This window comes from Acinetobacter sp. 1542444 (genome assembly GCF_000581835.1).
GTDB classification, from domain to species: domain Bacteria; phylum Pseudomonadota; class Gammaproteobacteria; order Pseudomonadales; family Moraxellaceae; genus Acinetobacter; species Acinetobacter pittii.
The window spans coordinates 519,044-634,386 of sequence record NZ_JEYA01000001.1 but is presented as its reverse complement, the minus strand read 5'-3'; the positions used below and the strand labels follow the sequence as shown (position 1 = coordinate 634,386).

Annotated in this window: 112 protein-coding genes and 1 pseudogene (2 of these 113 running past the window's edge); 41 read left to right on the top strand and 72 right to left on the bottom strand. The window is 37.4% G+C overall.

Annotated features, from left to right (window positions below):
* Positions 1–319 carry the start of a molybdate ABC transporter substrate-binding protein gene (gene modA / locus J580_RS07405; protein ID WP_032003626.1) on the bottom strand. The gene continues 467 nt to the left of window position 1, outside the view, so 319 of the gene's 786 nt are visible here — the first part of the coding sequence; its start codon is at positions 317–319; its stop codon lies beyond the left edge, outside the window.
* A 188-nt stretch (positions 320–507) separates the two neighbouring features.
* On the bottom strand, positions 508–858 hold the full coding sequence (locus J580_RS07400; protein ID WP_000664122.1) for a winged helix-turn-helix domain-containing protein: 351 nt from the start codon (positions 856–858) through the stop codon (positions 508–510).
* 221 nt (positions 859–1,079) lie between these two features.
* On the opposite strand from J580_RS07400, the gene antA reads away from it, so the two are divergent.
* The 4 genes from antA to J580_RS07380 all read left to right on the top strand — a co-directional run bounded on the left by antA (position 1,080) and on the right by J580_RS07380 (position 5,535).
* Positions 1,080–2,495 (top strand): anthranilate 1,2-dioxygenase large subunit, encoded by a 1,416-nt coding sequence (gene antA, locus J580_RS07395; protein WP_017403214.1) that lies wholly within the window; start codon positions 1,080–1,082, stop codon positions 2,493–2,495.
* A gap of 2 nt (positions 2,496–2,497) precedes the next feature.
* Positions 2,498–2,989 carry an anthranilate 1,2-dioxygenase small subunit gene (gene antB / locus J580_RS07390; protein ID WP_002113729.1) on the top strand — a complete coding sequence of 164 codons (492 nt, stop codon included), beginning with the start codon at positions 2,498–2,500 and terminating at the stop codon, positions 2,987–2,989.
* 5 nt (positions 2,990–2,994) lie between these two features.
* Positions 2,995–4,029, top strand: coding sequence for an anthranilate 1,2-dioxygenase electron transfer component AntC (gene antC / locus J580_RS07385; protein WP_081403556.1), 1,035 nt, complete (start codon positions 2,995–2,997; stop codon positions 4,027–4,029).
* A 447-nt stretch (positions 4,030–4,476) separates the two neighbouring features.
* Positions 4,477–5,535 (top strand): AraC family transcriptional regulator, encoded by a 1,059-nt coding sequence (locus J580_RS07380; protein WP_032003624.1) that lies wholly within the window; start codon positions 4,477–4,479, stop codon positions 5,533–5,535.
* Between the two features lie 57 nt (positions 5,536–5,592).
* Here J580_RS07380 and J580_RS07375 read toward each other — a convergent pair whose 3' ends face one another.
* The 5 genes from J580_RS07375 to J580_RS07355 are packed head-to-tail and all read right to left on the bottom strand — an operon-like array spanning position 5,593 to position 10,482.
* Positions 5,593–6,540: a SphA family protein gene (locus J580_RS07375; protein WP_032003623.1), complete on the bottom strand. Its 948-nt coding sequence runs from the start codon at positions 6,538–6,540 to the stop codon at positions 5,593–5,595.
* A gap of 52 nt (positions 6,541–6,592) precedes the next feature.
* Positions 6,593–7,123, bottom strand: coding sequence for a flavin reductase family protein (locus tag J580_RS07370; RefSeq protein ID WP_032003622.1), 531 nt, complete (start codon positions 7,121–7,123; stop codon positions 6,593–6,595).
* Between the two features lie 28 nt (positions 7,124–7,151).
* Positions 7,152–8,390 carry a styrene monooxygenase/indole monooxygenase family protein gene (locus J580_RS07365; protein WP_032003621.1) on the bottom strand — a complete coding sequence of 413 codons (1,239 nt, stop codon included), beginning with the start codon at positions 8,388–8,390 and terminating at the stop codon, positions 7,152–7,154.
* Positions 8,391–8,433: 43 nt separating this feature from the next.
* Entirely contained in the window at positions 8,434–9,219 is a 786-nt protein-coding gene (locus J580_RS07360; RefSeq protein WP_032003620.1) for an SDR family oxidoreductase, read from the bottom strand.
* Positions 9,220–9,231: 12 nt separating this feature from the next.
* Positions 9,232–10,482: a dienelactone hydrolase family protein gene (locus J580_RS07355; protein WP_032003619.1), complete on the bottom strand. Its 1,251-nt coding sequence runs from the start codon at positions 10,480–10,482 to the stop codon at positions 9,232–9,234.
* A 368-nt stretch (positions 10,483–10,850) separates the two neighbouring features.
* Between J580_RS07355 and J580_RS07350 the strand changes: the two genes are divergently transcribed.
* Positions 10,851–12,062, top strand: coding sequence for an OprD family outer membrane porin (locus J580_RS07350; RefSeq protein WP_228131059.1), 1,212 nt, complete (start codon positions 10,851–10,853; stop codon positions 12,060–12,062).
* A gap of 16 nt (positions 12,063–12,078) precedes the next feature.
* Complete coding sequence (locus tag J580_RS07345; protein ID WP_032003617.1) at positions 12,079–13,422, top strand: MFS transporter; 1,344 nt, start codon at positions 12,079–12,081, stop codon at positions 13,420–13,422.
* A gap of 68 nt (positions 13,423–13,490) precedes the next feature.
* Here J580_RS07345 and J580_RS07340 read toward each other — a convergent pair whose 3' ends face one another.
* The 4 genes from J580_RS07340 to J580_RS22940 all read right to left on the bottom strand — a co-directional run bounded on the left by J580_RS07340 (position 13,491) and on the right by J580_RS22940 (position 17,577).
* Entirely contained in the window at positions 13,491–14,477 is a 987-nt protein-coding gene (locus tag J580_RS07340; protein WP_017481170.1) for an AraC family transcriptional regulator, read from the bottom strand.
* A gap of 327 nt (positions 14,478–14,804) precedes the next feature.
* Positions 14,805–15,590, bottom strand: a complete 786-nt coding sequence (locus J580_RS07335; protein WP_032003616.1) for a 3-hydroxybutyrate dehydrogenase — start codon at positions 15,588–15,590, stop codon at positions 14,805–14,807.
* 33 nt (positions 15,591–15,623) lie between these two features.
* Complete coding sequence (locus J580_RS07330; protein ID WP_032003615.1) at positions 15,624–17,048, bottom strand: GntP family permease; 1,425 nt, start codon at positions 17,046–17,048, stop codon at positions 15,624–15,626.
* 397 nt (positions 17,049–17,445) lie between these two features.
* Positions 17,446–17,577, bottom strand: coding sequence for a hypothetical protein (locus J580_RS22940; RefSeq protein WP_014206704.1), 132 nt, complete (start codon positions 17,575–17,577; stop codon positions 17,446–17,448).
* 80 nt (positions 17,578–17,657) lie between these two features.
* Here J580_RS22940 and J580_RS0103980 point away from each other — a divergent pair.
* A pseudogene (locus J580_RS0103980) lies at positions 17,658–18,085 on the top strand (hypothetical protein).
* Between the two features lie 268 nt (positions 18,086–18,353).
* On the opposite strand, the gene J580_RS23970 reads toward J580_RS0103980, so the two are convergent.
* The 3 genes from J580_RS23970 to J580_RS0103965 form a co-directional block, all read right to left on the bottom strand.
* Positions 18,354–18,755 (bottom strand): J517_1871 family lipoprotein, encoded by a 402-nt coding sequence (locus J580_RS23970; protein WP_017403212.1) that lies wholly within the window; start codon positions 18,753–18,755, stop codon positions 18,354–18,356.
* Positions 18,756–18,811: 56 nt separating this feature from the next.
* Positions 18,812–18,925: a hypothetical protein gene (locus J580_RS23510; protein WP_014206701.1), complete on the bottom strand. Its 114-nt coding sequence runs from the start codon at positions 18,923–18,925 to the stop codon at positions 18,812–18,814.
* Positions 18,926–19,022: 97 nt separating this feature from the next.
* Positions 19,023–19,376 (bottom strand): hypothetical protein, encoded by a 354-nt coding sequence (locus tag J580_RS0103965; RefSeq protein WP_081403583.1) that lies wholly within the window; start codon positions 19,374–19,376, stop codon positions 19,023–19,025.
* 488 nt (positions 19,377–19,864) lie between these two features.
* Between J580_RS0103965 and J580_RS23680 the strand changes: the two genes are divergently transcribed.
* The 6 genes from J580_RS23680 (at position 19,865) to J580_RS07300 (ending at position 25,606) form a co-directional block, all read left to right on the top strand.
* Complete coding sequence (locus tag J580_RS23680; protein WP_032003613.1) at positions 19,865–20,254, top strand: hypothetical protein; 390 nt, start codon at positions 19,865–19,867, stop codon at positions 20,252–20,254.
* Positions 20,255–20,367: 113 nt separating this feature from the next.
* Complete coding sequence (locus tag J580_RS07320) at positions 20,368–21,249, top strand: LysR family transcriptional regulator (protein WP_014206698.1); 882 nt, start codon at positions 20,368–20,370, stop codon at positions 21,247–21,249.
* 245 nt (positions 21,250–21,494) lie between these two features.
* Positions 21,495–22,199: a CoA transferase subunit A gene (locus tag J580_RS07315; protein ID WP_014206697.1), complete on the top strand. Its 705-nt coding sequence runs from the start codon at positions 21,495–21,497 to the stop codon at positions 22,197–22,199.
* Between the two features lies 1 nt (position 22,200).
* Complete coding sequence (locus J580_RS07310; protein ID WP_032003612.1) at positions 22,201–22,842, top strand: 3-oxoacid CoA-transferase subunit B; 642 nt, start codon at positions 22,201–22,203, stop codon at positions 22,840–22,842.
* A gap of 116 nt (positions 22,843–22,958) precedes the next feature.
* On the top strand, positions 22,959–24,368 hold the full coding sequence (locus J580_RS07305; protein ID WP_032003611.1) for a short-chain fatty acid transporter: 1,410 nt from the start codon (positions 22,959–22,961) through the stop codon (positions 24,366–24,368).
* A 65-nt stretch (positions 24,369–24,433) separates the two neighbouring features.
* Positions 24,434–25,606 (top strand): thiolase family protein, encoded by a 1,173-nt coding sequence (locus J580_RS07300; RefSeq protein ID WP_032003610.1) that lies wholly within the window; start codon positions 24,434–24,436, stop codon positions 25,604–25,606.
* A gap of 49 nt (positions 25,607–25,655) precedes the next feature.
* Here the strand turns inward: J580_RS07300 and J580_RS07295 are convergent, their stop codons facing one another.
* From J580_RS07295 to J580_RS07285, 4 genes are all read right to left on the bottom strand, one after another.
* On the bottom strand, positions 25,656–26,549 hold the full coding sequence (locus J580_RS07295; RefSeq protein WP_003651675.1) for a LysR family transcriptional regulator: 894 nt from the start codon (positions 26,547–26,549) through the stop codon (positions 25,656–25,658).
* A gap of 233 nt (positions 26,550–26,782) precedes the next feature.
* Positions 26,783–27,676: a LysR substrate-binding domain-containing protein gene (locus J580_RS07290; RefSeq protein WP_002113716.1), complete on the bottom strand. Its 894-nt coding sequence runs from the start codon at positions 27,674–27,676 to the stop codon at positions 26,783–26,785.
* A 547-nt stretch (positions 27,677–28,223) separates the two neighbouring features.
* Positions 28,224–28,445, bottom strand: coding sequence for a hypothetical protein (locus J580_RS0103955; protein ID WP_014206692.1), 222 nt, complete (start codon positions 28,443–28,445; stop codon positions 28,224–28,226).
* A 110-nt stretch (positions 28,446–28,555) separates the two neighbouring features.
* Positions 28,556–28,738: a hypothetical protein gene (locus J580_RS07285; protein WP_002113649.1), complete on the bottom strand. Its 183-nt coding sequence runs from the start codon at positions 28,736–28,738 to the stop codon at positions 28,556–28,558.
* 404 nt (positions 28,739–29,142) lie between these two features.
* On the opposite strand from J580_RS07285, the gene J580_RS07280 reads away from it, so the two are divergent.
* Positions 29,143–30,561, top strand: a complete 1,419-nt coding sequence (locus J580_RS07280; protein ID WP_032003609.1) for an aspartate ammonia-lyase — start codon at positions 29,143–29,145, stop codon at positions 30,559–30,561.
* Between the two features lie 58 nt (positions 30,562–30,619).
* Here the strand turns inward: J580_RS07280 and J580_RS07275 are convergent, their stop codons facing one another.
* Positions 30,620–32,824: a TonB-dependent siderophore receptor gene (locus J580_RS07275; RefSeq protein WP_032003608.1), complete on the bottom strand. Its 2,205-nt coding sequence runs from the start codon at positions 32,822–32,824 to the stop codon at positions 30,620–30,622.
* 516 nt (positions 32,825–33,340) lie between these two features.
* Here J580_RS07275 and J580_RS07270 point away from each other — a divergent pair.
* The gene (locus tag J580_RS07270; protein WP_032003607.1) at positions 33,341–34,627 is read left to right on the top strand and encodes an MFS transporter; all 1,287 of its coding nucleotides are present in this window, start codon (positions 33,341–33,343) and stop codon (positions 34,625–34,627) included.
* A gap of 39 nt (positions 34,628–34,666) precedes the next feature.
* Here J580_RS07270 and J580_RS07265 read toward each other — a convergent pair whose 3' ends face one another.
* The 8 genes from J580_RS07265 to J580_RS07230 are packed head-to-tail and all read right to left on the bottom strand — an operon-like array spanning position 34,667 to position 41,878.
* Entirely contained in the window at positions 34,667–34,948 is a 282-nt protein-coding gene (locus J580_RS07265) for a DUF971 domain-containing protein (protein ID WP_005305048.1), read from the bottom strand.
* Positions 34,932–35,930, bottom strand: coding sequence for a HEAT repeat domain-containing protein (locus tag J580_RS07260; protein ID WP_032003606.1), 999 nt, complete (start codon positions 35,928–35,930; stop codon positions 34,932–34,934). Before J580_RS07260 ends, J580_RS07265 begins: the two co-directional genes overlap by 17 nt.
* The gene (locus J580_RS07255; protein ID WP_032003605.1) at positions 35,927–36,766 is read right to left on the bottom strand and encodes an ABC transporter ATP-binding protein; all 840 of its coding nucleotides are present in this window, start codon (positions 36,764–36,766) and stop codon (positions 35,927–35,929) included. The genes J580_RS07260 and J580_RS07255 overlap by 4 nt, the downstream gene beginning before the upstream one ends.
* A 1-nt stretch (position 36,767) precedes the next feature.
* Positions 36,768–37,622 carry an ABC transporter permease gene (locus J580_RS07250; protein ID WP_032003604.1) on the bottom strand — a complete coding sequence of 285 codons (855 nt, stop codon included), beginning with the start codon at positions 37,620–37,622 and terminating at the stop codon, positions 36,768–36,770.
* Between the two features lie 34 nt (positions 37,623–37,656).
* Positions 37,657–39,087: an ABC transporter substrate-binding protein gene (locus J580_RS07245; protein ID WP_032003603.1), complete on the bottom strand. Its 1,431-nt coding sequence runs from the start codon at positions 39,085–39,087 to the stop codon at positions 37,657–37,659.
* A 19-nt stretch (positions 39,088–39,106) separates the two neighbouring features.
* Positions 39,107–39,352 (bottom strand): 4Fe-4S dicluster domain-containing protein, encoded by a 246-nt coding sequence (locus J580_RS07240; RefSeq protein ID WP_002049790.1) that lies wholly within the window; start codon positions 39,350–39,352, stop codon positions 39,107–39,109.
* Between the two features lie 20 nt (positions 39,353–39,372).
* Positions 39,373–41,106, bottom strand: coding sequence for a fumarate reductase/succinate dehydrogenase flavoprotein subunit (locus J580_RS07235; RefSeq protein ID WP_032003602.1), 1,734 nt, complete (start codon positions 41,104–41,106; stop codon positions 39,373–39,375).
* 28 nt (positions 41,107–41,134) lie between these two features.
* On the bottom strand, positions 41,135–41,878 hold the full coding sequence (locus J580_RS07230; RefSeq protein ID WP_000080816.1) for a GntR family transcriptional regulator: 744 nt from the start codon (positions 41,876–41,878) through the stop codon (positions 41,135–41,137).
* Positions 41,879–42,119: 241 nt separating this feature from the next.
* On the opposite strand from J580_RS07230, the gene chrA reads away from it, so the two are divergent.
* Positions 42,120–43,469, top strand: coding sequence for a chromate efflux transporter (chrA, locus tag J580_RS07225; protein WP_032003601.1), 1,350 nt, complete (start codon positions 42,120–42,122; stop codon positions 43,467–43,469).
* Positions 43,470–43,552: 83 nt separating this feature from the next.
* Here chrA and J580_RS07220 read toward each other — a convergent pair whose 3' ends face one another.
* Positions 43,553–44,161, bottom strand: a complete 609-nt coding sequence (locus tag J580_RS07220; RefSeq protein ID WP_032003600.1) for an FMN-dependent NADH-azoreductase — start codon at positions 44,159–44,161, stop codon at positions 43,553–43,555.
* 95 nt (positions 44,162–44,256) lie between these two features.
* Here J580_RS07220 and J580_RS22925 point away from each other — a divergent pair, with 95 nt between their 5' ends.
* A complete protein-coding gene (locus J580_RS22925; protein ID WP_080759654.1) occupies positions 44,257–44,652 on the top strand; it encodes a winged helix-turn-helix transcriptional regulator in 396 nt (131 codons plus the stop codon).
* On the opposite strand, the gene J580_RS07210 is transcribed toward J580_RS22925, so the two are convergent.
* Positions 44,649–45,503 carry a helix-turn-helix domain-containing protein gene (locus tag J580_RS07210; protein WP_032003599.1) on the bottom strand — a complete coding sequence of 285 codons (855 nt, stop codon included), beginning with the start codon at positions 45,501–45,503 and terminating at the stop codon, positions 44,649–44,651. The two genes, J580_RS22925 and J580_RS07210, sit on opposite strands and share 4 nt — an antisense overlap.
* 166 nt (positions 45,504–45,669) lie before the next feature.
* Between J580_RS07210 and J580_RS07205 the strand changes: the two genes are divergently transcribed.
* Complete coding sequence (locus J580_RS07205; RefSeq protein WP_032003598.1) at positions 45,670–46,587, top strand: DMT family transporter; 918 nt, start codon at positions 45,670–45,672, stop codon at positions 46,585–46,587.
* Between the two features lie 31 nt (positions 46,588–46,618).
* Here J580_RS07205 and J580_RS07200 read toward each other — a convergent pair whose 3' ends face one another.
* The 4 genes from J580_RS07200 to J580_RS07185 form a co-directional block, all read right to left on the bottom strand.
* Positions 46,619–47,623, bottom strand: a complete 1,005-nt coding sequence (locus J580_RS07200) for a homoserine dehydrogenase (protein WP_032003597.1) — start codon at positions 47,621–47,623, stop codon at positions 46,619–46,621.
* 109 nt (positions 47,624–47,732) lie between these two features.
* Positions 47,733–48,524 (bottom strand): sulfite exporter TauE/SafE family protein, encoded by a 792-nt coding sequence (locus J580_RS07195; RefSeq protein ID WP_032003596.1) that lies wholly within the window; start codon positions 48,522–48,524, stop codon positions 47,733–47,735.
* 254 nt (positions 48,525–48,778) lie between these two features.
* A complete protein-coding gene (locus tag J580_RS07190) occupies positions 48,779–50,434 on the bottom strand; it encodes a bifunctional protein tyrosine phosphatase family protein/NAD(P)/FAD-dependent oxidoreductase (RefSeq protein ID WP_032003594.1) in 1,656 nt (551 codons plus the stop codon).
* A gap of 9 nt (positions 50,435–50,443) precedes the next feature.
* Positions 50,444–51,139 (bottom strand): MBL fold metallo-hydrolase, encoded by a 696-nt coding sequence (locus J580_RS07185; protein ID WP_032003593.1) that lies wholly within the window; start codon positions 51,137–51,139, stop codon positions 50,444–50,446.
* 191 nt (positions 51,140–51,330) lie between these two features.
* On the opposite strand from J580_RS07185, the gene J580_RS07180 reads away from it, so the two are divergent.
* Both J580_RS07180 and J580_RS07175 read left to right on the top strand, forming a co-directional pair.
* Positions 51,331–52,599, top strand: a complete 1,269-nt coding sequence (locus J580_RS07180; protein ID WP_032003592.1) for a sigma-54 interaction domain-containing protein — start codon at positions 51,331–51,333, stop codon at positions 52,597–52,599.
* Positions 52,600–52,668: 69 nt separating this feature from the next.
* On the top strand, positions 52,669–53,580 hold the full coding sequence (locus tag J580_RS07175) for a bestrophin family protein (RefSeq protein ID WP_032003591.1): 912 nt from the start codon (positions 52,669–52,671) through the stop codon (positions 53,578–53,580).
* A gap of 47 nt (positions 53,581–53,627) precedes the next feature.
* On the opposite strand, the gene J580_RS07170 is transcribed toward J580_RS07175, so the two are convergent.
* From J580_RS07170 to J580_RS07145, 6 genes are read right to left on the bottom strand one after another with little or no spacing between them, the layout of a single operon-like run.
* Positions 53,628–54,686 (bottom strand): 2,3-butanediol dehydrogenase, encoded by a 1,059-nt coding sequence (locus J580_RS07170; protein ID WP_000642313.1) that lies wholly within the window; start codon positions 54,684–54,686, stop codon positions 53,628–53,630.
* A gap of 29 nt (positions 54,687–54,715) precedes the next feature.
* Positions 54,716–55,501 carry an acetoin reductase gene (locus J580_RS07165; RefSeq protein WP_032003590.1) on the bottom strand — a complete coding sequence of 262 codons (786 nt, stop codon included), beginning with the start codon at positions 55,499–55,501 and terminating at the stop codon, positions 54,716–54,718.
* A gap of 26 nt (positions 55,502–55,527) precedes the next feature.
* Positions 55,528–56,931 (bottom strand): dihydrolipoyl dehydrogenase, encoded by a 1,404-nt coding sequence (lpdA, locus tag J580_RS07160; protein ID WP_001287527.1) that lies wholly within the window; start codon positions 56,929–56,931, stop codon positions 55,528–55,530.
* Between the two features lie 10 nt (positions 56,932–56,941).
* Positions 56,942–58,480, bottom strand: coding sequence for a 2-oxo acid dehydrogenase subunit E2 (locus J580_RS07155; RefSeq protein WP_032003589.1), 1,539 nt, complete (start codon positions 58,478–58,480; stop codon positions 56,942–56,944).
* Position 58,481: 1 nt separating this feature from the next.
* Complete coding sequence (locus J580_RS07150; RefSeq protein ID WP_032003588.1) at positions 58,482–59,501, bottom strand: alpha-ketoacid dehydrogenase subunit beta; 1,020 nt, start codon at positions 59,499–59,501, stop codon at positions 58,482–58,484.
* Positions 59,502–59,514: 13 nt separating this feature from the next.
* Positions 59,515–60,477 carry a thiamine pyrophosphate-dependent dehydrogenase E1 component subunit alpha gene (locus J580_RS07145; RefSeq protein WP_001177517.1) on the bottom strand — a complete coding sequence of 321 codons (963 nt, stop codon included), beginning with the start codon at positions 60,475–60,477 and terminating at the stop codon, positions 59,515–59,517.
* Between the two features lie 362 nt (positions 60,478–60,839).
* On the opposite strand from J580_RS07145, the gene lipA reads away from it, so the two are divergent.
* Both lipA and J580_RS07135 read left to right on the top strand, forming a co-directional pair.
* Positions 60,840–61,826, top strand: coding sequence for a lipoyl synthase (gene lipA, locus J580_RS07140; protein WP_032003587.1), 987 nt, complete (start codon positions 60,840–60,842; stop codon positions 61,824–61,826).
* A 156-nt stretch (positions 61,827–61,982) separates the two neighbouring features.
* A complete protein-coding gene (locus J580_RS07135) occupies positions 61,983–63,122 on the top strand; it encodes a hypothetical protein (protein ID WP_032003586.1) in 1,140 nt (379 codons plus the stop codon).
* A gap of 48 nt (positions 63,123–63,170) precedes the next feature.
* Here the strand turns inward: J580_RS07135 and J580_RS07130 are convergent, their stop codons facing one another.
* Positions 63,171–63,923, bottom strand: coding sequence for a TenA family transcriptional regulator (locus tag J580_RS07130; RefSeq protein WP_032003585.1), 753 nt, complete (start codon positions 63,921–63,923; stop codon positions 63,171–63,173).
* Between the two features lie 320 nt (positions 63,924–64,243).
* Between J580_RS07130 and J580_RS07125 the strand changes: the two genes are divergently transcribed.
* Entirely contained in the window at positions 64,244–65,473 is a 1,230-nt protein-coding gene (locus J580_RS07125; protein ID WP_005069350.1) for a GGDEF domain-containing protein, read from the top strand.
* Between the two features lie 243 nt (positions 65,474–65,716).
* On the opposite strand, the gene J580_RS07120 is transcribed toward J580_RS07125, so the two are convergent.
* The 8 genes from J580_RS07120 to J580_RS07085 all read right to left on the bottom strand — a co-directional run bounded on the left by J580_RS07120 (position 65,717) and on the right by J580_RS07085 (position 73,122).
* Positions 65,717–66,433, bottom strand: coding sequence for a hypothetical protein (locus tag J580_RS07120; RefSeq protein ID WP_032003584.1), 717 nt, complete (start codon positions 66,431–66,433; stop codon positions 65,717–65,719).
* 330 nt (positions 66,434–66,763) lie between these two features.
* Positions 66,764–67,855 (bottom strand): chorismate synthase, encoded by a 1,092-nt coding sequence (aroC, locus tag J580_RS07115; RefSeq protein WP_032003583.1) that lies wholly within the window; start codon positions 67,853–67,855, stop codon positions 66,764–66,766.
* 12 nt (positions 67,856–67,867) lie between these two features.
* Entirely contained in the window at positions 67,868–68,875 is a 1,008-nt protein-coding gene (prmB, locus tag J580_RS07110; protein WP_002113580.1) for a 50S ribosomal protein L3 N(5)-glutamine methyltransferase, read from the bottom strand.
* A gap of 236 nt (positions 68,876–69,111) precedes the next feature.
* Positions 69,112–70,317: a tryptophan synthase subunit beta gene (gene trpB / locus J580_RS07105; protein ID WP_032003582.1), complete on the bottom strand. Its 1,206-nt coding sequence runs from the start codon at positions 70,315–70,317 to the stop codon at positions 69,112–69,114.
* Between the two features lie 36 nt (positions 70,318–70,353).
* Positions 70,354–71,541: a vWA domain-containing protein gene (locus J580_RS07100; protein WP_032003581.1), complete on the bottom strand. Its 1,188-nt coding sequence runs from the start codon at positions 71,539–71,541 to the stop codon at positions 70,354–70,356.
* Positions 71,542–71,556: 15 nt separating this feature from the next.
* Positions 71,557–72,408, bottom strand: coding sequence for an AAA family ATPase (locus tag J580_RS07095; RefSeq protein ID WP_002113662.1), 852 nt, complete (start codon positions 72,406–72,408; stop codon positions 71,557–71,559).
* Between the two features lie 29 nt (positions 72,409–72,437).
* Positions 72,438–72,824, bottom strand: coding sequence for a hypothetical protein (locus J580_RS07090; RefSeq protein ID WP_002113949.1), 387 nt, complete (start codon positions 72,822–72,824; stop codon positions 72,438–72,440).
* The gene (locus J580_RS07085; protein WP_005069366.1) at positions 72,817–73,122 is read right to left on the bottom strand and encodes a YcgL domain-containing protein; all 306 of its coding nucleotides are present in this window, start codon (positions 73,120–73,122) and stop codon (positions 72,817–72,819) included. The genes J580_RS07090 and J580_RS07085 overlap by 8 nt, the downstream gene beginning before the upstream one ends.
* Before the next feature lie 463 nt (positions 73,123–73,585).
* On the opposite strand from J580_RS07085, the gene J580_RS22920 reads away from it, so the two are divergent.
* Entirely contained in the window at positions 73,586–73,750 is a 165-nt protein-coding gene (locus J580_RS22920; RefSeq protein ID WP_032003580.1) for a hypothetical protein, read from the top strand.
* A gap of 72 nt (positions 73,751–73,822) precedes the next feature.
* On the opposite strand, the gene J580_RS07075 is transcribed toward J580_RS22920, so the two are convergent.
* The 3 genes from J580_RS07075 to J580_RS07065 form a co-directional block, all read right to left on the bottom strand.
* On the bottom strand, positions 73,823–74,158 hold the full coding sequence (locus J580_RS07075; protein ID WP_032003579.1) for a hypothetical protein: 336 nt from the start codon (positions 74,156–74,158) through the stop codon (positions 73,823–73,825).
* A 178-nt stretch (positions 74,159–74,336) separates the two neighbouring features.
* A complete protein-coding gene (locus J580_RS07070; RefSeq protein WP_014206661.1) occupies positions 74,337–74,603 on the bottom strand; it encodes a hypothetical protein in 267 nt (88 codons plus the stop codon).
* A gap of 97 nt (positions 74,604–74,700) precedes the next feature.
* On the bottom strand, positions 74,701–75,552 hold the full coding sequence (locus J580_RS07065; RefSeq protein WP_032003578.1) for a LysR family transcriptional regulator: 852 nt from the start codon (positions 75,550–75,552) through the stop codon (positions 74,701–74,703).
* A gap of 118 nt (positions 75,553–75,670) precedes the next feature.
* On the opposite strand from J580_RS07065, the gene J580_RS07060 reads away from it, so the two are divergent.
* Positions 75,671–76,345, top strand: a complete 675-nt coding sequence (locus tag J580_RS07060; protein WP_081403554.1) for an FMN-dependent NADH-azoreductase — start codon at positions 75,671–75,673, stop codon at positions 76,343–76,345.
* A gap of 463 nt (positions 76,346–76,808) precedes the next feature.
* Here J580_RS07060 and J580_RS07055 read toward each other — a convergent pair whose 3' ends face one another.
* The 5 genes from J580_RS07055 to J580_RS07035 all read right to left on the bottom strand — a co-directional run bounded on the left by J580_RS07055 (position 76,809) and on the right by J580_RS07035 (position 81,059).
* On the bottom strand, positions 76,809–77,933 hold the full coding sequence (locus tag J580_RS07055) for a ribonuclease D (RefSeq protein WP_017386890.1): 1,125 nt from the start codon (positions 77,931–77,933) through the stop codon (positions 76,809–76,811).
* Between the two features lie 332 nt (positions 77,934–78,265).
* Positions 78,266–78,862 carry a recombination mediator RecR gene (gene recR, locus J580_RS07050; protein WP_002113756.1) on the bottom strand — a complete coding sequence of 199 codons (597 nt, stop codon included), beginning with the start codon at positions 78,860–78,862 and terminating at the stop codon, positions 78,266–78,268.
* 9 nt (positions 78,863–78,871) lie between these two features.
* Positions 78,872–79,201: a YbaB/EbfC family nucleoid-associated protein gene (locus J580_RS07045; RefSeq protein ID WP_002113538.1), complete on the bottom strand. Its 330-nt coding sequence runs from the start codon at positions 79,199–79,201 to the stop codon at positions 78,872–78,874.
* Positions 79,202–79,466: 265 nt separating this feature from the next.
* The gene (locus J580_RS07040) at positions 79,467–79,703 is read right to left on the bottom strand and encodes a hypothetical protein (RefSeq protein ID WP_032003576.1); all 237 of its coding nucleotides are present in this window, start codon (positions 79,701–79,703) and stop codon (positions 79,467–79,469) included.
* 168 nt (positions 79,704–79,871) lie between these two features.
* Entirely contained in the window at positions 79,872–81,059 is a 1,188-nt protein-coding gene (locus J580_RS07035; protein WP_005069382.1) for an O-succinylhomoserine sulfhydrylase, read from the bottom strand.
* Between the two features lie 136 nt (positions 81,060–81,195).
* Here J580_RS07035 and J580_RS07030 point away from each other — a divergent pair, with 136 nt between their 5' ends.
* Positions 81,196–82,281, top strand: coding sequence for an alpha/beta fold hydrolase (locus J580_RS07030; protein WP_032003575.1), 1,086 nt, complete (start codon positions 81,196–81,198; stop codon positions 82,279–82,281).
* Positions 82,282–82,394: 113 nt separating this feature from the next.
* Here J580_RS07030 and J580_RS07025 read toward each other — a convergent pair whose 3' ends face one another.
* Positions 82,395–82,859 (bottom strand): hypothetical protein, encoded by a 465-nt coding sequence (locus J580_RS07025; RefSeq protein WP_032003574.1) that lies wholly within the window; start codon positions 82,857–82,859, stop codon positions 82,395–82,397.
* 854 nt (positions 82,860–83,713) lie between these two features.
* On the opposite strand from J580_RS07025, the gene J580_RS07020 reads away from it, so the two are divergent.
* The 3 genes from J580_RS07020 to J580_RS07010 all read left to right on the top strand — a co-directional run bounded on the left by J580_RS07020 (position 83,714) and on the right by J580_RS07010 (position 85,777).
* Positions 83,714–83,983: a YARHG domain-containing protein gene (locus tag J580_RS07020; RefSeq protein WP_002122146.1), complete on the top strand. Its 270-nt coding sequence runs from the start codon at positions 83,714–83,716 to the stop codon at positions 83,981–83,983.
* A gap of 17 nt (positions 83,984–84,000) precedes the next feature.
* Positions 84,001–84,414, top strand: a complete 414-nt coding sequence (locus J580_RS07015; protein WP_032003573.1) for an HIT family protein — start codon at positions 84,001–84,003, stop codon at positions 84,412–84,414.
* A 256-nt stretch (positions 84,415–84,670) separates the two neighbouring features.
* On the top strand, positions 84,671–85,777 hold the full coding sequence (locus J580_RS07010; RefSeq protein WP_014206653.1) for a porin: 1,107 nt from the start codon (positions 84,671–84,673) through the stop codon (positions 85,775–85,777).
* Between the two features lie 109 nt (positions 85,778–85,886).
* Here J580_RS07010 and J580_RS07005 read toward each other — a convergent pair whose 3' ends face one another.
* Positions 85,887–86,477, bottom strand: coding sequence for a YidB family protein (locus J580_RS07005; RefSeq protein WP_032003572.1), 591 nt, complete (start codon positions 86,475–86,477; stop codon positions 85,887–85,889).
* Between the two features lie 99 nt (positions 86,478–86,576).
* On the bottom strand, positions 86,577–87,038 hold the full coding sequence (locus tag J580_RS07000; RefSeq protein ID WP_032003571.1) for a DUF6231 family protein: 462 nt from the start codon (positions 87,036–87,038) through the stop codon (positions 86,577–86,579).
* Between the two features lie 39 nt (positions 87,039–87,077).
* Between J580_RS07000 and J580_RS06995 the strand changes: the two genes are divergently transcribed.
* Positions 87,078–87,947, top strand: coding sequence for a DUF2797 domain-containing protein (locus J580_RS06995; RefSeq protein WP_004708933.1), 870 nt, complete (start codon positions 87,078–87,080; stop codon positions 87,945–87,947).
* A 35-nt stretch (positions 87,948–87,982) separates the two neighbouring features.
* Here J580_RS06995 and lpxB read toward each other — a convergent pair whose 3' ends face one another.
* Positions 87,983–89,158 (bottom strand): lipid-A-disaccharide synthase, encoded by a 1,176-nt coding sequence (gene lpxB, locus J580_RS06990; RefSeq protein ID WP_032003570.1) that lies wholly within the window; start codon positions 89,156–89,158, stop codon positions 87,983–87,985.
* Positions 89,159–89,378: 220 nt separating this feature from the next.
* On the opposite strand from lpxB, the gene J580_RS06985 reads away from it, so the two are divergent.
* The 4 genes from J580_RS06985 to J580_RS0103940 all read left to right on the top strand — a co-directional run bounded on the left by J580_RS06985 (position 89,379) and on the right by J580_RS0103940 (position 93,671).
* Positions 89,379–91,478, top strand: a complete 2,100-nt coding sequence (locus J580_RS06985; RefSeq protein WP_032003569.1) for a TonB-dependent siderophore receptor — start codon at positions 89,379–89,381, stop codon at positions 91,476–91,478.
* 66 nt (positions 91,479–91,544) lie between these two features.
* Complete coding sequence (locus J580_RS0103945; protein WP_032003568.1) at positions 91,545–91,844, top strand: hypothetical protein; 300 nt, start codon at positions 91,545–91,547, stop codon at positions 91,842–91,844.
* Positions 91,837–93,393, top strand: coding sequence for a PepSY-associated TM helix domain-containing protein (locus J580_RS06980; protein WP_032003567.1), 1,557 nt, complete (start codon positions 91,837–91,839; stop codon positions 93,391–93,393). Before J580_RS0103945 ends, J580_RS06980 begins: the two co-directional genes overlap by 8 nt.
* Complete coding sequence (locus J580_RS0103940; RefSeq protein ID WP_032003566.1) at positions 93,390–93,671, top strand: hypothetical protein; 282 nt, start codon at positions 93,390–93,392, stop codon at positions 93,669–93,671. Before J580_RS06980 ends, J580_RS0103940 begins: the two co-directional genes overlap by 4 nt.
* Here the strand turns inward: J580_RS0103940 and J580_RS22915 are convergent.
* On the bottom strand, positions 93,646–93,762 hold the full coding sequence (locus J580_RS22915) for a hypothetical protein (RefSeq protein ID WP_081312007.1): 117 nt from the start codon (positions 93,760–93,762) through the stop codon (positions 93,646–93,648). The genes J580_RS0103940 and J580_RS22915 overlap by 26 nt on opposite strands.
* A 61-nt stretch (positions 93,763–93,823) precedes the next feature.
* Between J580_RS22915 and J580_RS06975 the strand changes: the two genes are divergently transcribed.
* Together J580_RS06975 and J580_RS06970 are read left to right on the top strand one after the other, a co-directional pair.
* Positions 93,824–94,711 (top strand): sulfite exporter TauE/SafE family protein, encoded by an 888-nt coding sequence (locus J580_RS06975; RefSeq protein ID WP_032003565.1) that lies wholly within the window; start codon positions 93,824–93,826, stop codon positions 94,709–94,711.
* A 96-nt stretch (positions 94,712–94,807) separates the two neighbouring features.
* On the top strand, positions 94,808–95,917 hold the full coding sequence (locus tag J580_RS06970) for a 3-deoxy-7-phosphoheptulonate synthase (RefSeq protein ID WP_014206644.1): 1,110 nt from the start codon (positions 94,808–94,810) through the stop codon (positions 95,915–95,917).
* Positions 95,918–95,988: 71 nt separating this feature from the next.
* Here J580_RS06970 and J580_RS06965 read toward each other — a convergent pair whose 3' ends face one another.
* From J580_RS06965 to ybaK, 9 genes are all read right to left on the bottom strand, one after another.
* Positions 95,989–96,732, bottom strand: a complete 744-nt coding sequence (locus tag J580_RS06965) for an adenosylcobinamide-GDP ribazoletransferase (protein ID WP_032003563.1) — start codon at positions 96,730–96,732, stop codon at positions 95,989–95,991.
* A gap of 106 nt (positions 96,733–96,838) precedes the next feature.
* Complete coding sequence (locus tag J580_RS06960; protein WP_032003562.1) at positions 96,839–98,407, bottom strand: histidine-type phosphatase; 1,569 nt, start codon at positions 98,405–98,407, stop codon at positions 96,839–96,841.
* Positions 98,408–98,532: 125 nt separating this feature from the next.
* Entirely contained in the window at positions 98,533–99,132 is a 600-nt protein-coding gene (locus J580_RS06955; RefSeq protein WP_032003561.1) for a histidine phosphatase family protein, read from the bottom strand.
* Entirely contained in the window at positions 99,125–100,180 is a 1,056-nt protein-coding gene (cobT, locus tag J580_RS06950; protein WP_032003560.1) for a nicotinate-nucleotide--dimethylbenzimidazole phosphoribosyltransferase, read from the bottom strand. The genes J580_RS06955 and cobT overlap by 8 nt, the downstream gene beginning before the upstream one ends.
* 1 nt (position 100,181) lies before the next feature.
* Entirely contained in the window at positions 100,182–100,700 is a 519-nt protein-coding gene (gene cobU / locus J580_RS06945) for a bifunctional adenosylcobinamide kinase/adenosylcobinamide-phosphate guanylyltransferase (protein ID WP_032003559.1), read from the bottom strand.
* Positions 100,688–101,314 carry a 2'-5' RNA ligase family protein gene (locus J580_RS06940; protein WP_032003558.1) on the bottom strand — a complete coding sequence of 209 codons (627 nt, stop codon included), beginning with the start codon at positions 101,312–101,314 and terminating at the stop codon, positions 100,688–100,690. The genes cobU and J580_RS06940 overlap by 13 nt, the downstream gene beginning before the upstream one ends.
* A gap of 104 nt (positions 101,315–101,418) precedes the next feature.
* Entirely contained in the window at positions 101,419–103,566 is a 2,148-nt protein-coding gene (mtlD, locus tag J580_RS0103935; protein ID WP_032003557.1) for a bifunctional mannitol-1-phosphate dehydrogenase/phosphatase, read from the bottom strand.
* A 564-nt stretch (positions 103,567–104,130) separates the two neighbouring features.
* On the bottom strand, positions 104,131–106,362 hold the full coding sequence (locus J580_RS06935) for a TonB-dependent receptor (RefSeq protein WP_032003556.1): 2,232 nt from the start codon (positions 106,360–106,362) through the stop codon (positions 104,131–104,133).
* 158 nt (positions 106,363–106,520) lie between these two features.
* Positions 106,521–106,988 (bottom strand): Cys-tRNA(Pro) deacylase, encoded by a 468-nt coding sequence (gene ybaK, locus J580_RS06930; protein ID WP_017386867.1) that lies wholly within the window; start codon positions 106,986–106,988, stop codon positions 106,521–106,523.
* A gap of 189 nt (positions 106,989–107,177) precedes the next feature.
* On the opposite strand from ybaK, the gene J580_RS06925 reads away from it, so the two are divergent.
* From J580_RS06925 to J580_RS06910, 4 genes are all read left to right on the top strand, one after another.
* A complete protein-coding gene (locus J580_RS06925; RefSeq protein WP_005076193.1) occupies positions 107,178–107,480 on the top strand; it encodes a hypothetical protein in 303 nt (100 codons plus the stop codon).
* Positions 107,481–107,714: 234 nt separating this feature from the next.
* The gene (locus tag J580_RS06920; protein WP_032003555.1) at positions 107,715–109,088 is read left to right on the top strand and encodes an ABC1 kinase family protein; all 1,374 of its coding nucleotides are present in this window, start codon (positions 107,715–107,717) and stop codon (positions 109,086–109,088) included.
* A 228-nt stretch (positions 109,089–109,316) separates the two neighbouring features.
* The gene (locus J580_RS06915) at positions 109,317–110,600 is read left to right on the top strand and encodes an acyl-CoA dehydrogenase family protein (protein WP_155762370.1); all 1,284 of its coding nucleotides are present in this window, start codon (positions 109,317–109,319) and stop codon (positions 110,598–110,600) included.
* Between the two features lie 23 nt (positions 110,601–110,623).
* The gene (locus tag J580_RS06910) at positions 110,624–111,829 is read left to right on the top strand and encodes an acyl-CoA dehydrogenase family protein (RefSeq protein ID WP_032003553.1); all 1,206 of its coding nucleotides are present in this window, start codon (positions 110,624–110,626) and stop codon (positions 111,827–111,829) included.
* Positions 111,830–111,954: 125 nt separating this feature from the next.
* Here the strand turns inward: J580_RS06910 and J580_RS06905 are convergent, their stop codons facing one another.
* Positions 111,955–113,166 (bottom strand): alkane 1-monooxygenase, encoded by a 1,212-nt coding sequence (locus J580_RS06905; protein ID WP_032003552.1) that lies wholly within the window; start codon positions 113,164–113,166, stop codon positions 111,955–111,957.
* Positions 113,167–113,355: 189 nt separating this feature from the next.
* Between J580_RS06905 and J580_RS06900 the strand changes: the two genes are divergently transcribed.
* Positions 113,356–114,300 (top strand): AraC family transcriptional regulator, encoded by a 945-nt coding sequence (locus J580_RS06900; RefSeq protein ID WP_025469672.1) that lies wholly within the window; start codon positions 113,356–113,358, stop codon positions 114,298–114,300.
* Positions 114,301–114,348: 48 nt separating this feature from the next.
* On the opposite strand, the gene J580_RS06895 is transcribed toward J580_RS06900, so the two are convergent.
* On the bottom strand, positions 114,349–115,343 hold the 3' portion of the coding sequence (locus tag J580_RS06895) for a SurA N-terminal domain-containing protein (protein ID WP_005076208.1). Its footprint extends 871 nt past the window's final position; only the last 995 of its 1,866 coding nucleotides appear in the window; its start codon lies off the right edge, out of view; it ends in the stop codon at positions 114,349–114,351.

The window sequence follows — 115,343 nt, the reverse complement described above, 5'->3', positions numbered from 1 at the left end:
AATTTATACGGTTATTTGCTGCAACTCGTTTTTTATTTTGCAGATAATCCATCCACTGAGTATCTGCTGAAATAAAAATATCTGCGGGTGCCCCAGCTTCAATTTGTTTAGCTAAGGTCGATGATCCTGCATAAGAAGTTTTAACTTCTACTTTATTCTGTTTTTCGTAAATTTTTTCTAAATCGTTAATTGCATTCGTTAAGCTTGCTGCTGCATAAACGGTAACCGATTCAGCCTTGGCTGAGATATTAAAGACCAATCCGATGCTGAGGACTGAACAGGCTAAAGCCAATTTTTTTATCTTCGTATCACTTACCATTATTTTTACCTTTTTGTCGTTTTTGCAGCGATATATACCCAAGAATATAGCGCTACACGAAGATTATGAAAAGCATAATTCGTTAAATATAGATGACTGTAATGCAGCAGTGCTTTTTCAGCATGTACTTTGGATTAAGCAAAAGCTATACCAAATTAAAAGATTTCATGCCTAAGCAATCTTTTATCTTAACCTTTTAAATAGCTACTCATAATTTGATAATCATGTTCTAAGGCTTGTCGAGCATTGATTTCCATTTGGCGGTAATGTTGTAAGACTTTCTGGCCCAAAGCTGTGACAGCTGCCCCACCACCATGTGTTCCGCCTGTTTGCGTTTCCACTAAAGCTGTTTCAAAGCATTGATTCATGGTGTCGACTAACTGCCATGCACGGCGGTAGCTCATATTCATAGATTTTGCGGCTTGTGAGATCGAACCAGTTCTCTCAATTGCTTCAAGTAAGTCTGCTTTACCCGGACCAAATGCAATATTTTGCTCTAAAAGAATTCTAATTTGTAATTTTAAGTTTTGTTCTTTCATAGACTTAGTTCACAAAATTTCATTTTATGCTCCTTAACATTATAAGGAACTTTGATAGGTTAAAACACATAGAATTTTTAAATCTATACTCTTTCCTAAAAAGAGTTCGATCAAAAAATCAAAACTGCACAAAGTGGATAAAGATCTGGAAAAAACGGATAGAGGCTAAGGCCTAATCGCGGTTCAATCAGTTAAAAGCTGATTGATTGGAGGATTGAGCAATGACCTCATCTAATTTAAAACAATGGAATGATTTTATAGATGGATGTATCGACTTCCGTCCTAACGATGGCGTGTTTCGTATTGCACGTAATATGTTTACCGAGCCTGAACTATTTGACTTGGAAATGGAACTTATTTTTGAAAAGGTTTGGATTTATGCATGTCACGAAAGTGAGATTCCAAACAATCATGATTTCCTAACAGTTCAAATTGGTCGCCAACCGATTATTGTGAGCCGTGATGGTAAGGGCGAATTACACGCGATGGTCAATGCTTGTGAGCATCGTGGAGCGACTTTAACACGCGTTGCTAAAGGCAACCAGTCAACCTTTACATGTCCGTTCCATGCTTGGTGTTATAAGTCAGATGGCCGCTTGGTGAAAGTCAAAGCACCTAGCGAGTACTGTGAAGATTTTGATAAATCAAGCCGAGGCTTAAAACAAGGCCGTATTGCCAGCTACCGTGGATTTGTATTTGTAAGCCTCGATACTCAAGCAACAGATTCTCTAGAAGACTTTTTGGGCGATGCAAAACTGTTCCTTGATTTAATGGTTAATCAGTCGCCAACAGGTGAACTCGAAGTACTTCAAGGCAAGTCATCTTATACATTTGCAGGTAACTGGAAGCTACAAAATGAAAATGGCCTAGATGGTTACCATGTCAGTACCGTTCACTATAACTATGTCTCTACAGTCCAACACCGTCAGCAAGTCAATGCATCAAAAGGTGAAGAACTCGATACGCTTGACTATAGCAAGTTAGGTGCCGGTGACTCAGAAACTGACGATGGCTGGTTTAGTTTCAAAAATGGTCATAGCGTGCTGTTTAGTGACATGCCGAACCCAACTGTTCGTCCGGGCTACAGCACAGTTATGCCGTATATGGTCGAAAAATATGGTGACAAATATGCCGAATGGGCAATGCATCGTTTAAGAAACTTGAACTTGTACCCTAGCCTATTTTTTATGGACCAAATTAGTTCACAGCTTCGTATTGTTCGTCCTGTCGCTTGGAATAAAACCGAAGTCATCAGTCAATGTATTGGTGTTAAAGGTGAATCTGCTGAAGCGCGCCGTAACCGTATTCGCCAGTTTGAAGATTTCTTTAATGTGTCGGGCCTTGGTACACCAGACGATTTAGTTGAATTCCGTGAACAGCAAAAGGGTTTCCAAGCACGACTTGAACGTTGGAGCGATATTTCGCGTGGTTGTCAGTCTTGGGAATATGGCGCAACTAAAAACTCACAAGATTTAGGCATTCAACCCGTCATTACTGGCCGAGAGTTTACCCACGAAGGACTCTATGTAAATCAACATGGACACTGGCAACGCCTAATGCTCGACGGCTTAAATAAAAAAGCGCTAAAAATGCAAGATATTACTTTTGAAAACAATGCCCTAATGGATGAGGTGTAACCATGTCACAAGAACTACATTTTGCTGTATCTCAGTTTTTGTACAAAAAAGCAGAACTTTGTGACGCTTATGACTGGGATGCCTACCTAGAGCTTTACGATGAAGATAGTGAATATCATATTCCACAGTGGATTGATGACCATAACTATGTTCAAGATCCAAATCAGGGTTTGTCTTATATCTATTATGCAGACCGTACTGGACTTGAAGACCGTGTATTCCGTATTCGTACAGGAAAAGCTGCTTCTGCAACACCGTTACCACGTACGTTACACAGCATGAATAACATTCGAGTTAAAACATTGGATGATGGATTAATTGAAGCAAAAGTTGCATGGCAAACGCTTTATAACCGTCAAGGCTTAGAAGGCTGTTTTTACGGACACGCTACTTATCTTTTACGCCAAACAGCAGATGGTTTCCGCATTCGTCGTCAGCACAGCATTTTGCTGAATGACAAAATTGATTCCGTTTTAGACTTCTATCACGTTTAAGGGGAATGAAAATGGGACATTCAGTTGCACTTAACTTTGCCGATGGCAAAACCTTTTTCATTTCGGTAAATAACGACGAATTGTTGCTTGATGCAGCAGTTCGCCAAGGAATTAACCTACCGCTAGACTGTCGTGAAGGTGTTTGTGGTACCTGTCAGGGTCAGTGTGAAACTGGTATTTATGAACAAGAATATGTTGATGAAGATGCATTAAGTGAGCGTGATTTGGCTGAGCGTAAAATGTTAGCCTGCCAGACACGTGTGAAATCAGATGCAGCTTTTTATTTCGATCACGATTCAGCAATTTGCAATGCTGGTGATACCTTAAAAATTGAAACCAAAGTGACTGCGGTTGAGCTGGTTTCTGAAACAACAGCAATCTTACATCTTGATGCGAGCAGTCATGCTGAACAGCTTCAGTTTTTACCGGGTCAATATGCTCGTTTGCAAATACCGAATACTGAAGATTGGCGTTCTTATTCTTTTGCAAATAGACCAAATGCAACCAATCAACTACAGTTTTTAATTCGTCTCTTGCCAGACGGTGTGATGAGTAATTACCTGCGTGACCGTTGTCAGGTTGGACAAAGCCTACTTATTGAAGCGCCGCTTGGTAGTTTCTACTTACGTGAAGTAGAACGACCACTGGTTTTTGTGGCGGGTGGAACAGGTTTATCAGCTTTCTTGGGAATGCTAGATAACTTGGTGGATCAACCGAACTCACCTGCCGTTCAGTTGTATTACGGCGTAAATAATGAAACCGATTTATGTGAACAACAACGTTTACATGCCTATGCTGAACAGCTACCCAACTTTAGTTATCCCCCGATTGTGACTAAGGCAACGGAAGCTTGGCAAGGTAAAGCAGGCTATATTCACGAGCACTTAAATAAAGATCAACTGGCTGAGCAGGCTTTTGATATGTATTTATGTGGCCCACCACCAATGATTGAAGCCGTTAAAAATTGGTTGGATGAGCAAGCTTTGCAAAACTATCGTATCTATAGCGAGAAGTTTTTACAAAGCAATACCTCACGTTAAAAGTATAAATAGCTTAAAAACTACTAGACGTGAAATGATTCAATATACTCTGCAAGGGGTATATTGAATTTTTGCATTTAAATTAAAAGTTTTTATATATCAATAATATAAAATAATTAATTCCGACAAAATAAATTGACCAGCTCACTCGGATTTGCTATAAATTTTGATAGATCTTAAGGAATAAGATCATGATGAGATTAACTTATAGCACCTTTTATATCCCCTTATTCTATTTCTCGAATGTATTAAATTGAAGGATAAAATCCGACTTAAAAATTTGAGAAAATCACATTAATTAACGGATAAATTGGTCTGTATTTTGCTTATATCTCATTGTAATTTGCGAGTAACTTAATTTTTTTAAGTGCCGTATTTACGTGTTGCAAAGCTAAGGTTTCACATATTTTGCACAGTAAATACAGGAGTGAGCCAAAAGGGATAAATATGAACCAAGCCAACTCCCCAGAACTCAGTGGGCGTCATTTTCAAAATGAGTCTATCTTTACCAATCATAATCTGGTGTTTGATCACCACGATTTAAGCGAAACTTGCCGAAATGTCGGGCAAATTTTTAAACCGCATGATCTTAAAATCTCTCAGCAGAAGCGAGATTTCAGTGCAACCATGCACCATGTTAAAACAGGCGCACTGTCTATTAGTCGCTTGGAATATGGTGCGGATGTCATTATTGAACCAGATCACCTTGATAACTTTTACTTAATTCAAATTCCAACTCAAGGCTACGCAGAAATTGAGTTTGGTTCGCAAAAGTTTATTTCTTATTCTCAAGTTGCTTCTCTTATTTCACCTCAGCAATCTTTACGTATGCGCTGGCACGCGAACTCACCACAGCTCATTTTAAAAGTTTCAAAGGATGATTTTACTTACCATTGCCGTCAACATATTGCTGATTCAGAAAATAACTTACTTGTTTTTGACCCAAAATTAGACTTTGCTACACAAAGTGGAGCCTACTTTTTACAGCTCGTTAGAACATTGATGGATGCTTTGGGCTGTGAACAACATCCACTCCATCATCCTTTAGCCTTTAAACAGTTTGAGTCAAATCTATTTAATGCGCTCATTTATGGCCAACCCAATAATGCATTACATAAAATAGATCAGTATAAAGAAAAAACAGTCTCTCCTTATTTTGTGAAGCGTACAGAAGCCTACATAAAAGAACATTTACACGAGCCGCTTAACGTCGAAATTCTGGCCGAGCATGCAGGCGTGAGCGTAAGAACCCTATTTACTGGTTTTAAAAACTATTTGGGGACAACCCCAATGTCTTATTTAAAAGAATTACGCTTTGAACAAGCTCATTTAGAGCTGATGCATAATGAAAATCTATCGGTTACTGACGTTGCATTTAAATGGGGATTTACTCACTTAGGCCGTTTTTCTCAAGAATATAAACGCCGCTATGGGGAGTTACCTTCGTCTACTCGTCGATCTGGTCACAGTGAAGGTTCAGGCTTAATTACTTCAATTTTTTCTTAAGTTTAAAATAGACGAAAGCCTTTTATATTGATTGATATAAAAGGCTTTTTTTATAATTTAAAAATGATGGACATAACGAACTTGTAGTCGTGTTCCCTCTGGGCGGTTTTCAGCATCTTGCTCAAAATAAGCATTTGCAACTAAATGGTCATTTTTAGAAAAACTATACATCGCACCGGGGCCAATAGCCCACACTTGTTCACGTCGGCCTTTGACTTTTTCACCATCCACTTCAGTATCTGTCACTTGTTTTAGCCAATAGCCATTTAGTCCTAAGCGGAACTGTTCGGTAATGGCATAGTCTGTTGCAAAGTTTGCATGAATTGCTTGCCCAGCTTGCATATCATTTGCTCCAGCAAAAGCAGAGCTTGGGTCATGATTTTTAAAGTTATAGAGATAATGGATGCGTGTTGAAGCGGTCCATTTGGGATTAAACCAATATGTGGCAGCCCAATAAGGATCAAATGAAACAGCGTTATTACCTGGATTAATATCTTTTTGTTGATCGTATTCGCCAGTAGGTAAATTCACCTGAAACTCAAAACGATGTACAAATTTCGGCCCATGTGCACCCATGACTGGATCGAACTGAATAAAAGGTCCAATCATAATGTCCCCAAAGCCACTTTGGGCTTTAATGGCAGCATTATTCAAGCCATCATCCATGTCCATTTTACTGACAAAAGGAATTAGAAAATTTATACCTAAACTGGCTTTATCTTTTACTCGGATATTCGATAAATAACTAATCTGCTCAACCAATACTTGATAATTTAAATCTGTTTTAGGTAAACCTAATTTTTGTCCATTGGCATCGACCAGTTTATTGCTATCGTAATTTTGAAAATAGGTTTGAGCATACCAGCCAGGCCCTGCGGGTAATCCGCCATCGAGAAAGCTGGTCATGCCTAAATTTGCGGTCGGTAAATCATAGGCATGTGTAACCAATGGCAAACCCAACAATGTCCCTGCTAAAAATCCATGTTTAATTAAAGTGCTTTTCATCTTCTTATTTCCTATAAAAAATCACGACCGGATTGATCGTGATTATGGTGAATTAACCTGCTAATTCTGGATGCTCAGCGGCAATCCGATACTTTCCTGCGTGGAATACCAATGGTTCACCTTGGCGCTGTTGGTATTGTTCAATTTGACCAATAAAAATCAGGTGATCTCCGCCTTCATATTGATTTACATTGCGGCAAACCAAAGTTGCGAGTGCATCGGATAAAATTGGAACGCCAGCATTGCATTGTTGATGGGCAATGCCTGCAAATTTGTCTTCGGCACCTCGAGCAAAATGCCCCGAAAGCTGATGATGCTCTTGCGCCAACATGTGGATGGCAAAATATTCAGCTTCTACAAAATCAGACAAACTTGGCGCTGTTTTTGATAGACTCCACAAAATTAATGGCGGATCTAAAGACAGAGATGAAAACGAATTGGCGGTCATGCCTATTTTCCGACCATCTTTACCACGAGTTGTAATCACGGTAACGCCAGTTGCGAATTGCCCAAGTAAATTACGGATTTCTCTTGGGTTCTCCGCATTAATCGCTTGTAAAGCTAAAGTTTCAATTGTGTCCATTTTTAATTCTCCCTTTGCTGTTTTGCCCTTAAGCTACTTTTGCTCTGGTTTTTGAGTCCAAGAATGCTTGAGCTTGATCTGCATCAAACCACCAAGGGGCAAAAGAGCGCGGGTCATCAAAGTTATTGGCCATAATTGAAGCAATGCTCTGGTTTTGGCTTGCTGCTGCTAGTAGTTCAACGACATGAGGCTCTGGTGGTAATAACAAGCTATTGGTCCAAGCCACGACTTTTTCTGCATAAGCCCAATAACGTTCAAAGGTTTGAACCATCCATTGTTCGCTAAAGCTTTGATTATCATTAGCCAAGATGGCATCGAAATAGATTTTGCTACACTTAGCAGCGTTGTTTGAGCCTTGACCAGTAATCGGGTCATTCACCACCAAGGCATCTGCCATACCAAAAATTTTCTTGCCAGAGGGTAAGGTTAAAACGGGTTTACGTACTGTCGGCGGGAAACGTCCTGCTAAATATCCACCAGCATCAGTTAACTCAACATTCGCGCAGCGTTCATATTCCCAAGGCACAAATTTCTTGAGTAAATCCAAACTGCATTGCAGATGCTGTTCAGGTGTTTTGACATCTTGCCAGCAATCCATTGGCCCATTTGGAATACCTTCAAACACCATAATGTCGCAAGGACCATTTACTGTAAGTGCTGGAAATGAAAAGTATTCACCCACTTCTGGAATAATATTAAAAGTCACACGAGAGTATGGCGAAATTGGCTTCATGTTTTTGACATAGGTCAACGCCAAAGCGCGCTGAGGTTTATCAAAAAGACTACGTGCATCATCACGCTCAAACTGTTTAACAACCTCACCTTTACCAGCAGCGAGTAATACAAGCTCATAGTCGTTTGCAAGTTGTTCTAACTCTTCTATTCCCACATCCTGAATTACCAATCGACCACCACGGCGTTCAAACTCTTCCATCCAATATGGCATTTTGACGCGTTGATCGACCGATTGAGCGTAGCGCTCAAGACGAGCGCTCCATTCAAATGCTTTACCACCATTTTCAGGATTAACTAAAGCTAGCCCAATGCCTTCTACGGCTGGACATTGTTCTTCCCAGAAATTTAGTCCCAAGTCACGTTCAGTTTGTAAAGCGGTATGAAACATACACTGGCTTGACATGACTTTACCTTGACGGATTTCATCAGCAGTTCGGTTGGTAATCATGGTTACGTCGTAACCTGTATCTAATAACCCCAAACCAAGCTGTAAACCAGACTGTCCTGCTCCAACAATTGCAATACGGCGCATAATATTCTCCATAATTTTCTAAATGTGCTTTTAAAACGCTGTGCTATTCGGCTAAACGCGGAATAGCGGGCTGTGATCCTTCAGGGCCCATCACTGAATAGCCACCGTCGACCGCATAATCTGCTCCGGTGACAAAGCTCGCAGCAGGTGACAATAAAAACAAAACAACATTGGCGACTTCTTCGGGATGACCCAATCGGCCTAGCAAGTGATAATCGGCTGCCACGCTATCGGCTTTTTCACGGTTATTGCCACTGACTTCTGCAATGACACGAGACCATGTCCAACCTGGAGAAACCGAATTGACGCGAATACCATCGGCAGCAAAATCCATTGCCATGCTTTGTGTGAGTTGACGTATCGCGGCCTTAGAAACCGGATATAACCAGCGTCCTATTTGTGCCACTTTGGCTGAAATGGAAGTAAAGTTAACAATTGAACCTTGCTGCTTTTTTAGGTCATGGTATAAGGCACGGCTCAGCTCAACTGTAGAGACCAAATTAATATCGAGTGCTTGTAACCAGTCCTGACGTGAAGATTTAAAACCGTCATCTAAGTAGGTACATGCCAAATTCACCAAGTAGCTCACTTCACCTAAATGTTGGTGAATATCTGCCACAGCTTGTTGAATAGCCACATCGCTGGTTAAATCGGTTTGAATAAACATCACATCATGGTTAAAGCTTTCTGCAATCGCTTTGCCTTTGGCATCAATATCTAAGATAGCGACATGAGCACCTGCACTTACCAAAGCTTGTACAACAGCTTTACCAATCATTGTTGCACCGCCACTCACCACAGCGACTTTTCCTTTTAAATCTATATTCATTGCAGATCCTCCTTAATTAACTGGTTTGCCTTCACTACTTGACCAAGATGGCATCAACGTATTTGAAGGAAGATCTTCATCAAGAAGTTTTCGTGCGGTCTCGACACCTGCAACTGGTAAGCCTGTTGGGTCTAATAAACCAATTTGAACGAGCACCGACGCTTGGTCCCAATAAATATGCTCATGGCATAACTTTGAACCTCTGAACTGAATTACACCTAACATTGGAATTTCTACATATTTACCAGTCGGTTTTACCCCCGGTAATAACCAGTCAATTTCTGCATCGTGGGTAAAGCTCATAATGAACTCATCTACCACTTGCGTTGAGCCAACAGTACGAGAGATTGAAGTAATCTTCATATCTTTCGGGTTTTGGTGAACAAAGTGATATTGATAAAAACGGGCAAGCTGGCTTTGGCCTACACCACCAGTCAAAGTTGGAATATGATTGACATAAGGTTCTGCGACCATTGTTGCCATGGTTGCTGGTACGTCACGCGTATCAAACTCATGACGAATATGCTCTTCCCATAGCGCGACTAAGTCATATTTCGGTCCAATCGTGTCATGTAGAGCTGTTACTGTACGCTCGTGGGCAAAGCGTGCTGAAGGTTTGTGATAATGATTGCTTTTAGGGCGTGCAAAAGCATGATCAACACCTTCATAAACATAAGTTTGTACATTTGAATATTGGTTGGCTGCATCGACAATCGCTTGTCTCGCATCTGGCGGTGTAAATTGGTCCAGTTCTGCAATATGCAAAACCAAATGACCCTTTACGTTAGCTAACTCATCTAACGCTTTTTCAATGCCTACACCGTAATAACCTACGGCACATGCCACTTCCGAAAGTCGACAACCTGCCAGATACGCAAGCTTTCCACCTAAACAATAGCCAACCACTCCGAGACCTGTAGAGGTATCACATTCTGGTCGTGTCTTTAAAAAAGCTAAGCTGTCTTGAATATCTTCAACACCGAGGTTTTCATCATATTGCTGATAAAGTTCAAAAGCTTTTTGAAAGTCATCTGGTGTATAACCGAGTTCAATATTAGGTGCTACACGCCAAAATAGATCAGGAACCAAAACGGTATAGCCTTCTTCTGCAAGAAATTCTGCTTTTTCTCGCATGGCTGCATTAACCCCAAAGATTTCCTGACAAAGCACCACTCCAGGTCCTTTTCCTGTTTCTGGTGTCGCTAGATACGCACTGAACTGCTTTCCAGATGCAGTTTTAATTTGAACGGTTTGACCAGCCATAGTGTCAACTCCTGACATTGTTATGGCTTTATCTTCTATCCGAATTTTTTTTTAGACTGTCCAAAAGCTGCAAGCACTATCCAATCTCTGCGTAATTATCAAAATCAATCAAACTGGATAAAAATTAAAAAAATAAGAAACACCTATATTTCAAAAGTTTAAATTAAAAAATTAAATTAATGCTTTTTATCTAATTTGGAAAAAATGGATGAAGATTAGGACTTATTGGATAGTGACGATTGGCTAAAAATAGTTCAATCAAGTCATGTAATCCGTTTGATTACATAAAAAAAGCCCAGTCATTTTCTAAATTAAGGCGTTTATTTATGCATCGACCATGGCCACTTTATGGACAACAAAAAACGTTAATGCTCATCAATATTTTATGTTGTAGTGCATTTTCTACTCAGGCTTATTCAGCGGATGAAGAATGGAAATTTACATCAAAAAATGCATATATAGACAGAAACTATGACAATCCAGATGTAAAAGACACAGGTAGCTGGTCACAATCAGTTTCTCTATTTTACAACTCAAATATGCATGATACGCCGTTAGAAATTGGAGGAACCCCGATTCAAATTGGCGCAAATGCTTCAGCACAATATGCAGTTCGTTTAAGCCAAGATAAACATGTTGCAGATACGGTATTACCTTTTGATAAAGCCACGCAATCACAAGCACCTGATTATCTAAAATATGGCGCAACCTTAAAGTTAGGCTATAACAAAACGCTACTAAGCATTGGTGAATTATGGCTGGATTTACCCGTAACCACTGTAGATGCAAGCCGACAACTCCTGACGTCTTATTGGGGAGCTAATCTTAAGAGCCAGCTAAACAATAAGCTTTTTGCAGAAATTGGCCGTATTGAAAAAGTATCACCGCGAAATGAAGAAGACTTTCATCGATTTTCTTTTACTTCAAAAGGTGTGACTGGTTACTCCGACGGCCTTAACTATATAGATCTTCGCTATCAATTTACGCCTACGCTGAAGGGTGAATATTACTTCGGAAATATGGAGGATTTATATAACAAGCATTATGTCGGCGTTGACCATATATGGAAAAATTCTAATTTTTCAGTTAATTCAAAATTCAAATATTTCAATGCCAAAGATAATGGAAATCTTTTTGACATCGACGCACAAAACGTAGGGTTACTAGAAACACTTAAAGTAAAAAATCACAGCTTTGGTGTGGGTTATCAGCAAATTATTGGTGAGTCTGCTTACCCGTTACCAGATGGTTTCTTGCCTGAAACTTATTTCATTAACTGGAACACGACTGGTTTCTTCAAACAAGATGAAAAGTCCTATCACTTCATCTATGGCTATGACTTTAAAGATCATGTGCCGGGTCTAAATACCACTTTCAAATATGTATATGGCGATCACTTCAAAACAGCAGATGGCTTAAAAAATAAAGAAAGTGAAGCAAACGTTATTGTCAATTATGCCCTTCAACAGCCATTCCTCAAAGGCTTAGCTCTTCAGTACATCTTCATCAATTACGACGTTAAACATGGAAACGATTTCTCTGAAAACCGTTTCTTCGTCAATTACAGCAAAAAATTTTAATGAATAAGGAATACATATGAAAACGATAGATGCAAACACGATTATCAACCGTGAGAAACTGTCTCCACTACAGTGGATGGTTTTTATCCTAGGCTTTTTTGTCTTTTTCTGTGATGGTCTAGATACAGGAATTATTGGTTTTGTTGCTCCAGCATTGCTCGATGATTGGGGAATTACCAAGCCTCAGCTTGCTCCAGTTTTAAGTGCTGCTTTAGTCGGTATGTCGATCGGTGCAATTATTTCTGGGCCTCTGTCCGATAAGTTTGGCCGCAAAGGCGTTATTGTTTTTACAAGCCTTTTATTTTCCATATTTACGATTTTGTGTGGCTTTGCCAATTCAACCCAAGACTTAATGATTTATCGCTTTATTACAGGTGTTGGTTTAGGTGCAGCCATGCCAAACATCAGTACCATTGTGTCTGAATATATGCCTGTAAAACGTAAAGCATTCCTAACAGGCCTTGCTGGCTGTGGTTTCATGCTCGGTATTTCTTGCGGCGGTGTGCTATCAGCTTATCTATTAGAAAGTTATGGCTGGGCTAAAGTGATTATTATTGGCGGAAGTATTCCCCTAATTTTAGTGATTGCTTTATTACTTAAATTACCTGAATCAACTCAATACTTAATTACACGTCATAAACAAGACAAAGCTCAGCGTATATTAGAAAATATTCAAGGACATTCCTTCCAAGAGCCAGTAAAACTTGTTTTAACTCAAGCAGAAAATGCTTCAGATGAAAATCCGATTAAAGTGGTTTTAGGAAAATACCTGTGGGGTTCAAGCATGCTTTGGCTCTGCTGCTTTACCAGTCTGTTGGTGTTTTATCTTTTAACAAGCTGGATGCCAACGATTTTAAAAACAGCAGGTTTTAGTACTCAACAGTTTAGTTTAATTGCTGCGATTTTCCCTTTTGGTGGTGTAATTGGTGCAACTATTATGGGATGGTACATGGATAAACTTAATCCAACTACAGTGATTAAATATTCATATCTCATCGCTTTTGGACTATTCATTATTGCTGGTCTAGTGAGCTCAAATATTTTCTTGTTAGGTCTTACTATCTTCTTAATTGGTGCATTACTCGCTGGTGCACAGTCTTCATTACTGCCACTTGCAGCTATGTTCTATCCAGCAGTTTGCCGCGCGGTTGGTGTTTCATGGATGCATGGTATTGGTCGTATCGGTGCAATTTTAGGTGCTTTCTTTGGCTCACTCATTTTTACTTTTAACCTAAGCTTAAGCGGTATTTTCTTTATTCTTGCATTACCAACCTTCATCTCATTTATTGCACTTAGCCTGAAAGTAATTTATGAGAAATCTAAAAACAAACAAGTGTTAAAGCTCGAAGAAAGTCTATAAATATTAGGCAATAAATAAAAAACTGATTTAGTTGCCTAAATCAGTTTTTTATTGCGAAAAATTAAATATTAGAAAATTTTCCCTTTAGTCTCACTTGGATTTTCTCCAAATTCTTCACGATACTCTTGAGAAAAACGACTTAAATGGTTAAAGCCCCAGTCATAGGCAAGCTTTGAAATAGAAACCTTTCTATCTGCTCCGGTAGTGCTCAAAATCTTATAAATTTGTTGGAGACGATATTTTTTTAAATACGACATTGGGCTGGTGCCATAGTATTGTTGAAATTCATCATACAATTTTGATTTTGAAACCCCTGCAAGACGCTGCAAGTCTTCTGCACAGATTTCTTCATGCGCATGTTCAATAATAAAATTACGAACCTTACGGATATAAGCTGGTTCATCTTGATGTGAGAGTGACTTTAAGGCTTCAGAGTAGTTATTTTCTTGAGACAATAGTAAGGCTTTAATTACAAAATTTTCATAGTCTTCAGATAACATCTGCAAACCATAAAAATTACTATATTGCGATTTTAGCTGTAAAAAATTCTGAATATTCTTCCACCATGCACCAATCAGTTGCTCCGAGTCCAGATGCATTTCAGGGTTAAAAATGATAGGCGTTTCTATAGGTTTATTCAGTAGATCTGCAAGGACAATCTGCATACTTCGCTCAGGAATAACCACCTGAAATTTTCTGCAATCTTTATCAATAATCAAATCTTGTTGATCGTTATTTGAAACGATAAGGCCTCTGTTTTCATCAGACTGATAATGAGCGCCACGAATGTTGAGAGCTTGTCGACCTTGTATAGGCAAACTAATGCTATACGCTTTTAAATTTGAGATGTTAATGGCAACGTTTGCACCATAACTGATTGTACCAATTGCCATTTTTTTATTAGGCAAACGCATTCCGTCATAGTGAAAATCGAGAGTGTCTTTGTAAATTGTATCTAAACGGTGTTCACCACAAATTGTGGACATCAGATTCTGCGCAAATTCAGCCTTGCGTGAATAATGATTGAGTTCCGTCTGTTGGCTGAGTGATATCATATCCTTTTCACCTAGCTAAATAACTTATTGCTTAAAAAGCAACTTGTATGCCAATTAATATCCTTTAATTGACGAATTTTCCTGAAAATACCGAATCAAGAAAGAGAGTAAAGATTACTTTCTCATACTCTATTAGATTTTAAAAATGGAAATAAGTTAAATACCTTTAAAGTATAATTTCATACTTTAATAAACTTATTTTATTAGATTTTTTATAAGCAAATAGAGTAGAGATAAATCATTATTTTGAACAGCAGACTATCATAAATTTTTAACGAATAAAAAAACCGCCTATTTTAAATAAGCGGCTTTTATAAAATACTTAAATTATTGAGCGGTGTAACCACCATCCATAACAACAGCTTGGCCTGTTACCCCACCTGCTTTGCTACTCGCAAGGAAAATCGCATAGTCAGCAATTTCTTCAACAGAGAGCAAACGCTTTTGAGGAACCATTGCCAAAATCACATCTTCAAGTGCGCTGTCTAAACTTACATTACGGGTTTTAGCCAAATCTGCAATTTGCCCACGAACCAACGGTGTATCTACATAACCCGGGCATAGAGCATTTACCGTAACACCATCGCGTGCACATTCTAATGCCGCAACTTTTGTTAGGCCAATTACGCCGTGTTTAGCACTGTTATAACCTGCCTTTCCAGCGAAACCAATCAAGCCATTAATTGAGGCCATATTAATAATACGACCATATTTTTGAGCTTTCATAATTGGAAAAACATGTTTAATACCAATAAACGCCCCAGTTAACATGACTTGAACTAACTTTTGAAAAACAGCCGTTGGAAATTCTTCAATAGGTGCAACATGTTGGAAACCAGCATTATTAATTAAGATATCAACCGTACCAAAGGTCTTTTGAGTAAGCTCAATGGCTTGTTTATAAGCGTCTTCATCGGTCACATCACATGGTGCAGATAATGCGTCAAAACCTTGCTCTTTAAGTGAGTGCGCCGTTTCTTGGCACTTTTCGGCATTCATATCAGAAATAACAACTTTGGCACCTTCTTGAGCAAATTTCTTAGCAATCTCTAGACCGATACCACTTGCAGAACCTGTAATAAAAGCGACCTTACCGTCTAAAAGTTTTGTCATTTATTTACTCCTTAATACTTATAACGCGCTGATTTAAACAATACCCGTTACGGTAAAGACTGTAATTACCACAAATACCGCTAACGTTTTGATTACCGTGACTGCAAAAATATCTTTATACGACTGTTTATGAGTTAACCCAGTAACAGCGAGTAAAGTAATAACAGCACCATTATGCGGAAGTGTATCCATACCACCCGATGCCATCGCAACCACACGGTGCATGACTTCTGGTGGAATACCCGCAGCTAAAATCGCGGCGTTATATTGTTCAGCCATCGCACTTAAAGCGATACTCATACCACCAGAAGCTGAACCGGTAATACCTGCTAAAACGGTTGTCGTCACAGCCCCATTGACTAATGGATTTGTGAAGGTACTACTCATTGCATGGCTAATCAGAGCAAAGCCCGGTAATGACGCAATAATTGCACCGAAACCATACTCAGAAGCCGTATTCATCACTGCTAAAAGTGAGCCGCCAATACTGGCATTAATGCCTTCTTTGAAGTTCGTCACTACACGCTGATAATCAAACAAAATTGCAGAAATAATCCCGACAATAAGCGCAAGGCCCACCGCCCAGATCGCACCAGTTTTCGCAACATCCACGGTGTAATCCGCTAGACCGACAGTGGCAAAATCAAAACCATTTGGATACCACTCTTTGATTGCTTTAGACAAATATTTGTTCATTACTGCAACAAGAATAAGGGGTACAAACGCTAAGAACTGACGAGCGGTACTTCCATTCTTTTGCAAGTTCATATCGACTTCAATTTCTTGTTGAGGCTGCGTATTGTCTACACCAAAACCAGAGTACCCCTCACCAGCTTTTGCAGCTGCACGGCGGCGCCATTCTAAGTAAGCCAAACCCATGCATAGAACAAAAATAGCACCAATAATTCCTAGAAATGGTGCGGCATAAATATTGGTGCCAAAGAAAGTAGTTGGAATTACGTTCTGGATTTGTGGCGTACCCGGTAATGCATCCATGGTAAATGTAAATGCACCAAGCGCGATGGTTCCCGGAATTAAACGTTTTGGAATATTAGCTTGTCTAAATAGCTGGTTTGCAAAAGGATAAATGGCAAATACAGCAACAAATAAACTTACACCACTGTAGGTCAAAATTGCACCTAAAAGTACAACGGTTAAAATTGACTTTTTCGCCCCAATCCATCTTACAATGGTTCGTGCAATAGATTCAGCAATTCCTGACATTTCAACGACTTTACCGAAAATTGCCCCGAGTAAAAATACAAGAAAGTAATCTTTAATAAAGTTCACCATTTTGGGCATAAATACACCCGAATAAAATGGTAAGACATTGGCTGGGTTAATGAGTAAAACAGCGAGTAAGGCACAAATTGGTGCCATGAGAATAACTGAAAAACCTTTGTAAGCTGTATACATCAACAGCCCAAGCGAAAGTAGAATTACAAATAATTCCCACATATATTCTTTCTCCCTAAAGAATAGATATTAGGTTCAATAAAATTACCAAAAGATATTTAGGTTATCCCAAACCTAAAATGATAAAAATCACAGTATCTATGAGTGGTAATAGGTAAATGAGCTTAAAAATAAAATATCACTAAAATATTTAAAAACAATGCAATTTATTTAAATTTTAAAATACCAATAAAATACAATAACTTATTTTCTTTAGGTGGTAAAATACCATCATTTTAAAGCCTTTATTTTTTAATAAAACTTATTAATTGTTGAGTAAATTAAATTAATATCTCTATATTATTTAATAAAGACAATTAAATAATATATTTTTTAAATTAATTTGATAAATATAATTCATCTTATTCTTTTGAAATATTGCGCAGATAATTTTCTATCTTTATTTGAATAAAGCAATTTGAAGCTTAATCATCAAAAGATTAGAACAGGAATATAGAGTCGTGTTTTTAATATTCTCATCGTTACTCGAAAACGGCGCTTGTTTATTAAAGATAACTTCTACTTCTGTCACTAGAGCTAGACATGTAATGAATACTATTACATGTCTACTGATAGAATTTATAATTTAGATTTTTCACTAGTATATAAGTTATGAATAAAAGAAATATTTTGTTCACTCTTAAAACTGGATTGATCATCCTACTTAATGGATGTACCGATACTTCTCTGGTTCAAAATAAGGTTATTGTTCCAAAAATTGGTTATCTGGTAATGCTGATAATGCAAGCTATAGTGAGGCACAAATCAAGATTGAAGGCTCTTGTGTTTATTTAATGAATACAAATGATCGAGTGATTCCTATTTTTGCAACTAAAGATGCTCATTGGGATAGCAATAAATATCTTTTAATTGTTGACTCAAAAGAATATAAAGATGGTGACACGATTGCTTATGGCAGCGGAGAAGCTTATCCCATTAATTTGAACAACTACAAATGGATAATTAAACCTGATACTACATGTGATTTAAGTAAAGGCATTATTATCAATCAATTTATAGAACCTCTTACTAAAAAGTAAAGAAAAAAGCCCCTATATGAAAATTCAACTCTTAGCCTCTTTAACTGCTTTTAGCCTAACATCTTGCATGGTAAAGCCTACTATAACTAACCATGAAGAGGTTTCTATTCAACCGATACTTATTACAAGCAATACGAAAAGTAATATTTCAATGATGGCTTCAGCACATAGAAAGCTTATAGCAGATAAAAATGGATGTATCAGACTGGGTGATGAAAAAGGTCCGTTGATTATTTGGCCTTATGGCAGCAAATTTATAAAGTGGTATCTATATTTCTTTAACACATTTTAGTGAAGCTGCCTTTAAGTCGTTATCAGCTTTATAAATCATATTCGAATTAGAGGCACTTAAAATTGTTCTAGCTTCGAGTATATCTTTGTTAAGAAACTTAACTTCTAAAACCATACCATTTTGAAGATAAATTATATTATTGAAATACTTAACTTTATTGAATACTACATGTCCACTAGTATCGTCGCAAAGTATTCCATTACCATCTGCGTCAAGTTTTATGGTTGATATGCTTGGGCCGATTGAAATCGTCCATACCCCTGACACTAAAGGTATAGAAGGCTGTATTTCGCTAAATTTATTATTAGTCATTTGGGTAGTTGGGCTTACACATCCACTTAATGAAAAAATTAAGCTTAATGAAATTATCTTTTTCATGAAAGTACTCCTTTTAATTATGACTAAAACTTAACAGTTCAGAAAATAAAAAACTATCAGTTCATATAGCGCCCTACCCCATACACACTAGACCTGATTGAACCAATATGAGATGTTTGATATGCATCAATACCTACAATAGAGACCACAAAAGATTGCACGACCTCCATAGTGATTTTCTTTACCTTATCTTCTACTTATTTTGCCACACCAAGACTAGAACTAATCGGTTTATCCTTTTCAAGCCCATATACATCTCTGCAAACTTTAATATTTAATTGATATCCATATTCCGGAAACAAAACTAAAAATTAGATAAATAAATGCAGCAATAATTATGGAAAAAAGGACTATGATGACTCCGTTAGTGATATGGTCTCCATTGGTACCATTCTCAGTGTTTTCCTTGGGATTAATTATCATTGGGGTATTTAAAGATTTTTTTGCCTCATAGAATCCCCAGCCTATACCCAGCAAAACAATTAGTACCACAAAACCAACTCCAATATCATAAATAACTTCCTCAGCAGCATATTTATTATTTGAAGCTGAAACACACTTTTCAAAGTATTTTTTTTCAATTTCAGACAGTGTGGAGATTGATTTTTGATCTTTAAACATATCTTTAAAATGGATATTGCATGTCTCAATAAATTCTTCTTTATCGTCAGTTCCATCTCCCTCGTAATTACTTGGACGTGAAATATATATTGAACTATGTGTAGTTGTAGCCATCTAATTACAGTAATTTACATACAAAATGATAGTTTAATTGATAGTAAAAAATATTCAATTTAGGCCTTACTCAAATGAATCAAAAACCAATGGCAATGACATTTCAAACCTTTCATATGATTTTTATAAAGCCTTATCTCAAAATAGTAAAAATTAATATATTCTTTTGGATACTTACTAACTAAATTATAAAAGTGCCGTTCACTTATTAAGGATGTGCATTTAATTTTTTGGCTTCTAATTTTTAGATTTATTCACCTTTTTATCTTTATGAGTTTCGATAAATTTATACTCTTTATTTTTAAAAATAGCATTTATTTAATTTAAATTATTCAATAGAATAACAATGTAAAATCTTGATAAGAAAACAAAATATGATGTGGATTAAATTTATAATATACCCTTTGGGGATGTTTGTACTGTGGCAAATTATTTTCATAATTACGCAACTCTCTTTAACATACCTAAATACGCCACAAGTTCTTGTAGCTATACTTTCATTGATCATAAATTGCGGTATGCAAATTTTGATTGGTTATAAAATCCCTCAATTAGCACCAAAATATAAATTTGTAGCGAGTGCTACATACATTATTCTCTTCACCTTTTTGTTAGCAATCTATTCAACAACTATTTTATTAGAAGGCTTAAAAGTTGCTCCTCAAGCAATTTGGCTAGGTTATTTGTTTTTCCATGTAGTTGGAATGGCTCTATACTTTGCTAATAACACAGATGAGTTCTGTTTGGAAAATTTACTGAAGTAGCTCAGCCTATTGTCCCCTGCTTTATTTTTATAATTTTTTCAAAAAACATCATATTAGACAAATTTTCGTATAAATTACCCTTCTAAATGAGCTGGGTAATCTAAAGGAATGAAATGACGCTTAAACAACTAAAAGCTTTTTTAGCCCTTGCGCGTACACTCAACTATGCTAATGCCTCTTTAGAGCTACATCTAAGCCAGTCTGCTTTAAGTCTTACCATCAAAAGCTTAGAGGAAGAATTGGGCGGTAAACTGTTTAACCGTAATACTCGCCGTGTTGAGCTTACACAAGAAGGTAAATCACTCATTCCTTATGCTAAAAAATTACTCGCCAATTGGGATGAAATGGAAAACGATGTTAAACAACGTTTTAAGCTCAATCGTGGAACTTTAAGTATTGCCTCAATGCCCTTTGTGACCCATGCAATTTTGCCGGAGGTGATTCATCAATTCTTAGAACTTCATCCCAATCTTAACTTTTCAATTCACGATATTCCCAATGAAACCATTATAGAAAAAGTACAAGATGGTATTTTCGAGCTTGGTATCTGCTTTGAACCTGATCTCACCGAAGGCCTAGAGTTCAAACCACTATTTGAAGAAGATTTCTTAGCTCTATTACCAAAGACTCACCCACTTGCTCAATCATCTTCTATTACATGGCAAGAGCTTTGTTCAAATCCATTCGTGACATTGCAAAAACCTTCAATTGTTCGATATTTAGTTGAGCAAAATTGTTTGCGAAATAATATAACGCTCGATTTGAAAGTTGAATGTCATCAAATTTCATCACTCTCAAGCTTTGTGGCTTATGGAATTGGGGTGAGTGCAATTCCAAGGCATTTTGCTAAACACATTGATAAAGAACATAACGTACTCATTGAGTTAAAGGATGAATCTATTCATAAGACTGTAGGAATTGTTTATAAAAAGAACTTTGAAATTTCAAATATTTCGACTCAATTTATTGAAGCTTTGATTCAATATAAATTTTAAAAAATTAAAGACTGCTTTTTAGGATGAGCTAAGCATACGCTTAAACTAAAATTATTAATTATTATAATTTTCAATGATATGAGGTGATTTTTTAAAGTATTTTGCTTTATGTTCGTCTGATCTTTTGTAGACGATTTGAAACCATTCATTGATTATACTTATTAATCATTTAAAAAAATTAACTTCTATAACGCAAAATGTGATGCTAAAACTAAGATTACTAAGGGATATAGGATAACAATAGAATGAATAAAGTTTATGCCAATGCAGAGGCAGCACTAAAAGACGTTATTGCAGATAATCAAACACTTGCCGTAGGTGGTTTTGGTTTATGTGGAATTCCAGAAAAACTGATTGTTGCAGTTAAGCAAAGTGGTGTGACGGGTCTCACATGTATTTCAAATAACGCAGGTGTAGATGATTTTGGTTTAGGTATTTTGCTTCAAACAAAACAGATCAAAAAAATGATCTCTTCTTATGTTGGTGAAAACAAAGAATTTGAGCGCCAATACTTAAATGGCGAACTTGATGTAGAACTTACTCCACAAGGTACATTAGCTGAAAAGTTACGTGCTGGCGGTGCTGGTATTCCTGCGTTCTATACTCAGACTGGCGTCGGTACACTCATTGCCGAAGGTAAAGAAGAACGTACCTTTAATGGCAAAAACTACATTTTAGAAGAATCTTTAACAGCAGATGTAGCTCTTGTTAAGGCCTATAAGGCAGACAAGGCTGGTAACTTAGTGTTCCGTAAAACTGCTCAGAATTTTAACCCTGAATGTGCGATGGCTGGCAAAATTACAATCGCCGAAGTTGAACAGGTTGTTGAAATTGGTGAATTAGATGCGGATGAGATCCATTTAGCGGGTATCTATGTAAACCGCATTGTACTTAATGCGTCACCTGAAAAACGCATTGAGCATAAAACTTTAAGCACGGAGGCAGTATAAAATGGCTTGGTCACGCAATGAAATGGCACAACGTGCTGCAAAAGAACTTGAAGACGGTTTTTATGTCAATTTAGGTATTGGCTTACCTACCCTCGTTGCTAATTATATTCCTGAAAATATTAATGTTTGGCTTCAATCTGAGAATGGCCTATTAGGTATTGGTGAATTCCCGACTGAAGAAACTGTTGATGCTGATTTAATTAACGCCGGTAAACAAACGGTTACTGCTCGTCCTGGCGCAGCATTTTTCTCAAGCTCAGAATCTTTTGCCATGATCCGCGGTGGCCATGTCAACATTGCAATTTTAGGCGCAATGGAAGTTTCCGAAAATGGTGACTTAGCGAACTGGATGATTCCTGGCAAGAAAGTCAAAGGTATGGGCGGTGCCATGGATTTGGTTGTTGGTGTCCAAAAAGTTGTAGTGCTTATGGAACACTGTGCAAAAGATGGTACGCCAAAGATCGTTAAAAACTGTAGCCTACCTTTAACAGGTAAAGGTGTGGTTCATCGCGTCATTACTGACTTAGGTGTAATGAACATTACACCACAAGGCGTAGAGCTGATTGAACTTGCTAAAGATGTCACGCTTGAACAGATTCAAGCTGCTACTGGCGTTGAGTTTTATAAAACCTTAGTCGCGTAAATTTTAATTTTTAGTAAGCCAGATAAGACTTAAGTTAGAAAGTGAGCTTAAGTCTTAGCCCTTTTAAGCACCGGATGTGCTGTCTATAAATAAGAACGAGAAGGATTTTTTCAGCTATGGAAAAACAGCAAGGAATTTTTGAAAGATTTGCTCTTCGGATTAGTGACTGGTCTGAAAAATGGTTTCCTGATTCATATATTTTTGCATTACTTGGCGTCATTATCGTGTCAGTTGCCGCTTTAGGTATTGGTGCACCTATTCACGATGTTGCGACTTCCTTCGGTAACGGTTTCTGGAGTCTTATTCCCTTTACCCTGCAAATGACGATGCTCATTATTGTAGGTTATGTCGTTTCTGTATCTAAGCCCGTAAAGTTCCTAATCCTAAAAATGGCACGTATTCCAAATTCTGGACGTGGTGCTATTGTTCTAGTTGCAACCGTCAGCTTGTTAATTTCACTGGTCAATTGGGCAGTAAGCACGATTCTTACTGCACTTTTAGTGATTGCATTAGCAAAACGTAAAGAGCTGAATATGGATTACCGTGCAGCGGCAGCGGCAGCAATTATTGGTATGGGGGCAACTTGGGCACTTGGAATCAGCTCTTCGGCAGCACAGCTTCAAGCGAATAAAACCAGTTTACCTGAGTCAATTTACAACCTAACTGGTGTTATTCCATTTACTGAAACGATTTTCCTTTGGCAATCAATTGCGATGACCATTATTTTGGTCATTGGTTCAATCGCAATCGCGTATTGGTCAGCTCCAAAAGGTAATAATGTTAAAACGATTGATAGTTTTGATGTGCAGTTTGAAGAAGACAAACCACACGAGGAAAAATCTAATCGTCCAGGTGACTGGTTAGAAAACTCGCCTATCTTAACGATTATTGTGGTCGCATTAGGCTTAATCTGGATGTTTTTTGAATTTTCAAAAAGTAATCCAATCATTGCTATTTCAAGTTTAAACACCTACAACTTTGTGTTTTTAATGCTTGGTTTAGCGTTACATGGCACACCACGAAACTTCTTAAATGCTGTTTCAAAGGCAGTTCCAGCTGTATCAGGAATCTTAATTCAGTTTCCACTTTACGGAAGCATCGCTTTTATTATGACGCAAGCTTTAAATAGCCAAGATTTATCGCTGTCGCATTATATAGCTGAGTTTTTCGTTTCAATCGCCTCAAAAGAAACCTTTGCAATTGTGATGGGAATTTACTCTGCGATTCTTGGGTTCTTCGTGCCATCTGGCGGTGGAAAATGGATTATTGAAGCCCCATATGTCATGCAGGCAGCAAATGATTTAAAAGTTCATTTAGGCTGGTCTGTACAAATTTATAATGCAGCCGAAGCTTTACCGAACTTAATCAATCCGTTCTTTATGCTTCCAATGTTAGGCATTCTAAAACTAAAAGCAAAAGATGTGATCGGTTTTACAGTCACTCAGCTCGTTGTGCATTTTCCGTTAGTTTTATTTTTATTATGGTTCTTTGGAAGAACACTTAGCTACACCCCACCTACTTTTTAATTTACTGGCGCCTTTAGTTTCGGCTAAAGGAAAATTTAGCAAATACATCAATAAGAGATATTAAGATGAGTTCAATTGTTATAGTTTCAGGTAGCCGTACTGCAATGGGCGGTTTTCAAGGCAGCCTATCGGCTTTAACTGCACCAGAACTTGGCGCTGCTGTTATCCGTGAATCGATCCAACGTGCTGGTGTTGCACCTGAACAAGTAGATGAAGTTATTTTTGGTTGTGTATTGAGTGCAGGTATAGGTCAAGGTCCTGCTCGTCAGGCGATGCGTAAAGCTGGTGTACCTGATCATGTCGGCGCAGTTACCATTAATAAACTATGTGGCTCTGCCATGAAAGCGGTGTTAATGGCATCTGATACTCTAAAAGCAGGCAGTGCCAATATTATTGTAGCTGGCGGTATGGAATCTATGACCAATGCACCTTATATTTTACCGAAAGCTCGCGGTGGTTACCGTATGGGTCATGGTGAAATTAAGGACCATATGTTTTTAGATGGTCTTGAAGATGCAGAAACAGGCCGCTTAATGGGTTCTTTTGCTCAAGACATGGCAAATACCAAAGGCTTTACCCGTGAGCAAATGGATGACTTTGCAATTTCTTCACTTAAAAAAGCGCAAACTGCGATTACGGAAGGTTACTTCAAAGAAGAGATTGTTCCTGTTGAAGTAAAAACACGTAAAGGTGTTGAAGTTATCGATCAAGATGAACAGCCATTAAAAGCGAATCTTGAGAAGATCCCAACATTACGTCCAGCTTTTAGTAAAGATGGGACAATTACAGCTGCTAACTCAAGCTCAATTTCTGATGGCGCTGCTGCTTTAGTACTCACCACTGAAGAATATGCTCAAAGTCATGGTTTAAATACTTTGGCAAAAATTGTTGCAACATCTACTCACTCACAACATCCAAGCGAATTTACCATTGCTCCGATTAGTGCAATTCAAAAAGTACTTAAGCGTGCTGGCTGGTCTGTTGATGAGGTAGATGCTTGGGAAATTAATGAAGCTTTTGCAATGGTAGCAATGGCGCCAATTCATGAACTCGGCATTGATGAAGCAAAAGTAAACGTCCATGGCGGTGCTTGTGCTTTAGGCCATCCAATTGGCGCAACTGGTTCAAGAATTATTCTTTCTCTTATCTATGCTTTAAAACGCCTTGGTAAAAAGAAAGGTGTTGCTGCATTATGTATCGGTGGTGGTGAAGCTACAGCTGTCGCGATTGAAATCTAAAAATCAAACTACCAAGAAGATGTAAGCATTTTTCTTACATCTTCTTTTTTTAGACTTTAAAAAGTTCATAGCAGGTTTGACGGAACCATTTATGACTACTTTTATGATGGCAAGACATATGCCAATGTTGTTTAACATCATAAGTTGGAAAGTCTAGAGGTGCAGGTAAAATCTGTAAATTTTCTCTCACCAATAAGACTTGGCTTAAATAATACGGTACCGTTGCGATCGCATCTGTTTCTTGTACGACTAATCCCACTCCAAGATAGCTCGGTAATCGAATTAAAATATTTCGATCCAATCCTTTATTCTGTAATTCATTTTTAATATGGTAATGCCCAATTCCCGCGTCAATATCGATATGATACTCGCGCATATAATCATCTAAAGTAAAATTATTTGGGTCTAAACGAGGATGGCTCTTAGAGCTAATCACAACATAATGTTGTTTAAAAAACTTTTGTTGATAAAAGCCTTCTTCTAATTGGGGTAAAAAGCCAATTGCAAGATCAATCTCACCATTTGCCATTTGATAGCTGGTTTCCGGCGTAATCGGCCTAATATTCAAGCGAATTAAAGGGGCTTTCTCTTTTAAATAGTTTGTTAATTGCGGTAATAAAACCAGATGAGATACATCTGTCATCGCAATTGTAAAAAGCTGATCTGAAGTTAGCGGATCAAAATTCACACTAAAATTATTAATGCTTTCCACTTTATCAATCACTTCACTAATGAGTGGAAAAATCTCCTTTGCTAATTCGGTTGGAATCATTTCATTCCCAACACGAATAAAAAGTGGATCATTAAAATGCTGACGGATTTTGTTCAGTCCATTACTAACGCTCGGTTGTGTAAGACCAATAGCATCAGCAGCCATTGAAACACTTTTAAACCGATAAATATGATAAAAAATATTTAGTAATCTACTATCTAGATCAAACAAAATTGTCTCCGTCTGGATCAAATAATCCATTCAAAAGGAATAAAATCAGGCACAGCATATCTAAAAATGCTCACTAGATTTCTGAATTATTGATATATGGTCTAAATTAACAAAGAATCTAGACCATGAGCAATGCTTTATAAAGCCTTTCATCATAAAGACAAAGGTATGAACTCTTTGATTGATTACTTTGTATGTAAATATCTTGAGGACATTACATATCATTATAAATTTTAATCATGCTGAGTTTGGAAGCCCTTCCAGATTTGCTGAACTGATTTGTTATCACTCAAGTTATTTTTAAAAATATAAATATCTTGTGGCAGACAATATTCGTTATGGTCCAACATGACCAATTTTCCGGTAGCGAGATCTTCCTCTACATTAATTTTTGGAATCCATGCTACACCTAAACCTTGTAATACAAGCTCTTTCAAGTTAGTGGCATTGTCAGTTTCATATAAGGTTTTATAGATCAGTTTACCTTCAATTAATTGATCGACCAATTTGCGCAAATAAGCATGTTTACTATAAGCAAGTAATGAAAAATTACTCTGAATTGTATGCTTAGGCGTATGATCTGCTTCGGTAGCTGACACTGGAACAATCTCTGTTTCAGCGATCTTGATGCCACTTAAAATATCATCACCAACTCGATTAATATTAGATCGATCTGCATAACAAATCATAAAATCGCAGGCACCTTCTTTTAAAAGAGATAAACCTTCACCACTATTTGTTGCGACAATTTCAATTTTTAAATCACGCATAAATGTTGGGAATTTTTTTAAAAAAGTGGTTAAAAAACCTGATGCTAATGAATGAACAACACAGAAACGAATCGTAGATTCGGTTTCATTTTTGATGTTTTTAATCAGCTTTGCTGTTTCTTCTACCTGCTTCTCAATATTTTTAGACATCACCAGCATAATCCGCCCAATGTCTGTAAATTCAATATTATTTTTATTATTTCGAATAATAACTTCAGCTCCGATCATCTCTTCTATTTGCTGAATTCTACGCGTAAACGCGGATTGACTAATAAATCGTTTTTCGGCTGCTTTTGAAATAGAACGCTCACGCTCAAGTGTCAAAAGGTCTTCTACCCAACGTACTTCTAAGTTCATTTTATGCATTCCCTTTTTATATTTATGTCCTTAATCTGTCTGGTTGGGAAGCTGAATAAATAGCTGAATAGATGAATAAAAACTATAAAACATGGGAGTACCTGCAAAAATGCGATGGAGGGTTGGCAAAGCCAAACAATAAAAGTAAGTATTTAAATAATTTTGACATAGAAAAGAGCGTAAGAGAATAAAAGACTTTGATTTAACTCAATAACTCATACAAATATAAAATTATTACTCTAAAAATTATTTTAAATCAAAAAGTAAGGAGCATATAACGCAAGTAAATAACAAGTTTTAAGTTAATAAAAAATAGAAATAATCCTATGCTTTACTCATGTTTTATTTTTTATAAAAAAAGTCCGCACCTTGGGGAAGAATACGGACTGTAAAACTGAAAATGACTATCTTGCTTATTTCTGGAATTAAGCTCTCTGACTCAATAAATTCATTTAAATCAGAAGATATGCTTGTAGTATAGCTCAGTCCATAAAACCTGACTATTCTACTAAAGTATTTAACTTAAGATTGAATAAAAACCGAATTTCTAATATTCACCAATGAGGTAATATAACTTTCTTGAAATTTCAACCATCATATTAGAAGTATATTGAGTAATTTCAAAAACTTGCTTTTTCTGAGGATTGAACACCATATTGTCATTTTCATCACTAAAAAAGATATAAGTGGTGTATTTATCCATATGGTGGATATGCTCTTTTAAGCTTAATTTTTCCCCAGAATTGGGATCATAGGCGATAAACTTCATTCTCATGAATTTTGTCTCTATACATACAGTCTTTTACCCAAATTTTAAGAAAATCTAGATAAAACAATATTTTGATGGATAATATGGAATGGTTAACCTAAGAACTAAGGCTACTTGTAAGATATGGGCACAATACTATTAGCCTTGTTTACCGAGGTTTCAGCAGAAGCGATTGATTGCTCTGCTTCTTTAAGCAGACGAGAAGTTTTAGACTCACTTTTCTCTTCACCGTGGAAAAGCACATAGTATGTAAAACTTCCCAAAATAATTAATGCGGCTGTGACTTTTAACATAAACTTAAAACTAAGATTTTTTCGTATTATAGTGTTTTTTATGTGAAATGCATCACATTTTTATATGAATTTGTTAGATAGGCTTCACTTTAAAAGCTAATAATAAAGATAATTAAGTTGATATTTCACTTAAATTAACTAATCTTAATTTTTGCAATGGGTTGCTTTTAAAAATTAGATGACCATTCATTGTATCAAGCAAATTTTGAAATTAACTTCATCTAATTATTAAGTTATTAATTTATATAGTTAAATTAATAGTTTAAAATGAACTCTCCTAGTTAGTTGACTATAAAATTAAAAAACTGATATGCAAAAAATGCATAATTAACTTGATAAATGCATTAGAAGTGAAGCATTTCGAAATCTAATATGAATTATCTTCTTTACTAATTCGAAGTTTAATGATGAACGCTGAAATTACCACCCGTATTGAGAAGGATCTTATTGGTTATAGAGAGATCAATAATAACGACTACTACGGAGTTCAAACATTACGTGCTCTAGAAAACTTTAATTTAACTCAAAGCAAGGTCGGAAATTTCCCTCACCTTATTAAAGCTTTAGCAATGGTAAAGCTTGCTTGTGCTGAAGCGAACTATAATCTTAAAAGCTTAGATCAGACTAAATTTGAAGCGATTGAATACAGCTGTAATCAACTTATTCGTGGTAATTTTCACGACCAGTTCCCAATTGATATGATGCAAGGCGGTGCTGGTACTTCAACCAATATGAATGCAAATGAAGTATTAGCAAACGTCGCTTTAGAATATATGGGACACGCAAAAGGCCAATATCAACATTTGCATCCTAATAATGACATTAACATGTCACAGTCAACAAATGACGTGTACCCTACTGCGATTCGCTTAGGTTTGTTATTAAGCTTAGATGAACTAAATCTTCCTTTTAACAACTTAATCTTAAGTTTCCGCAATAAATCTCAAGAATTTGCTCATATTCTAAAAATGGGCCGTACACAGTTACAAGACGCTGTGCCAATGACATTAGGTCAAGAGTTTGGTGCTTTTGCAGTAACTTTACAAAAGGACCTTGAGCAAATTAATACGCTTATTCCAAATATTTTAGCGTATATGAACCTTGGTGGCACGGCGATTGGTACGGGAATTACTACTGAATATAGTTACCGTGAACTTGCGATTCAAGCGCTTGCAAAAATTTCTGGTAAGAAAATTAAGTCTGCTCCTGATCTAATCGAAGCAACTTCAGATATGGGTGACTTTGTTCTTTTATCTGGTTTATTAAAGCGTACCGCAACTAAACTTTCAAAAATTGCCAATGACTTACGTTTACTTTCAAGTGGTCCACGTACTGGTATTAATGAAATTAATTTAGAAGCTCGCCAACCAGGTAGCTCGATCATGCCGGGTAAAGTAAACCCAGTTATTCCTGAAGCGATGAACCTTGCTTGTTTCCAGATCATTGCAAATGACTTGGCTGTAACTTTAGCTGCTGAAGCGGGTCAATTACAGTTAAATGCAATGGAACCACTTATTGCATTCAAACTGTTTGAATCTATGGATTTGCTTGGTAAGGCAATGGCAATGTTCCAAATTAAGTGTATTGATACAATTACGGCGAACCCTGAGCATTGTAAAGCTTTGGTTGAAAACTCAATTGGTATCGTGACTGCACTTAACCCATATCTAGGTTATGAAACTACAACTCGTATTGCTAAAACTGCAAACGAAACTGGACAAAGCGTATTGGCTTTAGTTCAAAATGAAGGTTTATTATCGGCACAAGTGCTTGATGATATCTTGTCGATTAATAATATGGTTAAACCAAAAATGTCGGCTTAATTCCTGAAATAAAAAAAGGAGCTTTTATAAGCTCCTTTTTTTATTTGTTCTATAACTTTTAAAAACTAAAAGTTGTAGAGAACTGAGCTGTACGTGGGTTACCTAAGAATAGATAGTCATCACCCATAAATGCACCTACATCACGCCAATATTTCTTATTAAATAAGTTATCAATATTAAATCTAAAAGTTGTGTCATGCCCAGCAAAATTTGTTTTATAGGCAGCACCAATATTAAAGACGCTATAACCACCTACTTTTGCCGTTCCCTCTTTGTTTGCATATTTACTGCTACTGTATTGCATACCACTGAGTAATCTTAACCCTTCAACGGAAGGTACTTTATAAGATAACTGCGCAGTTGCGCGGACTTTTGGTACATTTTGAGTTTGATGCCCTTTGTAGCTGTCATTATCAATATCAACTAGACGAGATTTGGTATAGGTAATACCTGAACTTACATCGAGTTTATCAGTTAAAGCACCTGTTAAACCTAATTCAATACCTTGATTGTGTTGTTCACCTTGTGAAACAAAATCGAAAGTTCCTTCTGCATTCACTTTGCTATATTGATTGTCTTGTTTTAAATCAAAAATAGCTGCTGTTACTAAGAAGTTCCGAATTTGTTGCTTAATACCAATTTCATATTGTTCAGAGTTTTTAGGAGATAGAACTTCTAGAGCATTATTAGCGAACCACGGAGCTTCACCACCATCCGATAAACCTTTGGCATATGAAGCATAAAGGTTAGTCCCAGCAGTTGGACTATACATGAGCGCTAATTGTGGCAAGAACTTGTTTAAGTCGGTATCACGACTTTGTTGCCCATCTGAATTATAAGCTTGCTCATCAAGATGAATAAGTTTTCCACCGAGTAAAGTTGACCATTGATCATTAAATTGAACTCGGTCAGATATAGTAAATGCAGTCTGATCACTTTCTAAGGCTTTATAACGATCACCTAAGCTTTCCGATGACGGACTATAGTCAATCGTATCTTCATAGATATTGCCTGTTCCTACCGCTACATTCAGTGGTGTATGGTGCTTTAAGGTTTTATATGTACGTTGTAATTCGAAAGCGATTTGATGCTGGATATTAGCAGTGTTGAATTGACCATTTAACCCAGCAGCGAACTGGTTAGTAATACGTGTATCATCTGGGCTGCGGAAGTCATAAATGTCATAATTTCCGTGTTTATCAAAAGTATTGCCCAAACCAGAATATTCACAAATATCGTTATAACATCCCCATGGGAAAGCACTATTATCATCAATCACAACACGGCTTTGTGATGCACTTAAGCTACCATTCCATTGATCGTTAAATGCATATTGATATTTCAAACTTGCATTTACACTGTTATTTACAACAGGTTTACTCCAAGACTGATAACCCAATAAACGGTCTTGATCTACATTTGTTGGTACTTCTTGCCCATCAAACAGTTGATAACCTGGTACTGAACGTTGACTTTGATGCTGTGCTTCAATATCAAACAATAATTTAGAACGCTCATTAATTTTCCAGTCTAAAGCAACTGAACCAAACTCACGCTTACCATTTGCGTGATCAACATTTGGATGGATGCTTTCATGGGCTAAATTGATTCGATAACCCAAACTATCATTAACAAAGCCGCCAACATCTGTTGCCAGTGTATAGCCGCCTTCTGAATTTGCATCTACAGTAATGTTTTTAACATCGGCTGGTCTTTTGGTTACATAGTTAACCACACCACCCGGCGTCGACATTCCAGATTGAATTGCAGAAATACCTTTTAAGATTTCAACTTGTTCTTTATTTTCTAAAGCCACATTTTGTTCGCCACGTATAGTATGGCCATTAATAAGATAACTTGAGCCTAAATCAAGCGCAAAACCACGTGCTACAAAATTTGGATAGTAGCCAATTGCAGCGTAGCCATCGCCTAACGAAGAATCGCTTTTAATAACATCAGTTAAAGTTTTTGCGTGTTGGTCTGCTATACGCTCAGAGGTAATGGTTGTAATAGATGCAGGAACTTTCTTTACATCACTAGTTTGAAAACCAGATAAATTAACTTTTTTAGACGGATATAGTGCATCATTATTTTGTGTAGCATTCACAGTAATGGTTGGGAGCTGCGAAACCTCCGCTTCATTTGCATAGACGGCAGATGTTATGAGTGCAATAGATGAAGCCAATGCTGTTTTAGAGCATGTCATGAAGTGAAGATTTATCGAACGTCTTTCCATTGAATAACTCCCTGCCATACCGTGCATAATTCTAAAGCGCTAGAAATGAGTGCGGAGTCTATTTTTAGCCACGCAAGAATACAGCTACATATATTGAGAAACAATACATTCTGTACTTTTTCGATTAAGTGTATTTGATACAAATTTTATGAACTTATCATTATATAAATTTCATTTATTTTATTAGGAATTGACGCTATAACTTTTTAAGTATTACCAAATATTCAAAATAAACTTAAGCTCGAAATGAAACTTAAAAGGAGAAATGAAATAGAAAAGTACCGTTGTAAATTAGCTCACTGATTTTAAATAGAATTAATTATTAAGTTAAATGAAAGGAAGTGTTCGATCATTGGTAAAATTATCTTTAAATCGAACAAAAGGACGTAATCTTACTAGAAACGAATTTTAAAATTAGAAAAAATGAATGGTTAGGAATTTAAGGAAGTGCTCAGGATTGAGTGATATTTAAAGTTTCATTCTATTTTCTATCCAGCATATCTAAAAATTCCTCATTTTTGTCTGCAAAATGATGGAAGAAATATGACATACACTCAGGAAGAAAAACGTAGCAGAATACGTGGGATTGTAGGCGCAGCCTCTGGTAATTTAGTTGAATGGTTCGACTTTTATATCTATGCAGTATTTGCTGCCTACTTTACTCAAGCATTAACAGCACCTGATATGGATAGTACGACTAAATCTATCTATGTTTGGGGCGTATTCGCTGCAAGCTTTTTTATGCGTCCTATTGGTAGTTGGGTATTTGGACGAATTGCAGACCGACATGGTCGAAAAAAGTCGATGGTCATCTCAATTTGTCTGATGGCTTTGAGTTCTTTTCTATTTGCAGACCTACCTACTTATGACCAAGTTGGCTTATTTGCCCCTTTTCTTTTACTGGTAGTGCGCTTACTTCAAGGCTTATCGGTTGGTGGTGAATATGGTGCAGTAGCAACATATATGAGTGAATTAGGCTTAAAAGGCCAACGTGGTTTTTACTCGTCTTTCCAATATGTCACCCTCTCTGGTGGTCAATTACTTGCCAGCTTACTTGGTGTAATTTTATTAACGTTCTTAAGTGAACAACAATTACATGATGGTGGATGGCGTATTCCGTTTGTTATTGGTGGTATTGCAGCAATTTTTTCTTTGCTTGCACGTAGTCGCTTAGAAGAAACACTTTCTCATCAAGATAGCGAACGAAAAGAATCTGGTAGCTTAAGAGAACTCTTTAAGAAACATTGGAAAACCTTTTTATTGGTGGTTGGATACACTTCTGCTGGTTCATTAACGTTTTATGTAGAGACCGTTTATTCAAAAACCTATTTAACCAATTTAGGGATGGATGGAAAAACCGTTGGTTATATCATGACCTTCGCCCTATTTGTCTATATGTGTGCTCAACCTGTATTTGGTGCAATTTCCGACCGTATTGGGCGACGCTCTTCAATGCTGGCCTTTAGCTTATTGTCCGCCATTTTTATTTACCCCGTCATGGTGATCGGGATGCGTGCCTATATTGATTCGCCGATCATTATTACCTTGCTACTTATTTTTATGATGATGTTACTCAGCTTCTATACTTCTATTAGTGGTTTGGTAAAAGCGGAGATGTTCCCACCTCATGTACGAGCTTTAGGCGTAGGTTTTTCGTATGCAGTAGGTAATGCGCTGTTTGGTGGTTCTGCACCTTCGGTTGCCTTACAGTTCAAAGCTGCCGGAATTGAAAATACCTTCTTTATATATGTCATTGTCATGCTGATTATCTGTTTCTTATGTAGCCTTGCGCTTCCGAAAAAACCAGATTATTTAGAACATGATCATTAAGTAAATGAGATGCCTTCTGTCCCAAGCAGAAGGCATTTTTTAGCACTTAGCAAATTCTTTTAAAAAAGCCCACGGAAAAATCCCTTTATCATGCCCATCACTAAAACAAATTTGGGCACCGTAACCTTGATCGAACATAGCTGTTACTTCGACATTTTGATCTTCAATTTTAATTTGCTTAATTCGCTTCGCTCGGCAAAAGCCACATGGGCAAATTTCCCTTAAATTTTGATGGCTCAAAGATACGCTTAAACCATCAGTCCATATAAAGTGAACCTGTTTATTTGTAGTATCGACACGAATATCAGGTCTGGCTTGCATATTTCACCTCACCAATTTGATTTAATCCAATACGAATCGCTTTTCGTACTTCTGGGTCAGGGTCATTTTGATGTTGTTCTAATAGATTCTGAGCTTCGGATGTACCAATTTCACCGAGTGCTAAAGCGACTTCTTTACGTAAATTACTAATTTCATGCTTAAAGTTATCAGTCAAATGAGCAACTGCCAGATGTGATTTAAGTAGTCCCAAGCTCCGTACTGCTGCAATACATACTTGCCAATACAAGTCAGATAAAGCATGAATTAAGGGCGTTTCAAGCTGAATGATATGTAATTTTCCAATCGTAAGTGCAGCTTCGACTCTTAGTTGCCAACTTTCCGAAATTAAAGAATGTTGAAGTGCTTGGATGACCTCTGTGGATATACTCTGACTATAAGCTAAACCTCCTGTTGCAATGCGGCGGACCTCATCATCTGTATCTGTTTCTACAATTTTTGCCAATATCCTAATCGCTTGGTCTTGTTGTAACCAACTTAATGCACTGACTGCCTCACGGCGTACAAGTGCATCTTCGTGGTGTACCAAAGCGGATATCTCTTCAAATAATTGATGTGGTCGTAAAGGTTTTAAAGCACGCAGAATTGCACTAAGAGCGAAAGTATCCGTATGCTTTAAATAAGGTGCAAGGATCTGGGCAGATACCGCATTTTTAACTTCACTTAAGCTTTGGCTAGCAGCTTGTTTCACATTCAGATCAGCATCAAATAAGGCTCGAGCTAATACCTGCAAACTGGTTGGATCTTCCCAACTTTCTAATTTTTTTGCCGCCTCTTCACGAACTAAAGCTGAAGAGTCGTGTTGTAGTGCTGCATGTAACCAAGGAAGTAAATCCGGACTTTCTTCATCACCAATATTCATTAAAGCAACAAAGCGAATCTTTTCATCTGCGTGATTAAGCTGTGCAAGAAATTCCTCATTATATTCATCGAGGTCATCTAAAGCTTGATAATAAAAACTCATTCGTATTCCTTAATTTGTGATTTCTTTCCAAGCCCTAATGGATTTAAGCGGCTTAACTCTTCTTGTTGAGTGGCATCTTTTAAGGTCTGGATGCAATGTTTTTTAATGGCGGTAAATTCACTACTTGTTACAAGCTCAACGTCTCTTGGGCGTTCAAACTTAAGCGGAATTTCTTCAATAATTCGTCCAGGTCGATGGCTCATAATCAACACTCGATCGGCTAAAAAAAGTGCCTCATCAATATCGTGGGTAATAAATAAAACCGACGTTTGAATTTCTTGCCAAATTTCGAGTAATAGCATTTGCATTTTTAAACGAGTTTGAGCATCTAACGCACCAAAAGGTTCATCCATTAATAAAATGCGAGGTTGATTAATCAGTACTCTCGCAATTTCAACCCGTTGCTGCATGCCACCAGAAAGTTCGGCTGGAAATTTATGTTCAAAACCTTTAAGCCCGACCAGATCAATCATTTTCTGAGCTTGTTCAATACGCTTTTGTTTGGCGATCCCTTTCATTTTTAAACCAAAGGCAATATTTTCAAGCACACTTTTCCATGGAAATAAGGTATGTTGCTGGAACACCAAACCTCTGTCTGGATGCGGTTCAAATATCGATTCATCATCGACCGTTAAAGTCCCAGAACTAATCGGTAAATGCCCTGCTAAAGCGCCTAATAATGTTGATTTACCACAACCCGACGGGCCAAGTAGACATATAAACTCGCCCGGTTGTATTTCGAAATTAACCCGATCTAATGCCTGAAAACGATTTTTAGCTTGACCTAAATGTAGAGATAGATTTTGAATACGCACATGGCCTTGTGTAATTGACATTTTATGATTTCCTCAGTTGATACCATGGGGTAAATCGGTTTCCAATCACACGCACCAAGGTACTGCTAAACATACCCAAGGCTCCGATCAACACCATGCCAACCACAATATTGCTATAGTTTTGCAAGGTGAACGATTCCCATGTGAAGTATCCAATTCCGTGTTGGCCTGAAATCATTTCGGCAGTCACTAAACAGAACCAACAAGTACCCATTCCAATAGATAAACCGGTAATGATGTTCGGTAATGCTCCCGGAATGATGACTTCATGAATAATGGCGAGATCAGAAGCACCTAGACTTTTCGCAGATGCAACGAGTCTTGGGTCAACTGCACCAACACCATGTACAGTGTTTAATAAAATTGGAAATAAAGCCCCAATAAAGGTAATAAAAATCATGGAAGCTTCTGATGATGGAAAAATCAGAATTGCTAAAGGAATCCATGCAACTGCTGGAATTGGACGTAATACTTCTAATGGCGGCATTAGAAATGCAGCAACTTTTTGATAACGTCCTGCTAACAAACCAATACCTACACCAATTAGAGCTGCCAATACAAAACCAACTACTACGCGAAAAACACTAGATTCAACATGTTCAAATGCAGTGCTGAGTTGAAAGAAAGTCCACAGTGCATGAATAACATCTAAAGGTGTGGGTACATTGCTAAAGTTCACAATACCTAAATTTATTTTAAACTGAGCTAGGCCTTGCCAAATGACTATCCAGAAAACTATCGATATAAAAGCAATCGCGTAGTTTTTTAAATGCGTCGGATATAACCTCAATTGTTGGAAAAATTTAATCAAAAATGTACTTTGGTTTTTAGGTTTTGTTTGGACTAAACTACTCATTCGTCACCTCCTGCTCATTAGGTAAGACAACACATCAGCTCTGTGTTACAAGCTGAATAGCTTTAAAGTCATATACTTTTCCGCCCTGTTGTTTAGCCCATTTTTCAGCATCATCTTTTAATAAAAAGGCCTGAATTTGTCCTGCTTTATCTGTGGCATACCATGCCAGATTGGCAAGTAACTTAATGTCGGACTGATGATCTTGGCTATAAACCACACGCACCGTTTTTCCATCGGCTTGAATTTTCTTTAAATCAGAAAAAGCATTCTCAGGTGTTTCATAGCTACGCACTTTTTCTTCACCCTTTACCCAAATTTGAGTCACCCTATCAAATGTTTTGATGGGTTGTCCCGTTAAAGCGTCATTGGCAACTAAAGGTGATTTTGCATAGTCAGCCAATTGCTGGCTGTAATTAAGTCCAGATGCCTGAAATGCATCCTTAATATATTGATCATCAATAAATTTACTTACATCAAGCGTACCGTCGTTTTTGCCTAAAACTTTTAATGTGTCTATCGCAATTTGAGTCGCTTTTCGATATTCAGGTTTCCAAGTTAAGTCACGAGTTTGGAGACCTAGTGGACCATGAAACAGATAGACCACTTCAGCAGGAATACCTGTTTTTTCAGCAATAAATTCACTATATTTTTCAGGTTGTTCGCGAACCAATCGATTCGCTTCAATAGTTGCCTGTAAATAAGCTTTTATGACTTCTGGGTGCTGCTGTGCATAATCCTTGCTCGCAAGTGAACCATGAAATGTGGGTGATTTTGCTTGTGAACCATCATAGATTTTTTTGGCAAAACCTTGATAAGCAAATAACTCTCCGAATGGTACGAAGTCAGCATGTGCAGCAATCTTGTGACTTTTTAATGCAGGCCCTGCCACTTCTGGCGCTTGAGCAATCACTTTAATATCTTTATCAAGTTGCCAGCCTTCAGCTTGAATCGCTCGCAGTAACAGTCCATGAGCAGTTGAGGCAAAAGGTACGGAAATGGTTTGTCCTTTTAGTTCTTTGAGTGATGTTACTTTTGATTCAATTGGAACAACAATCGCATTACCGCTACCATTAATACTGCCCGACAATGGCGCTAAAAATATGCTTTCTTTCCCAGCTTTTTTAAATGCCGCTAAATTATTAACAGCAGGAAAGTCAGCCATTGCTCCCAAATCTAGACGCCCAGCTACCATCTCACTGGTAAGTGGTGCACCAGAGGTAAAGTTTTTCCATTGAATGTCATATTTAACGTGTTTGTATTTACCATCTTTAGGCAAATATTTTGGTAATAAATTCAATTCACGAATGAGCAACCCACCTGTTGCGCAGTTAATAGTCGTGTCTTGTGTGCCAATCGCTACACGAACAGTTTCTGTTTTACTACTGCACCCCAAAGTGCCAAGTACAATGGCACCAATTAAGCTACTGAGTAATAGTTTTTTATTGATCAATTTATTTTGTCTCATGTTACGTATTCCAAATTAATTATTTGAGTAGGTACGGGATATTTACTTTGACTGCATCTGTTGGGCAGTCTTTTTCACAAGGCATGCAGTACCAACATTCATCAAACTGCATGAAAGCTTTTTGAGTTATTGGATCGATTGCTAATAAGTCCATTGGACAAACATCTACACAGACTGTGCATCCTTTATCAGCAATACATTTATCTTCATCGATAATGACGGGTGCGACAGTACGGTGTTGAACTTCTTTAAAAATAAAAGCCATGATTTAAATTCCTGATTTATTTAGTCTGCTAGAGCAACATCTTTTTGAATGCGTAAACGGTCATACGACACAGCTTCATCTTGATTAATCGGAACCACATAAGGCTCGATTGGCTTTTTGAAACTGACCATGTTGCCGTGTTCATCTTTTTTCAAATGAGCGTGACAGAACCAATCCGAGTTATTTTTTTGAGGGAAATCTGCTCTATAGTGGTACAGTCCCCAGCGGCTTTCTTCTCTAAACAGTGAGGCTCTAGCAGCCATTTCCGCGCAGTCTCGAATAAAAGAAACTTCAGCAGCACGCATCAATTCATGCGGGTTTCTTGCAGAGATTCGCTTAATATCCTGTTTGATTTCTTCAAAACGTTTGAGCCCAATTTCCATTTTTTGGCGAGTTTTAGGGGGCTGCAAATAGTCATTTACAAAACGGCGCAGCTTATATTCCACTTGTTCTGGAGGTAAACCTTCTGAGCAATCCAGTGGCGCAAATATTCGAGCTTTTTCTGCTTCTATTTCGCTTTGGTTTAATTCGCTATCTTCAATTGCATTTACGTATTGCGCAGCATTTACACCCGCAAACCATCCGTAGGTAAATGCACCAAGCATATAGTTATGAGGTACAGCCGCCATATCACCTGCACTGTATAAGCCTTTAACCGAAGTCTCAGCTTTTTCATTAACCCATACACCAGAAGCACTGTGTCCACTACAGAAACCAATTTCTGAAATATGCATTTCCACCATATCTTGACGGTAATTGGTTCCTCGGCCCTCATGGAAACGACCACGGCTTGGGCGCTCATTGGTATGTAGAATCTCTTCAATAGTTTGAATGGTTTCTTCGGCCAGATGATCTACTTTTAAATAAACAGGACCATTACCACTTTCCAATTCTTGATAAAATTCCCACATCATTTGACCACTCCAGTAGTCACATTCAATGAAACGTTCACCTTTACTATTGGCCGTATAACCTCCTAGGGGACCAGTTACATAGGCACAAGCCGGACCGTTATAGTCTTTAATCAGTGGATTGATTTGGAAGCATTCTAAGTTGGCAAGCTCAGCACCGGCATGGTATGCCATTGCATAGCCGTCACCCGCATTGGTTGGGTTCTCATAAGTTCCCATTAAGTAGCCAGAAGCTGGTAAACCTAAACGCCCTGCTGCACCACAACATAAAATGGCAGCTTTCGTTTTAATGACATAGAAATCGCCACTACGACAGTCAAAACCAACTACACCATTGATTGCACCTTGCTCATTTTTTAAAAGCTTTGTGGTGACGATCCGATTATTAATTTTGACTTGAGCACGCTTTAACTGACGATATAAAACTTTTTTAACGTCATGGCCTTCAGGCATTGGTAAAACATATGCCCCCATGTGATGTACTTTTTTTACTGCAAATTCGCCTGTCTCATCTTTTTCAAACTTAATGCCCCATTGATCGAGCTGTTGAATGGTTGTGAAACTATGCTTTGCATATGCATATACAGTGGTTTGGTTAACTACCCCATCATTAGCAATGGTAATTTCTTTGGTGTATTGCTCAGGTGTTGCGTAGCCCGGAATGACAGCATTATTCAACCCATCCATTCCCATTGAAATCGCCCCACTGCGTTTTACATTCGCCTTTTCAATGAGCAAGACTTTTAAATTGGGGTTTTCTTGTTTTGCTTTAATCGCAGCCATTGGCCCTGCAGTTCCACCACCAATCACCACAATATCGAACTCAAGATATTTAGTTTCCATTGAATATTCCTTATTTTTATTTGAGTTATTAACGATGAATACGTAAACGGTACTGGAAGGTATCGCCCGAGAAATAGAGATATTCATAGTCAATCGGTTGGCCATTTGCGTCATGAGTCAAACGTTCAACCCGTAATACAGGAGTTCCGATTTCGACTTGCAACAAAGCCGCTAATTCCTCATCCGCAACAGTGGCATCAATGCTTAAATCCGCATGTCCCAAAGGGATGTCACACTCTTGTTCTAATGCCTTGAAAATATCGGTTGTACGTAAATCAATCGCTTTTTCTTTAAGTTTCAAACCAATATGTTCTGGCAAATAAGTCAACTCATAAGACACTGGCTGACGGTTGAGTAAACGAACACGTTGAATTTCATACACATTGGCTTTAACAGGTAACTTTAATTTGGGTACAACGTGCATTGGGATCTGCTTAAGCTCGGCCGAGATGACACGGTTTAAAATTTCGTGACCAGCAGATGACATTGCTTCTGCAAAACCTTGCAAACTTGAAATGTTCTGGAATGTTTTTGGCTTACTTACAAAGGTCCCTTTACCTGGCACCTTAAAAATATAACCTTCCAACTGTAATTGGTTGAGTGCTTGGCGAACTGTGATTCGGCTTACACCAAACTGTTCAGCAAATTCGTTTTCAGATGGAATTTGGCTCAACACGGCATATTCACCATTTACAATTTTGTTAAGGATGAGTTCCCTTAACTGATCGTAAAGAGGCTTATGATTTTTGGGATCTTGGGGTAGCTGGCTCACGGCTCACAACCTGTTATAACAACTTGAGCAAATAATGTTTAAAATGTTTCAGCTTTGGAAATAATTTAAAGCGATAACTTTAGTTAAAAAAATAATTTCATTTAATATCAATAAATTAATAAATAGTTATCTATAAAAGTTGAATTTTTATCATAAAAAATACATTTGTGTTTGTTATGCTATAAAACATACTCCGTTATGCCATAAACGTAAAAATTAATATTATTTTTTAGGGGATAATATGCAACAAAAACAACAAAATACCCCTGATGATTCAGTGGTACAAGTCACCTTCTGGCAAGCCTTTTTATTTTGGCTCAAGCTCGGCTTTATTAGCTTTGGGGGACCAGCTGGACAAATTGCTGTGATGCATCAGGAACTCGTTGAGCAAAAACGCTGGATATCCGAAAAAAGATTTTTGCATGCCCTGAACTACTGCATGTTATTACCTGGTCCTGAAGCACAGCAATTAGCAACCTACATTGGTTGGCTCATGCATAGAACTGCTGGAGGATTAGTTGCAGGTATTCTATTTGTATTACCCTCCTTATTTATTTTAATTGGACTGTCTTGGGTTTACATAAAATTTGGAGATGTTCCCGTTATTGCAGGTATTTTCTACGGAATCAAGCCTGCCGTCACCGCAATTGTCTTTCATGCAACGTACCGTATAGGTAGCCGTTCGCTTAAAAATAAGTTTTTATGGATCGTCGCAATTGCGGCGTTCTTTGCCATCTTTGTCTTAAAGCTTCCTTTCCCGCTTATCGTTTTATCAGCTGGTATTGCTGGCTATTTAGCGAGTAAAAAGTACCCAGAACTATTTTCCTCCGCGGCTGGACATAAAGCCAGTCAAAAAGATTATGGTCCGGCATTTATTGATGATGAGACCCCAACACCAAAGCACGCTAAATTCCATTGGTTGCGGTTAGCTAAACTTATTTTTGTAGCAATCGCTTTATGGCTATTGCCAATTTTAGTTTTAGGCGCATATTTTGGATGGCATCATTCTTATACTCAAATGGCGTGGTTCTTTACCAAAGCTGCTTTACTTACGTTTGGGGGGGCCTATGCAGTTTTACCTTATGTCTATCAAGGAGCTGTAAATCATTTTGGATGGCTTTCACCTACACAAATGATTGATGGTTTAGCTTTAGGTGAAACTACACCGGGTCCACTGATTATGGTAGTGGCTTTTGTTGGCTTTTTAGGAGGCGTCAATCATTCATTACTTGGCTCTGAGCATCTATTTTTTGCTGGAGTACTTGGTGCAGTCATTGTCACTTGGTTTACCTTTCTCTTTTCATTTGTATTTATTTTTGCGGGTGCGCCCATTATTGAATCTACACATAATGAAATTAAATTTACTGCGCCACTCACTGCAATTACCGCGGCTGTGGTCGGTGTAATTTTAAATCTCGCACTATTTTTTAGTTATCACGTGTTATGGCCACAAGGCTTTTCAGGGCATTTTGACATTGTTGCAGCCTTCATTACTGTGGCTGCATTTATTGCTTTATTCCGCTTTAACGTGAACGTGTTATATGTGATTTTTGCATCAGCGTTGGTTGGACTAGCTGTCACTTTCTTCTAATTATTTACTGATCCTATTGATTTCTTAAAATCAAAATCTCAATAAGGCCGAACAGTTTCTTTACTGTTCGGCTGTTTATATTTTTAACCCGCTAATTGTGCGATTTGTGCTGCTGCATTATCTAAGGCAGCTTGACGTGCTTCTGGGCCGAAAGCGATCCCTTCCGCGCGCACAAAAGTAATATCAGTCACACCAATAAAATTGAAAAATGCTTTGATATAAGTTTCTTGATAGTCTAAAGCTTCGGCTGGTGAACCTTCTGAGTACACACCGCCACGCGAAGAAGCAATAATGACACGTTTACCTTCTACTAAACCTTGAGGACCGTTTTCCGTATAACGGAAAGTTTTTCCAGCAACAGATAGTCGGTCAAGCCACGCTTTTAACTGTGATGGGAAGCTAAAGTTGTACATTGGCGCGCCGATTACAACGATATCTGACGATAAGAACTCGTCCAAATATTGGGTGTTTCGTGCAACATGTTGCTGCGCTATTTCATTATTAGGTTCAACACCTTGCCATGCCAAAAACTCAGCATCAGATAAATGAGGAATTGGTTCTAAAGCAAAATCGTGATGAATAAATTCTGCATCTGGATAAGCTGCGCTGAGCTTTCCAATAACAGATGAGGTGAGCTGGCGGCTAACAGACTGCTCACCTAAAATACTTGTGTCAATTTGAAGTAGTTTCATCGTTTATACCCATAGTATAAAATTGTTACTTGAACTAATTATGTTACTACTATTATGCTTATGCACAAGAAGGCACATTTTGGGAACCAAGTAATATGACTGTAACCATACCTCACGATATCCAAAGTTCAGATTGCCAGAGAGTCAGTCAAGTATTGGCTAGAGTTGGCGAGAAATGGAGTATACTCATTGTAATGACGCTTGCATCACGTTCTCATCGCTTTTCTGAAATTAAAAGAAGTATCAATGGAATATCGCAGCGTATGCTTACCTTATGTTTGCGTGGTTTAGAGAGAGATGGATTAGTTAAACGTACGGTTTATCCTGTAGTTCCACCTCATGTTGAATATGAATTAACTCCACTCGGTCATTCACTTACAGAACCTGTAATTGCTTTAGGCCAATGGGCTCAGCAGCACATTGCGGATATTGATGCGGCAAGAGCTGCGTTTGATGCAGCTCAAGATAAACCAATTACATTAGACGTTTAACGTAACTGTGAAGGACTCATACCATAAAACTGTTTAAAGCGATGACTTAAATGGCTTGCTGAACTAAACCCACATACTAGGGCAATATCTTGCAAAGAAAGCTGAGATGACTGAATTAGCCCTTTGGCTCTGGTTAAGCGTCTTTGCATGACATATTGGTGAGGTGCCATATTCATGGACTGTTTAAACATATGAGCAAAATGGTATTCGCTTAAATTCACAACATTCGCCAAATCAGACAAAGTGAGTGCCTGATCTAGATGATCTTCAATCCAGTCTTGAATATATTTGAGTTTATGAGGAGCGAGCCCACCTTTAATGATAGGTTGCTGCCATTTAACATTGCTATATCTTCGAATTAAATGATTTAACAATAAACTAGCAGTGGTACTCATTTGTAAATGGTTTGCTGAATCTTTCCAATCACAATCTAGCAAGAAAAACTGATAAAGCGCTCGAATCTTTTCGTCATCATTAAAGACAACTTCATTTAGTTCAATTTGATTAGGTTCTTTGTCCCATATTTTTTCAGCAACATCACGCAAATGTTGGTCGGTATAATATAGGTGAACGAATTTAAGCCCACCACGTATATCCCAAGTCGACTCCTGATGTTCAGGCAACAAACAAAAACGACCCGGCCCACCGCCATTTTTCCAGCCCGCAGGGGTTTTTTGATAGCTTTCATAGCCATCTTGAATATAGAGACTTAATGTGTGGTGATCGCTACAGACACTTACACGATCTTGCTGATTAGACCAAAATGCAAGTTGCATATTCTCATCAAGCACCACAGTCTCGTGAAGCTTGGCTTTAGATTGCTGTAGCTGTTCTAAAGTTTGATAGGCCATGCAAAATTAAAACGAATATCATTGAGCTTAAGTTAACCATATTCCGCAAAATTCAGCTAGTTTAGATCTATAAAAAACGCAAGATCTTGCATGTACAACACAAGAATATATACGTGAAAAATAAAGCAATCCTAGATACTTAAGTTTGGTAATCGAGGATGAAGTTATGAATATTTTACTCTATGTTGCGGTGGTGTTGATTTGGGGAACAACATGGATTGGAATTGCGGTTCAAAGCCATTATGCAACACCAGTTGTCGCAATTTTATGGCGTTTTGCTATTTCAGCCTTATTACTGTGGGTTGTTTTATTATTTTCAGGAAAATTACAGCGAATTGCTTTAAAAGATCACTTGTTTTGTATGCTGCAAGGCCTTTGTGTTTTCGGCCTAAACTTTATTTGTTTTTATACCGCCGTTAAATATGTAAACAGCGGTTTAGAGTCCGTTATTTTTTCGATGGCTGTTTTCTTTAATGCCATTAATGCGCTTATCTTTTTTAAGCAAAAACCTTCCCCAAACTTTGCACCAGCTGCAATTCTGGGTCTAATTGGTATTGTTTTACTGTTCTGGCATGACCTGATTAATAGCCAATTTAATATACAGTTATTAATGGGTATCGGACTATGTGCAATAGGTACTTACGGTTTTTCTTTAGGGAACATGATTAGTGTTAGACACCAAAAACGTGGCCTAAATATTTTTTCAACAAATTGTTATGCCATGACTTATGGGGCATTGGTGATGTTAAGTCTAGCTTTATTTACTGGCCAAGATTTAATGCCTCCAATGAATTTCCCATTTTTAAGCTCGGTACTTTACTTGGCTGTATTTGGTACGGTTATTGGGTTCTCTGCTTACTTTTCTCTTGTTGGACGAATTGGCGCAGCCAAAGCAGCCTATAGCACGTTGCTCTTTCCTTTAGTTGCTCTAACAGTTTCTACTTTCTTTGAAGGATATGTATGGACTTTAAATGCGGTATTTGGAATTTTATTAATCTTACTTGGTAACTACTTAATGTTTAGTAAGTTAGAAATTGGAAAAAAGTTATTTAATAGTCAAAAAAATTGTGAGAAGCAGGCATAATAGCCTGCTTTTTTATAAATCATGATTAATTTTAGCAGCCCATTTTTATCATCAACTCAAAATCTTTTAAAGCCGCGGCTGCTGTAGCTAAAGGCGCAGATGCTCCTCCACTTACAACAAGCTCACCCATTTCTTGCGTTAACACCCGAACGCATTTATTAGAACCTTGCAGATGAGCAAAAGGGTGATTTATCGGAACTAAACGTAACTCAACACCTGTTTGAATTTGCTGATTTTTCAGATGAATAAAACCAACCAGACGAGGAATTAAATCTTCTTTTTTCCAATCACGGATAAGATCGGCTGTGACATGACTGATTCCTTGTCTTGGAATATCTTGAATTTTTATATCAGCTCCTAAAACAGTATTGGCTAGTATCGTAATTTTTGCAGCAGTATCCCATCCATCTACATCGAAAGAGCTGTCAGGTTCTGCAATACCTTTTGCTTGAGCTTTTTCAAGAGATTCTGCAAACGCACATTCATGTTGCAACATATCATTCAAAATAAAATTCGTGGTGCCTGTAAACACACCTTCTATTTCTAAAATTTGGCAGCCAGCTAAGTTATATTCAAACAAATCAACAGTTGGTAAGGCAGCAGCTGTCGCACCGCTAAAAAATAGTTTTTTATTGTGCTGATGTGCCAAGTTAACTAATTTTTTACCATCTACGACTAAAGCACCTTTAGATACCGCAATCGCATTCATGCTATGTGTTAAAGCATAATCTAAATAAAATAGGCCTTTTCCACCTGTCACATAGTCACTTGGCCCTGTCTCAATAATGACATCTGCTTGAACCTGTTCTAAAAACTTTTGCTCTGTTAGGCCTACTTGATATTTTGTTTTATCTAGCCACTTTGAAGCGTGTAAACCTTCTTGATCAATTAAACCTGATGATGATTTGCAGACGCCCACTAAACGGGCATCAATTTGATATTTTTGTTTATAGTATGTCGATCTATTTAAAAGAAGCTCTGCAATTTGTTGCCCAATCCGTCCAAAACCACAAATTGCTACGTTAACTCGCTTCATATCGCTTTCTCAAAAATTTATATCGTTTAAATCAAATTTCCCAAGAGAATTTTAACATCTCGTCTTTGGAAAATTGCTAACTACAGAGATAGTTAAAATACTATATTACTTAGATATTTGTTAGATTAACTATCTTAATGACCATATAAATTGCGACAGCAAAAACCATTAAAGCAAAGACTTTTTGCACAATTGCAGACGGAATAAAACGAATAGCTCTGCGCCCTAATAACATACCAACTGCACATGCGAGCGCAAACGCACTAGTAATGCCTACTGGATAGTGAAAACCCTCTGCAATATGCATCACAATACTCATTCCACTAATGAGAAAAATAATCATAAGTGACGTTGCAACAATGCTATGCATATCCAAATTTGTGACTTTTCTAAGTGCTGGCACAATTACAAAGCCGCCACCTACACCGAGCATCCCAGTTAAAAGCCCCGCAATAATTCCAATGCCGGCAAGTACACCACCAGTTTTAAAATTCCAGATAAAGCGTCCTGTACTTGGATTGACCTGACACGGCGGGTTATGAAAGTCTGATACTCGGTTACTAATAAGTCGATAACCCACTGTAAACATGACCAAGCTAAACATTAACATGAGCCAAATAGGTGAAATCGTGTTAGCTATTAAAATGCCGATATGTGCCATAGGAGCACCAATTAAGGCAATCCAGATCGCAGCACGATAACGAACAATCTTTTTAAATAAGCCTTCAATGGTTCCTATGAGAGTAGATAGCGCAACCGCCAATAACCCAATCGGCGCAGCTTGAGCCACACTCCAGCCTTGACTGGTCATAAGCGCGGGTACAGCAAGAATACCCCCACCTGCACCAGTAAGACCAAGTAAAAAGCCAATCACGATGCCTTCAACGACAAGTAATAACATATCAAAAGCCTAAAATTGCATATACATCATTTGCAGTAGACTGCTGGTTAATGAGGAAGTAGATTCTCGTCTTCTTGCGAAGCTTTAACCGCTTCTCAGGGCAAAGCGTTGCTTTGTTTATCCTCTTCCACTCGAGCACAGCTCTCGTCTTCTTGCGAAGCTTTAACCGCTTCTCAGGACAAAGCATTGCTTTGTTTATCCTCTTCCACTCGAACATAGTTCTCGTCTTGCGCTCGGGTAAAGCGTTGCTTTACTTATCCTCGCTCAGGTTTGACCATCCACTCGCGGCCTTTAAGCATGCCTTGCCAGTAAATCGGCGGTAAAATCTGCTCCTTAAGCAGCCAAGCCAAACGAGATGGCTTTTGCCCATCAATCACCCATTTCGGAAAGCTTGGGAGTAATTTGCCGCCGTAACCAAACTCAGCTAGAACGATTTTTCCTCGCTCGACAGTGAGTGGACATGAACCATAGCCGTTGTATTCACAAAAGTTTTGCTCACCGTTCAGTTGTGCGAGAACATTTACTGCAACGATCGGAGCTTGTGCTCGTGCCGCAGCAGCAGTTTTGGCATTAGGTGCATTCATCACATCGCCTAAAGCAAAAATATTGGCATGTTGTGTATGTTGTAGGGTTTGAGGATTCACGCTCACCCAGCCTGCTTCATCAGTGAGTGTACTGGCACGAATAAAGTCTGGGGCTTGTTGCGGTGGAACAACATGCAACATATCGAAATCAGTCTCGACCAATGCTGCATTTTCATTGTTCACTACCTTAAACCATGCTTTTTTTGCAGGCCCATCTACTTTGACAAGTTGATGGTTAAAATGAAGTTCAGAGCCATATTTTTCGACATATTGCATTAGTGCAGGTACATATTCCTTCACACCAAATAAAACAGCGCCAGTGTTATAAAAATGAATAGAGATATCTTTAAGTTTGCCTTCCTTTAACCAGTAATCGGCTGAAAGGTACATCGCTTTTTGAGGAGCACCTGCACATTTAATCGGCATAGGCGGTTGGGTAAAGATTGCCTTTCCACCGTTTAATTGTTGCACCAGTTCCCATGTATACGGCGCTAAATCATAACGATAGTTAGACGTCACCCCATTTTTACCTAAGGTTTCGACTAAACCTTCAATTCCATGCCAATTCAGTTTTAAACCAGGACAGACGACCAAAGCTTTATATTGAATGGGTTGGCATCCTTCCAAAATAACTTGATTATGCTCAGGATCGAATCCGGCAACTGCTGCTTTCATCCACTTCACTTTTGAAGGAATCACACTTGCCATTGAGCGTGCGGTTACTTGTGGTTTGAAAATACCGCCACCGACCATGGTCCAGCCCGGTTGATAATAATGGGTATCTGCCGGATCAATAATGACAATATCTAAATGAGGTTCGCGAGACAGTAAGCTCGATGCTACAGAAATTCCTGCTGCTCCAGCGCCCACAATCACAACGCTATAACAAGGAATTGTCGCTGGTTCATGATCACGTTTTAAAATACGTGGCACTAAGCCTTTTAAGTTAAAACCAAGTTTGTTACCCGATTCAACTAACAGTGCTACATCTTGTGGGGCAACTTCGGCTACAGCCCATAAACTTATTGCACGCATACCAGAACGGCAATACGCTAAAACAGGTTTTTGGGCATTCTGATAAAGCTGTTTAAACTCAGCAACTTGTTGGTCGGTAATTTTGCCACTGGTAACAGGTTGGTAAAATACGCTTAGACCATATTGCTGAGCTGCTTCTTCAATTTCAATTACATTGGGTTGGTCTGCACCTTCTCCATCTGGACGGTTACATATCAGAGTTTTTATTCCTTGGCCTGCAATTTTTGCGACATCATCGGCAGTAATCTGGCCCGCAACATAAAATTCTTGATTAACTCGTTTAAGTTCCATATTGCCACCTTATGATTGTGAGGTTGAACCACAAGCCTGATTGGCAGGTAGCGCTTTATCGATTTGTTTTGGATATGGCAGATTTAAGTTATTCATTAATTTAATAAAATCTTCACGCGAGCGATTTTGACCTAGACGTGAATTATTTAAACGTTCATAACCAATTGTTGAAGACAGACGACCTTTATAATCGTGCCCTGGATACACAATAGTCTCGTCTGGTAGGCTGAAAAGTTGTTTGTGAATACTGTCATAAAGTATAGCTGCATTACCTTGCTGGAAGTCAGTTCGACCGCAGCCGTCAATTAATAATGCATCACCAGTGAAAACCATATTTCCTGCTAAATAACTGGTACAAGCATTGGTATGACCTGGTGTATAACGTGCTTCAATACTGAGATTGCCAACCTTAAGCATGCAACCATCTGTAATTAAAATATCTCCGCAACTTACATCTGAGTTTCGGTGTAAAACCGATTTGCAATGGAAACGTTCACGAAGTAAATTTGCAGCGGTAATATGGTCTGCATGAACATGAGTATCTAAGGTATAGATGAGCGTAAATTGATGCTGCTCTAATTCTTTTGTATAAATCTCAATATCTGATGCGACTGGATCAATTAAAACAGCCTCTCGTGTTTCTTCACATCCAAGCATATATGTATAAGTCGAACTTTCTTTTTCAAAAAACTGCTTAAAGAACATGATTTATACCCCAATAATTTATTTCTTTCCTATATTTTGCAAATAAGATGCCAATTATTTAAAATTAAATAATAAATATAAAAATCAAATGCTTAAAATAATAAGTAAAATTAAAATTAGAAAAAAAACTCAGCTTGATGTTCCTTTGAAACTCAAGTATGTTTCAATGAAACGATTGTGAAACATATAAAATGGCAAAGCTAAATTTTGAGTCAGAACAAGATTTTTTTATTTTATTTGAGCAATTAAAAGCTTTATTCCCAAATGCGAGTCTGTTTTTAGCAGATACAACGACTCAAGCAATTCACTATAAATTTAATACAGATGACATTTCTGTTGAGAGCATGGCAGCGCTTACTCAAGATCATCACAATCAATATCTCGAAATCAATACTCCTAAAATGAGAAAGCGATTTATCTATCAGGAAAATGATATTTACATCGCAGAGCATCGCATTATCGGGAAATTACATATTCTACAGCCCGTTAGCATAGAGAATGACCTTGCTGAAACAGAGCTAACAGACCAATTGCAAGACTTGGCTAAAGTTTTCAATAGTTGCTCACCAGAAATGGCTCGTATGTTTTCAATCATTCAAAGAGTTGCTATTACTGAGTTTCCAGTGCTCGTTCGCGGCGAATCTGGTAGCGGTAAAGAACTTGTGGCAAAAGCAATTCATGATTATAGCCAACGTAAAAATAAGATTTTTGTAGCGATTAACTGTGCTGCTCTCAATGCCAATATTCTAGAAAGTGAACTCTTCGGGCATGTGAAAGGTGCTTTCACGGGAGCAATCCGTGACCATAAAGGCGTGTTTGAACGTGCCGCTGGTGGAACGCTGTTTCTGGATGAAATTGCTGAGATTCCCTTAGAACTACAAGCTAAATTATTACGGGTGTTAGAAACAGGTGAATTTACTCCTGTAGGTGGTGAAAAACCTATTCAAGCCAATGTCCGCATTATTACAGCCACACATAAAGCTTTACGCGAAGAGGCTAAGGCTGGGCGTTTCCGCCATGATTTACTCTACCGTTTGCGGGTGATTCCAATTTTTATACCACCACTCAGAGAGAGAAAAGTCGATATTCCTCTTATTGTCGATCAAATTTTAAAAGAAAGCTCAACTCAACTCGACACCATGCCTCGTCATGTCAATCAAAAAGCTATGCAAGTTTTATTAAACTATGACTGGCCGGGAAATGTTCGTGAGCTTAAAAACACTTTGCTTTATGCCTTAACTATGGCAAATGGTAAGGACGAAATTGAAGTTGAGGACTTACCAAATGAGCTATTAAATGCAGAGGATTACGTTAAATTACCTGAAACAAATACAGAGCTTACCCCTGAAAATGTACAAGCTGCTTTAGAAAAATATAACCATAACCTGAATATGGTCGCGAATATTTTTGGAATTAGCCGCACTACTCTTTGGCGATACAGACAAAAGCATAAGCTTTAGCTAGGTATTTAGCTCATCTAAGGCGTATCATATTGCACTTGGTTAGGTTCGTTAGTTCAAAGGCTTTATATGATTGTCCGTGATAAAAGCAACGTATTTAAATTATTATTTGCTTGGAAAGGAACAATTTTGCCGAAGGTTTTGCCTGCACTGAGTTTTGTGGTACTTATTTCAGCATGTGTGGTCTGGCTCTCTTATTATCATTGGATTCAAATTCCTACCGTACCCGCGATCGGATTTACCATCTTTGGCGTGATTCTTTCGATTTGTACGGGTTTTAGAAATAACGCGTGTTATGACCGATGGTGGGAAGGTCGCAAGCTCTGGGGTGCTTTAATTGCCAATGCCAGACATATTGTTAGAGATAGCCATGTTTTATCTAATGAACAACGTGAACATTTAATTCATCAGGTCTTAATTTTTAGTAATTTATTGCGTGATCGTTTACGTCAACAAACAGTCGAACCCACCAAATTTCTTGAGCATGCCTATTTAAATAACTCTTCACTTAATTATTTAAATGAGCATATTAATGCACCGCAATTTGTACTCGAAAACATTCAAAAAGATTTAGTCAAAGCTCTAAAAGACGGCGAAATTAGTGACATTATCTATAGCACGCTAAATCGACATATTGTTGAGCTAGGCAATATCCAAGCGGGTTGTGACCGAATTGCTGGCACGCCTTTACCCTACTCATATTCAGTGCTTTTACATCGTGCTGTTTACTGTTTTTGTTTCATATTACCTTTTAGCCTTGAAGCAGCTTTAGGTATTTGGACACCGCTTATTGTCGGCTTAATCGCTTATATGTTTTTAGGTTTAGATGCGTTAAGTGCTCAAATTGAAGAACCTTTTGGTTTGCAAGAAAATGATTTACCGCTTGATTCAATTGTACGTTTGATTGAGCGGGAGTCTCTAAGTTCTTTAGGACAGCCATTACCCCCTATTATTGAAGCTCAAAACAACAATTTACTTTAATAAAAAAGAGCGAATCATCGCTCTTTTTTATAGGTTTAAGTACTTATTTATGGATGTACAATAATCTTAACTGCCGACTCATTATTATGAATTAAAGTTTCAAAACCTTGTGAAATCAAATCATCAAGTTGAATACGCTGCGTAATAAAAGGTTCCAGATTTATTTTACCTTCTTCAACCAGTTTAATAGTTTCTTGATGGTCATTTACATAGGCAATTGTGCCTCGTACATCAAGCTCTTTCATTACTACACTATGCACATTAATTGATGCTGGATGGCTCCAAATCGAAACAATAACAATAACACCTGTTGGTTTTACTGCCGCAACCAAAGTATCCAATACCTTGTTAACGCTACTACATTCAAATGCAACATCAACACCATCGCCATTAGTAATTTTCATGACCTCAGAAACAACATCAACTTCTGACGGGTCTAAAATATAATCTGCAACACCCGACTCTTTGGCTTTTTCTTTACGTTTTGCACTTAACTCGGTAATTATGACCTTAAGACCTTTGGCTTTTAAAATTGCCGAAAGCAACAAACCAATGGGGCCTGCACCACCAACAAGTGCAATATCACCAGCCTTTGCACCACTACGTACGAAAGCATGATGACCTACCGATAACGGTTCAATTAAGGCTGCCTGATCTAGCGGAATTTTATTGGAAATTGGGTGTACCCAACGGCGTTTAACCGCAATTTTCTCCGACAAACCACCGCCACGGCCACCTAAACCAATAAAGTTCATATTTTTGGAAAGATGATAATTGTCACCCGGTCCAGTCGGCACATCATCGGCCACAATATAAGGCTCTACGACGACATGCTGACCAATTTCAATATCATCAACACCTTCACCTACGGCATAAACTACACCTGAAAACTCATGTCCCATAGTAATCGGCGCAGATTCGCCTGAAATAGGATGCGGATGCCCACACGGTGGAATAAAAATTGGCCCTTCCATAAATTCGTGCAAATCTGTACCACAGATTCCACACCAAGCCACCTTGATACCTACAGTGCCGGGAGTGACTTCTGGTTCAGGGATATCTTCAATACGAATATCGCCTCTGTCATAAAAACGTGCTGCTTTCATTATTATCTCCCTTAAATCAGGATGTTGTTTTAGCGATAGACAATTCCGCCGTCTGTTAAAATGGATTGACCCGTAATATAGTCCGAATCTTCACTTGCCAGAAAAGCAACTAATGCGGCTACATCGTCTGGTGTTTGGGCTCTACCTAAAGCAATGCCTTCCACATACTTTTTATAAGTTTCACCAATTGCGGCACTGGTAATTTCAGCAAAACGTTTATCGATTTCCACCCACATGTCAGTTCCGACAATTCCGGGGCAATATCCATTTACCGTAATACCGTGACTGGCATATTCTTTCGCCGCAGCTTGGGTAAGTGCTCGTACCGCAAATTTGGTTGCCGAGTAAATACCAAGTAAAGCAAACCCATCGTGGCCTGCAATTGAGCAAGCATTAATGATTTTACCTTTATGTTGGCGTTGTTTAAATTTTGCAGCAGCAGCCTGTATTCCCCACAGCACTCCACCAATATTAATATCAACAATTTTTTGGAATTCATCAGGTGTGATATCAGCAATCGCTTGAACTTGTGCAATTCCAGCGTTATTAATCATGACATCAAACCCACCAAGTGTCTGCTCAGCATGATTTATAGCAGCATACACTTGCTCGCGGTCACTTACATCGGCAATAAATGTGCTCGCATTTACACCTAAAGCTTGAATTTCCTGCTGCACATCGTTCAGTCGATCTTGTTTCATATCAACTAATGCAATATGTGCCCCTTCTTGCGCCAAGCGCAGGGCAATCCCACGGCCAATGCCTTGGGCTGCCCCAGTCACTAAAGCGACTTTATTTTTTAATCCCTTAACCATGTTCAACTCCTGTAAATGTAGAATTTCTACATATGAATCGCTCGTTGCATTGAAGCCAAAATGGATTCATGCATGGCTTCTGATAATGTTGGATGCGGGAAAATCACTTGAGCTAAACTTTCATCAGTTGCTTCTAGATATTTCGCAATGGCAAATCCTTGGATATGTTCGGTCACTTCATGACCCACCATATGTGCACCAAGCAGCTCGCCCGTTTCTGCATGTACCACCGTTTTAACGAAACCTGACGCATCTCCAATTGCTAAAGCTTTACCATTTGCAGTTAAAGAAAACTTACCAATACGTATAGGTAGATTCTTAGCTTTTGCTGCATTTTCCGTTAAACCAATACTCGCCACTTGTGGATGTGTAAAAATACAACCGGGTATCTGGCTACGGTCGAGTGAATGGACGTTTGCCACACCAGCGATTTTCTCGACACATATCATGGCTTCATGGCTTGCTTTATGAGCGAGACACGGCGCTCCAGCAACATCACCAATGGCATAAAGTCCTGCTACGTTGGTTTTACAATAGTCATCAATTGCCACGAAACCTTGTGGATTGAGTTCTACACCTAAACGTTCTAGTCCTAGCCCCGTGGTATTCGGCTGTACACCAATTGCCGAAAGCACGCGGTCAAAAACAAGCGTTTGAACATCATTTGCCGTTTCAACCACACAGTGGACTTGCTCATTTTCAATCTGAATACTTTGAACGACAGCATCGGTTAAGACTTTCATACCTTTTTGTTCAAATTGTTTTCTAACAAATTGAGCAACTTCTGCGTCTTCGGTTGGTAAAATCTGCTTGGCTAAATCAATAAGCGTGACCTGACAACCCAAGTCTTGATAAAGACTAGCAAACTCACTGCCAATTGCACCTGAGCCTACAACCAATAAGCTTTTTGGTAACTGCTCGGGAACCAGTGCTTCTTTATAGCTCCAGACATATGTTCCATCGACAGGAAGTTGAGGAACATGTCGGGCTTTAGCTCCAGTTGCCAAGATGATATGTGGCGCACTTAAAGCCTGACTATTACCTTGAGCATCGGTCACTTCAAGTTTTTCTTTCGCCGTAAGCTGAGCACGACCATTAAAAACAGTGACCTGATTCTTTTTAAGTAAGTAATCGATACCTTGTACAAGCTGTGCTGAAACTTGTCGGCTATGTTGCACAAGCTTTTGGATATCAAAATCGAGTTGCGATACCTGAAAACCAAACTGTCCGGCATGTTTAAACTGGGTTGCGAGCTCTGCCCCTGCAAGCAAAGCTTTGGTTGGAATACAGCCCCAATTTAGACAAATTCCGCCTAAATGCCGCTCTTCTACAATTGCGGTTTTTAACCCGAGCTGGGCTGCACGAATTGCAGCCACATACCCACCCGGTCCCGCGCCAATCACAATTAAATCAAATTGAGCTTCTGACATGCGGGTTCTCCTACACCAAAATTAAAGCAGGGTTTTCAACAAACTGCTTAAAGCTGGCCAAGAATTTCGCCCCAACTGCGCCATCAATGACACGGTGATCACATGACAACGTCGCTGTGACAATCTCACGAACCACTACATTGCCATTTTCAACAACAGCACGTGATTCAGAAGCACCTAATGCCATAATTGCACCTTGCGGAGGGTTGATAATGGCATCGAACTGTTTAATGCCTAACATTCCTAAATTTGAAATGCTAAAGCTCCCCCCCTGAAACTCGTCAGGTTGTAACTTGCCAGTCTTGGCACGCGTTGCCAAATCACGCATGTCATCGGAAATTTGTGCTAAAGACTTCTGATTTGCTGCTTTTACAATGGGTGTAATTAAACCGTTTGGAATCGCTACGGCCACCGAAATATCCGCTTGAGAGAACTGTAAAATTGATTGAGTCGCCTCATCAAATTGAACGTTTACCTCAGGTACTTTAATCAGTGCCGCCGCCGCTGCCTTAATTAGCATGTCATTAATAGAAAGTTTCACTTGTGGAACAGTCTCATTAATCTGCTTACGTAGTTTTTGCAAAGCTTCTACGTTGAGATCGACCACTAAGCGGAAATGCGGTGCATTACGTTTTGCAGTCTGTAACCGTGAAGCAATCGCTTTACGCATCCCATTCATCGCCACAGTCGTAATTGTAGATTGTGGTTGAGCAACAGCACATTGAGTCGATTGTTCATTTACCGACGTTGGGTTATTACGATAGTAAACTGCTTCAACATCTTCTTTACAGACACGGCCACGAGTACCTGAAACACGGCAGTTATTTAGGTTAATGCCCCATTGTTTTGCTAAACGGCGTGCTACAGGTGTCGCTAAAACTTGGCTATCATCAGCCGTAGATTTAACTACTTTAGCTTGAGTTTGCTGCTTAACATCAGGCCACTGACCACCAGCAGCTTGCACAGCTTTTTGGATGTCTTGAACACTAATACGTCCTTCACGACCAGAACCCGTGACTTTTGCCAAGTTCACATTGTGCTTTTCAGCTAGCTTTAACGCATGCGGTGTTGTAAACAACTCATCAGATACTTGATAGCCTTGTAATGACTCGGGTACAGCGTAGTCACCTTTAGCAGTCTTTACTGGAACTGGAGCACTTGCAGCTACAGACTGTGGTTGTTCTGCTTTTTCAGCAACAGGTGCAGATGTTTCTGCTTTACTTTGCTCCGAAGGTGTTTCAGGGGCTTTAGCTGCTGAACCACCTAGTGATGCAATAAACTGCTCAATTTCTGCATCAGAAACTTGGCTTTCAGCACATACAGCAATAAGACCACCAACAGGTAAAGTATCACCATCTTTCGCTAAAATTTTACGGAGAGTTCCCGCAAAAGGCGCTTCTAATACATTGACGATTTTTGTGGTTTCAATTTCACAAATTTCATCGCCCTTATTAAAGCTATCACCCTCTTTAATCAACCATTGGGCGATCGTGCCTTCTTCCATGGATAATCCCCATTTTGGGATCTCCAGCGTTTTAATTTCGCTCATCCTAAGCCTCCAATGTTTTTCGCACAGCTTGCTCAATACGCTCTACACTTGGAATCCATTCTTTTTCTAAAACTGGAGAGAATGGAACAGGCGTATGTGGTGGCGTTACAAGTTCAACAGGTGCTTTCAAATAGTGGAAACCTTTTTGGGCGATTAGTGCAGCAACATCATGTCCAAAACCACAACGTGCAGCTGATTCATCGACAATAACCACACGCCCAGTCGACGCAACAGACTCTAAAATTCCTTCTTCATCCAGAGGTGAAATTGTACGAGGGTCTACCACTTCAATCGAAATACCATCTTTTGCCAATTTGTCTGCCACTTCATTAGCACGATGTACCATCAAGCCTAAAGCAATAATGGTCACGTCTGTCCCTTCACGGGTGTAATTTGCTACACCAAAAGGAATAGTATAGGCATCATCTGGAACTTCGCCTTTAATGTCATAGAGCATTTTATGCTCACAGAACACTACTGGGTCGTCATCACGAATAGCCTGAATTAGTAGCCCTTTCACATCATATGGGCTAGATGGAACCACAACTTTTAAGCCCGGAACCGCGGCAAATACGTTATATGGTGACTGAGAATGCTGGGCTGCCGCAGAAAAACCTGCGCCAATCATGCCACGTACAACCATTGGTGCTTTTGCTTTTCCGCCAAACATATAACGGAATTTAGCGGCTTGGTTATAGAGCATGTCGTGACACACGCCATAGAAGTCCATAAACATTAAATCAGCAACAGGACGTAAACCTGTTGCAGCAGCACCGGCGGCCATACCGATAATTGCAGACTCGGTAATTGGAGTATCAATAACACGTTCCGAACCAAATTCCGTCCATAAACCTTTGGTTACGCCCAATACACCACCGAAACCTTCTAACTGATTTTCTTCAGTGTTTTTACCGCCGTGTCCACCGCGAACATCTTCACCAACAACAAATACGGTTGGATCACGACGCATTTCTGATTCAATAGCTTCTTTAATTGCATTACGAAAACTTTTATTTGGCATCTTTACTATTCCTTTAGTAAGAGACATAGACGTCAGTAAGGAGTTGTTCTGGTTTTGGATAAGCCGCAGCACGAGCTTTAGCAACGGCGTCATCAACATTCGCCTTAGAAGCTGCATCAATCTCGTCTAACTTAGCTTCATCAATTTTGCCTTTAACTTTCTCTCGGAAAATTTTCAAAGGATCTTTATTTTCTTTGATGAACTCGACTTCTTCTTTAGAGCGAATCAAGCCAGGATCACCTTCGAAGTGGCCATAAAAACGGTTTGTAATGGTTTCAATAACACTCGGACCTTCACCACGACGTGCACGTTCAATGGCAGTTTGAGCAGCTTCATAGACGGCAAAGAAATCGGTCCCATCAACTTTAACTGCAGGTAAACCAAAACCTGCTGCACGACCAGCAATGTCCTTGCTTCCTACAGCGTAATCATGACCAGTCCCCTCACCAAAACCGTTATTTTCGAAAACGAAAATTACTGGAAGTTTAAGTACAACAGCCATGTTCATCGCTTCAAAAGTAAGGCCTTGGTTTGAACCACCATCGCCTGTAAAAGAAAGTCCGACACCACCAGTCTTTAAGGTTTTCGCTGTCAACGCCGCACCAATGGCTAAAGGAGGTCCACCACCCACAATCCCGTTGGCACCGAGCATACCTTTATCTAAATCGGCAATATGCATAGAACCGCCTTTTCCACGACATAGCCCGTCATCTTTACCGAAAATTTCCAGCATCATGGCGTGAATGTCACAGCCTTTTGCAATACAGTGTCCATGTCCACGGTGTGTTGAAGTGATATAGTCTTTGTCGGTTAAATTTTCGCAAATCCCGACTGCTACAGCTTCTTCACCACTGTATAAGTGAATAAAGCCAGGAATATCACCATTGGTATTTTCTTCGTGAAGTCGATCCTCAAATTCACGAATATCGCGCATGCGTTTATATGCTGCGAGTAATTGCTCTTCCGTTAATTGCATATCCTTTTCCTTTATTATCTTGATTATTAAAAATCAACCAAGTTTCAGCGAGAGTTATATATTTCGCTATAAATAATAAAGCTCAATTTAATTTAATATGCTATTAGACTAAAAATTTTTAAATGGTTTTTATGGATATTATTTTTTATTTTTCAAAAACTTGTACAGCAAAAATAAAATTAAAAAATTTTAATACATTTCATTGGCTTGTGAAACAAACCTTTAACCAACCTTTATTAATTTATAATATTAGCTGTGTACTACGCTCATTAATAAACTCTATGTCCTTTATTTAAATTATAAGGATTTTTATTATATAGAGTCTAGTTAAATATTATTTAATATAAAATGGAATTTTATATATGGACTTAAAAAGGCAAATAGAAACTGGTATTAAATTAAGAGGAGCAGATAAAGTTGCTCGCATTCCGATTAAAATTTTACCTACAGAAGAGTTACCGACTAAACCTGACTGGATTAGAGCCAAAATAACCGATTTTGAAGAAATTAACCGCATAAAAAATTTGCTACGCCAACAGAAGTTACACAGTGTTTGCGAAGAAGCGGCGTGTCCAAATTTACCGGAATGTTTTGGTGGAGGTACGGCAACATTTATGATTATGGGCGATATTTGTACTCGTCGCTGCCCATTTTGTGATGTCGCTCATGGTCGCCCAAAACCGCTAGATGAAGATGAACCTAAGCATTTGGCAGAAACAGTCGCAAATCTAAACTTAAAGTATGTCGTGATTACCTCTGTAGACCGCGACGATCTACATGATGGCGGTGCTGCACATTTTGTAAAGTGTATTGAAGAAATTAGAAAACATTGTCCAGAAACATTGATTGAGATTTTAGTACCAGATTTTCGCGGTCGTTTAGAGACAGCGCTTTCAACTCTAAGCTTATCTCCTCCAGATGTGTTTAACCATAATATTGAGACGGTTCCTCGTTTATATAAAGCGATGCGCCCCGGTTCAGATTATCAACATTCGCTTGAGTTACTTAAACGCTTTAAAGCATATTGTCCCGATATCAAAACCAAGTCTGGCCTGATGGTTGGATTAGGAGAAATAGAGGCTGAAGTGCTTGCCCTACTCAACGATTTAAAAGACTATCAAGTCGATCTTGTCACGATTGGTCAATATCTTCAGCCTTCAAAATCACATGCGCCTATTCATCGGTTTGTAAATTTACAAGAATTTGAACGATATACCCGACACGGTAAGCGATTAGGTTTTAAAAATATTTGGAGTGCACCTATGGTTCGTTCTAGCTATTTTGCTGATCGACAATATTTCGGAGAAGAAGTGCCAAAGCCTTTCAGCCGACAAGATGTCTTATCTTAATGATTAGGCAATTAACAAAACTTATCCAATAGGATAATGGTCAAGACTTATAAAATTATTTAAGGTAAGGAGATAACTAGGAAATAGTCACAATAAGAAAGTTATAACTGTTGAGCGGCTACGGATACGCCATTTCAATGATAAAGGAATTTCGATATGGATATGTCAGAACAATTATCATCGCCTTTAATAGACACTAGTCCGTCCTTATTTCGGTCGGAATCCTCATCTCATTCTAAACAATTAGGAAAAAAACCATCACTTGACCTTGAAGCAGCACCTTTGTTTGATCTGGGTGAGGAATGGGAACACTCATTATTTGGTCGTTCGATTCACGAGTGCCATCGCAACTTAATGCATATTGCCGAAGATGCCGATATGGCCATTGGTGTGACTGATCCTCATGGTACTCTACTTTGGACATGGAGTAGTCACCCTATGCGCTCATCGGCTGAGCAAGTACACTTTGTTGAAGGTGGTCAGTGGTCTACTCAGGCAGTAGGTCAAAACGCCATTGGTCTAGCATTAAATACACATTCTGCAAGCTGTGTTTACTCACATGAAAACCAAATGAATAGTGTCAGAGACTGGGTCTGTTATGCAGCACCGATTACCGATACAAATACAGGTCAGTTTTATGGAATTATGAATTTATCGACTAAATATCAAAAACATAATTCACTTGGAGTTTTAGCAGTAGAGCGTTGTGCTGACATTGTTAAACAAGCAATTCAACTTCATCAGAAAAATATCTTATATATTAAAGCCTTCGGCACTCCTAAAGTTCAATATAACCAACACAGCCTTACATTGACTCAACGTCAAATTGAGATTCTGTGCATTCTAACCCTTTGTCCCGAAGGGATTAATCTTGAAGAACTTCACTATGCTTTATATGGTGATCGGCCTGTAAGTACCACCACTTTAAAAGCAGAACTTTCTCAACTCAGAAACTTAATACCCGACGTTATCGAGTCACGACCATATAGACTTAACTGTGAAATTCAATGTGATTTTTTAATGGCCGAACAAGCCTTAAACCTTGGTTTTACATCAACTACGCTTACACTCTATAGAGGAAGTTTCTTAGCTAAATCAGAAAGTCCTTTTTTATGCGCATGGAGAGATTGTTTTGACGCTCGTTTGAGTCATGTGATTTATCAAATTGAAGATATTGATCAATTATTGCGAGTAGTCAGTCGTGTACCAGACCGTGTAGATGCTGTTGAACGTTTACTTGAATTATTACCCGAAGAAACACCTTATCGAACTAAACTCTTAAAGTTGCTCGAATAAAATAAAAGGGAGAATATCCATACGATATTCTCCCTTTTTAAGGCTAGATCAAGCAGTAGCTTGAAGCTGTACCCTATAGCAGTCGTCCAAAGCTAATTCGTAATACCGCAGTCCTTCTTCAGCAGCATGAAATGCTTTTTGCTGCCAGTCAGGACGATCATTGCATAAGCGCTTAATCAGCTCCATAGCTTCATAAGGATGAAGATCATCATAATGTGCATGCGCGCGTAACCAAGCTAAAGAACGTTTATCAATCGTGACTTCAGGATGATTAGTATAGGTATGAATACCTTTATACACCTGAATAGACCAATCTCCAGTTGCCCATTCAATCGCCAAATTTGTTGCAGCCAGACATTCTGCCAAATTGCCTCGATGACTCATATTCCACAGAAAATGGTTTACAGCATTCATAGCAGCGGGTGGTCGTACGTGATCAAGTTCTTCAACTGTTAAACCAAAACCTCCAGCCCAATCGCGATACCATTTTAAGTGTCGCTCTTCTACCTTAATATTTTGAATTAACCAATCTCGCGCTTCAGTAACTCCCGGTTCAGAAAATCCAGTCGCTTTCCCCAATGCTCCAGCCATATATGACGGGAAATGGGCGACTAATGGATAGAAATTAAGTAAAGCATAACGGAAACTATCTAGGCTCAATCCCCCATTGGCCATTTCCGTAAAAAACGGATGTTTACTCACCCGTTCTTTAGCTGGTAACAGGTCGTCCCAGAACCGTTGTGACCATCCATTATGCGGCGTAATTTCTAAATTCATTCCATATTGATTTAGAGCAGTCATTGCTAATTTTCCTATTTATATGACAGCAATCATCTGTATTTCACGTTATAAGTCTATCCGAAAATGATAAAGATACAATCGTTAATCGACCATTTGTAACTTTTTTCGATGGATTGGGAAACTTTAGATAATTATTAGGCTAATCATTGAAATGTCGTGATTTTTATCACATTTAACATAGATAAAAATCATTACTTTTTTAAAAAATCTGTATTATTATTTTGAATAAACCACACATTATATAATCAATATTTTTAGATGGAACTTTACTTAAAATAAGTCTCATTTTATGACAACTTCCAATATAGAGAGCATTAATTATGAAGTTGCAGGGTTCCAATATATTGGGACAGGAACAAATAGATTTATTAACCACACGAGGATTAAATTTCGTATGGTTTCCAAAGCAGCTTGAAACGATTTATCGTTTTCAATACCAAAACGGTGCTGCCTATGAGTTCCGCTACAGAGCGCCTATTATTTTAATATTATATATATTTTTAAGCTTTGGTATATATCAAGTTTTACCAAGTGAACAAGTTTTATCCTGGTTTAGCTATTATTCTTGGGTTGGTGTAATTGTTCTTATCGCTTGGATTTTATCATTTATTAAAAAATTAAATCAGTATTTTGATTATTATGTAGGAGTTGGCTCGGCTTTAGCGGTAGCAATTACTTTTATTTTAATTAACGTTATTGAGAATGGACAAGATAATGTTCTTTTTCATGCTGCCATGATGTATGCAATCGTTATTATTTATGGTGCTGTTGGTATGCGCTTTTATACCGCCATATTTGCTGGATGGATGGGAGGACTAGTTGGAATTTTAGTAAGTAACTACTTAAATGGTGTGATCGACTGGACGTTCTTAAACCGAACTTACACTTTTAGTAGTTTTTTGGGAATGACCCTCGCCTATGCAACGGATCGTCAACATCGAGAAAACTATTTACAAAACTGTATGATTGAGCTGAACCGCATTGAGCTCATGCAACAAGCGCAGCAGTTATCCTTACTTTCTCAGCAAGATGCACTTACTGGTTTAGCCAATCGACGTTATCTAGATGAAACCTTGGATAATGAATGGCGCCGTGCATTACGACATGAAACCCCACTCACTATTATGATGGTCGATATCGATTATTTTAAAGCCTACAATGATACGCTAGGACATCTCAAAGGTGATGAATGTTTAAAAGAAATCGCAATTGCTATTTCTTCTATTGCTGCTCGTAGTGGTGATTTAGTTGCTCGTTATGGTGGTGAAGAGTTTTTACTACTATTCCCAATGACAAATTCTCAGCAAGCTTTGATACAGGTCGAACGTTTAATGAATGCGATTAATAAAATTGCGATTAAACACCCATGTAGTGATGTTTCACCACAAGTCACTATTAGCGTTGGAGTAGCAACCACAATTCCACGTCTAAACGATTCTATTTCTGCTTTTGTGGCACGAGCTGATCATGCATTATATAAAGCGAAAACCAATGGACGTAATCAATATAAGATTGCTGTAAATGAAGAACAAATTGTAGATTTAACTTAATAATGGCAAATAACAATTGAGGATAACTTTTGGCTAGTGATTACATTATTTGTTTTTGATATTAATCTTTTGAATTAAAATAATGAAAGAATTCTCTATTTAGCTTTTCCATCCGTGGTAAAGCTAAAATGTAATCTAGATTTAATATGTACTAAATATTGTTGTTTAGTTCTTAATATTAAATTAAGAATGATTTAGTTAAGATTAATACATACCTACTCTAAGCTAAAAAATTCCAGTTCATCAGAATTCTCCTTTTAACTTCTTCCAAAGTTTATTTATAAAATAGAGCAATAAGTTTTGCTCCATTCTAGGAGGGGCTGTCTGAACAACTTCATTTGAAAATGGCAATATCGAGACAATATTCTCATGTATCGTTTCATAGTTCGGATAAGCCTCTTTTTTAATAATCTCTATAATTTTTTGTATTTCATCTACAGATAAGTTCAAGAATTTTTTAATTTCTTGGACTGTCTTTGATTCAATAGATAATAAAGCACATACTCTAGTGACATTAACAATCTGCTCTGCATGAATATTTTTAAAGTTTGGATAACAAACAAGTTTGTATAGAATTTTTGTCTCAAACGGATCTGTAGCAGTTATATTTTCTATACGTTCTTGATAAGATTTTTTAAAATATTCATTATTTTCAATTTCTAATAAAATTTTTAATAGTTCCTGATACCTTAAGGGTCTCTTTAGACCATATTGATAACCTTTTAAAAGCTCAGGGTTATTACTTAATACAATTTTAATTTTTTTAGGAATAAGAATATTTGTATAGCCGCTATCTAAATCAATAATATATATATCTGGATTATCATCACTATATATCCAGTTTTCAGATAGCTGAGAGGATAAAGATAAGTCATGAATAACTTTTATCATTGCCTCTAAGTTTTTAGGCAATAGTTTATCCTTTGACATACAGCCAATTCTATATGTACATTGATTCATTGATATTTCCCCAATTTCAATGATGACTTTGAAAATTATTTGTTTAAAGTAATAAAATTTAAATATGTAATAAACTTATATAAAACCAATTTGAATAAAATTAGTTTTAAGATATGAATATCTTGCGGAAGTATAAAAACTAATAAGACTTTAATTTTTTACTTAAGCGGATAAATATCTTCAGAAATAAATCGCGGGTATTATATTTATATAGAGATTATAAGACAAGGAAATAATTTAAAATTTAATAGAGCCGAATATGATAAAAAATTAAAGCCCCCAAGTTTAAGTTAAATATGGGGGCTTAATTTACTATAGTCAAAATTATGACTATGGTTCAATTGGTGCAAACGGTGGAACAACATCTGTATTTTGTGCACGATGGCGTAGGAAGTGATCCATTAGGACAATAGCCAACATTGCTTCTGCAATTGGAGTTGCTCGTACACCTACACATGGGTCATGACGACCTTTAGTTAACACATCAGTATCTTCACGGCTTAAATTAATCGTTTTACCTGGTGTTGTAATACTTGCAGTAGGCTTTAATGCAATAGCGACTCGAATGGTTTGACCACTCGAAATACCGCCTAAAATACCGCCTGCATGATTCGCTAAGAAGCCATTACTCGTCAACTCATCACGTGTTTCATGACCAAACTGCCCAGCAACTGCGAAACCATCCCCGATTTCAACACCTTTAACCGCATTAATGCTCATCATGGCATGAGCAATGTCAGCATCTAGACGGTCAAAAACAGGTTCACCCCAACCTACAGGAACTTTTTCAGCTAAAATTTCTAGCTTAGCCCCGCAGCTTGTGCCTTGTTCACGTAAAGACGTAACCAATGCTTCAAAACGAGGAACAGCATCTACATCACCACAGAAAAATGGATTATTTGGAACTTCATTCCAATCCAGTTTTTCAGCAACTTCATTACCAATTTGAGTGACATGACCACGAATCAATACACCAAACTTTTCTGCTAAATATTTCTTTGCAATTGCACCAGCTGCAACACGCATAGCAGTTTCACGAGCACTCGAACGACCGCCACCACGATAATCACGGAAACCGTACTTTTGTGTATAGGTGTAGTCCGCATGACCCGGTCTAAAAGTCTGAGCAATATTGCCGTAATCTTTCGATTTTTGGTCAGTATTACGAATGAGTAAACCAATTGGTGTACCCGTAGTTTTACCCTCAAATACACCAGAAATAATTTCAACCTGATCAGGTTCCTTGCGCTGAGTCGCAAATTTTGATGTACCCGGCTTACGGCGATCCAGATCTTTTTGAAGATCTTCTTCGGTTAACTCAAGACCAGGTGGCACGCCATCAACAATTGCCATTAAGCCAACGCCATGAGACTCGCCACATGTCGTTACACGAAAGAGTTGTCCAATACTGTTCCCTGCCATATGTACAACTCCTTATGCTTGTTGCTGTTCAAATAGTTTTCTATAACGACGACATTGTTCTGCGGTTAAAGCAAAAATGCCAGAACCACCTTTTTGGAAAGTAAGCCAGTTGAAATCAATCGTATTGAAGTTCTGACGCATAGCCCATTCAGAGTTACCCACTTCAATGACAATTAAACCATCTTCAGTTAAATAATCTGCCGCTTGAGCAAGCATTTTACGCACGAGATCTAAACCGTCTTGGCCTGCTGCCAATGCAAGCTCAGGTTCATGTAAAAACTCTTCCGGTAAGTCAGCCATGTCTTCAGCATCAACATATGGAGGGTTACTTACAATTAAATCGTACTGGTTTTCAGCTGGAATCTTGGCAAATAAATCAGATTCAAGTAAAGCAACTTGATATTGTTTATTATGGTGTTCAACATTAATCGATGCTACTTCCAAGGCTTCTTTAGAGATGTCCGTTGCATCTACTTCAGCATCTGGATATGCATAAGCCAAAGCTACAGCAATACAACCAGAACCTGTACACATATCTAAAATACGTTGTGGAGTTTTAGGTTTTGCATTTTCTGGCAGGTTGTTAAGTGCCTCACGCATTTGACCATTTTCATCTAAGCAATATGGTGCAAAACGTTGTTCAATTAATTCTGCAATTGGTGAACGCGGAATAAGTACACGCTCATCCACATAAAATGGCTTATTAAAGAAGTAAGCTAAATTTAATAAATAAGAAGTCGGAATACGGTCATTAATACGACGTTCTAACAAACTTAAGAATTCTGCTTTTTCACTTGGCAAAAGCTTAGCATCTAAAATCTCTGAGTCTGCTGACCATTCAAGAGATAAGGTTTGTAAAACTAATGCAGAACTTTCTGCAAAATAATCTTCAGTACCTTGTCCTAAATGTGCATCATGTTGACGTAATGCTGATACCCCAAAGCGAATAAAATCTCGAATTGTAGATAAATTTTCAGCAGCTTCCTGTAAATGTTCAGGGCTAATCGTCGGTCGCTCCACTTAGGCGTCTCCAAAGGCAAATTTTGCAAAGTGACTATTCTACTGAGTGAGACAAAGCAACGCAACGCTTTGCCTTGTGAAGCAGTGTTTTACACACCTATCTCTAACAATCACAGCTTAAAATCAGAATACTTTGTTTTAATTAAGAAATAATGAACTTTTAACAAGGTATAGATTTCGTCTATGAAATAAAAAAGCGGTCTTTAAATATTGACCGCTTTTTGTGTTTAGTTGGTTTAAAGCTTAAGTTTTTCTGCCACATAATCCGAATCTTTGTCTCCACGACCAGAAAGATTAACCACAATCATGGTTTCTTTCGACAGCTTTGGTGCTTTTCGTATTGCCCATGCGACAGCGTGTGAGCTTTCAAGCGCAGGAACAATTCCTTCTACACGAGATAAGGTCATAAAAGCATCCAAACATTCTTGGTCAGTTGCAGTGCTATATTCCACACGGCCTAAATCTTTTAAGAAACTATGCTGTGGCCCAACACCAGGATAGTCCAATCCTGAAGCAATAGAATGCACGGGTAACGGTTCACCAGCTTCATTTTCAAGCACGTAACACGCCATACCATGAATTTGACTTGGTTTACCTAAGGTTAAAGTTGCCGAATGCATGTGAGTTTCTAAACCATGTCCTGCTGGTTCAACCCCAACCAATTTCACATCCGAATCATTTAAAAATGCCGTAAAAGCACCGATTGCATTTGAACCGCCACCCACACATGCGACAACATAATCTGGGTTTTTACCAAAACGATGATGCGTCTGCTCTTTAATTTCATTGCCAATAATCGATTGAAAATCTCGAACCATTTTTGGAAATGGATGTGGTCCAACCACAGAACCAATTGCATAAATAAAGTTTTTAGGGTCTTTTAAATATTCTTCAAACGCGCTATCTACAGCATCTTTTAAGGTTGCTGTACCACGTGTTACTGAAACTAAATGAGCACCCAAAATTTTCATTTTGACCACATTAGGGTGTTCTTTTTCAATATCGACTTGTCCCATGTGAATTTCACATGGAATACCAACTAAAGCACAAGCCGTGGCTAAAGCAACGCCATGCTGTCCCGCACCAGTCTCGGCAATAACTTTCTTTTTGCCCATATATTTAGCAAGTAGAGCCTCACCTAAACAGTGATTAATTTTATGAGCACCTGTATGATTTAAGTCTTCACGTTTTAAATAAATTTGTGCACCGCCTAACTGCTCAGAAAGACGTTTTGCGTGAAATAAAGGACTTGGACGACCTACATAATTTGAAAAGAGGTCTGATAATTCATTTTGAAATTCTGGTGTATGGCGAATTTCTTCATAAGCAACATTAATTTCATCCATTGCTTCTTTTAAATGCGGAGGAATAAATTGGCCTCCATATTCACCAAAAAATCCCTGTTCATTTGGCAAAGCAATACCATTAATTTGATGTTGCATATCATCCCTCTTTTTAAATTATTAAAGTTATCAAGTTTATCGAGAAAGGTAACGCGTCAGATCCTCAATACCTTTTAGGGTCATTGGATACATATGGTTTTCAAAAATCTCTTTAATCCAACCAATGGTTTGAGTGTAATGCCAATACCCTTCAGTTTCAGGGTTTAACCATGCTGTTTTATCAAAATGTTGACGTAGGCGACGTAACCAAACCTCACCTGTTTCATCATTCATATATTCAACCGAGCCACCTACCGATTTCAGCTCATACGGTGCCATACTGGCATCACCCACCACAATTACACGATAGTCGCGTCCGTAAGTATGGAACAGATCCCAGGTATTCATGCGGGTTGCTGTTCTTCGGTAGTTATCTTTCCAAACATAGTCATAAAGACAGTTATGGAAATAAAAGTATTCAAGGGTTTTGAATTCGGTTTTAGCTGCGCTGAAAAGCTTTTCACATTGGGCAATGTGCGTATCCATCGAACCACCCACATCAAACAACATGAGTACTTTGATTCGATTGCGACGCTCTGGCACCATCTGAACATCCAAGATACCTTGTTTGGCTGTTTCTCGAATAGTTCCATCAACGTCTAACTCTTCAGCTGCGCCTTGGCGAGCAAATTTGCGTAAACGTCGTAACGCAATTTGCATCTGACGAGTTCCAAGAACTTGGTCGTCATCTAGATTTTGGTATTTCCGTTGTTCCCAGACTTTAACCGCCGAACGTTTACGCCCCGGCCCACCAATTCTGACGCCTTCTGGATGGTCACCAAAAGCTCCAAAAGGTGAAGTTCCACCTGTGCCAACCATACGGTTACCACCTTGGTGTTTCTTATGCTGTTCGCGTAAACGCTCTTCTAGCATTTTCATTAGTTCTTCTAAAGAACCTGCTTTTTGAAGTTCAGCTCTTTGCTCTGGTGTTAAATGCTTTTCGAGAAGTTCTAAATCGAACCAGTCTTTTGGTAATTTATGAACTTGCTTAAGCAACTCATCGATATCAAAAGTTTCAATGCCATCAAAGTAATCTTTCATGGCACGATCAAACTTATCAAAAAATCGCTCATCTTTAACTAAAATAGTTTTAGCAAGCTGATAGAACTCTTCTTGGTCAGCAAAAACCAAACCTTCACTCACCGCACGGTTTAGATCAATGAGTTCACGAGTGGTAACTGGAACACCATATTTACGTAAGGTGTAAAATAACCGCACAAACATGGGTTACTCCCTCCCTTAACGTCGAGACATGAAAGCCAAGCGTTCGAGAAGTTGTACATCTTGCTCGTTTTTGATGAGAGCACCATATAAAGGTGGAATAGCTTTAGATGTATCCCGATTACGTAATACATCTTCAGGCATATCATCTGCCATGAGCAAGCTTAACCAATCAATTAACTCAGAAGTTGATGGTGGTTTCTTCAAATTAGGAATTTCACGTAGTTTAAAGAAAACTTGTAAAGCTTCGTTTACTAGTGTTGCAGAGATATTGGGGAAATGAACCGCAATGATTTCTCGCATTGTGGCTTCATCTGGAAACTCAATATAGTGGAAGAAGCAACGACGCAAGAATGCATCTGGTAATTCTTTTTCATTATTTGAAGTAATAATTACAATTGGGCGTTGCGTTGCCGTAATTGTTTCATTCGTTTCATAAACATAAAAAGACATTTTATCGAGTTCATGCAACAAGTCATTTGGAAACTCGATATCGGCCTTATCAATTTCATCAATTAATAATACGCAACGCTCTTCACTGGTGAAAGCTTCCCACAATTTACCGGGTTTAATATAGTTCTTAATATCGTAAACTCGGTCATCACCTAATTGGCTATCTCTTAAACGAGAAACTGCATCATATTCATACAACCCTTGCTGTGCTTTAGTTGTAGATTTGATATGCCAAGTAATCAGTTTTAAACCTAAACTTTGTGCTACTTGTTCAGCAAGTAAAGTTTTACCCGTGCCCGGTTCACCCTTAATCAGTAAAGGCTTTTGCAAAGCACGAGCTGCTTTTACAGCAAGCTTAAGACTATCAGTCGCGATATATTGATCTGTACCGGTAAAATGTTGGGTATCAGCAGACATGTAAAGACCTTATTTTTCTATTTCAATGGTTAGATGGAACGCATGCTTTTGTTTGTTGAATATTTTGACCAACAATATCCAATCACCAAACCTAGACCAACTACAAACAGAATTAAAGATAAATTTGACCAAATTAACGGACTATCTTTAGTTAAAACACCAAAAAGAAGTCCAAAAATAGCAGGTGCTACAGATGCATTCGGTCCTTCAGACACTGTTGGTGTAACTAAAATAGCAAATACAATCAACCAGCTAATTGCACCAAAAGTAGTAGGAAGACGGCGCATTAATCGCCACCAACACCACAAAGCAATAATAGCGCCTATTCCATAAGCTGTTAAAGCAATAACACCTTCTGGAATAACATCCAAAAAAGAGAATAACTGATTCATTATTCCAGTTTGATCTTCACGCACCACGTAAGCCCTCTGGTTCAACTGCATTCGGGTTAATTAACCCTTCTGGCGGCATCTGAATAAAGAAACCTTTTGTTTGTAATGAGTCTAAAACATGTAAAACATTAACACGCGCCAATTTACGTGTTGGAGCCAACTCTAAATGCATGACAAACGTTGCACGACCAAACGCTTGTAAAACAGCTTCAGGAACATTTTCAAACGGATCAGCTTGTTCCGTATTGTCAGGATAGTTTGGACGAGCAATATACATGTACATTTCATCTTTTTTGCTCGATCTATAAATATCACAGTGCATTTCAAATCAACTCTTGAACTAAGGACAGCATACATGAAAAAAAACGACACACACACGCAGGTTTGTTTACGCATCAGTCGTTTTTTTAATTCTTGAGAAATATTAACCTACAACATTGATTAAGGTCGATAATAACTTTGTTCCAAACATGAGTTATATTTTACAAAAACAATATAAGTTTTTGATTTTAAATATTAAAATATAAAATCTATTCTATTAAAATAAAAGCAGTTCTTGGATTTTAAAAAAGTATTCATCATCAAAGATTTGATAATATTGTTCTTGCAAGATTTATACTTAAGCTATCAAAATAATAAATTTCTTTTTCACCTATTTAAGAATACACACTTGAGTAAAACTTTTAACTACTTCACTACACATCACCAGATGTTACTTAACTCGTTTAATAGCGAGATATGATTCAATAATAAGTATCTGGTTCATAGATATGGAGGACAAAATTATGCCTCGTGGTGATAAAACTGCTTATACAGCAAAGCAAAAGCGTCAGGCCAAACATATTGTTGAGAGTGAGGTAGATAGAGGCCATTCTCAAGAAGAAGCCGAACGAATTGCATGGTCTACCGTCAACAAACAAGATGGTGGCGGTAAGAAAAAGCCCCATTAATATATAAAAATAAATACTTCTTTAGCTCAAACTAAAGAAGTATTTATTATTTAAGAACGTGTTAATTTTTTTCTAAAAGACGCGCGTGCTTTTTATATAGTCATCGCTTACTTGATTTAAGGCACTCAAAATAGCGCTATCATCTTGACTTAATAAAGCTTTATTAAGACTTTCCATATAAGCAATGAGTTGGGTTTTAGAAGTATGGGCAAATTCGGTCGTTACAGCTTCATCTTCATATAAGATTACGTAACTACGTGCGAAACCGTAGATTAGGTAAACTGCTGCTTTTTCTTTTGTATCTTGAGATTCTTTAAGAGACTGCTCACATGCATTTTTTAAGTCTTTAAATGCATCTGTACCAATAGATTGATTTTTGAAAGATAAAAGTATTGTTTGGAAGCTCATATCCATATTCCACTCAAAAAGTAAAGCTACAGAACAAGATAGAACCTGTCAAATAATATCCTGATTAATATAAATTTAATTGTAAATAAATTTATATTTAACTTCCTTTAGATCACGATAAATCATGCAATAAAAAAACCACTCTTTTTAAGAGTGGTTTAGTTAAAACAATCATTCATTAGAAGCTTATTTCAATTGTAATCGTGGTACCAGAGTGCTCAATATCAGTTGAGACATTAAAACCTCTACTTCTAAGTTCCTCTTCAACCAATGTAAGATGATCAGGACTTATAGCATCAACTGGAAACCAGAAAGTTGCTTTTCTTTTCCCCTCCTTAGATTCAGACTCAGTACCAGTTAAAATTTTTTCCAATATGACGTCTTGATTTATTTTAAAGTTTTTAGCATTTTGACGAGCTTGTTCAGCATTAAAGTTGTTAAGCATATTTATCTCTCTAATTATTAATTTATCTAATTTTATATCATAAAAAGGCTATATAAGTTTTAGTGTTGTGTAGTTAAAACCAATCAGAGATATAGGTTTATTGATTGAATAAACTTTCTACCCATTCGATAAATTTTCTGGCATTTCTATTTTTAAGATCTTCCTTATTTGGAATGTAGTAACACAACTTTGATTGAACAGCTTTAGTTTTAAACTCCCGTAAAAGATTCGCCTTAACAAACCTTTGGGAAAGTGTAGTAGAGCAAAATACTAAACCATTGGCAGATAAAGCCTCATGTATCCCAAAAATTTCCTGATCAAATTTCTTAATTATCACCTTCTTTGGGTTCCATTCATTTTTCTCAAGCCAAGCCTCTAGTGGTGGGCTTGGTAACGTCTTATTTTTCCATTCTGTCGTAAATAAAGTTATTGGTTCACTAGAGCATTTAAGCAGATCAAGTTTGGATGAACCAAATACATTAAAAGACTCATATTTAACGATATCTTGAGACGGGACAAAAGATACGTCACCATAACGAATAGGTAATGTATATAAGTGATTATCTAAAGTTTCACCTGTAGAAAACTCAACAGAGATATCGGGGTACAATTGATAAAATTCATTTATTGAAGGAATTAGCAGCATTGCAGCTAGTGAAGACGTACTAGCGACTCTTACTATGTTTCCATTTACTGTTATTTCATCTAGTGCATCTTCAATTTTACGAAATCCTTCAGAAATTGCTCCAGCAAGTCTTTGCCCTGTCGTTGTAAGGGTTATTTTCCTTACCTGTCGATGAAATAAATCAACATTTAATCTGCTTTCTAGATTCGCAACATGATGTGAAATTGCAGTCGGTGTAAGCGAGAGTTCTTCAGCAGCCAACTTAAAACTACCCAATCGAGCGGCTGATTCAAATGCTTTAAGTGCTTGCAAAGAAACTTGCATGTCTCCTCCCCATTTACAATTATAGATGAACTAAAATCATCTATAATTGTAATTTTCTCGTTTGTCTACTTATGTTTTAAAACTCAAAATAAATTAAATCCTAACCTTTTTGGAATCAATGATGAGTAAAATATTACATATAGATGCTAGTGTCAGAGCTGCGATTAACCCCAGCCCAAATCACAATTCTATTTCAAAAAATATTGCCAGTCGGTTGATCAACTCTTGGAAACAACAATTGCCTATAGATGAGTATATTTATCGTGACGTAGGAATGAATCCACCACCCTTTATTAATCAAGACTGGATTGATGCTGTATTCACACCTGACAATAAAAGGACCGAAGCTCAACGTGATGTTTTATCTATATCAGATCAATTAATAGCAGAAGTTTCGAGCTCAGATATTCTTGTAATTTCTTCACCTATGTACAATTACGGCATGCCTGCTCAACTGAAAGCATGGTTTGATCAAATTATTCGTATCAATAAAACCTTTGATTTTGACCTAGCTCGTGGAGACTTTCCCTTACAACCTCTTTTAGCTGGAAAAATTTTAATTATTATCACTTCCAGCGGTGAATTTGGGTTTGAGAAAGATGGGATTCGGCATGATATGAGTCATCTTGTACCCCACATTCGTACACTGAGCAAATATTTAGGCGTAGAAAAAATTTATGAAATTACTTCTGAGTATCAAGAGTTTGGAGATCATAGGCATATAGAATCATTGGAAAATGCTTTTCAAAAAGCTGAAGAAGTTGTTTCTAAACTTGCTGATTCATTTAGATAATATCTGTAGATTTTAATACTCATTTTTAAATTTTATAAATTAAGTTACTTTAACTAAGCCATATCATTAAAAATAAAAAAGCCTACCCAATTGGGTAGGCTTTTCATTTCTGCACCGAAACAAAGTTATAGTTATATATTATATAAATTGAAGTTGTTTTTCTTAAATCCAAGAATATACAGACCTGTATGTTTAATCAATTGAATTTTTCTCATTATATAAGTTAATTTAATTCATTATTGAAATTTCAAATTATATTTACTTTATTACATTATTTTATGAATTTTATTAGACTAAATAATTATTTAGATAAACTAAAGAAAATCTATTTTTTGTATACTTAGATATTATAATTAGCTCATTTTAAATAGTAATTAATTAAAAATTTAACAGAATGGTTATGCTTTAGTTAAAAAGGCTCATCATATGATGAGCCTTTAAATTTCTAATTATTTATTGCATTTTAAATAGATAAACTTTGTTTTTCTTCTTGAAACAATTGAATTAATGGTTGCGTTAATAGCTCATAACGCCATCCTAACAGATAGTCGGGTAAATCCTGTTCATCCCCTTGAGATAGAACATGTTGATGAATGGCGTTTAACCATTTTTTTCTCAGCAACACTTCTTTAGGAATAGAAGTCTCATTTATTGCATGAGCAAGCACCATATCCATTTTATTTAAAGTCTCTTTAGACGTAATCTTAAATGGTTTTGCAATCTTTGATGGCCATTTGCTTTCGACTGGCAAATCTTTAAGAAGCTCTAAAATCGTTTTGCCGTACTCGCGAACCACATTTGGACGAATATCTTTCACTTGCGATAGTTGAAAGCTATTGCGTGGGTTCTTTTCAACCATATCAATCATGGTTGAATTTCTAAGAATAAAACTGCGTGGCTGATTCGTTGCTTTTACAATGTATTCACGCCATTCGCTTAAATTTTGTAGCTGCATTAGCTGACGACGTGAGTGACGATAATTTCCCACATCGGTATATAGTAATTCGTTAGGGGTTTCACTAATGATTTCTTTAGTTAGACTACTACAGTCCTCAAGAACATAATTATAAAGCCCTTTCTGCTTAAGCTGCTCTTGAATATGATGAGCTAACTTCATTAGATACAAAACATCGTTAGCAGCATAACAAAGTTGTTGAGGCGATAAAGGTCTAGCTAACCAATCAGATCTGGTTTGATCTTTTTCAATATCAATATCAAGACAAAGTTTTAAAGCACCTTGGTAACTCACTTGCAGGCCATGACCTAAAAAAGAAAGACCCACTTGAGTATCAAACACATTAAGCAAATCTTCTTGATCAGCATAATGATAGATTAAATCAATATCTTCTCCACATGCATGAAAAATGTTTTGCTGTGCGAGGAAGATCTTTTTCCAAAACTGACTTAGATCTAATGAAACACCATCCAACAGATAGACATCACCATTTACATTGACTTGGCATACTCCAAGTTTAGGCCAGAGTGTGTCAACCTTAATAAATTCTGTATCAAGTCCATATATTGAACATTGATCCATTTTTTGAAGAACATCAACCAATTCGGTTTGCTGTTGGATAAACTGAAACATGCTTTCTCAAGTATTGCAAAGAGTGCTTTAAACTCTGGTATATATAACATAGAAGCAGAAAAATGCCACTTAAACCTTTATGAATACTCTATTTTTGAACAATTTTTCGAAAATAGATAATTTTTTGATCTTTTATTTGTACTTTTTAAATTTATCTCCAACTGTTCTTTATTTAAAATTTATAAGATCTTTTTCATGCTTATATTCATATTTTATTTAAACTATCTTTAATAATAAAAGACAGAATAATATTTATGTTTAATAACTGAATTCAATTAATAAATTTAATCAAATTAATAGCGCATTCAGTAATGAAATAAGCATCGGAATGCTTATTTCATTCTCATGCGGTTATGCACTGCCTGACTTAAAGTATGGCTATCTACGTATTCGAGTTCACCACCCTGAGGAACACCTTGAGCAATACGCGTCATTTGTATTGGTAAATGTTTAGTCGCCTCTACCAAATAATGGGCTGTCGCTTGTCCTTCTACAGTCGCATTGGTTGCCAAAATGACTTCTTCAATAGTACCTTGGCTTAGACGCTGAATGAGATAAGGAATACCAATTTCTTCCGGGCCAATACCATCTAATGGAGAAAGATGGCCACCTAAAACATGGTATTTTCCACGAAAGCTACCGCTTTGCTCAATCGCCATCACATCCGCTGGTGATTCAACCACACACAATAACTGATCATCTCTGTCAGTTGAGGCGCAAATATCACAAATTTCATGTTCAGTCAGAGAATGGCAGACACTACATTCATGTATATAACTTGAAGCCTCATGTAAAGCATGCGCTAATGCAAATGCCCCTTCTCGGTTTTTCATCAAAAGATGTAAAGCCATACGTTGAGCCGACTTCGGACCAACGCTTGGCAATATACGTAAAGCTTGAACGAGTTGTTCAAATCTATCGCTAAACACTGAATTTCCTTAGAACATGCCCGCTAAGCCAGGTGGTAAACCCATACCAGAATTTGCTTTTTGCATTTTTTCTTCAGAAATCACTTCTGCTTGACGCACAGCATCATTTACTGCAGCAGCAATTAAGTCTTCAATCATGTCTGGTTCATCTTGAAGTAATTCTGGATTAATTTCGATACGTTTTACGATATAACGGCCAGTCATTGTAACTTTAACTAAACCACCGCCCGCTTCAGCGTGTACTTCAGTTTGAGCAAGCTCTTCTTTAGCCTTTTTTATATTTGATTCCATATCTTTTTGCATGCGCTGCGCTTGCTGCATAAGCATATTGATATTCATAAACCTAACTCCGTATCTCTATCAAATATTTCAAGTAATATTGATAGTCACATAACACTGCAAAACTTAAACTCTTTCTACTCCCCCTATAGATCATCAAGATCATTGAGGTTAGTACGTTTAAATCAAAATTAATCCGTAATTCTGACACAATAAATCAATGTTTTCTATTGGTATCTATGAAACTATTTTCTATGGTCAATCCACTATAAAGCTTTTATGTAGAAAACTTTTGATGAGTAGAAAAAAGTAAAATTTAGAAAAGTTACTGGGCAGCCTGTAGACTTTTATTGTTTGTTTTATATTCACTTAAGGGAACTTTCTTGAACGAAGTATTGGCTTTTTCTATTGAAAGATCAGCATCTTGAACAGATTTGTTTGCATCATTAATTAATAATACAGTTTCACTCATCTGTGTTGGTTCATCTTTTTGGGCAAATACTCTATATCCAACCAGACCAATTGCCCCTATCGTAATTAAAATAATTATTGGTTTAAGCATGATTAAAGACTCTCTTTGTTATTTTTATTAAATTTAGAACTTTTATACGTTGAAATTTTAGACTGATTTATAACAAAACGTAGACTTTTTATTGCTATTGTTGTTTATAAGTAACAAAAAAAGCCACATTAAAATCTATGTGGCTTTTCCATAACAAACATAACTTAATTAGATTAAATCTAACCCACGAGAGATATCACCAATAATGTCATTAATATCTTCTAGACCAACAGAAACACGAATTAGACCTTCTTGAATACCAGCTGCTTCTTTTGCTTCAACAGAAAGTTTGCCATGAGTTGTGGTTGCTGGATGGGTAATCGTCGATTTCACATCACCTAGATTACCAGTAATCGAGATAAACTTAGTATTATCAATAACCTTCCACGCACCTTCACGCTCGCCTTTAACAACGAAGGATACAATACCGCCAAAGCCATTTTGCTGTTTAGCAGCAAGTTCATGACCCTCATGAGCTGGTAAACCAGCGTAGTAAACCTTCTCTACCTTTTCATGAGTAGATAACCATTCTGCAAGAATTTGAGCACTCTCACAGTGTGCTTTCATACGTAAACGTAAAGTTTCTAGACCTTTTAAGAAAACCCATGCATTAAATGGACTCATTGATGGTCCAAGCGTACGAACAACACCGAAAACTTCTTCTAACAACTGATGATTACCAACAACAGCACCGCCTAATGCTCGGCCTTGGCCATCTAAGTATTTAGTCGCAGAGTAAATCACAAGATCCGCACCAAACTTGAGTGGTTGCTGCAAAACAGGTGTACAGAAACTGTTATCAACCGCAAGTAATGCGCCATTCGCATGGGCGATATCTGCTAGTGCTTGTATATCTGCAATCTCAGCTAGAGGGTTAGACGGTGACTCAACAAAGAAAAGTTTGGTTTCAGGACGTACAGCATTTTTCCATTCGTCTAAATCACATAAATCAACAAATGTAATGTCTACACCAAACTTGGCAATATATTTTTCAAATAAGGCAACAACTGAACCAAAAACTGCTCTTGAGCAAATAACATGATCACCCGCTTTTAGGTATGCCATAGCAACTGACAAAATTGCGCCCATTCCAGAGCTCGTCGCTACAGCTCGTTCAGCACCATCTAAAGCTGCTAAACGTTTTTCGAACATCGATACAGTCGGATTAGTAAAACGAGAATAGATATTTCCTTGAACCTGACCAGAAAATTTTGCTGCAGCTTCAGCCGCATTTTCATATACAAATGATGAAGTCAAAAAAATCGGTTCGCCATGTTCGCCTTCAAAACTACGAGTATGTCCGGTACGAATGGCTAAAGTATCAAGTTGGTATTCTAAATCATCAGACTGGTTCATTAAATGTTCGCCTTTACTGGTCATGTACTAAAAAACTATCATCATTTTGAGTGTCTAGGGTATTTAAGGTCAAGGTAAACCTTAAAATTATCGCTTAGACTTTATTCAACTTTAGTAAATAGTTGGTAAAAGCAAGATGAAACGCTTAAAGTCCCTTGTCTCTGAACAAAGTCAAATCAAGCACCTCTCTACCCGACTATTTCACCCACAGACATTAGTATTGTCACAAAGCACTCCGTTTGAAGTGATTGGTGAATTCAATCAAACCCGTATTCGTTATTACGCCGCTAACCAAAAACAATTTAAAGAACCTTTGGTATTTGTTGCACCACTCGCTATTAATATGGCGATATATGATTTATATCCTTATCGTTCTCTTATTAAATACTTCCAAAATGCTGGTTTTGATGTCTATTTGGTAGATTGGGGCCGTTTAAAGTTTAAGGACAGACATCTTAACTTTTTATCATTTATTGAAGATTTCATTCCTAAAGCCATACAACTTGTCAGAACACACTCCAGAAGTGAACAAATCTCGCTTCACGGATGGAGTATGGCAGGGATATTCGTCACTTTATATACAGCGCATAATCATCCAAATTATGTTAAAAATCTTATTGTTCTTGGTAGTCCAATAGACAGTTATGCTTCTGGTTATATTGGAAAACTCTACCGAGCCATAAACAACGCGATTGGTCGCAATAAAAAAATTCAAGAACGTATTTACTCTGGACTACCAAAACGTTTGATTCATAGCCCAGGAATTTTAAATTCTTTAGGTTTCAAAATTCTCGACCCTAAAGGCTGGCTCGATGGTCATATTCAATTACTTAAAAACCTTAATGATCTTCAGTTCGTACAAGAGCATGCCACACTAAGTAGCTTTTTAAATAATATGATTGATTACCCGGGTGGAATTAATCAGGACATGTTGTTCAATGTTTGGTTGCAAAATCCATTGAAGCGCGGCTTTATTGAGTTAAAAGATAAAAAAATTGAATTAAAAAATATCGACTGCTCTCTCTTAGTAGGCGCGGGTCGTAGTGATCAATTGGTTACCGCTGATGCAGCTCAACCATTAAGCCAGTTAACCAGTAGCCAAGATGTTACGTTTACTCTCATCCCTGGCGGACATTTGGGCCTCATGTCGAGTCAGGCAAGTGCATTGGAGTTCTGGCCACAACTAGCAAAATGGCTCACCGAACGATCAACGCAAATTTAATAATAAGGTCATGATTCAATCTATTGCTTTTATTCGCTTGGGTGGAATAAACCCTCGTATAACAGTGCATTTACCAATAATATTATTGTTTTAATAGAAAATTATTATTTTCACTATGAAGGCACTTTATTAACTTTTTTATAATCGGATGATTTAAAGTAATTTACAATCATCTGTGCACTTTTTTCAGAAGAGGCCTTGGCCTGCTCCAGTTTTGTTACATAAGGATTAGTCACTATACAGCTCGGAAGTAAACTATTTGTAAGCGGTGGAAACTTTTCTCTTCCACCTAGAGTAATTTTTTCGATAAAACTCGCTAACCACATAATGTACTCACTTTTATTCTTATAAATTGGCATTAAGCTGATATCGAGTTTAACTGTACATTCCTTTGCAGGCTTATTTAAACATTCTTCAAAATCAATAAAGTTATATTTTAGTTTATATGAAGTGTCTTTTATCTCTAGTCGAATAATACTAACTAAGCTATTCAAATGCTCGATCATATCCTCTGAGAAAAGCTTTTGCTCTTCAAATTTTTTATAAACTCTTTCAGCAATTAGTAAAAATTGTGGCATCACCTGTTCCTTTAATATTTAGTCTTAACGAGTGACTAGATCCTTTAAGGAAGTATGATGGATATACTATTACTATATGTAAGGGTCTGATGCTATAAAGTAACTATCAGGGCAATTATGAAAGCAACATTTGTACTATGTCACAAAATCCAAATATAAAGCGAACTTATCCTCAATATAAAATACTAAATTTTAATGATTCGAAATAACTTTAATAAAAAAAGCCCATTTCATTTGGAGAAATGGGCTATAAAAACAAAAACTATCAAACGCAGCAATTATGGGCCATATAATAAGACTTTAAATATGTAAAATCAATGTATCTTTCAGGTGAATTTTAATCTTAAATAAAAGTCGAAAATAATTTTGTCTCTGTTTCAATAAGAGAAGCCCATTTCCGTCTAAAATAAATGGGCCTAGTGAATTCCACCTAATCCTAAAATACAAAATGTGATAATTATCACGCTTTGTTTTTTGATCATGGCATTAATATCTTTCTTTTCCATTGACCAAAATTCAAACTAAAACTGTCTTTTCAGCAAAAGATGAGTCATAAATATGGCTTTTCTACGAACTTTTTGATTTTTATTTAATAGAAGCAAGCTTCCTATTTCCTTCATTATGAGTAATTACAAGGTATTAGATAGTAGTTAAGTTATGCAAAGATATATAAAAAATTTAGTTAAGTTTTTGTTTTTATTGTTTATTTTTAAAACATTGATATATAAAGATTTTATTCATTTTTTGCCCAAAATTCAAACCAAAATGACACTTGAGTAATTAATAGTCATTGAAATATTGGTAAGAAACCTTATATTGAGTACAGGTTCATACCTTTAACTGAGGAAAAGCTCATGAATAAATTTATGGTTGCAGTCTTTACTGGCATGGTGAGCATTGCTAGTTTAGGCGTACAAGCTGCAACACCTGAGCAAGAATGTCAAAAATTGCAAGATGATTACAATTTGATTTATGCGTCAAAAGGCTTTTGTTTTAAAGATCCTGATGCTAAAGAAAAATATGGTAATGAAAACTGTCATACGACAAAACCAAAGTTTTCTGACAAAGAGCAACAACGTCTTGACGCTATTAAAGAACGTCAAAAAGAATTGAAATGTAAATAATTTTAAAGGAATAATACATGGCATATGATGATCAAAATATCTTCGCAAAAATTTTACGTGGAGAACTTCCAGCGATAAAAGTCTATGAAGATGATCAAGTTCTAGCTTTTATGGATATTATGCCTCAAGCCGATGGCCATACATTAGTTATTCCAAAAACACCTGCTTTAACACTGCTGGACTTACCTGCTGAAGCAGCAGCCTATACTATACAAATTGTTCAAAAGATTGCTAAGGCAATGGAAAAAGCGCTCAATTTGGAAGGTATTGTATTGATGCAACTTTCTGGAGCAGCAGCAGGACAAACTGTTCCACATGTTCATTTTCACCTAATTCCAACAAATGTGCATCATCTTGGACGCCATGCTGTTGAGTTAGGGGATCAAGAAAAAATTAAAGAATTAGCTGAAAAAATTAAAGCAGCTCTTTGATTTTTAGATGGTTAAAGCGGAGTTTAGGCTCCGCTTTTTTTCGCCTAAAAACTATAAAAAAATGAAAACAACTAATTTATTTCTAAATTTTAAACGTCATAAAACTGTCATTTATTCTTCACTTCTCTGTCACAAATTTTGCCGATACTGCTTAGCAAGTTGGTGAGCTTTTGTAACTTTTTGTACATAAGTCAACTACAAAATAAATAGTTAGCTAGGCATACGCCATTTTTAAATACCTTTTGGAGAAATCTCAATGAAGAAATTGCTACTCGCTGCCGCAGTTGCAACTTTGAGCGTAAACGCGGTGCAAGCAGCGCCAACTTTGTATGGCAAACTAAATGTTTCTATTAACCAAGTTGATAATAAAAATTTCGATGGTAAAAGTGACGTTACCGAAGTTAACTCAAACTCTTCTCGTATTGGGGTAAAAGGCGAAGAGAAATTAACTGACAAGTTATCTGCTGTTTATTTAGCTGAATGGGCAATTTCTACTGATGGTTCAGGTTCTGATACTGACCTTAGTGCTCGTAACCGTTTTATCGGTTTAAAAACTGAAGGTGTTGGTACATTAAAAGTAGGTAAGTATGATTCTTACTTCAAAACAGCTGCTGGTGGTAACCAAGACATCTTTAATGACGATACACGTTTAGATATTACTAATATCATGTACGGTGAAAACCGTTTAGACAACGTGATCGGTTTTGAATTAGACCCTAAATTATTAGCTGGTTTAACATTCAATATCATGGCTCAAACTGGTGAAAGCACCTCTGATAGCAAACCGGGTGAAACTGGTAAAGACAGCAAAAATGATAGCTTTGACTCTGTCTCAACTTCGCTTGGTTACGAAAACAAAGATATCGGTTTAGCAATTGCTGCTGCTGGTGACTTTGGTATTAAAGGTAAATATGCAGCTTACGGTCTAAAAGATGTTTATACCGATGCTTACCGTGTAACTGGTTCTTATGATATTGCTAAATCTGGTTTTGTTGTAGGTGCTTTATGGCAACACGCTGAACCTACTGATGACTTGACTGCATATGGTCAATCATATAAATCAGATGGTTCAATCGATAAAGCTGGTAAAGCTTACCGTGGTTTAGAAGAAGAAGCATATGCCGTAACAGCTGCTTATAAAATTCCTAACACTAAACTTAAAGTGAAAGCTGAATATGCTTCAGCTGAAACACAAGTAAGTGGTCAATCAGATCGTAAAATCGACTTGTACGGTTTAGGTCTTGATTACCAAATCAATAAACAAGCTCGCTTCTACGGTATCGTTGCTCAACAAAAACGCGACTGGATTAAAGAAGACGACAAACAAACTGTTGTAGGTACTGGTATCGAATATAACTTCTAATCAGTTATGTTTGATTCAGATCTAAAATAAAAGGGCTTATGCCCTTTTATTTTTTGTCCTGAGTAAAAAAGCCGATATAAAACTTATCGGCTTTTTTAAGATTTATATCTTATTTTAAAAAACCACTTACAAGATTCATGACATTTTGAATATCTTGGTTTGCTTCTTGATGATCGGTACTGTCACCTTGAGGCGTTAAAGAGTCAATGACCTGAGGTAAGACGGATGCGATTGCACCATAAACTTGTTCTTTTGGCGCTTGAGCTTGCTCGGCAACTTGTTCAATGTCAGCTGGGTTAAATAGACTCTGTAACTGTTGGGTAGGAACTTCGCTATTACTTTGATTTGGATCAACCCAACTTTGAACCTGACTTCCTAAACCCGCACCTTTCAACTTTTCTAATGCAGCTTGTAAACCACCTTGTTGCTGTACCCAACCTAAAATTAAAGGCACAACTGCAATTAATAAACTTTGTACGCCGCCACCTGTTTGAGGTGTACTGTTATTGCCAGTCACTTGCCCTAATACAGAACCTAATACTCCTCCAAGGCCACCTTGAGCGCCCGAAGAAGGATTGCCCCCCATTTGCCCGAGTACTGAACCTAAAATTCCACCTAAACCACCTTGACCTGACGCTTGCTGATTCCCACCTAAAGCCTGTTTAGCCAAAACTTCTACAATGTTGCTTAAATTAGTCATGTGTAACTCTTATGTATGGTTTATACATGAGCATACGCGGATTCTTGTTAAGACAGCAAAAACCAAATTGTTAAATTTTGAAAGAGATTTAAGGCCCTTTTACCAGCGGAATTTATTCCAGTTTTCCGGATTCGCCCAGAACTTTGAATTAAACCAGTCTGGAACATGTTTATAAGTCAATATATTAAATTGCCATAAAGCAAAATCACTCTCATGTGAAGTTTTATCAATAAGTTGAGTAAAACCTAAAGAACGTAATAACTGCTCATCACTGCGTTTACTTACCACTACAATTCGTTTCGCTAATAAATCTCTTAGCTTTACTAATAATTGTGATTTTTGTACATCGCTGATGTTTTGCATTTCGTCAGTATCAAACAATACAAAACCCAAGTCATAACGCTGAGTAAAAGGCAGACTTAAAAGCTCAGTTACGGTAAAATAGCGCCATTGAATTGCGTTATTCTGGTCAATTTTCTGGCCAATACAAAGTGCAGTATGAATGGGCTGTTCGTTTGATAAATCGTCTAGCATAGAAGTGATGACATTTTGTTCAGCCATAACTGCAACCCTTAATTGAAAGATGTGAGTTTAAACTTTATGGAACTACAAGGCATTTGCCATAAAATGCATGCAGGCCTAAAAGATGCTAGTGTAACTGATCAACAGACAACCAAGGCAAATGTTGAATACAAATTTGTATTAGACCGTTCAGAAATTGATCTTCCTTTTAATTTAGGACAAGAACTAGAAATCGAATGGACAGGTAATATTTATTGCACTTCTTGTGGCACTAAAACACCGAAGTCTTATTCTCAAGGTCACTGCTTTAAATGTTTTAAAACTAAAGCGGAATGTGACTTGTGTATTATGAAACCTGAAACATGTCACTATCATTTAGGTACATGTCGTGAAGATGACTTTGCTCATAGCGTTTGTTTCCAACCACATATTGTCTATTTGGCAAACTCTAGTGCTTTAAAAGTGGGTATTACGCGTGTTAGCCATATGCCAGGTCGTTGGTTAGATCAAGGTGCAACTCAAGCCTTACCTATTTTAAAAGTTGGATCACGCCGTTTATCTGGTCAGCTTGAAACCATGTTTGGTTCTTTAATTGCTGATAAAACAGATTGGCGCAAACTCCTCAAGGGTGAAGCTGAACCTTTAAATATGGTTGAACAACGTGATCAATTAATCGAAGAGTTCGCTCCTAAAATTCAAACTATTCGTGAAGAATTTAGTCAAAACCTTGAATTTAATGAAACGGTTGAACTACTAGAAAATGAATTGCCACGTGAGTTTGTTTACCCAGTTGAACAATATCCTGAAAAAATTAAGTCTCTAAACTTAGATAAAACACCGAAAATTCGCGGTGTATTACAAGGGATTAAAGGCCAATATTTAATTTTTGATATCGGTGTTATCAACATTCGTAAATATACAGGGTACGAGCTGATTGTACGTGCCTGAGTAGATTTAAAAAGCCCCTAAAAATGGGGCTTTTTTTACTTTTCAAGTACTTTTAGGATTGCTTGAACTGGGTCTTCCGTATTTCCAGAAATAAGCTGTTTATGCATGGTTAAGTGCTGCATCACCTGAATTTGAGCGGTTTCAACATTCATTAGTTTTTCTATTTCTGCTGCTAAATTTTCAGGTGTTGCATCGGCTTGAATCAGCTCTTCAATTACTTTTTTACCGGCAATAATATTAGGCAAAGAGTAATAAGGAATTTTCACCAAGAATTTAGCAATTAAATAAGTTAACCAATGCAATTTATAGAATGTGACCATTGGGCGATGCATGAGCATGGCTTCTAACGTCGCTGTTCCAGAAGCTAAAGCAATAACGTCACTCGCATTCATGACCATACGACCAATTTTCGATTCACTATCCGTATTTTCTAAAATATGAATTTTTGCTTTTAATTGAGGCGCTAATTGTTCAACACCCTGCTCAATTTGTTGTTTACGAGCATCATTAATTGCGGGAATTAAAAATTGAATGTCAGGATGTTTGCCATGCAAAATATTAGCAGCACCCAACAACATAGGAAGGAGTCGCTCTACTTCACCTTTGCGGCTACCAGGTAACAAGGCAATATGTTTTTGATTTTCATCAATACCCAATTGCTGTTTGGCAATTTGAATTGGATTCTCAAGTGGCAATTGTTTAGCTAGCGGATGTCCTACAAATGCTGCTGGAACTTCATATCGTTCATAGAAAACTTTTTCAAAAGGAAATAAGCAAAGTACTAAATCTATGCTCTGCTTAATGCCATGAACACGCCCTTGGCGCCACGCCCAAACAGATGGACTGACATATTGAACTGTTTTTATTGGAAGATTCTTTTCTTTAATACTTTTAGAAAGTCTGAGGTTAAAGTCTGGTGCATCAATACCAATAAAAATATCAACTGGATTTTGAGTCCATTGGTTAATTAAACCATCCCGCACGGCGAATAATTTTTTTAAGTCTTTTAATACCTCAACAATCCCCATCACAGACAGAGTTTCCATTGGGTAATAACTATTAAAACCTTCAGCAATCATTTGAGGACCACCGATTCCCTCAAATTCGGCATCGATTCCTTGTTCTCGAAAACTACGCATAAGTTTCACACCAAGCGTATCTCCAGAAACTTCCCCAACTACAATACCTATTTTAAGTTTTCGGTTTGCCAAGGTGATTTACCCAAGAATTTGAAATAATGCATTCTAGCATAGAGGTTTATCAATCTTGAACTTGATCTATATGTACTTACCAAGAGCGGCCACAGCACAAGCTATCTAAAATTACACTCATTCACCATCTTTTAATCTAAATTAACAATGCAATTTGAATTGTAGCTTACATTTACAAACAATAAAATAAATGAGAATTATTTACATTATCTTTAATCTTATGAATATCCCACCTCGACCATTTAAGCTTACCGTAATCGCCTGCGCGATTTGTTATGCAAACCTCACCTATGCCCAAGATGCACAGGTACAAGCTTTACAGACGATTCAAGTTAAAGCATCAAATGCTGAACAGTCTTCTGAACAAACTAAAGCATATAATGTTAAAAATTCGAGTAGTGCAACCAAGCTTAATATTGAGGCTAAAGAAACTCCTCAAACCATTAACGTCGTTACTCGTCAGCAAATTGAAGATTTTGGGCTTACCAGTACCCGAGATATTTTAAGTAATACACCCGGTGTAACTGTAACTGGATTAGAAACAAACCGAACAACTTATACTGCTCGTGGTTTTGATATTTCAAATATTCTGGTTGATGGAATCGGTATCCCTCAAGTTGACAGCTATAACTATAATAATAGTGATGCAGATAGTTATTTCTATGATCGTGTTGAAATTGTCAAAGGTGCTGATGCCCTGACAAATGCTCTAGGGGATCCTGGCGCTACAATTAATTATATTCGTAAACGTCCCACTAAAGAATTTCAAGCAAATGCCGGGGTGAGCTATGGTTCATGGGATACACAACGTTATGAAGCGGATATCTCTGGTTCTCTTACACAAGATGGACGAGTACGAGGACGTCTTGTAGGTTATGAGAAAGTAGGAGATTCTTATCTAGACCGCTATTCAGAAGAAAAGAATGGATTTCAAGGAATTTTAGAAGCTGACGTTACAGACACCACAAATGTTTCAGCAGGATATTCGAAAACTCATCAATACGCTAATGGTTCTCAATGGGGTGCTCTACCCTTGGTTAACTCCAAAGGTGAACCATTAAGTTATTCTCGTAACTATAATTATGCACCGTCATGGACATACTACGATTGGGAAATAGATAATTACTTTGCCAATATTGAACAAAAATTATGGGGAGACTGGAAGTTAAGATTAGGCTATAACCTTAAGAAATCAGATGTTAAAGATAAAATGCTTTATCTCAGTGGTTTTCCTTCTGCTACTGACAATACGTCTGGTATTTCACTATATCCAGAAATTTATAATCAGAAATTTAAAGAAACTACTGCTAATGCAGACATTCAAGGTACTTTTAATTTATTAGGACAGCAACACGAAGCAAATATTGGTTATAACTGGTCAAAATATAGTGCTCAAAGTGTTTATTCATATGGCAGTAGTTTAGGTGTTATTACCACAGACTTACCAAGCTGGACTCCTGAAGAACCGACTTGGGGAGACTTTACCTATGCAGACCCAGAAGAAAGAACCATGAAGTCCGTTTACGGTGCGACTCGTCTTCATTTAGGTGAGGATCTTAAATTTATCTTAGGTGCCAACTACACTGAAATCGATACTTTAGAATATAAAAAGAATAAAGTTTCTCCATATGCAGGTATTACATATAACTTTACTCCTGAATATACAGGTTATATGAGTTATACCTCTATTTTTAGACCACAAACTGTTATTGATCTTTCTACTAAACAAACAGCTGTACCAGTAGAGGGTGAAAGCTATGAATTAGGTGTAAAAAGCGCTTGGTTAGATGGGGCTTTAACAGGAAATATCGCAATCTTTAGAACAGATGAAGATAATTTTGCACTAAACCCATTATGGGATCCGCTTTATAACAAATACTCATCTCCAATCGGAACAATTAGATCGCAAGGTGTTGAGGTCGGATTAACTGGAAAATTAACTGATAACTTAGATTTGGTTTTTGGTTTTTCAACATTTAGTCTAAAAAATATGGAAACGGGTGAAAGAGGCAGACCTAATATTCCAACTCAAACGCTTAACGTTTTAGCTTCTTATACTGTTCCACAGATTCCAAAATTAAAAGTTGGTGCAAGCATTAAGTGGCAAGATGATATACATGACACCTCTTACTTAACTGTAAAACAAGATGCGTATGCATTGCTTAACGTTATGGCCAGTTATGATTTAAACGAACATGTACTGTTCCAAATAAATGGAAACAATCTAACAAATGAAAAATATTTGACAGGTTTATCTGGTGGCCAAGGTTACTACGGTGCTCCAGCCAATTATACAGTTGCTGTAAAGTTTAAATATTAATACCGTAGCCAATCCCAATTTAGGGATTGGCTTTACTTATTATTCTTTGTTTATGTGTCAGTAAAGATGTCCAAAACTGTAAATCTCCCTGTGTCATATCGTATAAAAGTTTTCTATCGATTCTTGCTAGTTTTCGGTATGGGCTTTGCCTGTATGGCGTGTTTAAGTCTTGGACTCACTGGAATTTTCCTTTTGAATCTGGACAAAGCTGAGGCTATCTATCTTTCAGCATTTATATCGATTTTATTTTACGTAGTCTTTGTAATTGTTGGTTTCTGCATTCAATCATTAGTGCGACTGACCATTTTATCAATCGCACTATTTGCCCTTTTCTTTATTGTGACACGGACGGTGGGTTATGCATAAAGGTATACGTCAATCTATGGCATGGCTACACTCATGGACTGGCTTAATTTTTGGATGGCTCGTATTTGCCATTTTCTTAATGGGTAGCCTATCTTATTACCGCCACGAAATTAATTTATGGATGCAGCCTGCACTTGCGCAATATGAAGTAAAGCAAGATATTGCTATTAAAACAGCATATCAATATTTACAAGAAAACGCTCCAGACGCCAAATCTTGGTACTTAACTGTGGCTACACCAGAAAGTCCTGTCAACACCATGTATTGGGAAAAAGCTGACGGCGGTTATGGTAATGCCACACTTGATGCTAACACGGGAAAAGAACTTCAACTTTCGGCAACCCTAGGCGGAGATTTTTTTTACCGCTTCCATTACCAACTTTTTGGCATTCCAATAATAGTTGGGCGATTAGTCGTATGTCTTGCCGCATTTATTATGCTGATTGCTTTGGTTTCAGGCATTATTACCCATAAAAAAATATTCACTGACTTTTTTACTTTACGTACATTTAAGTCTCAGCGTTCGTGGCTAGACTTTCACAATATTTCTTCAGTCGTTGCACTGCCCTTCTTTTTAACTATTACATTTACGGGCTTAGCTATTTTCTTTTATTTATATCTGCCTTGGGGAATGCAAAAGATTTACCCTGAAAACCCTTATCAATATTTTACCGAAATACGTACAAAGACTGTACTTGAGAATCAATCGATTCAACCTGCTCAAAACTTAGCGATTGAGAAACTGCTGAGCCAAGTTCAACAAAGTTGGGGCAACCAACCTTTATCAACAATGAGTATAAAAAATCCAAATACCAATCAAGCTCAAATTACATTTATTCAAAAAGAAGACCGCACTATTACTCGAAATCAGCCTCAAATTACATTAAATGCTTCAACTGGCAAAGTCTTGGCAGATACACGTAATCATAGCCCTATTGCAACATTGAATGCGGGTGTTTATGGCCTGCACATGGCAACATTTGCTCAGCCTTTACTTCGTTTAGGATTCTTTTTCTCAGGCATTTTAGGCTGTGTAATGATTGCCTCTGGTTTGTTACTTTGGAGTCTTAAACGACAAATTCAAAATAAAAGTAGTCAGTTTCATTTCGGGCACTATTTAGTTGACCGTTTAAATGTTGCAGCGTTTGTTGGCTTACCTTGTGCAACTGTCGTCTATTTAAGCGCCAATCGATTGTTTACAGTCACGTCAACCACGATCAATTATGAAATTTATAGCTTTTTCTTGGTTTGGTTAATCAGCTTGATCATTGCATTAATCACTAAAAAGCAGCATTTGTGGCGAACTCAACTTAGCGTTTTTATTATGCTGTGTCTTGCACTTCCAATCTTAAATCTAATTTATTTACTTAAACATGATTATGTGCAAAACCTCAGTGATTATTGGGCCTTTGCACGTGTAGATGTATTTTTGTGGATCTTCGCAGTATTAGCCATTTTTATATTCTGCAAAATTCAACCTATCCAGCATAAAGCCGTAGAAAAAATTCAAAAAAAGCTGAATAAATTAAATACTGAGGTGAACTTATGATTTGTATTGCTTTCATCTTAATTTTATTAGGAATGTATTTGTTGTTTATGGCGAGCGAAAAATATCAATCGCCGAAATCAACAGGTCATTTCAAATCGTTAGCTCAAAAATATTACCGGCACTTTAAAATAGTTGCATTCATGCTATTTGGTTTATGCGCATTTATTCTTATTCAACACTATAATTTTTCAATTGGTTTTGTTAGTTGGTGGATCTTTGCAACGCCATTAACTTTTCTTCTTATACTTTTGATTAACCCACTAAAGTCACCCAAATAATCATTTTCTTTAAAAAATGATGAAAAATAGTACAAGCTAAGCAAAATTTTGATTGCTTAGCTTTTTTTTGCATAAGCAAATCATTATTCATGACAACTGTTTATCTCTAAAAGGAATAAGATATGTGCGTTTCGTGATAAGTGGCGATAAAGATGTCTGGTGCTTTTGAATTTATCTTAGCAGGTATGTTAGTTGGTTTCTGTGTAGGGATTACAGGAGTTGGTGGTGGATCATTAATGACACCAATTTTAATTGGCCTTTTTAGAATTGAACCTCATATCGCGATTGGTACCGATTTACTTTATGCTGCAATCTCAAAATTTTGTGGATCAATGGTTCACGCTAGAAAACTCAATATTGTCTGGCCAATTGTTTTATGGTTAGCCGTAGGTAGTATTCCTGCATCTTTCGGTACTTCATGGGTACTTGAGCATTATTTAAGCCAGTCAACACACTATAAAGCTGTACTCACCATGGTATTAGGTTTTATGTTGACCTTAACTGGTGTTTCCATCATTTTCCGTACGCGCATTGAAAAGTTCTTTAATAAATTCAGATCTAAAGAAGTTACCCAAACTGAAAGTGAGCAATTGGCAATCCATAAAAAACGTAGCTTTATCGTGATTATGGGAATCATTTTAGGTGTATTCGTAACCCTTTCATCAGTTGGTGCGGGTGCATTTGGAATCATGGCTCTTGTGATTATGTTCCCGAACTTGCCAATGATCCGAATTATTGGGTCGGATGTTGTACATGCAGTATTGCTTACCTTGGTGGCTGGCCTTGGACACATGAGTGCTGGTAACGTCGACTTTACACTTCTGATGTGGTTATTGGTGGGTTCAATTCCAGCAATTATTATTGGAACATTAATTAGCTCTCGTATGCCTGAACGTTTAATCCGAAAAATTCTAGGGATTACCCTATTTGCCCTCGGTGTTAACTTTATGGTTCATCCAGTCAAAGCAAAACCGAAAGCACCTGTGATACAACAACAAGCAGTAGTTGCCGAAAAAACAGGCAACTCGACTGAAAGATAGTAAAATCAATAGGATTTTTCCAATCTGAAATACCATGAGATGTAGTATTTTCATAATTATTTCATGGTATATTCAGTACACAAAACAACCTTTAGTATGATCGAACCAGTGACAGCAATGACTACACATTCAAATTCCGTTTCAAAGCCAGATATCGACGACGTTAATATTAAAAGCATTCAAACTCTTGTAACACCAAATGAGCTTAAGTCAGAACTTCCTTTATCTGATGTTGCTTCGCAAACTGTTCTAAAAGGCCGCGAAACTATTCGTAATATTTTAGATGGTTCAGATAAACGTTTGTTTGTTGTTATTGGTCCTTGCTCTATTCACGACCCAAAAGCTGCTCACGAATATGCTGATCGCTTAAAAGCGCTAAGCGAAAAGGTTAAAGATACCCTATATCTAGTTATGCGTGTTTATTTTGAAAAACCACGTACAACAATTGGTTGGAAAGGCCTAATCAATGACCCAGATATGAACGACTCATTTAACATCGAAAAAGGTTTACGTATTGGTCGTAAACTCTTGCTTGAGTTAAATGAAAAAGGTTTGCCATGTGCAACTGAAGCACTTGATCCTAACTCTCCCCAATACTATCAAGACTTAATTTCATGGTCTGCGATTGGTGCACGTACAACCGAAAGCCAAACTCACCGTGAAATGTCTTCTGGCTTATCTTCACCAGTTGGTTTTAAAAATGGTACAGACGGTGGCTTAACTGTTGCAACCAATGCGATGCAATCTGTTAAATATGGCCATAGTTTCTTAGGCCTAAATGAAGATGGCCAAGTTTCAATTATTAATACAAATGGTAACCCTTATGCACACGTTGTATTACGTGGTGGTAATGGCAAACCGAACTATGACGCAGGCTCGGTTGCAGAAGCAGAAAATGCTTTAGCAAAAGCTAAAGTGAGCAACAAAATTATGATTGATGCAAGCCACGCTAACTCGAATAAAGACCCGTACTTACAGCCGCTTGTTCTTAAAAACATTACTGAACAGATTTTAGACGGCAATAAGTCAATTGTAGGTATTATGGTTGAAAGTCATCTAAAAGGCGGCCGCCAAGATATTCCTGAAAATCTTTGTGATTTAGAATATGGCAAATCAGTAACGGATGGTTGTATTGACTGGGAAACTACTGAAAAGACCTTGCTTGAAATGCATGAAGCTTTAAAAGAAGTTTTACCAAATCGCTAATTCATCTTTTTAAGATTGAAAATTAAGCTCTCATTCTTGAGGGCTTTTTTATTTTTGGATGAAACTCAAAATTAAACTAAATAAAAATAACTCAAAACAAAAGCAAAAAGGAGTACGGTTTCACTTAGTTCAATCGCTGCACCAACTGTATCCCCCGTAATACCACCAATTCTTTTTACAAACAGATGTCTTAAATAAACGAGACTTATTAAAAAACTAATGATGGCAATAAGCCCTTGCAACTCCCAACACAAAGGTAATAGTAGAACGAACCCAGTGATTATCCATGAAGTTGTTTTAGGTAAGTGATCTGTCAAAGAACGCCCTAAACCTTTTTCACGTACATATGGTGTAGTTAAGAATAAAATAGATGGCACCACACGCCCAAGGATAGGAACAAAGACTAAAAATAACGTTTGATGCTGTTCAATCAATACATAAACCAATGCGAATTTGAGCAAACATATGATAACTAAGCTGAGGACTCCAATTGGACCACAACTTGGATCCTTCATGATTTGTAAAGTTCGTTGTTTATCACCAAAACCGCCTACCCATGCATCTGCCGTATCTGCTAGCCCGTCTAAATGCAGCCCACCTGTTAGCCAAATCCATAAAGTCATTATGATGGTAGCAAGCAAAAGAACGGGTAACTTAACTAAAAGACACGAGATAAGAAAAAGAACGCCACCAATAATCAGCCCAACCAGTGGATAAAACAAAATAGCACGACCATTTTGTTGCGCCGTTGGTATAGTCTTTAACTCAATAGGCAGAACAGTTAAAAATTGCAATGCAATCCAAAAAGGTGTCATATCCAAGTCTCTAACTGGTCTATATTTAAAAACAAATTGAATTATGAAGAAATAAAAATGGGAATAGCAATCCCTATTCCCATTAAAGACTTCAAAAACTGAAAATCTATTGCATTTGATAGCACTGTTTCAATTTGATGTAGTCGTAGTAAAAACTGGTTGGGGTATAACGTGCATAGTTACATGCAGATTTGAACAAAGTTTCTTTTTCGTTATAAAGCATTTTAACCAAAGTAGAGCCTTGGCTATTTTGATAAATATCCCACTGTACATTTGCAGCCATAGGTGAAACTACTTCACCGCGCCATGTGTTTGTTGAGTAATTATAAGTCTGGCGAAGCGGTAAAGGCTGCATCATATTATGTAAATCTAGACTGGTTGCTAGAGGAATAATAATTTCAGCATGGGCAAAACGTAAAACTGCTTTGTATGGTTGGGTTTTATTTACAACCGCATCAACTTGTTGGAACAAGTCCTGTTTGAGTCCTTGGGCAATTTCACTTGTGACTTGATTTGACTCTGTGAAACTTGGACCTTTTTCATAAAAATCATTCGCATCATTAAATTCAGCATAAAATTTTGCAGCGTCCAAAGGCATATATTTATCAAAATCAATACCTTTTAACTCATCTTTCATGCCGCCCGAAATTGAATAGAGCTCATAAATATAAGCTGCTGCATCTACTGCACTAGCAATCGTATTTTTGCCCTTACCTTTTTCTGTAATTTGCTCACCTTTAGGTGAAGTGACTGTAAAAGATCCAGTGTTGCTAAAACTATAACCTGTTGTACCAAGTTTTTTAATAAAGTCTGCTTTAAAAATCGGGCTGAGCACTGTTTGAGCTGTTTTTTCAGCCTCGGTATTTTTCGATAACTCATCTAACTTTTGTGCTAAATCTTTATTATTTTCTTCAAAATCTTGATAGGCCTGACTAGCATCATAAATTTTTTGTTGGCTAGCACTCAAGGGTTGAGCTAAGTCTTCGTCTGCATTCAAACTATGAAAATAGAGTTTGAAACGATCAACGCCACCATCTTCAACACTTGGCACGCTTTCACTCGATAAATTGGTATAAGACAATGGAACAATTTTATCTTTCAGTGGCGGTCGTTGTTTGATGAGTTCAGCAGTGAAGAACTTAGCACTATCTACCGCACGATCCACCCCAGAACTTTGTACCAATATAGATGCTTGCGAGTTTAAAAGACTTGGTAAGCGCTGTAATAAGCGATCGGCAATGCCGCGGTGTTCTAAAATACCAGTCATGGTTTCATTCCCATAACCATACTGGCGGATCCCTTCCACGCCATAACCTAATAAGATATTTGCCTTCATCATGGCTTCTAAATCAGCACCTAATTGCTCACCTAATGGTGTTAAGGCATTTTCTGATTTTGCCTGTTTCCATAAATTATAAAGTGCCAAATCATATTTCAGACTTGAGAGGCCTCTTGAACCGTGACGCGCCACTAGCTCTGTAAAAACTGGCTGGAATCCATTCGGTGCTTGTTCATAGTTTTTTATTTCTTGTTGCGGTTGGTAAGGTGTTTTTGTTTGATAATATTTTGATGGGTTTGTGGATGGTACAGCTTGAGCTTCTTGATCATCATTATTATTACAAGCCGCGAGTAATAGTGATGCTGCGAGCATAGTTGTTTTAAATAAAATATTCATAAGCCAAAATGTGTGATTAATAAGAAATGCCAATAGCTTAGTTTTTAGCAATGACAGTTCTATTACATAGACTTAAATATCTTTATAAAAATAATAACTTACAAGTGTATAAAAATATAAAACTACTATCTTAATATAAAAGTTAATTGACCATCTGTTTCAGAAAATTCAAGAGAATATAATTTCCCAAGTTCTGCCGGCATTTTAAGTAAGTCATCTAGAGGCTGTTGTCTGGCTAAGCAAGCCAATAGCTTAATTACACCGCCATGAGTTATAACCAGTGCATGCTGTAAGTTTTGCTTTTGCATATGCTTCAGCAAATCTTGAAAGCCTTTAAGGACCCTTATTTGAAACTGGTTTAATGTTTCTGCGCGAGGTGGACAATATTGACTAGGTTTTTGCCAAAAATTTGCAAGTAATTCAGGTGAGGTTTCATAAATTTGCTGAGTTGAGACGCCTTCCCAATCACCAAAATACATTTCTTTTAAGTCCTGATTTAGAAGTAAAGGCAGCTGAGTTGTCTTCGCAAGTTGCTCAGCAAAACAAGCACAACGCTTTAATGATGAACTTATAATGACATCCCATGGCTGATTAGCCACTTGCTCAATGGTTGACTGCATTTGCTGCCAACCTTTTGCTGTTAACTCATCATCTAAATGGCCACGTAAAGTATGGCTATATTGACTTTCACCATGTCTGAGCAAATCAATTCTAAATTTACCCAATTTTATCCCCACTTACGGCAGCTTGAGCAAAGGTAGCCATTTGGTTGTGTAATACACATGCCATTTTAACCAATGCCAAAGCAGCGCCAGCACCACTACCTTCACCTAAACGTAAATTCATTTTTAAAATCGGCTCAGCATTGAGTTCTTGTAAAATACGCTGGTGTCCATATTCTGCCGATTGATGGCCAAAAAGCATCCAGTCACGCACTTTAGGGTTCATCCGCACTGCGCATAAAGCAGCGACCGAACTAATAAAACCATCGACAATGATAGGTAAGCCCACCTGCGCACAGCGGATATAAGCACCAGTAATTGCCGCAATTTCCAAACCACCTACGGCGCATAATGTTTTGAAGACATCACCGACGACATGTTTATGGTGAAGTTCAATTGCCTTTTCAATCACTTCAATTTTATGTCTTAACTGATCGGCACCAATTCCTGTACCAACTCCAGTTAATTGCTCGGCAGTATCATTTAATAAAAGACATGCTAAGGCAGAAGCAGAACAGGTATTTCCTATACCCATTTCACCAGCAATATAAATATCTGCTCCATTCGCTTTAGCAGTATCTACACTTTTTTTCCCTAACTCTAAGGCAGCACGGCACTCGTCAGCATTCATTGCAGCTTGTTTGGCAAAATTTGCTGTACCGGCACGAATACAATGGCGTTCAACGCCCGCGTATTCGTATGCTTCACCAACTGTACCGCAATCAATCACTTGTAAATGTGCTTGATGATATTTGGCAATGACACTAATTGCTGCACCACCAGTCGTGAAGTTTTGTAACATTTGACGGGTAACGGCTTGAGGATATGCAGAGATATTTTCTTCAACCACGCCATGATCGCCAGCAAAAACTGTAATCCATGGATGGTTAATGTGTGGATGCGCATTTGATTGCAAACTAGCAAGTTTTACTGCTATCAGTTCTAGATCACCTAAAGCACCTGTAGGTTTGGTCAGTTGAAGCTGGTGTTGCTCAGCTTGTTGTTTTGCGTCCACATCAGGTTGCTGTACAGATTGTAACCACCAGTTCATTTTATTTCTCACCTTTTAAAATCATTGGAAAACCAGCCACACAAAACACAACCTTATCTGCAATTTGCCCTAGAGCTTGATGTAGTCTGCCTGCTTCATCGACAAACCGACGACTGATCTCACCGAGTGGTACAACACCAAGACCAGTTTCATTACTTACTAAAATAATTTCTGACTGAAGCGTGGGTAAAATTTTTAACAGCTGCTCACATTCAAATTTCTGAACATTTTGATCTTCTAAAAGTAACAAATTGGTTAGCCAAAGTGTTAAACAATCCACAAGAATAATTTGATTAGGTCTATCAATTTTTTGCAGCATTTTTGCTAAATATAAAGGTTCTTCAACCAAGGACCAGTGAGAAGGACGCTGCTTTTGATGATGGGTTATCCGACTTTGCATTTCAGAATCTAGCGCTTGCGCCGTTGCAACATAGGTGACAGCTAATTGCCTGTCTATTGCCGTTTGTTCAGCCAGTCGGCTTTTGCCAGAACGGGCTCCACCCAAAATCAGTTGCAACATGAATCACCTAAAAACAAATGCTCAGATGGATATAACTTACCTTGTAAAGTTTGAGCTTGATAATAACCAAATGTTAAATGCTCGACTTTAAGATCAAATTCAGCGTATTTGTATTGTACAGGTAATTGAGAAATTTTATGTAAAATCAAATCACTACTATAGTCTTTTTTATACAACCCCAATGTAATGTGCGGGCAATAATCTAAAGCCGCAATTTCATTAGAAATTAAACCTAACTTTTGGCGTATTTGAGATAAGATATTTTCGGTGTCTCCTATTTCTACAAATAAAGCGCTACTAAAACTATCGACTGAACCAATTTTTAAATGAAGCGGAGCAAGATCTTCTTTTCTTAAGATTTCTCTTTGCTGCCCAAATTCACCAAAACTAAAGTCATCACTATAAATTTTAGTTTCATGAGTTAAGAATCCACATATAAATAATGTGACATGATATTGACGGCTATTGGGTTCTAATAAGAATTCTGAAAAATGCGCACGCAATTGATCTAGATAATGAACTAATTTCCGATCATTAATTTCTAGATACCATAAAGCGTAATTTTGACGCCCAAGGTGCCACTCGGGATAATCCCGTATAGATGTTGGCACCATGAACCTCGAGGGTTTTAGCAGCACAGCTTTAATTCAAATCATTCAATTTTTGTATTAAAGCATGTTTGCCTTTCGGTTGTAGAGCATTAATTACTTAAAAGAATTTAGGCATGTTGAGTACTCGCATTTTTTGAATTGGTAATTTTCATGTTTAAAGGCTGTTTACCTTGTTCAGAAAATAAATATTGAACTAATAGTGTTAACTCAACTTCAAGTTGCCCTTTTTGAGCGGCACTCATATCCAGTTTTTGTACTTGGTCGTGTAAATGTTTAATTGCATCAGTCTCTTCAATTTCTAAAAATTGAATCGCATAGGCATAACCTAGCGCAGCACCTTTTAAAAGGTTTTTATAAGGTAAATCATGACGAATATTCACTGCAATTGATTCCATGACACGTTCATTATGATTGAGTTTGCGTAGTGGATCTCTAGCTACGCGTTGACAAGGATCTTTAAATGCATATTCACATGAGTCTAGAAAGCTTTGTGCCATACGATCCAAATCTTTTGCATAGTTAGGCAATACTATTGCAAGTCCCTGCTTTACTTCTCTAATTAAGTTTTCTGCAAAGGCTTTAACTGAATGATCACCCATGGCGATACCAATAGATTCATAACCTAGTAAAGATGCATACCAAGCAAGCATGGCATGCACGCCATTCCATAGTCGGTTTTTGATTAATTGAATGTCTGTAATCTGATTAACCAAGACAACTTGACGCAACTTTTCGAGTAAAGGGCTGCCTTTTTCTACATAAATTGGCATATCCGTTTCGCTATGAAACAGAATCAAGTCCATGCTTTGTAATATATGGCCTGGCTGGAAATTACGGCGCATGTTATCAACATATAAAGATGCCTGGTTTTGCTGGTCTTGAGTCAGTTTATTAAAGTCTTCAATTTCGATTTGTTCCTCGTTTTCCACATCTTCTAAATGCTGTTCAAGAAAATTATGCTTAATACGAATTTGGCGATATAAATTTTGATTAGATAGTTTTGAAACCATACGGTTTACAACGGTGTCGCAAAAGTAATGTTCTTTTAAAATATGCTCCGTCACATCTTCATCATTGGTTAACTCTAGTAGAGCATCTTTAAGATGCTTCATAACCAAATATTTCGCGCCGACTTTATTTAAAATAATTAGAAAAGTTAACGGCTCAATACATGTTTCAAGTGATGAGTTAAAACGTGCATATAGCCCTTTTGCAATTATTTTTGCCTCAACTTCGATGGCCTGTTCGGGTAAACACAGTGCGATCAAACTTGAATGGGTATACATCTCCAACATTTGTTGTTCATTTTCAGAATCAACAATGGTCATATTCTCAATACGTTCATCATAAGAAAATTGCCCATAGCGAATGCTATATGTTCCAAATGCATTTACGGCTTCGCGAAAAAGACTATTTCTTGTAGAAGCAATAATACGTTTTGGCTTTGTATATCCATCCCAATGTGACAAGATCTGCGCTATATAACCTCCGCCAATAGCACCGAAACCATGTATCCCAACTGTAAGCTGATTCAGACTTTGCGGAAAAGATTCCTGCATTTCCGGCATGTCCATAACAGGGATAAATTGGTCGAGATCGGTTAAAAAGTCATACATCTGATCATAATAAAAATGTGCTTTTTCCAGCATTTCATCATTTGGTTCTTTAATATCTTTTAATAAAATCGTTAAACCTTTTGAAGTGTGAGCTGAAGTTAAACCATTTTCAGAATCTTCAAACATAAGACACTGGTTAGCATCCAAGTGAAGTTGACTAGCAGCTTTTAAAAAGATTTCTGGATGTGGCTTTCCTTGCTCTACTTCATCACCACAGGTAATCACATCAAAAAATTTATAAACATTCGCATTAATTAAATATTCTTCGGCAATTGCCCTACGGCTTGAAGTCGCAACAGCCATTCTTAAACCAGATTTTCGTAAACGTTCTAAAACTTGAACCAAACCTTTTTTAATCGGTACGCCGTGTTTTCGAATATATTCGAGTTCCATCTCATCAGCTTTTTTTCGAATTTCTTTATATGGAACATTTACGCCATATAGACGTTGAGCCAGTTGCTCAGCAGTAGTTGCACTTAAGCCTAAACATTGCATTAAATATTCGTGTGAAAACTCCTGTCCAATGAGTTCTTGAGATGCCTGTTGCAATGTTTGAAACCGTAATCGCTCAGTGTCAAACATTGTCCCATCCATATCGAAGATAGCTCCGTGAACAGGTTTTCCATGAAAAATAAGCACGTTTTTACCTCTTTTTTTGATCATGTTTTATTCAGGGTATACAAAAAAATGGCTAAAAAGGTAGGATGTTAATAAATGAAACATTAGTGGTTATTTTTTAATCAAAAACATACTCGATCTGTTACTGTATAGAGTTAAATGTCCAAAAGAGTTGAAATGTATAAATAACTATGAACCTAACTTTAACCACAAAAACAGCAGGCCATCCTCGCCTACTGCTTTTGATTAGTTCTTTTTGTTGCGCTGATAATGTTTATTTTTCTTTGTTCCATTTACCGCTAGTTGAACCTGCCTATTTTTATAATATCCTGCAGGCGCTTACATACCAGAAATCAACTCATCTTTTTCAACATCATTGTTATTGGAGTCTCTGGTATAACTTTAAATCGCCTAAAACCCAGCATTACAGTAGTAGACGCTAATCTTAATTACTAGAACGTTTCTCAACCTCCAATATAGATAATGATAATCATTTGCATTTAATAATGCAAGTTTATTTTATTATTTTTTTAAATTTATTAAGGAATACCTATGACTTATAGATATTCCCTATCTCACTTCATATTAATAATTAAATGTATAACTAAGGCCGTAAGTACGTCCTTCAGCTGGAATACTTTCTACAAGACCATATACTTTTTCTGCTTGTTGACTATAGACAGTTCGATAGTCTCTATTCCAAACATTATATACACCAAAATCTATACGTCCTTTCCAAGCTGGAAAATGAGCCAAAACATCCATCGTGCTATAGCCTTTAATTTTTACAGCTGAAAGTGAACCATCTTTTACTGCTTCATTTGTACCTTTTATAGCAAGAATTTGCATACGAGCACCATATCCTTCATCACTGCTCCACTCGGCAAAAACAGTACCTTTGATTGGTGAAACTTGAAAAGCATTCAACTCTTTCCATTTACCATCCGTATCTTTATATTGACCTCGCGTATAACCCAGTGTTCCCCCAACTTTAAACTCTTCCATAAATGGGTAGGTCGCCGTTAGTTCAGCACCATATACACGTTGGTCTTTGTTCATAACCTCAGCAACAGTTTCTTTATTACTGTTCTTGTAGAATTGAACAACTTTATCTGAGGTATTATAGAAACCCGTTATACCTAGATTTAGGCTTTGCTCCCCTTGTAAACGCCAGCCTAGTTCATAGCTGTTTACACTAATAGGTTGGATATTCGCTGTTGAAATATTAAATGCATCACGCATCATCCGTTGTACATCTGGAAAGCTAAAACCTTGAGAGAAATTAGCAAATATTTGCTGCTCATCTGTTAATTTATATATCGCTCCCAAATTGAATAAAACAGCATCGTCATTTACAGATCCGCTTGGCTGTATGCCATTTTTAGTCGAGTACTGTTCTGTTTCAGCTTTGATATATTGGTAACGAGTACCAGCCTGGACATTCATACGGTCTGTTAAAGCGTAATCACCTTGTATAAAAGTGCCAGCACTTTGAATTGTTGTATTTGGACCGGCATCGGAAGTTTTACCTGTAGGTTTATAGGTCAAACCTGTATTAAACGCTGTGAAATGCTCATAATGTTGATGATCTTTTTCATGTTCATAATCTAAACCATAAGTTAGATTAAGATCACGATTCATAATATTTAAATCACTTTGTACTGTTGAACGCAGACCAGCCACTTCGATTTCAGATTGAGATTGCTTTGCTTCTGTACCTTCCCCTCCTAAAAAGACTGGAAAGAAACGAGTATCTTCTTTACGGTAATATCCTTCTAAATTTAAGACCTGACCTAAAATATCTTTATTTTGGTATTGAGTGTTGAATGCATAGCGCTCTGTAAAAGGCTGATTAGATATTTCTAAACCCTTTTTCCCAATATATGAGTTAGGCGCTCCTCCATAAATATAATTTTTCCCATAATCAGGACCATAATTCGTATCTTGTTCATCCTTATAATACTGTGCACCCAAACTTAGTGATTGGTTATCAGTTAAATCTATATTTATACGACTATTAATATCAATTGTATCAGTATCAGGACGGCTACCTTGCATAGGTGCTATAGCAATACGATCACCATGGCTATCGAACTGAGATCCGCGACTAGTGAAATTAGCCCCTAAGAAACCATTTATATTATCTTTATTAAATGAAATAGATTGGCCAATTTCATAAGCTAGACTATCACTTCGAAATGTATCAGAAGACGTAATACCAAGTTTAGTTTCAAAACTTACTGGTTTAGTCGAATCAGCACGTTTCGTAATAATATTAATAATCCCGCCGGTAGAACCTGATCCATAAATACTTGTAGCTCCTGAAAGAACTTCAATACGTTCAATCATGCCTGGACTAATACTATTTAGTTGCCGAGCAACATCGCGTGAGCCATTTTGCGATACGCCATCAATCATAATCATGACATCACGACCACGCATTGTTTGCCCATAGTTGGTAGTCGTTCCACTACTCACCCCGAGTGATGGAACCAACTGAGCCAGAATATCGGCAATTTTCCGTCCAGCAGTTGCCTGTTGTTCAATTTGCTGCTTTTCAAGCGTTTGAACTGTGCCTGCAATTTCAGCAATATTTTTTGGCGTCCTTGTCGCCGTCACTATAATTTTTTGCAATTGAGCTACAGGCTTTTGTGTCGGTTGATTATTAAGGGCTGCCTTTTCAATATTTGTATTTGCATAAACCTGCTGCGCAAATATTGCTGCTAGAGCAATACAACAAGGTTTTAATTTAAAATACCGTGATTCAGCGCACATCAGATGATTCGAGTTAACCCCAACCTTTTTGTTTTGATGCATTTTCCCTTTCTCCAAACCCAAAAGTTATTAGATAGTTATAAGGCTCGGAATAATACTAAATATAAATAATAATGAGAATTGTTTTTATTAAAAGAACTTGATTTAATCCTACCTATCTTAAAATTAGTTAATTTAATGAGATAAGAAATAGATTTATTTTACTCATCAAGTACATCAACAAATTGAGCATTTAAGAGTTGTGCTAGATCTTTCGGGTTTAAGCCAATATCTAGTCCCCGTTTTCCTCCACTCACATAGATTTTGCTGAACTCTTGTGCAGATGCATCAATAACGGTTTTTAAGCGCTTCTTTTGACCTAAAGGACTAATCCCTCCGACCAAATACCCCGTTAAACGTTCAGCGTCTTTTGGATTGGCCATTTGCAATTTTTTACAGCCAAACGCCGTAGCCACTTTTTTTAAATTTAATTGATGATTAACTGGCAATACTGCAACAAAAAAATTCTTATCATCGCTAACCATCAATGTTTTGAATACTTCCCTTACATCTAAATTTAGTTTTTCTGCTGCTTCTAATCCAAAACTTTTAGCATTTGAATCATGCTCATATTCATGGATTGAAAATTCAATTTTATTGCTTTTTAACAGTCTACATGCAGGAGTCATAATAAGTAGTGTTATAGATGAAATTATTTGGATTATAGTTTTTTTAGAAAAATTTTTAAAATTGCTTAGGCTATTTACAAGAATTACATAAAAAATCAAACAGCAACTGAATAAAAAATAATCTCAACTTGATATTCATGGCTCGACTCCATATATTTTATTTAGATTTAAGTCTGAGCTGACAATTTTATGAGTTATAAACACAACAATCTGATGGCTATGCGTCACCGTTTTTGGGATGAATCTTCAGATTATGTCTTAAATGAAAAGCAGTTTTTACAGCAGACGTTAATTGAACAAGGCATCTTTAATAACGCAACACTTGAGGATGTTAAGTATTTTTTCTATACCTTACCCAGCATTATTATTGTAAAAGCTCATGCACTTGGTTTTATGCATGATTCAGTCAAACAAATGTTATTACAGCATATTCAGTCCAATCGCCTTCACTTAATGCAGAAGTCTGAATTGAAGATCCAATTTAAAATGTAATTTAAGTTTTTGTGAAAGATCCGTTTTTACCCTAGTTTTACTCACCTGAACGCTGTAAGTTTCTTAAATTTTAAAATTGCTTAGGCTATTTTAAAGTTAATGAAATAAAGATAGCCATTTCGACTGATCATTCAGTCTGAGAGAACTATTTTAATACGCTCAAAACATGTAATATTCGTTACAATTTTAGATCACCAGCGTTTGGCTGCATGATGCGCATAGGATTCTATTTTCATGTCAAATCAGAAAGATAAGCTTAAGAGTTTAAAAACTTCTTCCATGGATCGACGCTTATCAATCGCGAAAGCTTCTTTACTTGCAGGAACACGTTGGGCAACTGCAAGTGCCTCTTCTTTATTTTCTAATGAGGAAGAAAAAGAAAAGAAACGCAAAAAAGCGATGAGCGAGCAAGCTAATTATCTGGTTTCTGAAATAGGTAAACTTAAGGGTTCTATTGTTAAGATTGGCCAAATGATGGCCCTTTATGGTGAACATTTTTTACCTGAAGAAATTACACAAGCATTAAATACCTTAAATAACCAGACAGTTGCTTTAGATTGGCCTGCAATTAAGCCGCACCTTCAAGAGCAATTGGGCGCTAAATTAAATGATTTAACAATTGAACATGAGCCAATTGGTACGGCCTCTCTCGCACAAGTACACCGTGCAACGCGTAAATCAGATGGTTTAGAGTTAGTTTTAAAGATTCAATATCCGGGCGTTGCAAATGCTATTGACTCCGATATGAGCTTGTTTAAAAACATGCTTAAACTGACGCGTATGGTTCCACAAACCCGTGAATTTGATCAGTGGTTTGATGAAGTACGTGAAATGATGCATCGTGAAGTTGACTATGATGTTGAAGCTGCCACTACTCGTCGCTTTGGTGAACGCTTAAAAGATGATGAGCGCTATATTGTTCCTACAATTGTAGATGAATATTGCACAAATCAAGTGCTCTGCATGACTTTTGAACGTGGTGTGCCAATTAATAGCCCTGTGATGTTGTCATTACCTCAGGAACGTCGTAATCAACTCGGTGAAGCGTCATTAGAGATTGCGGTTCGTGAAATTTTTGAATGGGGTGAAATGCAGACTGACCCTAACTTTGGTAATTACCTTGTTCGTTTGGGTAATGGTCAAGACATTCAGGACAAAATTGTATTATTAGATTTTGGTGCTATTCGCCAGTTTGATGAACACTTGCTAACAGTTGCCCGTCAACTCATTCAGGCAGGTTATCAACATAATAAAGATGCAATGGTCAAAGCCATGACTGGTTACGAGTTCTTTGATGCGATGCCTGAAAGTATTAAACCAGGTATGGCTGATGTCTTTTTACTTGCAACAGAAGCATTCAGTACTCCTGCAAATAACCCAGATATGCCCGCTGGTCTTATGGATGAACACGAACGTTATGACTGGAAGAAAAGCCAGCTTCATAGCCGTGTTATGCAACAAGCTAGTAAATCAATGGCTTCACGTTATTTTTCAGTTCCGCCAAAAGAGTTTATGTTTATTAGCCGTAAATTCATTGGAGCCTACACATTTATGACGGTTATTGATGCAAAAACCAATGTGCGACGTATGATTCGTAACTTTGCTTGATTTAATGAAAGACTAGAATGATTCCATGTCATTCTAGTCAATCCTTCTCGGCTCCCCAACATTACAATTATTTTAAATAAATAAAATCAAAAACTTATAATTTTCTTATTTTCTATTTACCATTTATCTACTCATTTTTCGAATGTCAGTAACGACATAGTTTTTTTATATAAGGCGTGTCAGCATAAAACAATAACAATGTGTTAGGACACCATAATCATGACAAGTATGATCAATAAAGCTCAGGGTTTGGGTTTATCGCTGATCACCAGATTGGCTGGAAGCGATGTACTTGATCAACTCAAGTTGCGTAAATTTGTTGAAAAATCTCTTTATCAAGGTTCAAAAGCTGGCTTTAGAGCATTAACGCAGACTCAAAAAGCATTTAAGCCCAAGCAAATCTCTCAACAACGTTTACCTCGCCAACAAAAAAATTTATTTGATTTAAGTTTAACCGAAGAACAACAAATGACTTCTGAAGCAATGTCTCAATTTGCTCAAGAGGTTTTATTGGGGTTAGCTCATGATGCCGATCAGGAAGCTCAGTTTCCTGAAAGTCTTTGGCAATATGTTGAAGATTTAGGACTTAACTATTATGCACTTCCAGAAGCACTCGGTGGAGTAGCAGCCGAACAAAATATCGTTAGTAACTTATTAATTGCTGAAAAACTAGCTGAAGGTGATTTCAGCCTTACAGCAGGATTACTCAGTACATTTAGCGTTATTAATGCAATCACACGTTGGGGTTCTGCTGAAGTTCAGTCGATGTACCTACCATGTTTTGCAGAAGACTCAGACATTACAGCAACTTTTGCTGTTCAAGAAACAACTCCAGCATTTAACCCTTATGTTTTAAAAACAAAAGCATCACTTGAAAATGATCAGTTTTTTATTGATGGTGAAAAAACATTAGTGATTTTAGGCGATTTAGCTGATGTATTTTTAGTAAGTGCAGACTTTAACGGCAAGCCAGACGTATTCGTCGTGCAGTGTAATGAAACAATTTCAATAAAAAACACTCCGGCCATGGGTCTTAAAGCCACAGAAACAGCAACTCTTCGCTTTAATCACACTCCTGCTCTACGTTTAGGTGCAACAGATTTTGATTACACAGCCTTTGTAGATTTAGGCAACTTAATGTGGTGTGCAATGGCTGTAGGTACATGTGAAGCTGTAAAAGCTTACTGTATTAAATATGCCAATGAACGAACTGCATTCGGTGAACCTATTTCACATCGTCAAAGTGTCGCTTTCATGATTGCAGATATGGCAATTGAAATTGATGCAATGCGTATGTTGATTTTAAATGCAGCAAGCCTTGCAGAGTCAGGCAAGCCATTTCACCGCGAAGCTTACTTAGCTCATCTACTTTGTGCTGAAAAATCCATGAAAATTGGTACAGACGGTGTGCAAATTCTTGGTGGACATGGTTTCACAAAAGAACATCCCGTTGAACGTTGGTACCGCGATTTACGGGCTACTGCAATTTTACAATCTGGCTTACATGCTTAAAAGATCAATCAGAGGATACTTTAATGAATTTACAAAATCCTAAAAAATTCAAAATGATGATTGATCAAGCACATGATGTTGCGATCAATGTATTACGCCCTATTTCTCGCAAATATGATAAAGCTGAACATGCATATCCAAAAGAACTTGATATGCTTGCCTCCCTTATTGATGGCATGAATGAAGGTGGTGAAGGAATTAATGCTGGTGCTGCGGGTGCTGGAAAGCGCGGTGATACCGACAATGAAGGTATTCGCAATGGAACCAACATGTCGACCGCTCTTGGAGTTATTGAGATGTGTTATGGCGATACAGGCTTATTACTGAGTATGCCTCGTCAGGGTCTTGGAAACTCAGCAATAGCTGCTGTCGCAAATGATGAGCAATTAGAACGGTTCAAAGGAACATGGGCAGCAATGGCCATCACCGAACCGGGTTGTGGTTCCGACTCTGCCGCTATCCGTACCACAGCAACTAAAGATGGTAATGACTATATTTTAAATGGTGAAAAGATTTTTGTGACCTCAGGTGAACGAGCAGACTCTGTCGTTGTTTGGGCCACACTTGATCGCAAACTTGGCCGTGCAGCAATTAAATCATTTGTCGTACCTAAAGGTACGCCTGGCATGAAGGTCGAACGTCTCGAACATAAATTAGGAATTAAAGCATCAGACACAGCAGTCATCAGTTTTATTGACTGCCGTGTACCAGCAGAGAACCTTTTGGGTAATGCCGAAGTGGATGTTGCTAAAGGTTTCGCCGGAGTAATGGAAACTTTTGACAATACACGCCCTCTAGTTGCAGCAATGGCAATCGGTTGTGCGAAAGCTTCACTAGAGCGTATTAAAGAGATTTTTAAAGATCAGCTTGATCCTGACTACTCGACTCCCTATTTGCATGCTTCTAACCTTGCAGCACAAATCTACCGTATGGAGGCTGAATGGGAAGCTGCTCGTCTGCTCATGTTAAAAGCAACATGGATGGCTGATAACAAAAAGCCAAATTCTAAAGAAGCTTCTATTGCAAAAGCAAAAGCAGGTCGTGTTGGTAACGAGATCACTTTAAAATGTGTCGAGTTAGCAGCAAGTGTTGGCTATAACGAAGATGAACTACTTGAGAAATGGGCACGTGATTCAAAGATTCTTGATATTTTTGAAGGTACTCAGCAAATTCAACAATTAATTATTGCGCGTCGTGAGCTTGGTAAATCTTCCAGTGAATTAAAATAAAAAAGACGCAAGAGAATCTAAACTCTCTTGCTTCATAACTCTAAGATTTATCTAAAAGATAAAACCCTCTAATCACATGATTAGAGGGTTTGGTATTTCAGGAATATATATTATTTATTCAATTTTTATGCTTCTAATGATTTATCTACTGCACCAAATTTTTTGAAGATTTTTGCACGTCGTTTTGGTGAAATATTCGCTTTGTTCAAATCACCTTTATAGTGATCAAAAACTCGCTTATCCATTATTTTGAACCACAACGAAGGAATTAACGCAGGTAATAACATACTTGCATAACCACTTGGTAATTCTGGCGCCTCATCAAAATGACGTAATGCTTGGAATGGACGAGTCGGATAAGCATGATGATCTGAGTGACGCTGCAACTGGTACAGAAATAAGTTTGTTACTACGTTGTTATTGTTCCAGCTATGCTCTGGCATTGTGCGCTCATATTGACCATTTTCTTTTTTCTGACGCAGTAAGCCATAATGTTCAATATAGTTAATAATTTCAAAAAGACTAATGCCATAAAATGCTTGTGTCGCTAAATATGGAATTGTACTTTTACCAAAAATTCCCACCATAGAAGCATGAAAAGCAGCACTCATTCCCCAGCCTTGTAATAATTCATTATCTGCTGACCAGAACTCTTTTCCTTTACGTTTTAAACGATTTTTCTCGATTTCAATTGCAGACTTAAAAGAACCTACAACTGTACGTGGCCAGAACTCATAAAATGTTTCGCCCATACGTGAAGAAGCTGGATCTTCAGGAGTTGCTGCACGTTTATGGTGTCCATAAGGATGTTCGATACGGAAATGGTTATAACCTGTAGGAACTAAAGCAAGATGAGATAAAATATGATCAATACGATCATGCTTATGACTTAATTCATGGGCTGTATTAATCGCAATACCATTAATCGCCCCCATTGAAACACCGAGCAAAATTTTATCAATGAATGACGTAGTTTTACGGCTTGTTAAATAAAATGCATAAACATTTGCAGCATATTGTAATGGGATAAAGCTCTTCACTAACCGTGAATAATACGGATCTTTTTCAAGAAGCTTAATTTCTTCGTCGGTTGGATTACGTGCATCTTTACCAATAATCGTATCAATTGCAGGAATCACAACGTGTAATAAAAGTGGGCCACCTAAAGCAAATACTTTCTTTAATGGGCGTGGACCAAAATGGTATCCAGCTAAAATACCTAAACCAATTACCGGTAGAGCCGGACTAATCATCCATAAATAGCGCTTACGATCTATCTCACGCATAGACGCTGGCACTGGCATAAGTTCTTGCTGAACATTTACTGGTGCATTCATAGTCATATTTCCTTTTTCTATATATCTATATAGTTAAAGAAATAGTACTTACTTAACAGTAGTAACCGTCCAAAAAACCTATTTCAAAGTCTTTGGCATTTTCTTCCACTTTTTTGTCCTAAAAACACATGTTGATCTATTCTTATAGCTCACTATAATTTTATTAAAATAATGATTGATCATTTAAAGATGGATGCACTAAGTAAATTTTTTGATGATATTCACCTTAATAAGTCTGAATACATCTATTTAAAAGCACAAGGAGAATGGGCTTTTAAAACACAAGATCAATCTGCTTTACTTGCCTATATTGTTTTAACTGGTTCAGTATATATTCAACTTAATGCGTCAGAAAAAATAATTGCGACAGCTGGTGATATTATTTTAATTCCTTCTGGAAAGGCACATAATGCCACCGACTCAAAATCAACAGCAACTAAATTAGTAGATTCATTAGATATTACTTCGCTTTTTAACGGTCATAGACAAGACGCAATTGAATTTGGTACCTCCTCTCCTAATAAAACCTTATTACTGTGTTTGCGCTGTCAGATTGATACTCATATGGCAGGCCCTTTGATTAATGCATTGCCTTCGATCATGCATATTCAACACGAAAATCAAACCAACCCACCAGAATGGCTACAAATTGGGCTTTATTTTTTAGCAATTGAAACTCAAAAAATCAGGCCGGGACATGACAAAATTATTGATCATTTAGTCAGTATTCTTCTCATTGAGTGCATCCGTGATCACGTTCAACAAATGACAGATCAACAAAACTGGCTAAGTGCGTTAACCCATCCTGAATTAAGTAATGCCCTATCTGCTATTCACAGCCAACCAGAAGTCGCTTGGACAGTTGAGTCTTTAGCAGAACAATGCTGTATGTCACGGTCCAAATTCGCAAATCTATTTAATAGTATTATTGGAGAACCACCTCTAACTTATTTGCAACATTACCGTTTTCGTTTAGCAAGTCAGTACTTACGCACAAGTAATTTTTCAATTCAGCAAATATCAAACAAAGTCGGCTATTCATCCGAGACTGCTTTTAGTCAGGCCTTTAAAAGAATTTTTGATTTATCACCTAAACAATATCGACAGCAATATATCGAACATCATCTCGATTAATAGAAAATAAAAAAAGCGCCGAAGCGCTTTTTTTATTTGATCAAATTATTATTTAATTTTTGCATGTGATTTTAAATATTGGCTGTAATCTTCCAATATTTGTTGACCACGAGATTGACGATAAAGTTGTTTTAGCTGTTGTAATTGATCAGCAGGAATAGCATTAGCGGCTGATGAATTTACATTTGAAACTGCAACGACTACCAGTTCATTTGGCAAGTTTGCTGTTGTAACAGACCACATACCCGGTTTAGGGGTAGCTAAGCTAAATGCAGCACGTTCAATTTCGCGTTTTAAACCTTGTGATCGAGTAAACACACCAGCTGACTCAAATGCGACTTTGTTTTTAGCAACCACTTGGTCTGCAGGTTGAGTTTTAAACTCAGTCAACATGGTAGCAATTTTTGCTTGGGCTGCTTTACGCGCTTTTGCATCGATAACTTTGGCTTTTGCTTCATTCATCGCTTGCGCTAATGGTTTTACACCAGCTGCGTGGTAATCACGCACTTTAATCCATACCGTATCACCATTTGCTAACTGAATATTAGATGATGCATTACGGTCTCCATTTTTCACATCATCATTAAATAACTTAATTTTGACACTTGGATCACTTAAATATGGGTTTTGAGTTGCTAAAGTTACACCATTCAATGATTCAACTTTTGCACCTTTTACTTCTTGTACAACAGCTTCTAAAGAATCATTACCAACAATTGTTTCATTCAAACTGTTTACAGCATCTGAATAAACCGTAGCAACCTTATTCTTTTCAACCTCAGCCGTTAAACGCGCTTTCTCAGCTTCAAATGAAGGGATTTGGTTAGCTTGAGTTTCTGCTTCAATAATATGGTAACCATATTGTGTTTTTACTGGCTGCGAAACTTGTCCATTTTTCAAACTTAAAACAGTTTTATCAAATGCATCCGAGAAAACACCTGGAGCATATGCTTCAACTAAACCACCTTTTGCTTTTGAACTAGGGTCTTCAGAGAACTGCGATGCAGCTTGTGCAAACGATAGACCACTCTGAATTTTCGCAT

What these genes read in the sequence shown, in the direction of transcription:
- J580_RS07005 (WP_032003572.1), bottom strand. Translation starts at nt 86,477, where the DNA reads ATGACTAATTTAAGCAACATTGTAGAAGTTTTGGCTAAACAGGCTTTA.
- J580_RS22925 (WP_080759654.1), top strand. Translation starts at nt 44,257, where the DNA reads ATGACTGTAACCATACCTCACGATATCCAAAGTTCAGATTGCCAGAGA.
- J580_RS23680 (WP_032003613.1), top strand. Translation starts at nt 19,865, where the DNA reads ATGATGTGGATTAAATTTATAATATACCCTTTGGGGATGTTTGTACTG.
- J580_RS07095 (WP_002113662.1), bottom strand. Translation starts at nt 72,408, where the DNA reads ATGTCTGCTGATACCCAACATTTTACCGGTACAGATCAATATATCGCG.
- J580_RS07290 (WP_002113716.1), bottom strand. Translation starts at nt 27,676, where the DNA reads ATGAACTTAGAAGTACGTTGGGTAGAAGACCTTTTGACACTTGAGCGT.
- J580_RS07055 (WP_017386890.1), bottom strand. Translation starts at nt 77,933, where the DNA reads ATGTTTCAGTTTATCCAACAGCAAACCGAATTGGTTGATGTTCTTCAA.
- J580_RS07170 (WP_000642313.1), bottom strand. Translation starts at nt 54,686, where the DNA reads ATGAAAGCAGCACGTTTTTATGACAGAGGCGATATTCGTATTGAAGAT.
- J580_RS07175 (WP_032003591.1), top strand. Translation starts at nt 52,669, where the DNA reads ATGATTGTCCGTGATAAAAGCAACGTATTTAAATTATTATTTGCTTGG.
- antC (WP_081403556.1), top strand. Translation starts at nt 2,995, where the DNA reads ATGAAAATGGGACATTCAGTTGCACTTAACTTTGCCGATGGCAAAACC.
- J580_RS07075 (WP_032003579.1), bottom strand. Translation starts at nt 74,158, where the DNA reads ATGAGCTTCCAAACAATACTTTTATCTTTCAAAAATCAATCTATTGGT.
- J580_RS07260 (WP_032003606.1), bottom strand. Translation starts at nt 35,930, where the DNA reads ATGAGTTTTTATTATCAAGCTTTAGATGACCTCGATGAATATAATGAG.
- J580_RS07350 (WP_228131059.1), top strand. Translation starts at nt 10,851, where the DNA reads ATGCTCATCAATATTTTATGTTGTAGTGCATTTTCTACTCAGGCTTAT.
- J580_RS07380 (WP_032003624.1), top strand. Translation starts at nt 4,477, where the DNA reads ATGAACCAAGCCAACTCCCCAGAACTCAGTGGGCGTCATTTTCAAAAT.
- J580_RS06995 (WP_004708933.1), top strand. Translation starts at nt 87,078, where the DNA reads ATGGAACTACAAGGCATTTGCCATAAAATGCATGCAGGCCTAAAAGAT.
- J580_RS07060 (WP_081403554.1), top strand. Translation starts at nt 75,671, where the DNA reads ATGATGAGTAAAATATTACATATAGATGCTAGTGTCAGAGCTGCGATT.
- J580_RS07310 (WP_032003612.1), top strand. Translation starts at nt 22,201, where the DNA reads ATGGCTTGGTCACGCAATGAAATGGCACAACGTGCTGCAAAAGAACTT.
- J580_RS07045 (WP_002113538.1), bottom strand. Translation starts at nt 79,201, where the DNA reads ATGAATATCAATATGCTTATGCAGCAAGCGCAGCGCATGCAAAAAGAT.
- J580_RS07155 (WP_032003589.1), bottom strand. Translation starts at nt 58,480, where the DNA reads ATGAGCGAAATTAAAACGCTGGAGATCCCAAAATGGGGATTATCCATG.
- lipA (WP_032003587.1), top strand. Translation starts at nt 60,840, where the DNA reads ATGGACTTAAAAAGGCAAATAGAAACTGGTATTAAATTAAGAGGAGCA.
- J580_RS06960 (WP_032003562.1), bottom strand. Translation starts at nt 98,407, where the DNA reads ATGAATATTTTATTTAAAACAACTATGCTCGCAGCATCACTATTACTC.
- J580_RS07070 (WP_014206661.1), bottom strand. Translation starts at nt 74,603, where the DNA reads ATGCTTAACAACTTTAATGCTGAACAAGCTCGTCAAAATGCTAAAAAC.
- J580_RS07345 (WP_032003617.1), top strand. Translation starts at nt 12,079, where the DNA reads ATGAAAACGATAGATGCAAACACGATTATCAACCGTGAGAAACTGTCT.
- J580_RS07375 (WP_032003623.1), bottom strand. Translation starts at nt 6,540, where the DNA reads ATGAAAAGCACTTTAATTAAACATGGATTTTTAGCAGGGACATTGTTG.
- J580_RS07145 (WP_001177517.1), bottom strand. Translation starts at nt 60,477, where the DNA reads ATGCAATTAACGGAAGAGCAATTACTCGCAGCATATAAACGCATGCGC.
- J580_RS06935 (WP_032003556.1), bottom strand. Translation starts at nt 106,362, where the DNA reads ATGCATCAAAACAAAAAGGTTGGGGTTAACTCGAATCATCTGATGTGC.
- J580_RS07125 (WP_005069350.1), top strand. Translation starts at nt 64,244, where the DNA reads ATGAAGTTGCAGGGTTCCAATATATTGGGACAGGAACAAATAGATTTA.
- aroC (WP_032003583.1), bottom strand. Translation starts at nt 67,855, where the DNA reads ATGGCAGGGAACAGTATTGGACAACTCTTTCGTGTAACGACATGTGGC.
- ybaK (WP_017386867.1), bottom strand. Translation starts at nt 106,988, where the DNA reads ATGACTCCTGCATGTAGACTGTTAAAAAGCAATAAAATTGAATTTTCA.
- lpdA (WP_001287527.1), bottom strand. Translation starts at nt 56,931, where the DNA reads ATGTCAGAAGCTCAATTTGATTTAATTGTGATTGGCGCGGGACCGGGT.
- J580_RS07340 (WP_017481170.1), bottom strand. Translation starts at nt 14,477, where the DNA reads ATGATATCACTCAGCCAACAGACGGAACTCAATCATTATTCACGCAAG.
- J580_RS07185 (WP_032003593.1), bottom strand. Translation starts at nt 51,139, where the DNA reads ATGTTCTTTAAGCAGTTTTTTGAAAAAGAAAGTTCGACTTATACATAT.
- J580_RS07000 (WP_032003571.1), bottom strand. Translation starts at nt 87,038, where the DNA reads ATGGCTGAACAAAATGTCATCACTTCTATGCTAGACGATTTATCAAAC.
- J580_RS07265 (WP_005305048.1), bottom strand. Translation starts at nt 34,948, where the DNA reads ATGCAAGCCAGACCTGATATTCGTGTCGATACTACAAATAAACAGGTT.
- J580_RS07100 (WP_032003581.1), bottom strand. Translation starts at nt 71,541, where the DNA reads ATGTTTGTGCGGTTATTTTACACCTTACGTAAATATGGTGTTCCAGTT.
- J580_RS07015 (WP_032003573.1), top strand. Translation starts at nt 84,001, where the DNA reads ATGGCATATGATGATCAAAATATCTTCGCAAAAATTTTACGTGGAGAA.
- J580_RS07180 (WP_032003592.1), top strand. Translation starts at nt 51,331, where the DNA reads ATGGCAAAGCTAAATTTTGAGTCAGAACAAGATTTTTTTATTTTATTT.
- J580_RS06975 (WP_032003565.1), top strand. Translation starts at nt 93,824, where the DNA reads ATGTCTGGTGCTTTTGAATTTATCTTAGCAGGTATGTTAGTTGGTTTC.
- J580_RS07130 (WP_032003585.1), bottom strand. Translation starts at nt 63,923, where the DNA reads ATGACTGCTCTAAATCAATATGGAATGAATTTAGAAATTACGCCGCAT.
- J580_RS07360 (WP_032003620.1), bottom strand. Translation starts at nt 9,219, where the DNA reads ATGAATATAGATTTAAAAGGAAAAGTCGCTGTGGTGAGTGGCGGTGCA.
- J580_RS07010 (WP_014206653.1), top strand. Translation starts at nt 84,671, where the DNA reads ATGAAGAAATTGCTACTCGCTGCCGCAGTTGCAACTTTGAGCGTAAAC.
- antA (WP_017403214.1), top strand. Translation starts at nt 1,080, where the DNA reads ATGACCTCATCTAATTTAAAACAATGGAATGATTTTATAGATGGATGT.
- J580_RS07190 (WP_032003594.1), bottom strand. Translation starts at nt 50,434, where the DNA reads ATGGAACTTAAACGAGTTAATCAAGAATTTTATGTTGCGGGCCAGATT.
- J580_RS06985 (WP_032003569.1), top strand. Translation starts at nt 89,379, where the DNA reads ATGAATATCCCACCTCGACCATTTAAGCTTACCGTAATCGCCTGCGCG.
- J580_RS23970 (WP_017403212.1), bottom strand. Translation starts at nt 18,755, where the DNA reads ATGAAAAAGATAATTTCATTAAGCTTAATTTTTTCATTAAGTGGATGT.
- J580_RS0103940 (WP_032003566.1), top strand. Translation starts at nt 93,390, where the DNA reads ATGATTTGTATTGCTTTCATCTTAATTTTATTAGGAATGTATTTGTTG.
- J580_RS07165 (WP_032003590.1), bottom strand. Translation starts at nt 55,501, where the DNA reads ATGGTTAAGGGATTAAAAAATAAAGTCGCTTTAGTGACTGGGGCAGCC.
- J580_RS07320 (WP_014206698.1), top strand. Translation starts at nt 20,368, where the DNA reads ATGACGCTTAAACAACTAAAAGCTTTTTTAGCCCTTGCGCGTACACTC.
- J580_RS07030 (WP_032003575.1), top strand. Translation starts at nt 81,196, where the DNA reads ATGAAACGCTTAAAGTCCCTTGTCTCTGAACAAAGTCAAATCAAGCAC.
- chrA (WP_032003601.1), top strand. Translation starts at nt 42,120, where the DNA reads ATGCAACAAAAACAACAAAATACCCCTGATGATTCAGTGGTACAAGTC.
- J580_RS07355 (WP_032003619.1), bottom strand. Translation starts at nt 10,482, where the DNA reads ATGGCTGGTCAAACCGTTCAAATTAAAACTGCATCTGGAAAGCAGTTC.
- J580_RS22915 (WP_081312007.1), bottom strand. Translation starts at nt 93,762, where the DNA reads ATGAATAATGATTTGCTTATGCAAAAAAAAGCTAAGCAATCAAAATTT.
- J580_RS23510 (WP_014206701.1), bottom strand. Translation starts at nt 18,925, where the DNA reads ATGGAGGTCGTGCAATCTTTTGTGGTCTCTATTGTAGGTATTGATGCA.
- cobU (WP_032003559.1), bottom strand. Translation starts at nt 100,700, where the DNA reads ATGTTGCAACTGATTTTGGGTGGAGCCCGTTCTGGCAAAAGCCGACTG.
- J580_RS07205 (WP_032003598.1), top strand. Translation starts at nt 45,670, where the DNA reads ATGAATATTTTACTCTATGTTGCGGTGGTGTTGATTTGGGGAACAACA.
- J580_RS07120 (WP_032003584.1), bottom strand. Translation starts at nt 66,433, where the DNA reads ATGAATCAATGTACATATAGAATTGGCTGTATGTCAAAGGATAAACTA.
- J580_RS06965 (WP_032003563.1), bottom strand. Translation starts at nt 96,732, where the DNA reads ATGACACCTTTTTGGATTGCATTGCAATTTTTAACTGTTCTGCCTATT.
- J580_RS07370 (WP_032003622.1), bottom strand. Translation starts at nt 7,123, where the DNA reads ATGGACACAATTGAAACTTTAGCTTTACAAGCGATTAATGCGGAGAAC.
- J580_RS07210 (WP_032003599.1), bottom strand. Translation starts at nt 45,503, where the DNA reads ATGGCCTATCAAACTTTAGAACAGCTACAGCAATCTAAAGCCAAGCTT.
- J580_RS06980 (WP_032003567.1), top strand. Translation starts at nt 91,837, where the DNA reads ATGCATAAAGGTATACGTCAATCTATGGCATGGCTACACTCATGGACT.
- J580_RS07285 (WP_002113649.1), bottom strand. Translation starts at nt 28,738, where the DNA reads ATGTTAAAAGTCACAGCCGCATTAATTATTTTGGGAAGTTTTACATAC.
- J580_RS07150 (WP_032003588.1), bottom strand. Translation starts at nt 59,501, where the DNA reads ATGCCAAATAAAAGTTTTCGTAATGCAATTAAAGAAGCTATTGAATCA.
- J580_RS07255 (WP_032003605.1), bottom strand. Translation starts at nt 36,766, where the DNA reads ATGTCAATTACACAAGGCCATGTGCGTATTCAAAATCTATCTCTACAT.
- J580_RS07020 (WP_002122146.1), top strand. Translation starts at nt 83,714, where the DNA reads ATGAATAAATTTATGGTTGCAGTCTTTACTGGCATGGTGAGCATTGCT.
- J580_RS06905 (WP_032003552.1), bottom strand. Translation starts at nt 113,166, where the DNA reads ATGAATGCACCAGTAAATGTTCAGCAAGAACTTATGCCAGTGCCAGCG.
- J580_RS07025 (WP_032003574.1), bottom strand. Translation starts at nt 82,859, where the DNA reads ATGCCACAATTTTTACTAATTGCTGAAAGAGTTTATAAAAAATTTGAA.
- J580_RS07250 (WP_032003604.1), bottom strand. Translation starts at nt 37,622, where the DNA reads ATGAGTAGTTTAGTCCAAACAAAACCTAAAAACCAAAGTACATTTTTG.
- J580_RS07200 (WP_032003597.1), bottom strand. Translation starts at nt 47,623, where the DNA reads ATGAAGCGAGTTAACGTAGCAATTTGTGGTTTTGGACGGATTGGGCAA.
- J580_RS06910 (WP_032003553.1), top strand. Translation starts at nt 110,624, where the DNA reads ATGAATTTACAAAATCCTAAAAAATTCAAAATGATGATTGATCAAGCA.
- J580_RS07305 (WP_032003611.1), top strand. Translation starts at nt 22,959, where the DNA reads ATGGAAAAACAGCAAGGAATTTTTGAAAGATTTGCTCTTCGGATTAGT.
- J580_RS07040 (WP_032003576.1), bottom strand. Translation starts at nt 79,703, where the DNA reads ATGCTTAAACCAATAATTATTTTAATTACGATAGGGGCAATTGGTCTG.
- J580_RS07220 (WP_032003600.1), bottom strand. Translation starts at nt 44,161, where the DNA reads ATGAAACTACTTCAAATTGACACAAGTATTTTAGGTGAGCAGTCTGTT.
- J580_RS07270 (WP_032003607.1), top strand. Translation starts at nt 33,341, where the DNA reads ATGACATACACTCAGGAAGAAAAACGTAGCAGAATACGTGGGATTGTA.
- J580_RS22920 (WP_032003580.1), top strand. Translation starts at nt 73,586, where the DNA reads ATGCCTCGTGGTGATAAAACTGCTTATACAGCAAAGCAAAAGCGTCAG.
- J580_RS07135 (WP_032003586.1), top strand. Translation starts at nt 61,983, where the DNA reads ATGGATATGTCAGAACAATTATCATCGCCTTTAATAGACACTAGTCCG.
- J580_RS07085 (WP_005069366.1), bottom strand. Translation starts at nt 73,122, where the DNA reads ATGCACTGTGATATTTATAGATCGAGCAAAAAAGATGAAATGTACATG.
- J580_RS07400 (WP_000664122.1), bottom strand. Translation starts at nt 858, where the DNA reads ATGAAAGAACAAAACTTAAAATTACAAATTAGAATTCTTTTAGAGCAA.
- J580_RS0103945 (WP_032003568.1), top strand. Translation starts at nt 91,545, where the DNA reads ATGTCCAAAACTGTAAATCTCCCTGTGTCATATCGTATAAAAGTTTTC.
- J580_RS07280 (WP_032003609.1), top strand. Translation starts at nt 29,143, where the DNA reads ATGATGAACGCTGAAATTACCACCCGTATTGAGAAGGATCTTATTGGT.
- J580_RS06920 (WP_032003555.1), top strand. Translation starts at nt 107,715, where the DNA reads ATGTCAAATCAGAAAGATAAGCTTAAGAGTTTAAAAACTTCTTCCATG.
- J580_RS07235 (WP_032003602.1), bottom strand. Translation starts at nt 41,106, where the DNA reads ATGGAAACTAAATATCTTGAGTTCGATATTGTGGTGATTGGTGGTGGA.
- trpB (WP_032003582.1), bottom strand. Translation starts at nt 70,317, where the DNA reads ATGCAACATCAAATTAATGGTATTGCTTTGCCAAATGAACAGGGATTT.
- J580_RS0103955 (WP_014206692.1), bottom strand. Translation starts at nt 28,445, where the DNA reads ATGAAGTTTATCGCCTATGATCCCAATTCTGGGGAAAAATTAAGCTTA.
- J580_RS07035 (WP_005069382.1), bottom strand. Translation starts at nt 81,059, where the DNA reads ATGAACCAGTCTGATGATTTAGAATACCAACTTGATACTTTAGCCATT.
- J580_RS0103965 (WP_081403583.1), bottom strand. Translation starts at nt 19,376, where the DNA reads ATGTTTAAAGATCAAAAATCAATCTCCACACTGTCTGAAATTGAAAAA.
- J580_RS07330 (WP_032003615.1), bottom strand. Translation starts at nt 17,048, where the DNA reads ATGTGGGAATTATTTGTAATTCTACTTTCGCTTGGGCTGTTGATGTAT.
- J580_RS07195 (WP_032003596.1), bottom strand. Translation starts at nt 48,524, where the DNA reads ATGTTATTACTTGTCGTTGAAGGCATCGTGATTGGCTTTTTACTTGGT.
- J580_RS07300 (WP_032003610.1), top strand. Translation starts at nt 24,434, where the DNA reads ATGAGTTCAATTGTTATAGTTTCAGGTAGCCGTACTGCAATGGGCGGT.
- J580_RS06915 (WP_155762370.1), top strand. Translation starts at nt 109,317, where the DNA reads ATGATCAATAAAGCTCAGGGTTTGGGTTTATCGCTGATCACCAGATTG.
- J580_RS06970 (WP_014206644.1), top strand. Translation starts at nt 94,808, where the DNA reads ATGATCGAACCAGTGACAGCAATGACTACACATTCAAATTCCGTTTCA.
- J580_RS07240 (WP_002049790.1), bottom strand. Translation starts at nt 39,352, where the DNA reads ATGGCTTTTATTTTTAAAGAAGTTCAACACCGTACTGTCGCACCCGTC.
- J580_RS07065 (WP_032003578.1), bottom strand. Translation starts at nt 75,552, where the DNA reads ATGCAAGTTTCTTTGCAAGCACTTAAAGCATTTGAATCAGCCGCTCGA.
- cobT (WP_032003560.1), bottom strand. Translation starts at nt 100,180, where the DNA reads ATGAACTGGTGGTTACAATCTGTACAGCAACCTGATGTGGACGCAAAA.
- J580_RS06900 (WP_025469672.1), top strand. Translation starts at nt 113,356, where the DNA reads ATGGATGCACTAAGTAAATTTTTTGATGATATTCACCTTAATAAGTCT.
- J580_RS06925 (WP_005076193.1), top strand. Translation starts at nt 107,178, where the DNA reads ATGAGTTATAAACACAACAATCTGATGGCTATGCGTCACCGTTTTTGG.
- J580_RS07245 (WP_032003603.1), bottom strand. Translation starts at nt 39,087, where the DNA reads ATGAGACAAAATAAATTGATCAATAAAAAACTATTACTCAGTAGCTTA.
- J580_RS07315 (WP_014206697.1), top strand. Translation starts at nt 21,495, where the DNA reads ATGAATAAAGTTTATGCCAATGCAGAGGCAGCACTAAAAGACGTTATT.
- J580_RS07365 (WP_032003621.1), bottom strand. Translation starts at nt 8,390, where the DNA reads ATGCGCCGTATTGCAATTGTTGGAGCAGGACAGTCTGGTTTACAGCTT.
- J580_RS06940 (WP_032003558.1), bottom strand. Translation starts at nt 101,314, where the DNA reads ATGGTGCCAACATCTATACGGGATTATCCCGAGTGGCACCTTGGGCGT.
- J580_RS07335 (WP_032003616.1), bottom strand. Translation starts at nt 15,590, where the DNA reads ATGACAAAACTTTTAGACGGTAAGGTCGCTTTTATTACAGGTTCTGCA.
- J580_RS07275 (WP_032003608.1), bottom strand. Translation starts at nt 32,824, where the DNA reads ATGCACGGTATGGCAGGGAGTTATTCAATGGAAAGACGTTCGATAAAT.
- antB (WP_002113729.1), top strand. Translation starts at nt 2,498, where the DNA reads ATGTCACAAGAACTACATTTTGCTGTATCTCAGTTTTTGTACAAAAAA.